The sequence below is a fragment of the Micromonospora sp. WMMD754 genome, assembly GCF_049315235.1.
Classification (GTDB): Bacteria; Actinomycetota; Actinomycetes; order Mycobacteriales; family Micromonosporaceae; genus Micromonospora; species Micromonospora sediminicola.
In genome coordinates, this window is the sequence record NZ_CP186058.1 from 4,535,172 (window position 1) to 4,650,514 (window position 115,343).

Genomic DNA, 115,343 nt, shown 5'->3' on the forward strand with positions numbered 1-115,343 from the left:
CCGACGGGCTGATCGAGGCGCGCGACGACGCCGGCCGGTTCTTCCCGCTGGGGCTGCTCGACCGTCCGCTGTCCGCCTCCTCCCTGCCGAAGGCGCTCGACGCGATCTGGCGCGCGGTGCGCACGCACGTCGGTGGTGAGCCCCGCGACGATCTCGCGCTGCTGCTGATCGAACGACTGCCGGATGACGATGCCGACGTCGGTCAGGGTCGGTGACGCTCCGGCCGGTCCGCCGAGGACGGCAGGTCAGACCGGGACATCCGCGCCGGTCGGGGCGGCCGAGGTCGGGGCGGGGGCGGCGGTCGGGGCCGCCGAGGTCGGAGCGGCCGGAGGGGCGGAAGCATCCGGGCCGGGCGGCGCCGGGGCGGAGGCGGACGGGCTCGTGGTCGAGTCGGCGGATCCGGTCGGGTTGGTCGTCGGCCCGGAGGTGGTGGCCGACGGCGACGACGGCGCCGACGGTGTGTTGCCTGCGATGGGCTTCCCGGTCGAGGGCGGCGGGCTCGCCGGAGTCTCGTCCACCGCGGGCCGCGGCGGCGGCGTCACGCGCCCGGTGGTGCCTGGCGCCGCCGGCTCGCCGGCAGTTGTACGCGGTGCGGCCGTGGTCGGCGCGCCCGACCGCGGCTTGTCGCCGCCCGCGATGGTGACCAGCGCGGCCGACCGGCGGCAGGGCACGCCGGCGAGCGTGAAGCCGTCCGGCCCGGACCGGGCCGGCTCGGTGTAGGTGCCGCGCAGCGGCACCCGGACCGGTGACGAGGCGTCCGACGGGAGGGGGAGCCGCACCAGCCGCCCCGACTGCCACCGGTCCATCGGCGCGCCCAGGCGTTGGCCGGGCGAGAGTCGGAAGAGCAGCACCGGCCGTCCGGTCGGCTGCCCCCCGGTCACCTCCACGGTGAGTTCCGCGCCGAACGTGCCGCCGGCACGTTCGGCGGAGTAGGTGACGGTGCAACCGAAGGCCGCGCTCGGCGTCGTCTCGGGCGCGCCGTAGGCGTCCTGCATCGAACCGGAGCCGGGAAGCTGGGCGACGAGTGCCGCGCCCGCCAGGACCGCCGGGAGGCCGCCGGCCAGCGCCGCGCGTCGCAGCCTCGTCCGCCGGCGCCTCCCCGGCGACTCGGGAGTCGTGGGCCGGGGGTCCGGGCGCGCACCGGCGGCCGGCCGCACCCGCACCGCGTCGGGGGCGCCGGCGATGGCGAGCGACCGCGCCACGGTGTCCGCGTCCGGCCGCTCGCGGGGATCGGGTACGAGGCAGCGACGACGCAGATCGTCGACGGCCTCGGGCACACCGTCGATCCGGAGCGTCGCCTCGTGCTCGTCGCGGCCGTGCCGGTCCGGCAGAGCGGGACGTCGTCCGGTGAGGCATTCGGTGAGCAGGAGGCCGAGGGCGTAGACGTCGCACGCGGGCACGGCCGGCTCGCCGCGTAGCTGCTCCGGTGCCATGTAGGAGGGCGTGCCGCGGATCTCACCGCGGCCGTCGACCGTGGCGGAGCCGACGGCGAGCGCCACACCGAGGTCGACCAGCTTCGCTGCCTCGGGCGCGAGCAGCACGTTGCCCGGCTTGACGTCGCGATGGACCAACCCCGCCTGGTGGATCGCGGCGAGCCCGGCCGCGACCTCCGCGCAGATTCGTCCGCCGTCGGGCCATCCGGGCGGACCGGTCCGGCGCAGCCGGTCGGCGAGCGTCTCGCCGTCGACGTACTGCAGCACCAGGAACGGCACCCGGCGCAGCCCCGACAGCCGGGCCTCACCGTAGTCGTAGACCGCCGCGACGTTCGGGTGCTCCAGCCGCGCGGCGGCTCGCGCCTCGTTCCGCACCGCCCCACGCCATCGGGGGTCCTCCGCCGGGCCGGGGGCGAGCAGTTTGACCGCGACCGTCCGGTCGAGCAACTGGTCGACCGCCTGCCAGACGACGGCCGAGCCGCCCCGGCCGACCTGTCGCTCCAGGCGGTAGCGTCCCGCCAACACCCGCATCGCGGACCTCCTTCCGTGGTCGCGCCGGCCGTCCCGCTCCGAACGCGGTGACAGTTCGGCCTCCTACCCGGCTCTCCAGCAGGAAAACAGCCGCCCGAGCGGGTCGGACGGTCAGACCGCCAGGTGTCACGAAGGCGGGTGCGGATCGTCATGGACCTGGGGTATTGCCGGTTGAACACTCGGGGTAGGGCGTGAAGAACGCCTATCGAGAGGTGAGGAGACGCGTCATGACCTACCCGTGGTTCTTCCCGGAGGGACTGCCGTCGGCGTTCCACGACGGCCCGGCGGCGAACGACACCCGCTTGGCCTGCCAGGTGGTCGAGCAGATGAATCGTGACCCGCTGCTGCGCCACGAGCGCATCTGCGTGGAGGCGCAGAACCGGGTGGTCATCCTGGAGGGACGGGTCGGTTCGGCCGAAGCGCTGGCCCGTGCGCGCGCACTCGCCTGGGCCGTGTCCGGGGTGCAGGATGTCAACGTCCGGGTGTACGTGGTGTGACGCCGCAGGCGGGACAGGAGAAACGGATCATGGCAGTCGATCCCGTCGGTCGGGACCTGAAGGCGTTCCTCGCCGCCGATCCCGACGCTCCGGTGGTCATGCTCAACCTGCTGCGCTTCGCCGAGGGCGGGCGGGAGTCCTACGAGCGGTACGGCGCCGCCCTGCGGGAGACGTTCCTGCCCCGCTACGGCGGCGAGGTGCTCTACGCCGGCGACGGCGGGCCGGCGCTGGTGGCGGAGGAGGGGCAGGCGTGGGACGCGGTGCTGCTGGTGCGCTATCCGAGCCGGGCGGCGTTCAGCCGGATGGTCGCCGACCCTGACTACCAGGAGGTGACCCGGTGGCGGACCGCGGCACTGGAGGAGGCCGTACTGCAACCCACGGTCCCCTGGACCGAGGGGTGAGCCCGACCCAGCCGCGACGACGGAGGCAGCTGGCGGCCCTGTCGACGGCGGTCCTGCTCGCCACCGGCTGCGCCGGCGAACCGGAGCACCCGCGGCCGTCACCGGAGCCGACCCCCACGGTCCGGCTGGGCACGGTCGCCCGAGCCGAGGTGGGCGCGCGTCTCACCGTGACGGCAACGGTCGATCGCGTCATCACCGGCACCGCCTTCGTGGTGCGCGACGTCGACTTCACCGACGGGACGTTGCTCGTGCTGTCCGTCGATCCGGTCAGCGCGGAACCGCCGCAACTGGTGACCGTGAGCGGCACCGTCGTCGATTTCTCCTACCGCGACCTGTCCGACCGCTACCGGCTCGGGCCCGCCGGCGCGTACCGGGACTTCGAGGGCGGTCGGGCGCTCGCCGCCGAGAAGGTGACCGGCTGGAACTGACGGTCAGTTGTCGAGTCGGTCACGCAGGTCGTCGACCTGCTGCTGGAGCCGCTCCACCGCGCCCTCGTTGTTGAGGAACGTGGTGATGCCCGCGCCGAGCGCCAGCCCGAGCAGCAGGGCGATCACACTGAGCACGAGCCCGCCGATCGCCACGCCGCGGCCGGTGACTCCCGGCCGGGCGGCCATCTTGAGGCCGACGATGCCCAGGACGATGCCGACGATGGCGAGGACCACGCCGATCCAGGCGAGGATGGCGGTGAGCACGCTGAACAGCGCGGACACGCCGAACACGAGCGCGAGCGCGGCGGCCGTGCTGGTCTTGGCCGCCGTACCGGCTCGGGCCCGGCGGGAGCGGGTCGAGGCGCCGGCCCCGCGGGCCGGTTCGCTGGACGCGGTCATGGCACTCCCTCCGCCACGCCGTGTGGCGCCGGCCTGTGCCGGCCGCTTCCCCCGTCACCGTCGACTCATGCCTGCCTGCTCTCGGTCCTGCCGGCGATGTCGGGCAGGTGTTCCGGCAGCGCCACGGAACGCAGGTCGGCCAGCACATCGTCCAGGAGGCGGGTGATCCGCGGCTGGTCGTGTCCCGCCCGCCGGACGTCGTCGACCGCGACCGCGAGGAAACCGTCGAAGTCCTGCGCCCGCGCCCGTACCCGTGGTGTGCCGTCAGGGTCGTCGACGAGAAGCCGGTGACCCGGGCGGCCGGCCAGACGACGCAGCAGGTCGTGCATCTCCTGGACGCTGCGGACCGCGGTGGTGGTGTCGTTGATCCCGGGTGACAGGGCCCGCTCGGCGATGTCGGTCAGCTGCCGGAACCCGAACCCGACGTCCTGACCCAGGGTCCGTTCCACGCCGAGGCTCACCGCGACGCACGCCCGCGCCTCCGGCACGGTCGCCGGGAGCGGTCCGCCGGGCATCGGATGGACCGCGATCAGCGGTTGCCCGGCCACCACGAAGTCGCCCGGCGCGGGCAGGACCGACAGGGCGCAGTCGTGTTCGCGGGCCAGCGCGGCGAGCCGGCCGAGGTCGACGTGCTGGATCATGCCGGGCTGCGCCGCGGTGATCACCTGCACCGGCGGGGTCAGCGGCGCGACGGGCCCGGCGGCCGGGCCGACCGGATACTGCTCCTCGATCACCCGGCGGGTCTGGGCGCCGACCGCGGCGATGATGTGTGAGACCCGCATGACGGTGGTGACGTGGTGCAGGTAGTAGACGAACAACCCGCTGCTGGCGAGCACGAGGGTCATCGTCACGGCGAGCGAGAGTTCCGGCAGCCGGGCGTCGGAGCCGGCCGGCAGTGCCGCCAGCACCACCATGGCGAACAGCGCGGTCGCCAGGAAGGTGCCGAGAGCTGCCTGCGTGATCCGGTCCTGCAGGAAGGTCCGCAGCACACGGGGGGAGTACTGGCTGCTGGCGAGCTGGACGGCCACCACGGTGATGGAGAAGACCAGCGCGGTGAACGAGATCATCGCGGTGATGATCGACGACAGCAGCGACCGGGCGCCGGCCACGCTGCTGGGCAGGAACCCGCCGGTCGGCAGGCCCAGCCGCAGTTCGGCCACCGACAGGCCGAGGGCCAGCAGCACGGCTCCGGCGGCGAACGCCGCCGGCACCAGCCAGAACCCCGACCACGCCGCCGCCAGGCGGGACCGGAGGGTACGCGGAGTGCCGCTCATTCCCCCGTAGTCCCCGGTACGCGCCTTTTGCATACCTGCCGGCGGGTCTGTTTACCTGGAGGGGGATCCCGACCGGACGCACGAGAGGAGTGGGCCGGAACCCGGCACGCTGATCATGAGGAACCGACACGTCACGGCAGCCGTCACCGCCGCCCTGCTGGTGCTCGCGGCCGGCTGCGGCGCCGAGCAGGATCCGGAGCCGGCCTCGTCCGGTCCGAGCCGGCCGGCGACGTCGACACCGCCACCGGCCCCGCCGACCGCCCCGACGAACGGTGCGACGCCCACGCCCGCCTCGACCACGGCGTCGCCTTCGCCGTCGAGTCCGTCGCCGTCGGGCACGCCCGACGGCGGGGCGCGGGAGGCCCTACGTCGTGGCGACACCGGCGACGCGGTCCGGGCACTGCAGGAGCGGCTGGACCGGCTCGGATACTGGGTCGGCGAGTCCGACGGCACGTACGGCCTGCTCACCGAGCAGGCGGTCTACGCGCTGCAGAAGGCCGCCGGCCTGCGCCCGGACGGGATCGTCGGCGCGAAGACCCGGGCCGCGCTCGACGGCGGGAAGCGCCCGGACGCCCGCAGCACCGACGGCCATCTCGCCGAGGTGGACCTGGACCGGCAGCTGCTGATGATTGTCGACGACGGCAAGGTGAGCCGGATCTTCAACACCTCGACCGGCACGTTCGAGCACTACACGTACCAGGGCGAGACCTACCTGGCCGACACCCCGCGCGGCCGATGGACCATCGACTGGCAGGTCGACGGGTGGCGCGACGGCCCGCTCGGCCGGCTGTACCGGCCGAAGTACTTCCAGGAGCAGGGGATCGCCATCCACGGCTACACCAGCGTCCCGCCGTATCCGGCGTCGCACGGCTGCGTGCGGGTGACGCTGCCGGCGATGGACTGGCTGTGGGCCCAGGACCTGCTCCCGAAGAAGACCCAGGTCTGGGTGTACTGAACGCTCGGGCGGGCAACTGTCGGACATTTTCCGTCCACAAGGAACGTCCCCTCTTGCTGTGGCGGCATGGACGCCCTCGTGGAGCGGCATCGTCGATGACGACCGGGCCCGGGACGTCGCCGACCACCTGCTCGGTCCGGAGATGTTCACCGGCTGGGGGATCCGCCACGCCGCTGCTCCTGCTCCGCGTCATGCTCGGCCTGCGACCCCACGACGACCACCTCGACTGACGGGTCGGCCCTCACTCCTCCGGTTGGCGGCGTTGCTCCTCGGCCCGCTCGCGGCTGAGGAAGAATGCGCCGAGCGCGCCGGCCAGGGTGCCGAACACCGCCACCGAGTACGCGGCCAGCACCAGTTCCAGGATCTGCGCGAACGTGTCGTTCACGCGCAGCGGCTCACCGGTGATGGTGGCGTAGGCCGCGTCGTGCAGGGCACGGGGAAGATTGCGGTAGGAGCCGGTGACCACGAGCAGTTGCCCGGCCGCGAGGATCACGGCCATGGTCACCACGGCGAGCCAGGCCAGCCGGTCGGTGAGCAGCCGGCCGGCGGACCGGGACCCGCGGATCGCGGCGGCGACCACGCCGCCGCCCCGGGCCGCCCGCAGCGCGCTCGCCGCCCGCAGGAACCGCAGGAAGGGCACGGCCAGGAAGATCAGCTGCCACCAGTTGTGCTTCCAGAACTCGCCGGCGCGGTGGCGGGCGGTCCAGGCGCGGAGCGTGAACTCGGCGACGAAAACGGCCCACAGGATCCAACTGGTGACGGTGAGCACCGTGCTGAGCGGCTCGTCGTGGACGAACGCCTGGGCCAGGACGAGCAACAGGAAGAGCAGCCCCAGGACGCCCATCGGCTTGTCCAGCCGGTGGGCGAGGCCGTTGAGGCGGGCGTCGTCCTCACGTCGTCGCCGGCCGGGATCGTCGCTCACCCTGCCGTAGCCTACCCGCGCCCGGACCCGGGAACGGCCGCTCGCGACACGCGCGACGTCCGGCGAACAGGCACGCGGACGCTCTCGGCACGAGTGGACACGAGGTAGGTGCCACGAGCGAGGTGCGATCGGACTACCGGAGAGCGGTTCCGCAGTGCGAGCGCCTCACAGATACTCCTTCCGCCAGGCGCTGACCGCCTCCTCGACGGCGTGCTCCTCGCGACGCAGCGATGCCTTGATCCGTCTGCGCTCGCCGGTCATCCGTTGGAACACCGCGAGCACACCACAGGCCACGACGAGCGTCGTCAAGGCGGCCAGCGGCGCGACGTGCGCGCCGGGCACCGTCAGCGCGGCGATCAGCACGGCGGCGACGAGGGTGGAGCGGCTCGTCCGACGAAAGGCGCGCCGGGCGATCGCCGCCTGACTCACCAGGTAGATCACGACTCCACCGTGCAGGACCGCGCTGACCGGACCGGACAGCGGGGAGTGCCGCATGGCGACGGCTTCCAGCAGCAGCTTGAGGCCCAGGGCGGTGGTCACCACGCCGAGGATCGTGAGCAGGTGGAGGTAGGTGTAGACGTCGCGGGCCAGCGGCACCCGGACGCGATCCCGCACGCCGTGCAGGATCTGCTCCACACCGGCGGCCAGGCTGTCGAAGTGCAGCCACCACAGCGCGGCGACCAGCGCGATGCCCAGCACGGACGCGGTGATGACCCGGGTGGTCAGCGCCAACCGGTCGAACCGGCCCGGTCCGATGCCCAGCGAGATCACCACCTCGCCGAGGGCGACGAGCACGATCAGGCCGTGCCGCTCGGCCCAGTGCCCGGCCGACGGCAGCGACCAGTGCGCGTAGGGCAGGAAGAGCCCCACCGAGTACTCGACGAGCAGGGCTGCGGTCCACAGGACCAGGCGGGTCTCCAGGACCGCGTCGGCGGCCACCCACCGGGGCGCGGCGACCGACAGCCCGATCAGGACGGCGGCCAGCACCGGCGGGACGGTGACGGCGGCGAGTTGCACGCGGGTGTGCCCGGCGCGGGTGAGCACGAACAGGAACCCGGCCGAGGTCAGGGCTCGCACGATCAGGTAGGAGGTGGCGAACACCAGCGGGCCGGGCAGGTCGTCGGGCTGGTCGACGAAGGCCTGGGGGATCGCGATCGCGAGCACGAACACCGCGGCCATGATCCCGAAGCCGAGGACCGGCAGGACGCCGTGGTCGGCGCGGACCACGTTGCCGAGCGCGACGAAGCCGGTCCAGCACCACCACAGCAGCGCCACCACCACCATGCCGGCCGCCACCTGGGAGGCCGCCAGATCGCGGGCGACGAGTCCGGTGACGTTGAGGAACGCGAAGACGAAGATCAGGTCGTAGAACAGCTCCAGGCGGGTGACCCGACTGCCCGGCGCCACCGGGATCAGCCACCGGGACCGGCGGAGGCGCGGCGGGCTGCTCATCCGGCCAGTCTCGGGCATCCGGCGCGGCGGAGTCCCACCTTTGCCGTCGCACCCACCGACTGGAAGCTGCGGCATCGCGGTGTGCGGCGCGTCTCCGCGGGTACGCGGCGGGGCACGCGGCGGCGCAGTGGGAGGTGCGATGAGCGAGGGGACCGTCGGAGGGGACGGACGGCGGAGCCCGACCGAGCGACTCGCCGAGGACGTGGCCGACGTCGTCCGCGAGGAGGTGCGAGCCGTACGCGCGCAGGTGGGCGAGGCGGCCCGACCGGCGGGTGTGGGCGTCGTCCTGCTGGCTGCCGCCGGTGGCTGTCTGGTGCTCGGCGCCGGCGCGGCGTCGACCACGGTGCTGCGCGTGCTGGAGACGATGCTCCCGCGCCGGCTTGCCGCCGCCGGTCTCACCGCCGGCTACCTCGTCGCCGCCGTGGTGCTGGGGCGGGCGGGGCTGGCGCAGCTCCGGGCGGCCGGAGGTCCCTCGGCGCGGCTCGCGGACGACGTGCGCGACATGGTCACCGAGACCGCCGGTCGGGTGCTGCCCGCCGGCGTCGACGCCGCCCGCGACGAACTGGACAGGTGACACCGGAGCAGGAGGCAGCGACATGCCGGACAAGCACGAACAGGCCGAGGAGATGCGCGACGACGTCCCGTCGACCATCGCGCGCTCGGACGACAAGGCGGTTCGCACGTACAAGAAGACGCTGGAGTCGGCCGAGGAGAGCTACGGCGACGGCGAGCGGGCGCACCGTGCCGCCTACGCGTCGTTGAAGCACACCCACGAGAAGGTCGGCGACCACTGGGAACCCAAGGAACACAAGGGTCCCTCCGACCCGCAGGCGGCCCAGGGCACCCCGGCCTCGCGCGACCGCGACCGGCCCACCGCCCAAGGGGTGGACGCCAACGCCGGCAAGGGGCACCTGGACGACGTGGCCCGCAGGGTCGGCATCGACGACCCGGAGAACATGAACAAGGGTGAGCTGGTCGAGGCGATCGAGAAGGCCAACGCCCGGGCCACCGCCCGCGCCCGGCGCACGTGAGGCGGCGAGACGGCCGAGTGGGCGATGCCGCGACGGGTAGCGGGCGGGCATGAATCCGCTGCTGCTCGCGTACGCCCTCGTCGGGGGTCTCGGTGTCCTGCTCGCCTTCTGGTCGAGCGCCATCCGCCGGACCGTGCTGTCCGAGCCGCTGCTGGCGCTCGCCCTGGGGGCACTGGCGGGCCCGGTGCTCGGTCTGGTCGACGTCGGTGACCGGCTCGGCGCCGAGCTGAACCGTGAGGTGAGCCGGGCCCTGCTGGCGGTGTCGCTGATGGCGGTCGCGCTGCGCTTCCCGCTCGCCGGCTACCGAGCCGTGCTGCGCCCGGTGCTCGTGCTGCTCTCCGCCGGCATGCTCGGAATGGCGCTGCTCAGCACCGGCCTGTCCTGGTTCGTGCTCGGCATGCCGCTGGGCCTGGCCGCGCTGCTCGGCAGCTGCCTGACCCCCACCGACCCGGTCCTGGCCTCCAGCATCGTCTCCGGCGGCCCGGCCGAACGGCAACTGCCCGCCCGGCTCCGGCAGGTGATCAGCGGCGAGTCCGGCGGCAACGACGGGCTCGCGTTTCCTCTCGTCGTGCTCGCCCTGGCCGGCATCGGCGCGCAGCCGTGGGCCGACCAGGTGACCGCGGCGGTGTGGGGCGTGCTCGGCGCGGTGATCGTCGGCGTGCTGCTCGGTTGGCTGGCCGGACACGCCGTCCGCGCGGCGAGCCGCCGGGAGACCCTCGACCAGGGCTCGCTGCTCGTCTTCGCGGTGCTGCTCGGCATCGCCGCGCTCGGGGTCGCGCGGGTGCTCGACACCGACGGCATCCTCGCCGCGTTCGTCACCGGGCTGGCCTACAACTGGGTCGTCGGCGACCAGCCCCGCATCGCCGAGCAGAAGCTGGACGACTCGCTCACCCGATACCTGGTGCTGCCACTGTTCTTCCTGCTCGGCGTCGAACTGCCGTGGCGCGGCTGGCTCGACGCCGGCTGGCGGCTGCCGCTGTTCGCCGTCGCGGTCCTGCTGCTGCGGCGGCTGCCGGTGGTGCTGGCGCTCCGGAAGCCGCTCGGGCTGCCCTGGCGGGAGCTGGTCTTCCTCGGCTGGTTCGGCCCGATCGGCGTGTCCGCGCTGTTCTACCTGGCTTTCAGTGCCGACGAGGGCGCGCGGGATCCGCTGCTCTGGACCGCCGGCAGCCTCGTCGTCACGCTCAGCGTCGTGGTGCACGGCGCCACCGCGATGCCGGGCCGCCGCTGGTACGCCGCCGGACACCACGAGATCTCGAAGCGGTAACGGTCGACCCGCCGGCGTTTGCCGGCGACCTCCCCGGAAAGCGATCGAGGTAGCTCGCGCTTCGCAGCCGCGGTGTCGACGAACGGCACCAGGACGACCACGTCCACCCTGACGGCTCAGCGCGCACCTCCGGGGCTCGTCCCTGCCCGCACGCGTGTCACGACGCTGCAGTGGCCGGCCCCCCGTGACCGCTGATCCGCCGCCTTCCGTGGAGGACTCCCATGACCATGTCCGTGCTGCGCCCCGACGCCGGCGTCGACGAACTGTTCGCCCTGCTGCACGACGCCGTCGGCCCGACCGCCCGGCGCGCCCGCGAGCGCCTGGTCGAGGTGCACCGCCCGCTCGCCGTGGCGCTGGCCCGGCGGTTCGCCCACCGGGGCGAGCCGCTCGACGACCTCGTCCAGGTTGCCTGCTACGGCCTGGTCAAGGCGGTCGACGCGTACGACCCGCGGCGCGGGGTGCCGTTCGCGGGCTATGCCACCCCGACCATCCTGGGCGAGTTGAAGCGCCACTTCCGGGACCACAGCTGGGGGGTCCGGGTCCCCCGCGGCCTGCAGGAGCGGTACCTGCTGGTGCACGCGGCCGAGGCCGAACTGACCCGCCGGTCGCAGCGCGTGCCGCGGGCCGAGGAGGTCGCCGGACACCTGGGCGTACCGGTCGACGTGGTGGTGGAGGCGTTGGCCGCCGGGCGGGCGTATCGCAACGTGTCGCTGCACCGGCCGGCCGGTGGGGACGACGAGGCGGGGGAGCGGGAGGACCTGCTGGCCGAGCGGGACTCCCGGGTGGAGGGCCTCTGCGACCGGCTCGACCTGCTGGCGGCGCTGCGTCACCTGCCGGAGCGGGAGCGGGGCGTGGTGATCCGCTACTTCCACGGCAACCAGACCCAGGAGCAGATCGGCGATCTGCTCGGCATCTCGCAGATGCACGTGTCGCGCCTGCTGCGCCGGGCGATCGGGCTGCTGCGGCGGGAGATGACCGCCGAGGAGCCCGCCGACGCCGGTCGGGTCCGCGTGGTGTTCCGCCGCGCCGGCACCACCACCGTGGCGTCCGTGACGGGGGTCCTCGACGACGACGGCGTGGACCTGCTGCGCGACCGGCTCACCCGGATGGCGCTGACCGAACGGCCCCGCGCGCTGGTGGTGGACCTGCGGCGGGCGTCGGTCGAGTCGCCCCGCCTGGCCCGGACGGTCCTGGACCTGCGCCGGGCCTGCGCCCACGTGCGGGCCCGGCTGACGCTGGTCAACCTGCCGCCGAACGGGATGAGCCTGCTGCGGCGGGCGGGCCTGACCCGACTGGTTCCCTGCCTCCCGGTCCGGGGCACCGGCACCCGCGAGTCCCGGGTCGGGCCGGGGGCCGCCGAGGCGGACCGGATGTCGCCGCCGTGCCGGCGGGCACCCGCGGAGATAGGGTCGAGTCGCGACGACGGACCCACGGCGGGGAGAACGTATGACGCGACGGCGGGCCGCGGCTGCCCCGGCACCGCCCCTGGTGGCGACCGTGCAGCGCCTGCAACGCGAACTGGACGCGCTGCGCCGGGAGCGGCGGGCGCACGCGGTGGTGGAACAGGCCACCGGCCTGCTGATCGCTCGGCAGGGCTGCTCGCCGGAGGAGGCGTTCACGCAGCTGAGGCGGATCTCGCAGCACAGCAACATCCGGCTGGTGGACGTGGCGGCCGGCCTGCTCGGCGCCGTCGCCCCGCCGCCCGTGGCCCCGCCGCCCCCGCCGGAGGCGTTCCGGCCGGAGCGCTACCTGCGCCCGCTTGCGCCCCCGCCGGAGCCGGCCGCCGGCGGGCCGGTGCCCCTGACCGGCGAGGCCGCCGGTCGCTACCATCTGGCCCGAGCCGCCATGGCGACCGCCCGCGACGCGAACGCGCTGGCCGAGATGCTGGCGGAGGCCGTACGCCACCTGGGTGCCGACTCGACGCTGCTCGGTCTGCTCGAACCGGACGGCGCGGTCCGGCTGGTCGGCTCGTACGGGCTGCCTCGATCCGTGGCGAGCCTGTGGCAACGCGCGCCCGGCACGGTCCACATGGCGTTGCTGCGCGCGGCCGTGGACGGCGACCCGCTGTGGTTGACCCGGGACGAGGCCCGCCGTCGGGGCTATGACTTCATCGGCGGCGGAGCCGTGCGGGTCTGCCTCCCGCTGCGCCGGGCCGGCCACACGATCGGGGTGGCCGCGATCAGCTGGGACACCCATCGGGATCTCGACGACGGGGAACGGGCGTATCTGAGCGCTCTGGCCGAGACCGCCGGTCGGCGCTTGTCGGCGCTGTCCGGGGCAACCGGGGACGCGCCGGCCGCCCACTGGTTGGAGGCGGTGCTCGACGCGCTGCCCGGGTCGGTGGCGTTCTGGTGCCCGGTCCGCGACGACGCCGGCAGGGTCGTCGACTTCCGCCTCGACCGGTGCAGCCCGGACGCGACCGACGGCGCGGAACGCGGCCGGGACGCGCTCACCGGTCTTCGGCTGCTCGAACTGCACCCGTCGGCGGCCGACGACGGCATCGTCGCCGGCTGCGCCCGCGCCCTGCACGACGGGCGTCCGTTCCACTGGGGCCCGGGCCCGGCGTGGCGGGCCGGCGGCGCCAGGCCGACCCGGGTGCTGCTCAGCCTCCGCGCCGTCCCGTTCGGCGACGGGTTGCTCGCCAGCTGGCACTACCACGACGAGCAGCGGCGGGCCGCGGACCGGTCCGCCCGGCTGGAGCGGGCCGGTGACGTCGGCTGGGTCGAGTGGGACCTGGGCGGAGACGCCGTCGCCTGGTCGTCGGGTGCCTACCGGGTGCTCGGCCGGGACCCGGCCGACGGCCCGTTGCTGCTGGGCGCCCTGCACCGCTGGGCGACGCCGTCGGACGCGCCCCGGGTGCGGGCGGCGCTGCGCGCCCTGGTGGAGCGGGCCGAGCCGACCGAAGTGGAGTTCTCCGTCCGTCGACGCGGTGCGGCATGGCCGGTGCGACTCGTCGCCGAGCCCGTCGTGGACCCCGACGGCCGGGTGGCCGAGGTGCACGGCGCGGTGGCCCGCCGCTGACGTCGCCGCGCCTGGTCGGTTCCGCCAGTGGCTCGTCCTGGCCCGCGGGTCCGCTCGGGTCGACCGCCCCTCGGCGGCGGATGGCGCCCGCTCTCCGCGATACACCTCAGCGTCTGCACGAGGCGGCGCGTCGAGGTTTCCGGCCCGGTCCGGCCGGACATCGCAGGCGCACAGGGAAGGGGGAGCGGATGGACCTCTGGACGGCTCCGGGGCCGCCCGCGGTGGTGGGCCCGGTCCGCCGGCCGGTACGCGGCTCGGCGCTGGCGCGCCTGCTGCGCACCACCGACGCCAAGCAGATCGGCGTCCTCTACCTGACCACGGCGTTCGGCTTCTTCCTGGTGGGCGGGCTGCTGGCACTGCTCATGCGGGCCGAGCTGGCCCGTCCGGGCATGCAGCTCCTCTCGCCCGAGCAGTACAACCAGCTGTTCACCATGCACGGCACGATCATGCTCCTGCTCTTCGCCACCCGATCGTGTTCGCCTTCGCGAACTACCTGGTGCCGTTGCAGATCGGCGCGCCCGACGTGGCGTTCCCGCGGCTGAACGCGTTCGCCTACTGGCTGTACCTGTTCGGCGGGCTGCTCGTGCTGGGCGGGTTCGCCACACCGGGCGGCGCGGCCGACTTCGGGTGGACGGCCTACCAGCCGCTCGCCGGGCCCGCGCACTCGCCGGGAACGGGCGCCAACCTGTGGTTGATCGGCCTGGTGATCTCCGGGCTCGGGACGATCCTCGGCGCGGTCAACCTGATCACCACGGTGCTGACGTTGCGCGCTCCGGGCATGACCATGTTCCGGATGCCGATCCTCACCTGGAACATCCTGGTCACCGCGGTCCTGGTGATCCTGGTGTTCCCGCTGCTGGCCGCCGCGCTGCTCGCGGCGCTCGCCGACCGGCAGCTCGGCGCGCACGTCTACGACGCCGACACCGGCGGGCAGATGCTGTGGCAGCACCTGTTCTGGTTCTTCGGGCACCCCGAGGTCTACATCGTGGCGTTGCCGTTCTTCGGCATCATCACCGAGATCATCCCGGTGTTCTCCCGCAAGCCGGTCTTCGGCTACCGAGGGCTGATCGGCGCGACGCTGGGCATCGCGGCGTTGTCGATGAGCGTGTGGGCGCACCACATGTTCGCCACCGGCCAGGTGCTGCTGCCGTTCTTCAGCTTCCTGAGCTACCTGATCGCCGTGCCCACCGGGATCAAGTTCTTCAACTGGATCGGCACCATGTGGCGCGGGCAGATCACGTTCGAGACGCCGATGCTGTTCGCGCTCGGCTTCCTGGTCACGTTCCTGCTCGGCGGGCTCACCGGGGTGCTGCTGGCCAGCCCGCCGCTGGACTTCCATGTGCACGACTCGTACTTCGTGGTGGCGCACTTCCACTACGTGCTCTTCGGCACCATCGTGTTCGCCGTCTTCGGCGGCGTCTACTTCTGGTTCCCGAAGATGTTCGGCCGGATGCTCGACGAGCGACTCGGCAGGATCCACTTCTGGCTGACCATGATCGGCTTCCACACCACCTTCCTGGTGCAGCACTGGCTCGGCGCCGAGGGCATGCCGCGCCGGTACGCCGACTACCTGGCCCTGGACGGCTTCACCGCGCTGAACACGGTGTCCACCGTCGGGTCGTTCGTGCTCGGCATCTCGATGCTGCCGTTCCTGTGGAACGTCTGGCACTCCTACCGGTTCGGTCCCGTGGTGCGCGAGCCGGACCCGTGGGGCCACGGTCTCGCACTGGAGTGGGTGACGTCCTCGCCGCCGCCGCTGCGCAACTTCGACCGGATGCCGCGGATCCGATCCGAGCGGCCCGCGTACGACCTGCGGCAGGAACGGGCCGCGGCGGCGCTGCCCAGCCCCCGCGCCGCGGCGGACTGACCGATACCGGGCGGGAACGCCGGCGGGCTGGCAGGGTGGAAGCACCGATTCGGAAGGAACAGGACGGATGGGAAGGTACGCGCCGGTGCTGGCCATGCTCGGTCTGGCCGCCGCCGGAGTGGGCACGTTGTACCTGGCCCACCTGCGGACGGCGGTGGGCGCGCCGTCCACCGTCGCCGCGTTCCGGTCCGGGCTACCGCCCCACGAGCACGCCGTCTCCCGGTTCCACGTCCGCTGGTACGCGATCAGCCTGCTCTTCCTCGCCTTCGACGTGGAGATGCTGTTCATGTACCCGTGGGCGGTGGTGGTCGCCGACATCGGCACACCTGCCGTGGCGGAGATGTTCGTCTTCCTCGGCCTGCTGATGGCCGGTGTCGTCTACGCCTGGCGGGAGGGCGCGCTGCGGTGGGCCTGATCGACGACGTGCTGGCCCGCTGGGCGGCCCGCCGGCCGCACCTGCTGGTCGCGGCCGTGCCCGGCGCCACCGGCGCCCGCCTGGCCGTGGAGGCGCACGCCGACCGGGCCGGGTGGCCGGTCGCGGCGTCCCCGGCGGACGCCGACCTGCTGGTGGTCGCCGGCGACCCGGGAGCGGAGTTGGCGGCGGCGATCGAGCGGGTGTGGGAGCAGCTTCCGGGCCCTCGGGCCCGGGCGCGGATCACCGACCCGGCCGGGGCGGCGCCCGCGCTGCGCACAGCGGTCGCCCGGTTGACCGGGGCGGGCGGCAAGCCGCCGGACCCGGGGCCGGGGTGTGCGCGGGAGGGCGGCTCCTCGGCCGACCAGGAGGGAAGGCGCGGCCAGGAGGAAGGGCACGGCCAGGAGGGAAGACACGGGCCGGGCGCGGGGCATCGGGAGCACACGCGCCACGGGCAGGAGGCGAGCGGCGCGCGGCAGGCGGGTCACGGGCGGCACGGTGGCGGGTCGGAGCGGCCCGGCCACGGTGACCACGACGGGATGTCCATGCCGGGCGGGCTGATGATGGCCGAGCGGGCCGAGGACCGCGACGGGTTGAAGCTGGACGTGCTGCACCTGGCGCTCGGTCCGGTGCTGGCGGACTGGCCGGCCGGCCTGGTCGTCGAGGTGGCCGTGCAGGGCGACCTGGTGCAGTCGGCCGACGCCCGCGTGCTGCCCCCGGCCGACCCGTCGGCCGTGCGACCGTACCCGGACGTGGACCATCCCGGGCTGTGCCGGCGCCGGCAGGCCGTGGCGCACCTCGACTCGCTGGGCCGGCTCTGGGCGATCGCGGGCTGGCCGGCCGGCGCGGCCGACGCGCGGCGGCTGCGTGACGCGCTCGTCGACCACGTGCCGCTCGCCGCCGCGTACGCCGGCTTCGCCGCGCTGGACCGGCGGGCCCGGCGCTCCCGCGGGTTGCGCCTGGCCACCGACGGCCTGGGAGTGCTGTCGCCGGTCGCGGCGGCCCGCGCCGGAGTGGCGGCCCCGGCGGCGGTCTGCGGCGACGCGACCGCCCGGTGGCGGCACCGGCTGGCCGAGACGGACCGGCTGCTGGCCGGCGGCGAACCCGGTCCCGCGCCGGACGCGGCGGCGGTGCTGGAGCTGGCGGCCCGGCTCATGGTCGGGCTCGACCTGGCCGCGGCCCGGGTGGTGCTGGCTTCGTTCGACCCCGACCCGGACGGGCTGCTGGCCGCGGGGACCCGATCGTGACCGCCGGTCCGTGGTGGGGCGTCGTGCCGGCCGCCGGGATGGTGCTCGGCCTCGCGCTGGCCGCCGCGGTGCTGGCGGGCCTGCTCGACCCGGCCGGCGGCCCGACGCTCGCGCACCGCGCCGGGCGGCCGCTGTGGGAGACCGCCCGGCTGCTGCGGCAGCGACGGCGACGCGTGGTGGCGGCGGATCTGCTGCTGTGGCGGCTCGGGCTGGCCGGTCCGCTGGTGGTGGCGCTGCTCATGGTCGTGGTGGTGCCGTTGGGCGACCGGGTGGTGGCCGACCTGCCGGTCGGGGTGGTCTGGTTCAACGCGATGGACGTGCTGCTCTGGGCGGCGGTGTGGCTCGCCGGGTGGGGGAGCAACAGCGTCCACGGCCTGGTCGGGGGTTACCGGTTCCTGGCCCAGGCGCTCGGCTACGAGCTGCCGCTGATGTTCGCGCTGACCGCCCCGGCGGTGGCGGCCGGCAGCCTGCGGATCGCCGACGTGGTGGCGGCGCAGCGGGCGCTGTGGTTCGTGGTGTGGATGCCGGTGGCGTTCCTGGTTCTCCTCGGCGCGGTGCTCGCGTTCAGCATGTCCGGGCCGTTCGCCTATCCGGACGGGCGGGACGTGGCCGGCGGCGTGCTGGCCGAGCCGTCCGGCGTGGACCGGTTGGTCCTGCTCGCCGGCCGGTACGCGTTGCTGGCGGCGGGCGCGGCGACGGCGGTGGCGCTGTTCCTCGGCGGCGGGTCGGGGCCGCTGCTGCCGACGTGGCTGTGGAGCCTGCTGAAGACGCTGGCCGTGCTGGTGGCACTGGTGGCGGTGCGCGGCCGGGTGCCGGTGCTGCGGGCGGACCGGCTGATGCGCGTGGCCTGGCTGGTGGCGTTGCCCGCCACGCTGCTGCAGGTGCTCGTCGTGGCGGTGATCGTGGTAGGAAGGGGTTGAGGTGGCGGTCGTCGCCTTCGTCGTGCTGGCGGTGGTCGCCGTGGCGTCCGGCGTCGCCGTGTTCACGGTGGACTCGATGGCCCGGGCGACGTTCGCGCTCGCGCTGTCGTTCGTCGCGGTCGGTGGTGAGCTGCTCCTGCTCGACCTGGGCTACCTGGGCGTGGTGACCGTCCTGATGATGGTCATGGAGATGGCGATCATGGCGGTCTTCATGGTCATGTTCATGATGAACCCGGCCGGCCTGATGCCCATGTCGATGCTGCACAACCGCCGGGGCGCGCTGGCGGTCTCGGTCGGGGTCTTCGTCGTGCTGGCCGCCGGCTCCGTGCTCGTGCCGTGGCCCACCCGCCGCGGCGAGCCGCCCGCCGACCCGACCCGGGCCCTGGGCGAGGCGGTCATGGGCTCGAAGATGCTGGTCATGATGGCGGTCTCGGCGGTGCTGTTCGCCACCATGGTCGCCGCGCTGGTGCTCGCCACCGCCCGCGGCCGGTACGACCGTCCGGACTCTCCGGAGCGGCCGTGACACTGCCGATGTTCCTGCTGCTCGCCTCCGCGCTGTTCAGCGTCGGCCTGTACGGCGCGCTGAGCCAGCAGGCCGCCGTGATGGTGATGATGGGCCTCGAACTCATGATCAACGGGGTGATCGTGGCCGCCGCCGCCCTCTGGTGGTTCCTCGCCCCGCAGCAGCCCGACGGGCAGGTCCTGGTGCTGGTGGTGATCGCCGCGATGACCGTGGAGATGGCGATGGGCTTCGCCGTGGTGACCCTGCTGTTCCGGTCGAGCGACGCCGACATGACCGACATGGCGGGGGAGCTGCGGGGATGAGCGCGGCGCTGTGGGCCCTGGTCGTGCTCCCGGCCCTCGCCGGCGGGGCGCTGCTGCTGGTCGGGCGGCGGGCGGAGCGGGTCGCTCCGGCGTTGGCGCTCACCGTCGCCGCGCTGGTGGCCGGGCTGGCCGTCGCGGTGGCGCCGGCCCGGCCGGGCATCGACGCGCCGTTCCTGGCCGGCGCCCGCTGGGGCCTGGCCGTCGACGGGCTCGCCGCGCTCGTCGTCCCGGCAGTGGCCGCCGTGGCGCTGCTGGTGCTGGCGTACGCCGCCGCCGAGATCCGCTCCGACCGGTCCCGGTTCCACGGGCTGATGCTGGTGTTCCTCGCCGCGGTGCTGCTCACCGCCACCGCGACGACACTGCCCGTGCTGCTGCTGGGCTGGGAGATCATGGGCGCGATGTCGTACGCGCTGATCGCGTTCCACTGGCGACGCGACGACGCGGTCGCGGCGGGCGGCACCGCGTTCCTCACCACCCGCGTCGGCGACCTCGGGCTCTACCTGGCCGCCGGGGCCGGACTGGCCGGCGGCACCCTCGACCTGACCGGGCTCGCCGCGCTGCCGACCGGCTGGCGGGACCTGGCCGCCACCGGCGTGCTGGCCGCCGGCTTCGGCAAGGCGGCCCAACTGCCGTTCTCGTTCTGGCTGTCCCGGGCCATGCTCGGCCCGAGCCCGGTCAGCGCGCTGCTGCACTCGGCCGCCATGGTGGCGATGGGCGGCTACCTGCTCGTCCGCCTGCACCCGCTGCTCGTGGCGACCGGCTGGGCGGTGGACGTGGCCGCCTGGGGCGGCGCGCTGACCGCCCTGGCGCTCGGTGCGGTCGCGCTGGCCCAGAGCGACCTGAAACAACTGCTGGCCGCCTCCACCAGCGCCCAACTGGGGTACGTGGTGCTGGGCGCCGCCGTCGCCCCGGCCGGCGCCGTCGCGCACCTGATCGGGCACGCGGCCACCAAGGCGCTGCTGTTCCTCGCCGCCGGGGCGTGGCTGACCGCGCTCGGCACCCGGCGGCTGTCCGCGCTGCGCGGCGCGGGCCGCCGCCACCCGCTGGTGGGGGCCGGGTTCGCGGTGGGCGCCCTGGCGCTGGCCGGGGTGCCGCCGCTGGCGTTGTGGGCCACCAAGGACGAGGTGCTCGCCGGCGCCCGCGAGCGGTCCCCGGTGCTCTACCTGGTCGGCCTGGCCGGCGCGCTGCTCGCGGCCCTCTACGCCGGCCGGGCGCTCGCCCTGGTGCTGCGCCCGGTCCCGCCCGGCGCCGAGGCCGGGTACGACACCGAACGCGCCGGCACCCGCGAGGTGGCCGCCGGTCAGCGGGTGCCGCTGGTGCCGCTGGTGCCGCTGGCGGTGGGCGCGGCCGTGCTCGGCGCGCTGGCGCTCCCGCCGCTGTCGGGGGCGGTGGCCGGTGCCGTCGGAGCCGGTGCGGCGCCCCCGGTCCGGGGCGCCGACCTGGCCCTGTCCGGCCTGCTCGCGGTCGCCGGCGTGACGCTGGCGGTCGCCGCGCCGACCCGGCTGCCGGCCCCGGCCTGGGCCCGGGCCTGGCTGGGGCTCGACCCGGCGGCCCGGCTGCTGGTGGTCCGGCCGACGCTCGCGCTGGCCCGCGGGCTGGCCCGGTTCGACGACCGGGTGCTCGACCGGGCCGTGCACGCCGTGCCGGGCGCGGCCCTCGGTGCGGCGCGGGGGCTGGCCCGGTTCGACGACGCCGTCCTCGGTCGGGGGGTCGCCGCGGTGCCGGTCCTGACCCGGCGGGCGGCGGAGGCCCTGGCCCGGGTGGACGACCACGGGGTGGACGCCCTGGTGCGTCGGCTCGCCCGGGCGGCCCGCCGGCTCGGCGCGCTGGCCCGCCGGCCGCAGACCGGCCTGATCCACCAGTACTACGTCCAGGTGGTCCTCGTGCTGGGCGCCGCCGTGCTGATCCTGCTGCTGGCGAGGTGACCCGTGCTGTCCCTGATCGTCTTCGCGCCGCTGGCGGCGGCCGTGGTCCTGCTGCTCTGGCCCGGCCTGCCGGCGCGGGCGGTGTCGTGGGTGTGGATCGCGGTCACCGGCGTCGAGGTCGCGGCGGTGCTCGGCCTGTGGTGGGCGTACCCGGGGGAGGGGTTCGCGTTCGAGGTGGACCGGCCGTGGATCCCGGGCGCCGGGGCCGGCTACCACGTCGGGGTGGACGGGCTGTCGCTGCCGCTGCTCGCGCTCACCACCGTCGTCTTCGCCGCCTGCGCGGTGTACTCGCTGCGCCGCCAGCACCGGCCACGCCAGTTCGCCGCGCTCTTCCTCGCCCTGCAGACCACCTGCCTCGGGCTGTTCGTCGCGCTCGACCTGATCCTGTTCTTCGTCTTCTTCGACCTGTCCATCGTGGGCATGTACGCGGTGATCGCCGGCTGGGGGCACGGCCCGCAGGCCCGCCGCTCGGCGTTGACGTTCTTCCTCTACACGTTCCTCGGCTCGCTGGCGCTGCTGCTGGGCTTCATCGGCCTCTTCGTCGCCGCCCGCCCGCACACCTTCGACATGGTGGCGCTGACCCGGGACCCGCCGACTGAGGGCGTGGCCGGCGCGCTGGTGCTGCTCGCGGTCCTGCTCGGGCTGGCGATCAAGACGCCGACGTTCCCGTTCCACACCTGGTTGCCGCCGGCGCACACCGACGCCCCGGCCGCCGGGTCGGCCGTGCTGGCCGGGATCCTGCTCAAGATGGGCACCTACGGGTTCGTCCGGATCGCCATGCCGATGCTGCCGGACGCCTGGCGGCGCTACGCCGGGGTGGTCGTCGTGGTCGGCGTGGTGAGCGTGCTCTACGGCGCGCTGGTTGCGCTCGCCCAGACCAACTTCAAGCGGATGATCGCGTACACCTCGGTCAACCACATGGGGTACGTGGTGCTGGCCGTCGGCGCGGCCGGCCTGGTCGCCGGCTCGGACGCGCAGGCCCGCGCGGTCGCGGTGGCCGGCGCGGTCACCCAGATGGTCAGCCACGGGCTCATCACGTCGGCGCTGTTCCTGCTCGCCGGCGTCCTCTACGACCGGGGCGGCACCTACCGGATGGACGCCTACGGCGGGCTGGCCGGCGACACCCCCCGGTTCGCCGCGCTGACCGCGGTGGCGGCGTTCGCCAGCCTCGGCCTGCCCGGCTTCTCCGGGTTCGTCGCCGAGTTCCAGATCTTCGCCGGCGGCCTGGGCTCCGCGCCGGTGGCGGTGGCGATCGCGCTGCCCGGCATCCTCGTCACCGCCGGGCTGTTCCTGTGGGCGCTGCACCGGGTCTTCCTCGGCCCGGCCCGGCACCGCCTGTCGGCGACCGCCGACGTGACCACCGCCGAGACCGCGGCGGTGCTGCCGCTGCTGGCGCTCGCGCTGCTGATCGGCGTGTTTCCCCGACTGCTGCTGGACGTGGTGGAACCCGCCGCGCGCGTGATCACCGACCTGGTCGCCCGGTGAACGAGCGTCCGCTCGCGCTGCTGCCGGAACTGCTCCTGCTGGCCGGTGCGGTCACCACGCTGCTGACCGGGGCGTTCCTGCCCCGCGACCGGCAGTGGGTGGCCCGGCTGGTCGCCGCCGGCGCGCTGCTCGCGGCCGTGGTCGCCACGCTGCCCGCCGTCGGCGAGCGGACCACCGTCTACGCGCACAGCTACGCCCTCGACCCGGCCACCACCACCGCGCGGCTGCTCATTCCGCTGGCCGGGCTGCTGGTGGTGGGGATCGCCGCCGGCCGGGTCGCCGGCAACCGGCGGGAGACCGAGTTCTACGTGCTGACGCTGCTCGCCGTGCTCGGCGCGGTGCTGCTCGCCGGCGCGTCGGACCTGCTGCTGCTCGCCGTGGCGTACCTGCTGTCGTCGGTGCCGCTGGCCGGGCTGGCCGGCTGGGGCCGGGACCGGCGGGGCGCCGAGGCGGCGCTGAAGGTCTACCTGATGGGCGCGCTGGCCGGGGTCGGCCTGCTGGCCGGCGCGGCGCTGCTGACCGCGCTCGGCGGCGGGACGAGCGACTACGGCCGGCTCGGCGCCGGACTGGCGGGGGCCCCGCCCGCCGCCGTCGCGGTCGGGGTGGTCGGGGTGCTCGCCGGTCTGCTGTTCAAGATCGGCGCGGTGCCGGGGCACTTCTGGGTGCCCGACGCGGTGCAGGGCGCGTCGGTCCCGGCCGGCGCGTTGCTGACCACCGTGCCGAAGCTCGGCGGCCTGCTGGCGGCGTACCGACTGTTCGCCGTGGCGGTGCCCGCCGACGTGGTGGACTGGCCGCTGCTGGTGGCGGTGCTCGCGGCGGTCACCATGACGCTGGGCAACTTCGCCGCGTTCGGCCAGGCGGACCCGCGCCGGCTGCTCGCGTACTCCACCGTGGCGCAGGTGGGCTACCTGCTGATGGCCGTCGCGGTCGCCGGCCGCGCCGAGCGCGCGCTGCCCGCCCTGCTGGTCTACCTCGTCGGGTACGCGGTGACGAACCTGGGCGCGTTCGCGGTGCTGGCCGCCGAGCCGCACGACACCCTCGACGGCTACCGGGGGCTGGCCCGCCGTCGGCCCTGGCTGGCCGGGGCGCTGACGATCTGCCTGCTGGGACTCGTCGGCACGCCCCCGACGGCGGTCTTCGCCGGCAAGCTGACCGTGTTCACCGCCGCCTGGGACGGCGGGCTGGCCTGGTTGGTCGTGGTCGCCGCGGTCAACACCGTGGCCAGTCTCTTCTACTACCTGCGCTGGCTGGTGCCCACGTACACCCCGGCGGGGTGGTGCCCGGCCACCGACGGCCGGAGCGGCACGCTGGCGGCTGCGTCGGCGGCCGGGGTGGCGTTGGTCGGCGCGGTGTTGACCGTGCCGCTCTACCATCTGGTGCCCCAGGTGCTCGCCCACTGATCGGGTGCCGGCCCGGTTAACTCGGGCCTGGGCGGGTAGCGGCAGCGCACGGGATCCGCGGGGGACCCGGCGGGTCGGACCGGGATGGGGTGGCGGTGACGGGCTTCGCGCTCTACGTCGCCGCGCTGGGCGCGGTGGCGGTCCTGGCCGTGCTGTCCAACCGGCTCGCCGACCGGTTGCGGCTGCCCGCGCCGGCGCTGTTCCTGTTCGCCGCCGCGATCGTCTCCGACCTGTTTCCGAAGCTGAACGAGCTGTCCCTGTACGCGGTCCGGCACCTGGTCGAGATCGCGCTCGTGCTGGTGCTGTTCAGCGGTGGGATGAGCATGGGCTGGCGGCGGCTACGACCGTCGCTCGGGCCGGTCGCGCTGGTGGGTGTGCTCGGTACCCTGCTGACCGCCGGCGCGCTGGCGCTGGTGCTGCGCTGGGTGTTCGGGTTCGACTGGCTCGCCGCGCTGCTGGTCGGCACCGCCCTGTCCCCGACCGATCCGGCCGCAGTGTTCTCCGTGCTGGGGCGACGCACCGTCGTGGGGCGCAGCGGCACGATCCTGGAGGGCGAGTCGGGCGCCAACGACCCGGTGGGGATCGCGCTGATGGCGAGCCTGCTCGCCGCCGGGACCGCCGGCGGCTGGTCGGCGGTCGCCTCCGGGGCGGGGGAGTTCGCGCTGCAACTGGTGGTCGGTTCGGTGGTCGGGTTGGCCGGCGGGTGGCTCATCCTGCAGCTGATGCGCCGGGTGTCCCTGCCGGACAAGAGCCTCTACCCGCTCCAGGTGGTGTTCGCCGCCGTGTCGATCTACGGCGCGGCGACGCTGGCCCGGGGCTCGGGATTCCTCGCGGTGTTCCTCGCCGGCATCGTCGTCGGCGACGCCCGAGCGCCGTTCAAGCGGGAGATCCAGCGGTTCCACGGCGCGCTGGCCAGCCTCGGCGAGATCCTGGCGTTCGGCCTGCTCGGCCTGATCGTGTCGCTGCGCAGCATGGTGACCGAGCGCGCCTGGCTCACCGGCCTGGCGCTGGCCGTGCTGCTCACGTTCGTGATCCGGCCGATCGTGGTCGGCGGGCTGCTCAGCACGGTCCGGCTGCGCTGGGGTGAGCGGATCTTCGTGGTCTGGTCCGGCCTCAAGGGCGCGGTGCCGATCCTGCTGGGCACGTTCATCCTCACCGCCGACCTGGAACAGGACCTGCGGCTGTTCGACATCGTCTTCGCCGTGGTCGCGTTCTCGATCGTGGTGCAGGGCGGGCTGGTCCCCCTCGTGGCCCGGTGGTGCCGGGTGCCGATGCGGACCACGCCGCTGCAACCGTGGGCAGTCGGCATCCGGGTGCAGGGCGAGCCGGTCGGGCTGCGCCACTACACGATCGCCTCCGGCGCCCCGGCCGACGGCCGGCCCCTGTTCGAGCTGAGCCGGGACGAGGGCGTGTGGGTGAGCCTGGTCAGCCGCGACGGCGAGCAGCTCCGGCTCGGTCGGGCGACGGTGCTGCGCGCCGGCGACGAGGTGCTGGTGGCCGGCGGTGAGCAGCCCGCGGCGGAGCGGGTCTTCACCGGTCGGGACGAGTGAACGTTTGATGGGCGTCCCACCGGGTAGCCGGCGGCTCTCGGCAAGGGGGTGGGCCATGGACCGCGGCAAGCTCAGTGACGTGGTGGTGGGGGCCGCGGGCGACGTGGCCGGCAGCGTGGTGGACCCGAAGGCGGGCCTGGGCCGGTTGCGCTCCGCGCTCACCGCGCGCGGGTTGGTGACGCTGACCGTCGGTGCGTTCCTCGGCTTTCTCGCGGCACGGTCGATGCGGCGGTCCTGAGCCCGGCGGTCGGGGATGGACGCCGTCACCGCACTCGTCGGCCACCCGGGCTGGCTGGTCTGGGTAGGGGTGAAGGCGTTCCTGCTCTACCTGACCGCCGTGTTCGCGATGCGCCTCGGCGGACGCCGGACCCTCGCGGAGCTGTCCGCGTACGACTTCGTGGCGGCCGTCGCGGTGGGCGCGGTCGTCGGGCGGCTGCCCAGCGCGCCGGACGCCAGCTACCTGTCCGGCGCGGTGACGCTGGTGGCCATCCTGGCCGCCCACGCGCTGATCACCTGGGTGCGTCTGCGGCCCACCGGCCGGCGGCTGATCGAGAAGGGGCCGGTGGTGGTGGTCGCCCAGGGACGGGTGCTCACCGGCAACCTGCACCGCGCCGGCCTGACCCGGGCCGACCTGGACGGACTGCTGCGCGAGCACGGGGTGGGCGAGGTCGACGCCGTGCACCTCGCCGTGCTGGAGGGGCGGGGACGGCTGTCCGTGCTGCCCGGGGACACCGGGCGCGGGTGACGGCGGCCCGGAACCGGTCACCCTGGTGGGTTTGCGGTCCGGGAGGCCGGGTAGCCGCCGCCCCGTCCGCCCTGGTCCGCACTGTCCGGTGGGGCAGGTGAAACCCCGCTGACGCGGACAAGGACGGGTGAACCCCGGAAGAGGAGGACGACGTGCAGGAGATCGTGGGCGAGAGCCTGGCCCGCCGCCTGGTGGAGTGGGGGGTCGACACCGTGTTCGGCCTGCCCGGTGACGGCATCAACGGCCTGATGGAGGGATTCCGCCGGCAGCGGGAGAAGCTGCGGTTCGTGCTGGTGCACCACGAGGAGGCCGCCGCGTTCATGGCCACCGGCTACGCCAAGGCCACCGGCCGGCTGGGGGTCTGCTGCGCCACCTCCGGGCCGGGGGCGATCCATCTGCTCAACGGGCTCTACGACGCCAAACTCGACCACGTGCCGGTGCTGGCGCTCACCGGCATGCAGGAGACGTCGGTGCTGGGCTCGCACTACCAGCAGGAGGTGCACACCACCCAGCTCTACCAGGACGTCGCCTCGTACAACCTGATGGTGACCAACCCGCAGCAGATGCCCGCGGTGGTGGACCTGGCGATCCGCGACGCGATGAGCAAGCGGACCGTGGCGCACCTGACCTTCCCGAACGACGTGCAGGTGGCGCCGGCCTCCGACGACCCGTACCGGCACGTGAGCCCGGGCAAGCCGCCGATGAGCGCCGCCACGGTGTCGTACCCCCGGCTGCCGGCCGACCCGCGGGAGCTGGCGAGGGCGGCCGAGGTGCTCCGGGCCGGCCGGAAGGTCGCCATGCTGGTCGGCGTCGGCGCACGGGGCGCCCGCGAGGAGGTGTTGGCGGTGGCCGAGGCCCTGGCCAGCCCGATCGTCAAGACGTTGCCCGGCAAGCTGGTGGTGCCCGACGACCACCCGCTGACCACGGGCGGGCTCGGCCTGCTCGGCACCGCGCCGAGCGAGGAACTGATGGAGGAGTGCGACACGCTGCTGATGGTGGGCACCTCCTTCCCGTACGGGAAGTACCTGCCCGGCCCGGGGCAGGCGAAGGTGGTGCAGATCGACGCCGACCCGAGCCTGATCGGCATGCGGCTGCCGGTCGAGGCCCCGGTCTGCGCCGATGCCCGCCTGGCGCTGCGGGACCTGCTGCCGATGCTGGACCACGCCCCGGACCGGTCGTTCCTGGAGAAGTACCAGGGCAAGATGAACGACTGGCGGTCGGAGATGGGCAGCCTGGTGGACCCGGAGCGGTCGCCGATCGCGCCGCAGTACCTGATGGGCTGCGTCGACTCCGCCGCCGCCGACGACGCGATCCTCACCTGCGACTCGGGAACCATCGCCACCTGGTCGGCGCGGCACTGGACGATCCGCGGCGACCGCGAGTTCTACCTGTCGGGCAACCTGGCCACGATGGCGCCCGGCCTGCCGTACGCCATCGCCATGCAGCACGCCTACCCGGGGCGGCAGGTGATCGCGTTCGTCGGTGACGGCGGGTTCGCGATGCTGATGGCCGAGTTCCTCACCGCGGTCCGGCACGACCTGCCGATCAAGGTGGTGGTCAACAACAACAACTCGTACGGGCAGATCCTCTGGGAGCAGATCATCCTCGGCTACCCCGAGTACGCGGTGCGGCACCGGCAGCCGGAGGCGGACTTCTCCACCTGGGCGCGCGGCTGCGGCGCGTTCGGCGTGAAGGTGACCGACGCGAAGGCGCTGCCGGGCGCGATCCGGGAGGCTCTCGCGCACCCCGGGCCGGCGCTCGTCGACTGCGACGTGAACCCGAACGAGCCGCCGATGCCCGGCAAGATCAAATACGACCAGGCGAAACACTTCACCGAGGCGTTCCTGCGCGGTCAACCGCACAAGGTCGCCACCGTGGCGTCCGTCGCCCGCGACAAGATCAACGAGCTGCGCTCATGACCGAGGTGCTCCCCGACCCGGTCCTGCGTCCACCCGAGCCGACCCGCGACGTCGACCTGACCGCGCTCGCCGCCGACCTGCGGGCGGAGGTCGACGGCGAGGTCCGCTTCGACGCCGGCTCCCGCGCCGCGTACTCCACCGACGCCTCCAACTACCGCCAGGTGCCGCTCGGGGTGGTGGTGCCCCGCACCGTGGAGGCGGCGGTGGCCGCGGTGGCCGTCTGCCGCCGCCACGGCGCGCCGCTGACCTCGCGCGGCGGCGGCACCAGCCTGGCCGGCGAGTGCACCAACACCGCGGTGATCCTCGACTGGTCCAAGTACTGCCACCGACTGCTGGAGGTCGACCAGCGGGCCGGCACCTGCCTGGTCGAACCCGGCATCGTGCTGGACGAACTGAACGCCCGACTCGAACCGACCGGCCTGGAGTACGGGCCGCGCCCGGCGACGCACAACCACTGCACGCTCGGCGGCATGATCGGCAACAACTCCTGCGGCGCCACCGCGCAGCGCACCGGCAAGGTGGTCGACAACATCGTCGAACTGGAGGTGCTGCTGTACGACGGCACCCGGATGTGGGTGGGGGAGACCAGCGACGAGGAGTACGCCCGCATCCAGCGCGACGGCGGCCGCAAGGCCGAGATCTACCGGCGGCTACGGGCGCTGCGCGACGAGTACCTGGCCGACATCCGCACCCGCTACCCGCACATCCCCCGCCGGGTCTCCGGCTACAACCTGGACAGCCTGCTGCCGGAGAAGAACTTCCACGTCGCCCAGGCCCTCGTCGGCTCCGAGGGCACGCTGGTCACCGTGCTGCGCGCCCGGCTGAAACTGGTCCCCCGGGTCAAGGCCGACGCGATGGTGTTCCTCAGCTACCCGGACATCGCCGCGGCCGGTGACGACGTGCCGCGGATCCTGGAACACCAACCGATCGCGCTGGAGGGCATCGACGACAAGCTGGTCAGCTTCGAGCGGCGCAAGAACCTGCACCCGCACGCGCTGCACGAGCTGCCCGAGGGCGGCGCGTGGCTGATGGTGCAGCTCGGCGGCGACACACCCGACCAGGCTCGGGCCGCCGCCGACCGGCTGATCGCCGCCGTCCGTCGCGACGGTGGGCCGCGCGTGCACGAGTTCGCCGACCCGGCCGACGAGAAACGGATGTGGGGGGTCCGCGAGTCCGCGCTCGGCGCCACCGCCCACGTGCCCGACTCCGAGAACACCTGGCCCGGCTGGGAGGACTCCGCGGTCGCCCCGGACCGGCTCGGCGACTACCTGCGCGACCTGCAGGCGCTCTACCGCGAGTACGGCTACCAGCAGGCCTCGCTCTACGGGCACTTCGGGCAGGGCTGCGTGCACACCCGGATCCCGTTCCAACTGCGCACCGCCGACGGGGTCCGCGACTTCCGCTCCTTCGTCGAACGCGCCGCCGACCTCGTGGTCTCCTACGGCGGGTCGTTCTCCGGCGAGCACGGCGACGGGCAGGCCCGCGGCGAGCTGCTGCCGAAGATGTACGGCGAACGGCTGATCCGGGCGTTCGGCCAGGTCAAGGCGATCTTCGACCCGGACGACCGGATGAACCCCGGCAAGGTCATGCCGCCCTACCCGCTCGACAGCCACCTGCGCCTCGGCGTCGACTACGACCACGGCGGCGTGTCGACCACCTTCGCCTACCCGGACGACGGGGGCAGCTTCGGCGACGCGGTGCTGCGGTGCGTGGGCGTCGGCAAGTGCCGGCGGCACTCCGGCGGGGTGATGTGCCCGTCCTACATGGTCACCCGGGAGGAGGAGCACTCGACCCGGGGCCGCTCCCGGCTGCTGTTCGAGATGCTCGACGGCGCCGCTCGCGGCGGCGCCATCGGCGACGGCTGGCGCTCCGACGCGGTGCGCGACGCGCTCGACCTCTGCCTGGCCTGCAAGGGCTGCAAGGCCGACTGCCCGGTTAACGTGGACATGGCCACCTACAAGGCCGAGTTCCTGTCCCACCACTACGCCGGCCGGCTGCGCCCCCGCGCGCACTACTCGATGGGCTGGCTGCCGCTGGTGGCGACCGTCGCCGCCCGGCTGCCCCGCACGGTCAACGCCCTCGCGCACGCACCCGGGCTCGGCCGCCTGGCCAAGGTCGTCGGCGGGATCGACCGGCGCCGGGACATCCCGCTGTTCGCGGCGGAGTCGTTCCAGCACTGGTTCGCCCGGCGCACCCCGACCGGCGACGGCGCCCGGGGCGAGGTCGTGCTCTGGCCGGACACCTTCACCAACCACTTCCATCCGGCCGTGGCGCGGGCGGCGGTCGAGGTGCTGGAGGCCGCCGGCTGGCGGGTACGCGTGCCGGACGGCCCGGTGTGCTGCGGGCTGACCTGGATCTCCACCGGTCAGCTCGACGTCGCCAAGCGGGTGCTGCGGCGCAGCGTCGACGCGCTCCGTCCCCACCTGCGCGCCGGCACCCGGGTGGTGGGGCTGGAACCGAGCTGCACAGCGGTGTTCCGCAGCGACGCCCACGAGCTGTTCCCGGCCGACGACGACGTCACCCGCCTACGGGAGCAGACCGTCACGCTCGCCGAGCTGCTGCACGACCACAGCCCTGGCTGGCAGCCACCCCGCCTGGACGCGCACGCCCTGATCCAGACCCACTGCCACCACCACGCGATCCTCGGCACCGCCGCCGACCAGGCCGTGCTGTCCGCTGCCGGCGTCGACGCCGAGTTCCTCGACTCCGGCTGCTGCGGCCTGGCCGGCAACTTCGGCTTCGAGCAGGGCCACCACGAGGTGTCCGAGGCGTGCGCGGAACGGGTGCTGCTCCCCGCAGTCCGGGAGGCCGCCGACACGGACGTGATCCTCGCGGACGGATTCAGCTGCCGTACCCAGGTCGAGCAGAGCGCCTCCGCCGGCCGTTCCGCGCTCCACCTGGCCGAGCTGCTGCGGGCGGCCATGCACAACGACACCGTTCCCCGGCGCCCGGAACAGGGCTGGGGTGACCGGCCCCGACCGCCCGGCCCGATCACCCGCTGGGCGACGGCCGGTCTGGTGGCGACCGCCGGGCTGGCCGCGGCGGCCGCGTTGGCGCGCCGGTGGTCGCGGTGACCGGCGTCAGTCTCACCGCCGAGGCGTACCGGATCCCCACCGACGCCCCGGAGGGCGACGGCACCCTCGCCTGGACCGCCACCACGCTGGTGCTGGTCCGGGCGCGGGCCGACGGGCACACCGGGATCGGCTGGACCTACGGCCCGACCGCCGTGGTCGCGGTGGTGGCGGACCTGCTCGCGCCGGTGCTCACCGACCTCGACCCGGACGACGTGCCGGCGGCCTGGGACCGGATGCGCCGCCGGCTGCGCAACGCCGGCCGCCCCGGCGTCGCCGGGCTCGCCCTGTCGGCCGCCGACTGCGCGGTGTGGGACCTGAAGGCGCGCCGCCACGGGCTGTCGCTGGCCCGGCTGCTCGGCGCCGCCCGCCGGGAGGTGCCGGTCTACGGCAGTGGTGGCTTCACCACCTACGACGCCCAGCGGCAGCACCGGCAGCTCGCCGGCTGGGTGCACGAACAGGGCATCCCCCGCGTGAAGATCAAGATAGGGGAGTCCTGCGGCACCGCGGTGGAGCGCGACCTGGACCGGATGCGGCAGGCGCGCCGCACCATCGGCGACGACGCGGAGCTGTTCGTCGACGCCAACGGCGCCTACCAGCGCAAACAGGCGGTCCGCGTCGCGCACGCCGCCGCGGACCTGGACGTGCGCTGGTACGAGGAGCCGGTCAGCTCCGACGACCTACCCGGCCTCGCCCTGGTCCGCGACCGGGTCGCGGCCGACGTGACGGCGGGGGAGTACGGCTACGACCTGGTCTACTTCCACCGGATGGCCCCGTACGTCGACTGCCTTCAGATCGACGTCACCCGGTGCGGCGGCATCAGCGAGTTCCTCCGCGCGGCGGCGGTGGCGGACGCCGCCGGGATCCAGGTGTCCGGGCACTGCGCGCCGCACCAGCATCTGCCGGTCGCCGCCGCCACACCGAACCTGCGGCATCTGGAGTGGTTCCACGACCACGTCCGCATCGAGGCGATGCTCTTCGACGGGGCGCAGTCGCCGACCGGCGGCGCGGTGCCGGTGCAGCTCGACCGGCCGGGCAACGGGTTGGCGTTCCGCGCCGAGCAGGCCCAGCGGTTCCGGGTGGCCTGACATGACAGGTCGACCGCCGGGACGAGCGCTGCGACGCGCGGCACTGACCGGCCGCGTGGCCTGGGGCGCTCTGCTGCTGGTCGCTCCCGGCGCCCTGCTGCGGCCGGTCGGACCGGCCACCCCCGCCGCCCTGGCGACGCTTCGGGTACTCGGCGCCCGGCACCTGGTCCAGGCCGCTGTCACCGTGCGCCGGCCCGCACCCGGAACGTTCCTCGCCGGCGCGGCGGTCGACGCCGTCCACGCCCTCAGCACGCTCGCCCTCGCCGCCGTCGATCGGCGGCAACGGCACGCCGCGCTGGCCGACACCGCCGTCGCCGCCGTCTGGGCGGTGCTGGGCGCGACCACGGCACGACACGAGGAGGTGTCATGAGGGCCGAGGAACTGCACCAGCCGACCGGACGGGTGCTGGTCGTCGTCTGCGACAAGGGCGACGAACCGGTGACCGCGCTCGGCGACGCGCTGCGCCGGCACGACCTGCGCGCCGGACGGGTCACCGCCGTGGGCGGCTTCCGGGAGGCCGAGGTCGGCTGGTTCGACCGGGAGCAGGGCGACTACCGGCACATCCCGGTCCGCGAGCAGGTGGAGGTGCTGTCGCTGGTCGGGGACGTGGCCGCCCGGGACGGCGAGCCGGCCCTGCACGTGCACGCGGTGCTCGGCCGATCCGACGGCAGCACGGTGGGCGGGCACCTGCTCTGGGCCCGGGTGTGGCCGACGCTGGAGGTGATCGTCACGGAGGTCGCCCCGGAACTGGCCAAGCGGGTCGACCCGGAGACCGGGCTGGCGCTCATCGCCGGTGCCGGCCGGTAGACCCGGTCAGCGGCAGGGGTCGACCTGGCCGAGCGTCACCGCGGTCTCCAACATCAGCGCGTGCACGAACCCCTGGGGCAGGTTGCCGCGGAGCTGGCGTTGCCGCACGTCGTACTCCTCGGTGTAGAGGCCCGGGGGGCCGCAGGCGGCCCGGTTGCGTTCGAACCACCGGTTGGCGCCCACCGCGTCGCCCGCCTGCCACGCGGCCAACGCGGCGGCGAACCCGCACAGCAGGAACGCGCCCTCGGCGTCGCCGAGCGGCCGACGGTCCGGACGGAACCGGTAGAGATAGCCGTCCTGGGCCAGGTCCGCGACGACCGCCTGGTGGGTCCGGGCGGTGCGCGGGTCCTGCGGCGGAAGCGCCCCGCGGATGCCCGGCAGCAGCAGCGCGGCGTCGACCCGGTCGTCGTCGTACGCGCGGCGCCAGTGCCCGTCCCCTGCCAACCCGTGCGCAGCGGCGTCGGCCAGGATCCGGTCGGCCAACGCCGACCAGCGCGCGGCCGGGCGAGCCGTCGCGGCCCGCGCCGCCGCCCGCAGCCCGGCCACGCAGGTCAGCTTCGAGTGCGTCCACTGCCGGGGCGGCAGCTCCCAGATCCCGGCGTCCGGCTCCGCCCAGCGCCGCTCGATCACCTCGGCGGCCACCCGCATCGCGCGCCGGCCGTCGCTGTCGAGCCGGTCGTGGCGCTGCGCGGCCGCCAGCACCATCAGGACCTCGCCGAACGCGTCGAGCTGGAACTGGCCGCGTACCCAGTTGCCGGTGCGGGCACTCGCGCCCGGATATCCGGGCAGGCCGTCCAACGGCTGCTCCCGCGGCACGGGATCGCCGCCGACCGTGTACGCCGGCGCGAGCCCGTCCCCGTCGGCGAGCACCCGACCGGTCAGGAACGCGACGGCGTCGTCGAGCAGGTCGTACCGCCCGACCAGCGCGGCGGCCTGACCGGCGAAGGACTGGTCGCGGATCCACGCGTACCGGTAGTCGTAGTTGCGCCCCGCCATCGCCCGCTCCGGCAGTGCGGTGGTGGTGGCGGCGACCATGCCGCCACCCGGGCGGGTCATCCCGCGCAGCACCGCGTAGGCAAGCGTGGCGTCCCGGGCGGCCGGCCCGGACAGCGTCGGGACCACCGACGCCCAGTGGTGCTCGGTGGTGCGCCACAGCTCCCCGGGGGCCTCGCACGGCTGGTCGAGCGGGCCGGCCGCCAGCTCCAGCACCAGGTCGTGCCGGCCACCCGCCGGGACCGTCAGCTCACCGGCCAGGAAGCCCTGCCGGTCGCGGCGCAACCGGCCACCGCCCTGCAACCGCAGGTGCAGCCCACCGGTACGGGCCGACCACCGCTCGCCGTCCCGGGTCACGTCCCGCACCGGCTCCCGGCCGAAGCCGGCCCGCGGGTCCAGCACCACCCGCACCCGCGCCGGCTGCTGCAACGCGCGAACCTGGCGCAACAGCACCAACCGGCCCGCCTCCCCGGGGAAGACCAGCGCCTCCCGGGACTCCACGATCCCGTCGCCGGTGACCCACCGGCTGCGCCAGATCAGCGAGCCCGGCTCGTAGTGCCCGCCCCAGACGAACCGGTCCGCCGCCGGCGCGACCAGGTACCGGCCCGCCCCGCCGAGTAGCGCGCTGAACACCGCCGGGTCGGACCAGCCGGGCGCGCACAGCCACGCGACGTCCCCGCCGGGGCCGATGAGCGCGCCCCGGTGCCCGTCGGCGAGCAGCGCGTAGTCCCGCAGCACCGCCGGCGTGGTGCCGGTGGCTGGCTGGTCCATGGCTGTCGTCCCTCCCCTCGGCGTCCGTGGCGTGCGGTACCCGATCGTCCCGCGCCGACACGTCGGGGCCGCGCGAATCAGACGCGCCGAGGCGACTGGGTCGCCCGGCCGCGGGTAGTGCGGGCAGCAGGACCCGACGACAGGAGGCGAGATGGGCATGCGGCGGCAGGACATCCAGGTGGCGGTCGTGACCGGAGCCAGCGCGGGAGTCGGCCGGGCCACGGTACGGCTGCTGGCCCGGCGCGGTATCGCCATCGCGCTGCTGGCCCGCGGGCGCGTGGGGCTCGACGCCGCCGCCGCGGAGGTACGCGCCGCCGGCAGCCGGGCCCTGCCGATCGAGATCGACATGGCCGATTACGACCAGGTCGTCGACGCCGGCCGGCGGATCGAGGCGGAGCTGGGCCCCATCGACCTGTGGATCAACGACGCGTTCAGCTCCGTCTTCGCGCCGTTCCAGCAGACCCGGCCGGAGGAGTTCCGCCGCGCCATGGAGGTCACCTACCTCGGCTACGTGCACGGCACCCGCGTCGCGCTGTCCCACATGACCCCCCGCGACCGGGGCACCATCGTCCAGGTCGGGTCCGCGCTGGCCTACCGGGGCATCCCGCTGCAGGCGGCCTACTGCGGGGCGAAACACGCGATCGTCGGATTCACCGAGTCGCTGCGCTGCGAGCTGCTGCACGAGCGCAGCAACGTCAGGGTGACCATGGTGCACCTGCCGGCGGTGAACACCCCGCAGTTCGACTGGCTGCTGTCCCGACTGCCCCGGCACGCCGAGCCGGTGCCGCCGATCTACGAGCCGGAGGTGGCCGCCCGCGCGATCGTCGGCGCCGCGGACCGACCCCGGCGGCGCGAGTACTGGGTCGGGACCTCCACCGTGCTGACCATCCTCGGCAACCGCGTCGCACCCGGGCTGCTGGACCGCTACCTGGCCCGCACCGGCTACCGGTCCCAGCAGACCGGCCGCCCCGCCGATCACGACCGGCCGAACAACCTCTGGCACCCCCTCGACGGGCCCGGCCGTCACGACTACGGCGCGCGGGGCGACTTCTCCTCCCGGGCGCACGGCCACAGCCCGCAGGCCTGGCTCTCCCGACACCGGGTGAGCGTGGCCGCCGGCGTGCTCGGGACGGCCGCCGGCGTCCTCGCCTGGCGCCGCGCCTGATCAGCCGTCGCCGGTCGTCCCGGGGCCACCGACCGGGCCACCCCGATCGGAGGCGTCGGGCAGGTCGGCCACCGGCGGGGGCAGCAGGCCACGGTCCGGCGCGGTGCTGATCCGGCGGACCGCCGCGCGTACCGCCGCGGCCCGCAACCGGCCGCCGCCGGCGTGCAGCAGCGCCGCCTTCGCCGCGTTCGCCCCCGGCCCGCCGTGCACCCCGCCGCCGGGGTGCGCGCCGGCACTGCCCGGATACAGCCCCCGGACCGGGGTTTCCGCCCGCCCCAACCCCGGCAGCGGCCGGAACACCAACTCCTCATCGCGCCCGCCCTGTCCGTCTGCGCATGGTCTCGGCGTTCCCCGCGGCATCCGCCGAAACGAACGGTCAACCGCCGGGCCGCGGCGACGCGCCGGGCACGTCGGCGAGGCTGCTGCCGTCGCCGAACCGGCCGCGGGTGATGACGCTGAGGCTCCCGTCGGTCTCCAGCACCACGGCGGCGAGGTCACCGAGGTCGCCGGTGCCCTGGCTACGCGCGGCCTGCCGGATCTCGCTCTCCGCCACCCGGACGCTGCGCATGGTCTCGTACCGGAGTTGTCCGTCCCGCAGCAGCAGGGTCGGTCGGGCCTTGAGCAGCCGCTGCGACGGTGGCCAGCGGACCGCCAGCAGCGCGGCGGCGTACTGCAGGGCGACCAGCAGGGCCAGCGCGAGGATCCCCTCGGCCAGGGAGACGTCCCGGGACAGCAGGATCGTGGCCAGCGTCGAGCCCAGAGCCACCGTGACCACGAAGTCGAACGCGTTGACCGTGGGCGTGGCGACGGCTGGGAGCGATACCAACGGGGCGACGATCCACATCGTCCGGTCGCTAGACTCCGGGACGAAGCCCGGAGCAGCCCTCAGCACCCCGTGCGCTGACCAGAATCGGATGGAGAGGCCATTGACCGCAGACAAGGCCGCACCCCCCGGAATCGACCGCACCGTTCCCAGCGTGGCCCGGGTGTACGACTACTTCCTGGGCGGCAAGGACAACTTCGAGGTCGACCGGCAGGTCGCCGAGCACGCCCTGCGGATCACGCCGGACGGGCCCGCCGCCGGTCAGGCGAACCGGGCCTTCCTGCGCCGCGTGGTGCGCTTCCTCGTCAGCGAGGCCGGCATCGACCAGTTCCTGGACGTCGGGTCCGGGCTGCCCACCCAGGGCAACGTGCACGAGGTCGCCACCGCGCACGACCCGAGCGCCCGGGTGGTCTACGTGGACAACGACCCGATCGTCCTGGCGCACGGGCGGGCCCTGCTCGCCGCGGAGGGCACGACGACGGTGATCCAGGCCGACATCCGACGTCCGCAGGAGATCCTCGGCGATCCGGACGTCCGCCGATTTCTCGACTTCGACCGGCCGATCGGGTTGTTGCTCTTCGCGATCCTGCACCATCTCGGCGACGACGAGGAGCCGCGAGCCGTGTCGGCGGAGTTGATCGACGCGCTGCCGTCCGGCAGCTACGTGGCGATCTCGCACTTCCGTGACCCGGGTGAGCGGGACCCGGAGGGCTCCCGGAAGGCCCGCGAGGTCGAGCGGGTCTTCAACGAGTCGCTGGGCACCGGCCGGTGGCGGACCGACGAGGAGATCCTCTCCTTCGCCGACGGGTTGACGCTGCTGGAGCCGGGGCTGGTGCCGTTGGCCGAGTGGCGTCCGGATCCGGGCACGCCCGCGCCGAAGCAGACCGACACCTACCACACCTTCGTCGGACTGCTCGCCCGCAAGCCGTAGGCGCTCGCGACGTCGCCGGTGCCCTCGCCTCTGGCGGAACGGACCGCGACGAGACTCGCCGAATGCCGGCCCGGACCCGCCATCGGGAGGATTGCTACTCTGCGCGTCGCCGCCGGAGCGTCCGACGTGGTGCCGCGGCCGATGGAGGAAGTGGCGTGCGCGCGATCTCCCAGTCCCGACGACGGACGGCGGTCGGCGTCGTCCTGGTGCTGCTGGCGTCCGGGTGCGGCGCGGACCCTCCGGCGCGCACCGGCGCGGCTGCGCCCACGACGGTCAGCACGGACCGCGTCGCCCCGCCCTCGACCCCGTCCGCCGGCCGGGCCGGGCTGGGACCCGCGCCGGTCGACTGCCCGCGGCCCGGGTCGGCGCCCCGGTCGTCGAACCGGCTCAGCCCCACCGCCGGGTCCTACCTGGGGCGCGCCGGCGGCACGGCGACCGCCGTGGACGTGACCCCGGCGTGCCAGATCGTGGTCGGTGGGCGGTTCACCGGCCTGCCGGGCGGGCCGACGACGACGATCGGCCGGGGTGGCGCCGGCGCGCTGCTGCTGCTCGACGGCACCGGCCGCCGGCTGCTGCGTACCGTCCGGCTGGCCGGCGCGGTCGAGGACCTGGAGGTACGCCGCGGCGGCGGGGAGATCGCCGTGGCGACCGACCGCGGCGCCGTGCTGCTGGACGCGGCCGCCGGGCGGGCGCGCTGGCAGCGCGGCGGGCCGGCCAGCCGGGTCGCGGTCGGCTCCGCCGGCACGGTCGCGGCCCTGAGCGGTTCCACCGTCACGGTGTACGACCTGGGCGGCGCGACGCTGGCCCGGGTCGCGCTGGACGGCCGCACGGTCAGCGACGTCGCCGTGGACGACCGCAGCGGCCTGGTCTTCGTCAGCGGTTTCCGGCAGACCGGCGGCGCGCGGTGCGTGCCGGTGCAGATCGCGTACGTGCACGCCTACGACCGGCGGGGCGCGCTGCGTTGGCGTGCGTACGACCATCCCGTGGACCGGCTGGGTGACCTGTGCGCGGACAGCCGCGCCGACCGCGTGGCGATGGGCCGGGACGGGCGGTTGTACGTGGCCGGCGAGACCGCCGGCGGGAACACGGTCTTCGCGCGCTCGGCCGCCGACGTGGGGCGGCCCGCGCCGAACGTGGTCACCGACGACTTCAGCCGGGCCAGCAACACCGGAAACGCGCACTACACCTACCTCGCGCGCCTCGATCCCGCCTCGGGACGCCAGCTCGCCGGTCAGGTGGTGATCAGCCGCATCGACAGCAAGGGCGACCGGGGCAACACCATCACGCCGCTCGCGGTCACCGCCGACGAGTCCGGTCGGATCTACGCCGGCGGGGTGTCCGCTTACCAGATCGCCGGCCGCGCCCAGGTGACGCTCGGCGGCCGGCGGCTGGCCCCGTACGCCGGTGGTGACGCCTGGGTGCTGGTGCTCTCCGCCGACCTGCGGCGGCGGCTGACCTGGGTGGTGTTCACCGACGGCGGCGCCGGCGTGGTGCGCGGGGTGGCCGTGGCCGGCGGCGTCGCGGCGGCGGCGGCGCAGGTGGACCGGGCCGGCTTCTGGCGCGGGCCCGGTCCGTCCCTCGGCGCCGGCGGCGGCTACCTCGCCGCCTGGCCCGGCCTCGGCTGACCCGCGTCGCGGGGCCCCGATCCTGGACGATCCCGCTACTCGGTGCGCAGCGCCGTCGCCGTCCGGGTCCGGGCCGCCCATCCGGCCGGCAGCAGCGCTCCGAGCAGGGCCGTCACCGGCCCGCCCAACGCCAACGCCGTCAGGAGGACCGGCCCGTACACGTCGAGCAGCGTCTCCGGCAGGCGCAGCCCGCCGCTGGCGGCCATGGCGGGGACGACGAGCCGTTGCATCGCCATGCCGGCGGGTACGCCGAGCAGCCCGCCGAGCAGCCCCACCCCGGCGACGGACGCGACCACCATCGCGATCGTCTGGCCCGGCGTCATGCCGAGTGCCTTGTGGACGCCGAGGTCGTGGACCCGGTCGCGCAGGTCGAGGACGAGCATGTTGAGCACACCGAGCGCGGCCACCGCGAGGAGCAGCAGGGTCAGCGTGGCGGTCAGTCCCTCCACGACCACCAGGAGCGGGTCGGTCTCCAGGCCGGTCGGCTGTGCGGTCAGGGCCTGCGCGGCGAGCGCAGCGGTCAGCCGCTGCGCGTAGTCGCCGGCGTCGGTGCCCGGGGTGAGGGCGATCCGGTACTCGGCCGGCTTCCGATCGGCGAACGCGGTGGTGTCGGCGAACACGGCCATGGTGGACTCGAAGACCTCGCCGACGATGCGCAGGCGCGCCGAGGTGCCCTCGACGTGGACCGTGACGGTGTCGCCGATCCGGGCTCCGGTCGCCGTCAGCAGGGGACCGCTGGCGACGGCCTCGCCGGGCGCGGTGAACCAGCGTCCCGACACCATCTCGAAGCCGTCCCACGTCGCGTCCCCGGTGATCGCGGTGACGGAGACCGGCTCGGAGATGCCCACCACCGTGCCCGGTGCCTGGGCGAGGCCGTACCTGGCCCGGGTGTCCCGCTGGGCGTCGATCGCCGCCAGCACCGCCGCGGGGTCGGCGGTGAGCGGGGCGCCGGGTCCTGCGGCGCGGTCGCCGCCCACCGTGACGTCCGCGACGTTCTGGTCGAGGGCGGTCTGGATGCGCAGCAGCGACGCGCCGAGTCCGGTCGCGAACGTCACCGCCGCCGTGCCCGTCGCGACGGCCAGCAGGATCGCGACCGTGGCCACCGGTCTGGTGAACGGGCGGGCCAGCCCGAGGCCCACCGGCCTGGCCACCGGCAGCCGCGCCGCCACGCGTGACGCCCACCGACCCCGCGCGGGGCCGGACGCCCGTCCGACCGCGATGGCGTCGACGGTGCGCAGCCGGCCGGCCCGCAACGCGGCCGCCCACGCGGTCACCGCCACCACGGTCAGCACCCCGGCGGCGGCCAGGGCGGTCACCCACCAGGCGATCGTGGCGTCGGCCGAGCCGTAGAGCTGCTCGGTCTCGGCCAGCACCGGCAGCGCGACCAGGTTGCCGGTGACGGTTCCGGCGACGGTGCCGACGGTGGCCGGCACCAGCGCCTGGGCGACGTAGGCGCGGACGACGCCGGCGGGCGTGCAGCCGAGCGCCTTGAGGATGCCGATGCGGCGGGTGGCCGCGCCGACCGTCCCGGCGACCACCGTGCCGACCACCAGCGTGGCCATCACGATGCCGAGCAGCGCGAACGCGACGAGGAACGGTACGAAGACGGCCGCGTCCTCGACGGCGTGCTGTCGCACGTCCAACCAGGACCGGGTGCCGGCGACCGCGTCGGACGGCAACGTGGCGACCACGGCGTCGCGGCCGGTCCCGACCTCCGCCGCGGTGCGCGCGTCGGCGAACCGGTAGAGCATCTGGTAGCCGCCTGCCGTCCCCGGCCCGTCCAGCACATCGACGGCGGACGGCAGGACCCAGGCGCCGGCGGTGTCGCTGACCGACCGCGCCGTACCGACCACGGTGAAGTCGGCGCCGGCGGGCGTGGCCAGATGGGAGCCGGGCGGAAGGCGGACGGCGCCGCCGGCCAGCACGATCTCGTCCGGGCGGGCCGGCCACCGTCCGTCGGCCAGCTCGACCCGGTCGACCGGGCCGGCAGGGTCGGCGCGGGCGACGACGCTCAGCGGGGGCAGCCGCATCCCGCCGCGATCCGTGAAGGTGACCACCAGCACCCGGTACGGTCCGGCGGCGGCGACCACGCCGGTCGCCGAGGCCGAGGCGGCGAGCTGCGTCTCGGTCACCGCGCCGGGATTCGCCCGCACGGTCAGGTGGGCTCCCCGCTGGGTCGCGAACGCGTCGTCGAAGGGCGCCGCCGACGCGACCAGCAGCCCGGCGCCGAGCACCGTCGCGGTGACCGCGGCCGCCGTGACGAGCCCGATGACGGCGGTCTGCACCCGGCGACGCCGTAGGCCGGACCGGACGACCCGACCGAGGCCGTTCACGCGTCCCCCTCGACCCGGCCGTCGCGCAGCCGGACGGTGCGGCTGGCGCACGCCTGCGCCAGCCGCAGGTCGTGGGTGACGAGCACGATCGTCTGGCCGCTGTGGTGCAGCTCGTCGAGCAGGTGCCGCACGTCCTCGCCGGAGGCGGTGTCCAACGCGCCGGTCGGCTCGTCGGCCAGCAGGAGCGCGGGACGGTTGATCAGGGCGCGGGCGACGGCGACGCGCTGGCGCTCGCCGCCGGAGAGCCGTCCCGGATACGTGTGCGCGTGCCGGGTGATGCCGAGCGAGTCCAGCAGGCGGGCCGCGTGGTCGCGGGACGCGCGGGCCGGGGCGCCGGCCAGCTGGGCGGGCAGCAGCACGTTGTCCAGGACGGTCAGGTCGTCGAGCAGGTTGAAGAACTGGAAGACCAGGCCCACGTGTGCGCGCCGGAAACGGGCCGTGGCGGCCTCACCGAGGCTCTCCAGGCGCGTTCCGGCGACGGCCACCGTGCCCGCGTCCGGCCGGTCCAGCCCGGCGAGCAGGTTGAGCAGCGTCGACTTCCCGCTGCCGGACGGTCCGAGCACGGCGACGGACTCGCCGGGGTGGACGGTCAGCGACACGTCCCGCAGCGCCGGCGGGCCCTCGCCGTAGCGGCGGGTCACCCCGCGCAGCTGGATCACCGGTTCGGTCATGTGTCGCCCCTCGGGTCAGGCCGGTCGTACGGACGTCGTGACGTTAGGGGCGGGTCCGAGGCTCGGGCATCGGTCCGGCGACGCATCGGCCGTACCGCCGGGGTGGGATCTTCGCCCCGGGTCATCCCTGCGATGTAGTCGCCCTGCACACCGTGGCTGATGCCGGAAACGGCACGCGGCGGCGAGAATGTCGCGTGTGAGGGGCATCGTGGCGACGGGACCGCTGCCGCGGCCGGGTTGGCGGGCGCTGCTGCTCGACGCCGCGCTGGCGGCGGTGCTCGGGCTCGTGTGCTTCCAGGCCGCCACGGACGACGCCGGAGTTCCGCCGCCGCTGCCGCCGCCGTTGCCGCCGCTGGGGACCCTGCCGGAGGTGCGGCCGGCGGAGCCCGGATCGAGTCTCGGGGCGCTGCTGCTGGTCTTCGTCATGTGTGCGCCGCTGGTGCTGCGTCGCAGGTATCCGCTCGCGGTGCTCTGGGCGACGATGGCCGCCGCGTCACTGGTGCTGGAGACGGACGGGGCCCGGCAGCAGAACCTGTTCCCGTGTGTGTTGCTGACCTGCCTTGTCGCCGTCTACAGCGCGGCGGCGCACAGCCCGTACCGGCTGCCGGCGTTGGCGTCGGTCCCGGTGGCCGCGCTGCTCGCCATGGCCCTGCGGGAGCTGATGCTCGTCCCGGTGCCGGCGGACCGTCTGCCGTTCGTCCTGCTGGCTCCGCTGGTGGCCGCCGCCGGTGGTCACCACGTGTGGCGACGCCGCGCGGGTGAGGACCAGCAGCGGCTCACCGCCGAGGCCCGCGCCCACGAGGAGGCGTTGCGCGACGCGGTGGCCGGTGAGCGGGCCCGCATCGCCCGCGAACTGCACGACGTCGTGACCCATCATGTGAGCGTGATGGTCATCCAGGCCGGCGCAGCCCGCACGGTGCTCGCCGCCGCACCGGATCAGGCGCGGGAGGCGCTGCTCGCCGTCGAGTCGACCGGCCGGTCCGCGCTGACCGAGCTGCGGCACGTGATGGGCCTGCTGGCACAGCCCGAACCGGGTGACCCGGAGGACCCCCAGCCCGGGATCGAAGGGCTGCCCGAGCTGATCGAACGCGTGCGTGACGCCGGTGTGCCGGTGCGCCTGACCATTTCCGGCCAGCGGCGGCCGGTCACCTCCGGCGTCGGCCTGACGGCCTACCGGGTGGTGCAGGAGGCGTTGACCAACATGGTCCGGCACGCGCCCGGCGCCGCCGGCACGGTCGTCGTCGAGTACGCGCCGCAGAACCTGCGGATCGAGGTCGGCAACACCGAGCCCGACATCCCGGCCGTGACCGGCCCGACGGGTGGGCGTGGCCTGATCGGGCTGCGGGAGCGGCTCGCCGTCTACGGCGGGACGCTACGCTCCGGGGCCCGGCCGGGCGCCGGCTACCAGGTCGAGGCCCTGATCCCGTGGGAGGCGACATGACGGTGCGGGTGGTGGTCGCCGACGACCAGGCGCTGGTGCGCACCGGGTTCCGCATGATCCTCGCCGCCGGCGGGGTGGACGTGGTGGCCGAGGCGGCAACCGGCGCGGAGGCGGTGGACGCGGTCCGGCGGACCCGGCCCGACGTCGTGCTGATGGACGTGCGCATGCCGGAGCTCGACGGGCTGGAGGCCACCCGCCGCATCCTCACCGGGGCCGCCGCGGCGCCGAGGATCATCATCCTCACCACCTTCGACCTGGACCAGTACGTCTACGCCGCGCTCGCGGCCGGCGCCAGCGGATTCCTGCTCAAGGACGTGACGCCGGAGCACCTGGTCGCGGCCGTACGGATGGTGCAGGACGGTGACGCGCTGCTCGCGCCCGCCATCACCCGCCGCCTGGTGCGCCGCTTCGCCCGCCCGGATCCGCACACGGCGACCGTGCACCGCGATCTGGCCACGCTGACCCCCCGCGAGACGGAGGTCCTGCGCCTGCTCGCCGGTGGTCTGAGCAACGCCGAACTCGCGGGCGCGCTGCACCTGTCCGAGGCGACCGTGAAGACCCACGTCGCCCGGATCCTCGCCAAGCTCGGTCTGCGCGACCGGGTCCAGGCCGTGGTGGTCGCCTACGAGACGGGCCTGGTCAGCCCGGGTTCGCCGGACGACTGAACCAGGAACGCGTACGTGGCCTCGTCGTCGGCCATGATGGAGAGCGTGAGTTCTCCCCTGGACACGCTGCCGAAGATCGGTGCGCCGGCGACGCGCGCGTTGAACAACGCCGGTTACACGGCTCTGCGTCAGCTCGCCGGGGTGCCGCGCGCGGAGTTGGCCACGCTGCACGGCATGGGGCCGAAGGCGCTACGGACCATCCAGCACGCGCTCGAGCAGCACAACCTGAGTCTGGGCTAGGACGCGACGCGACGTCTGAAGGTTCCGGGCCGGCGCTGCCCGGTCACGACTCGGCACGATCCGGCCGGTGGCGCGCGAACGCGTCGAGCCGGCCCCACCGGCCGGGGATGTCGAGCAGGGTGATCCGTTCGAAGGCGGGCGGGAGCGCCGGAGTGGTGGCGAGGTGGTCCTCGTGCGGCTCCAGACCGAGCATCGTCCGGATGAGGAGCAGCGACGCGCCGCTGGACCAGGCCTGCGGACTGCCGGCGGTCGGGTAGCGGACCGGGTACCGGGTGGTCCGGCGGTCGAAACCGCCGAACGCCTCGGGCAGCCGGCCCTCGAAGTAGCCCGCCGCCTGGATGATGCCCTCGGCGATGCGCCCCGCCTCGTCGGTCAGGCCGTAGCGGCGCAGGCCCCAGGCGATGAAGGAGTTGTCGAAGGGCCAGACGGTGCCGGTGTGGTAGCCGAGCGGGTTGTAGCGGCGCTGCCCCTCGGCCAGCGTACGGACGCCCCAGCCGGAGAACAGCGCCGGACTCATCAGGTGTTCGGCGACGCGTCCGGCGCGCTCCGGTGGGACGATGCCGCTCCACAGGAGGTGCCCGATGTTGGAGGACAGGCTGTCCACCGGAGTGCCGTCGCCGTCGAGCGCCAGCGCGTAGTAGCCGCGATCGGCCAACCAGAAGTCCCGGTTGAACCGGTCGTACAACGCCGCCGCCTCGCCCTCCAGTCGCTCGGCCAGGGCTGGGTCGCCCCAGAAGGTGCGCGCCAGCCGGGCTGTGCGGATCTTGGCGTCGTAGGCGTAGCCCTGGGTCTCACAGGTCGCTCTGGGGAAGCCCGGCAGCCGGCCGTCGGCGTAGGAGACGCTGTCCCAGGAGTCCTTCCAGCACTGGTTGTCCAGGCCCGTGGACCGGTTGCGGCGTTCGTACGAGACGTAGCCGGTGCCGGTCAGGTCGGCGTGGTGGTCCAGCCAGTCGAGGGCGGCGCGCGCCTCCTGTTCCAGCTCGCACACCAGGGCCGCGTCACCGCTCCACCGCTCGTACTCGTCGAGCAGGACCAGGAAGAGCGGGGTGGCGTCCACGGTCCCGTAGTACGGCGAGTGCGGTTGTTCCTCGAAGGCCGCGGACTCGCCGTACCGCAGTTCGTGCAGGATCCGACCGGGATCCTCCTCCAGCACGTCGTCGGTGCGCGCCCCTTGCAGCGAGGCGAGGATCCGCAGGGTCGTCGGTGCCAGGGACGGCGTGAACGGTAGCGTCTGGAGGCAGGTCAGCAGACTGTCCCGGCCGAAGAGGGTCATGAACCAGGGCAGCCCGGCGGCGGGAACGGTGGCGCCGCCGAGCGAGAGCGGCGCGAACCGCAACGCGGCCAGGTCCACCAGGCTGCGCTCGTAGACCTGTCGCAACACCGGGCTGTCGGTGTCCAGCGTCGGCGCCGCCGACACCCAGGCCCGTGCGCTGTCCGGCAGGGTGGACGCGTCGGGCCGGAGGGCCCGGGGCCCGGACCGCAGGTCGACGCCGTCGGGCCGCAGCGCCCTCATCTCGGCCCGTATCTCGACGGTCCAACTGGATCCGGCGGCCAGCCGGATCGGGAAGTGGAGGTGTTCCGGTGTGAAGGTCGCCGGTTCACTGGCCGTGAGGACGATCTCCCGCTGGAAGGTGCCCCGACGGTAGCCCAGCCGCAGTTCGTCCGGCGCGGCGTGGGCGTAGCGCTCGCCCACCTTCGTGCCGACGTCGAACTTGATCTCGAAGATGTCGGCGAAGTCGGCGTCCACCTCGAGACGGACGGACAGGTCCAGATCAGACTCGCCGTAGTTGAAGACGGTGACGACCTCCACGAGGTCGGCGCCGATGCGGCGTCGTCGGATCGCGGACACGTCGGCCTCGACGTAGTCCATCCGGCCGCCGGGCACGAGGAAGAACGCCACCTCGAAGTACTGGCTGTCGTCCACGGAGAGGGCGGTCATCCGCTCGCCGTCGACGGTGAGCACCCAGCGCGACAGGTACCGCGTGTCGGCGGCGAACAGACCCACCGGCGCGGCCGACGACGCCTCGATGTCCCCACTGCTGTCGGACACGACGAAGGTGTTGCCGTCGATGCACGACACCGTGCCGGGCACGTCCCTCACGCGCCGCCTCCACCGTGCCGGCCGTTCGCCGCCGGCGCGGGTAGCAGTCGCCCGAGCCGCAGTGCCAGCGCGAGGTCCCCGTCGACCATGATCTCCCCCCGGTTGATCGCCGCCAGTCCGTTCATCTCTCCTGTCACCAGCGCCTCGGCCGTCTGCTCGGACATCCTGATCACTGCCGAGGCGGGGCCGTCGTCCTCGGTGACCCGCAGCCGCCCGCGGTCGATGTCGAGCCGCCAGTGGCGCAGACCCCGCTCTCCCCTGATGTCGAACCGCACGCTGCCGCTGACCCGGACGAGACGGTCGTCCGCGCCGTCGCGGCGCAGACGGTCGAAGAAGGCGTCGATCGACGTCACCCGTGCCTCCTCGCTGCCACTCTGCGGGGTCGTCGCCTACCCGCCTGGTGGCGGCGCTAACGCCGGCCTGCTGCTCCGGGAAGCTCGCCGCGCGGCGGAAGCCGGACGCGGGTGGATTGCGGTGCAACAAACCTGCACATCTCAACTGTTGCCTTGGCGGTAAGCGCTTTCTTAGCCTGTGTTTCATCGATGTTTCGGTTCTTGATCAGGGCCGAGGGTGCGCGCGCGAAGCCATGCGCGGCACCGGACCGTGCGCAGGTCCGGGCCGTGTCGACTCCCGAGGAGACGTAGTGAGAAGCGTAGTGCGACACAGATTTCTTGCCGGCTTCACCGCCGCCGCGGCCACCGCCGCGGTCGCCGCGGTGCTGCCGATGACGTACGCGTCGGGCGCGCTCGACGCAGCGAATTCAACATCGATCACCGCCAATGCCACGAATCTCAGTATCGGAGCCGGCGCCGACGGCTCCAGCAAGGCTGCCGGCACCAGTTACGGCAATGTGGTGGACGGCGACCTCGGCACCTACTGGTCGCCGGTCGGCACGACCGGGCGCATCTCGGTCAAGTGGGGCTCCGCCACCACGGTGGCCTCGGTCGCCGTCCGGGAGGCGGCCGGCGCGGTCGGGGTGATCGGCTCCTGGCGGGTCGTCAACAACGACACCGGGGCCGTCCTGGCCAGTGGCGCCGGCGCCGGGGCCGTCACGTTCGCCGCCACCTCCCTCCGAAAGATCAATTTCGAGATCACCAGCGCGACCGGGACGCCGAGGGTCGCCGAGTTCGAGACGTACGCCCCCGGGGCGACCACCCCGCCGCCGAGCACCCCGCCGCCCACCGGTGGGCCGACCACCCCGCCGCCGAGCACGCCGCCACCGTCGAGCGGCGCGCTGTACGTGGCGCCGACCGGCACCGACGGCGCGGCCGGCACGCAGGCGAACCCGACGACGCTCACCTCCGCGATCGGCCGGATCGCCGCCGGCGGCACGATCTGGCTGCGCGGCGGCACCTACCGCTACGCGCAGACCGTCACCATCGGCCAGGGCAACAACGGCACGTCGAGCGCGCGCAAGAACATCTTCGCCTACCCGGGTGAGACCCCGGTCCTGAACTTCTCGGCCCAGAGCGAGGACCCGGCGAACCGTGGCCTGCAGATCGGCGGGTCGTACTGGCACCTCCGCGGCCTCGTCGTCGAACGGGCCGGGGACAACGGCATCCTGCTCGCCGGCAACAACAACATCATCGAGCGGGTGGTGACCCGCCACAACCGGGACTCGGGGCTGCAACTGTCCCGACTGGTGGCCAACGCCCCCCGCGACCAGTGGCCCTCGAACAACCTCGTCGTCAGCACCGAGTCGCACGACAACGTCGACTCCGACGGCGAGGACGCCGACGGGTTCGCCCCGAAGCTCACCGTCGGCCCGGGGAACGTCTTCCGCTACACCGTGTCCCACCACAACATCGACGACGGCTACGACCTCTACACCAAGAGCGACACCGGGGCGATCGGCCCGGTGACCATCGAGTCCTCCCTCGCCTACGACAACGGCACCCTGAGCAACGGCGGCCAGGCCGGCAACGGCGACCGCAACGGCTTCAAGCTCGGCGGCGAGGACATCGGGGTGAACCACACCGTCCGGGGCAACATCGCCTACCGCAACGGCCAGCACGGGTTCACCTACAACCGCAACCTCGGCGCGATGACGGTGTCGAACAACGCCAGCATCGACAACACCGAGCGCAACTTCACCTTCGACGGCGGCTCCTCGGTGTTCCGGAACAACACCTCCTGCGACGGCGGCTCGAACGACCGGATCGTCGGCAACTCCGACAGCTCGAACCAGTTCTGGTCCGGCACCAACGGATCCCGGTGCTCCTCGTACACCGGAGCCCTGGGCTGGTCCTTCGCGGCCGACGGCCGCCTGGTCGTGACGTTCGGCGGCCGGGTGGTCACCCCCTGACCGGGCCGACGACGCCGGCGTCACCGCCGCGGTGACGCCGGCGTCGGACGGCGGTCCGGCCCGAGACCGGTCGACCGGCCGCGACGGCGGGTGGGGGAGCGGCGACGACCGTGCTCACGCGTGACATGCTCGCCTTGATGACCGCCGAGCGACCGTACGACTCCCGCCCGCGCCGCCGCGCGGTCCGCGTCGCGTCGGTCGTCGGCGTGCTCGCGGCGCTGGTCGCCGCCGCGGTGGTCGTGGTGCCACTGCTGCGGGCGGGTCCACGGCCGGCCTTCCACCTGCCGGTGGCCTGCGGCGAGACGTGGCGGTTGTCCACCTATCCCGGGCACGACGACTACGACGTCGACCTGTTCCCGACCACGGGTGAGGCGTGGGGCCGCCCGGTGCTGGCGTCCGCCGCCGGCACGGTCACCGTGGCGGGGATCAACGGCTCCCTGGGCGGTCGTACCCCGCAGGACCCGGACGGGCCGAGGGGGCGGGGCGGCGGTTACTGGGTCAAGATCGATCATGGCGGACGGTGGGAGACGCAGTATCTGCACCTGCTCGAACCGCCGTCGGTGCGGGCCGGCCAGCGGGTGGCCCGGGGCGACCAGCTCGGCCGGGTCGGCAGCACCGGGAACTCCGGCGCGCCGCACCTGCACTACGAGCAGCGTCGGGGCTGGGAGAAGGTGGAGACCCACTTCGACGGCGTGCCGTCCGGCATCACCTCCGACGACCGCGCGTACACGGTCCGGCTCACCAGCGCGAACTGCCCCCCGACCCGGCGCTGATCCGACCGGATCGGCGCGTATGCGGGCTCACCGCGGGTGGTCGCTGCGGGACCTCCCGATCGGGCCGAGGTGTGTGCGCTCGAATCCTTCGGCCGTCTTCAGGCCGTAGCCGAGGGCGGGCTCCGCACTGGCATCCACATCTCGATGGGTCGTTCCGCCGTCGGACAGTCGCGACAGCGGTCCGGCCGAACGTCCGGGGATGGATCGGAGGTTCGGTTCGATCCGGTTCCCGGCCCGATCGGTGTACCCGGCGGTAGGCCGTCTGCTCCTATGCTCTCCGGCGTGCGTCTCCCCAAGATCCCTTCACTGCTCGGGGTGCCGAGCTACGACCTCGTCGACCACTACGCCGATCTGGCGCCGCTGCGGCGGGCGCTGCGCGCCAGGGACTGGCCGGCCGTCGTCGCCTTCTTCGACCGCTTGCCGGAGCACGACGACCCGACGGTCGCCACCGCGATGGTCGCCGAGACGAGGGGCGTGGAGACGTTCCTGCGCGTGGCGGGAGGCGGACCGGCCGAGTCCACCCTGGCCGGAACGCTGCTCGGCGCCCGGCTGGTGTGGCTGGCGTGGCAGGCCCGGGGGTCGGCGCGCGCCCGCTACACCAGCCGCGGCCAGTTCGCGTCCTTCCACCAGATCCTGCACGAGGCCGAGCGGGTGCTCGGCGAGGTGACCGCGGAGGAGCCGGGCAACATCGCCGCGTGGACGGCGCGGCTGCGCACCGCCCGGGGCCTCGAGATGGGGCAGGCGGAGGCGAACCGTCGGTACGAGCGCGCCGCGAAGGCCCGGCCGGATCCGTTCTTCGCCCAGCTCACCCACGTCCAGCAGCTGTGTCCGAAGTGGGGCGGCTCGCTGGACCGGTTGCTCGGCTTCGCCCGGCACTGCGCCGAGACGGCGCCGCCCGGATCGCTCAACGCGGCGGCCGTCGCCGACGCCCACCTGGAGTTCGCGTACGAGTCGGGCATCGCGCACCTGCGGTCGCCGGCCGTGCTCCACGAGATCCGCGGCGCCGTGGCCCGTTCGGTCGGGCACCCGGACTACCGGCCGGTGCACGGTTGGGTCCAGGCGGAGTGCAGCTTCTCGTACGTCCTGCGGCTCGCCGGTGACCTGCCCGGCGCCGCCGCCCGACTGGCCGCGCTCGGCAACCGCGTCACCATCTACCCCTGGCCCAGCGCCGGTGAGCTCAGGACGGCGCGGCGCACGCTCCGGGTGGCCGCCGCGCGATGACCCGGGGACCGATTCCGGTGGCGGCGGCGGGCCGGTCGTGCCAACCTGGAGACTGCTCGCCGCCGTACCGGGCGGGCCGCGAGTTCGGCCACGACGACCACGACGAGGAGTGACAGTGCGCGCAGCTTCCACGCTCCGGACCCCTGACCGTCTGACCGTGGAGTCCTGCCTTGGCCCTGGTGAACCTCGGAATCGTCGCCCATGTTGACGCCGGCAAGACCAGCCTGACCGAACGCCTGCTCTACGAGGCCGGCGCCGTGTCCCGGCCGGGCAGCGTCGACGCCGGCACGACGCGGACCGACTCGATGGAGTTGGAGCGCCGGCGCGGCATCACCATCCGGGCGGCCGTCACGTCCATCACGATCGGTGATCTGCGCATCAACCTGCTGGACACCCCCGGCCACCCCGACTTCATCGCGGAGGTCGAGCGCTCGCTGGCCGTGCTCGACGCCGCCGTGCTCGTGGTGTCGAGTGTGGAGGGTGTTCAGCCGCAGACCGTCGCCATCTGGCGGGCGCTGCGCCGCATCGGCGTGCCGACGGTGGTGTTCCTCAACAAGGTGGACCGCCGCGGCGCCGACGTCGACCGGGTGGTGGCCCAGGTGCGCCAGCGGCTCGGGGCACGTCCGGTCCTGCTCACCACGGTCGCCGGCCAGGGTGGTGCCGAGGCCCGGGTGCGGGCCGTGGGCCTCGACGCCGAGCCGGTGATCGAGGCGGTGGCGGAGGTCGACGACCCGGTGGCGGCGCGGTGGCTGACGAACGAGCCGGTGCGCGTCCGCGACGTCCGGCGGGCGATCCGGAGCGGGGTACGCCGCGCCGAGCTCACCCCGGTGGCGTGCGGCTCGGCGATCACCGGAGCCGGCGTACGGCAGCTGTGTCACCTCCTCGCCGACCTGCTGCCGCGCGGTGCCGAGCGGGACGGCCCGCTGGCGGGCACGGTCTTCGCCGTGGATCGGGACGGGCACGGCCGGCGGGCCTGGCTGCGGTTGTGGTCCGGGCGGCTGCAGGTGCGGGATCGGGTGCAGCTGGCCGGAAGCCGCCCGCAGACGGTGACCCAGATCGCCGTCATCGAGCCCGCCGGCGTCCTGGTGCGTCCCTCGGTCTCCGCCGGACAGATCGCCGCGGTGCGCGGCGTGTCGGCCCGGATCGGCCAGCACATCGGGGACCCGCCGCGGCGACACGTCTACCGGTTCCCACCCCCGACCAGACAGGCCGTCGTCGAGCCGGTCGAACCGGAGCAGCGCCTGGCGATGTTCGCCGGGCTGGCCGAGCTGGCCGACGAGGACCCGCTGGTCGACCTGCGTCTGGACGAGCGGGAGGCGGAGGCGGTGATCCGCCTGCACGGCGAGGTGCAGAAGGAGGTGCTGGCCGCCCTCATGGCGGACCGCTACGGCGTCCGGGTGCGGTTCTCCGGCACGTCGACGGCCTGCATCGAACGGGTCGCCGGCACCGGAACCGCCGAGGAACGGGCGAACGAGCGCGGCAATCCCTACCTGGCCGGGTTGGGTCTGCGGATCGAGGCGGCCCCGGTCGGGCACGGCATCGAGTTCCGGCCGGGGGTCGAGCCCGGCCGACTGCCGCCGGCATTCGTCGCCGCCACCGAGGAGGGCGTGCGGGCCGCCCTCCGGCAGGGCCGGTACGGCTGGCCGGTCACCGACTGCACGGTCGCCATGACCGCCTCCCGGTACTGGCCGCGACAGAGCAGTTCGCACCAGAAGTTCGCCAAGTCCATGTCGAGCGTGGCGGCGGACTTCCGCAACCTCGCCCCGGTCGTGGTCGCCGCGGCGTTGCGGCGGGCGGGCACCCGGGTGTGCCAGCCGGTCGAGCGGTTCGACGTCAACCTTCCGCAGCGCGCCGTGGAGACGGTGATGGCGTTGCTGGGCCGGTTGGGCGCGGTCGTCCACGACACCACGCTGGCCGGCGGGTACCTGGAGGTGAGCGGCACCCTGCCGTCCGCGCGGGTGCCACAGGTCGTCGCCGCGCTGCCCGACCTCACCGGTGGCGAGGCCGTCCTGAGCACCACCTTCGACCACTACGCGCCGGTGACGGCCGAGGAGTCACCGACGGCGCCGCGGCGCGGACCCGATCCGGGCGACCGGGAGGCGTGGTTCCGCGCCGTACCGCGGTAGGTCGCCGCGGCGACGGCGGGTGCCCGCACCGGCGTCCGCCGGTCAGGGCGTGGGCCCGCCTCCGGCCGGGACGGTGGTGCGGGCGGGGTCGGTGACGTCGATGTGGAAGGCGGCGTCGACGGCGGCGATGCTGCGGTCGATGTCCCCCGCCGTGGCGGCACGCATGACGACGACGCCGGCGTAGGTGGAGGAGTCGACCGGGCCGCGGACGGTGTCGCCGACGCGGGTGGTGATGCTGGCGTCGACGACGCAGTCGAGGCGGAGGATCTCGTCGCGGCTGGTGATGGCGGTGACCGTCCCGGCGGGCCGGGGCAGCATATACTGGATCATGTGATCGTCGCGGGGCGCCCGGGCCACGTCGACACCGATGCCGGTGGCGAGGTCGAGGAAGGTGTCCCACAGGTCGACGCCGTACTGGTGGCGGATCTGGTCGGTGATGCCGCCGCCGCCGGGACGGCAGGCGATCTCGCCGATGAGGTAGCCGCTCGGGCTCTTGAGGACCTCGAGGTGGGTGACGCCGTCGTGCAGCCCGAGGGCGTCGACGACCTGGGTGTGCAGGTCGGCGATGAGGCGTGCCTCGGGGTCGTGGTCGGGCAGCGTGTACGAGCCGATGACGCCGCCGACGCTGTCGAGGACGGGGGCGAAGTAGCGGGACACCGCCGCGAACCTGACCTGTCCGTCGACGACGACACCGTCGCAGTGGTATTCGGCTTCGATGTCGACCAGGCGCTCGGCCATGAGCGGGAACGGCGCGGTGCGCATGGCGGCGCGGCTGTCCTCGGCGAAGACCTCCCGCAGGTGGTCGGCGTCGCGGACGACGACGACGTAGCCGGCGCCGCCGCCGCACACGCGTTTGACGACGACGGGCCAGCCGAGGTGGCGGGCGGCCTCGACCGTGTCGCCGAGGGCCTCCAGGCGCCGGAAGGCGGTGACGGGCAGGCCGGCCGCAGCCAGTTTCTGCTTCATCACGAACTTGTTCGAGAACGCGTTGGCGACTTCGTATCCGGGGCCGGGCAGGCCCAGGTACGAGCGGAGGTAGCCGCCGGCCTGGACGCTCCACTCGGAGGGCGCGACGACCCAGTCGAAGGGGTGCCGCTCGCGGATCCGCAGCGCGGCGAGCCGCACCCCGGTGAGGTCGGCGACCGAGTCGACGAGTTCGACGTCGGTGCCGGGGTCGTAGAAGTGCCGGTACTTCTCGATGGTGATGACGGAGAGCCGGACGTCGGGGCGGTCCTGCAGGAGCCGGGCCCCGGTGCGGCAGTTGGAGTTGACGAGCAGCACGCCGGCCATGGTCACCGCGCCGCTTCCTGCGGCACGGCGTGAGCCATGGCCGGGGTCTCGGTGGGGACGGGCCCGGGTGTGGGCGCCGGATCCGGCGCGTTGCTGGCGCGGGTGGGCGACGTGGTCCAGATGACGACGGCGAGCACGGCGGTGACGGCGGCGGGGAGGAAGACGAGGAAGGAGCCGGTGAAGCCGACGGTGAGGCCGAGCAGGAGCGACGACAGCGGCACGGTCCCGGTGATGAACGTGCGGATGACGGCGTTGACCCGGCCGGAGAGTTCGGCGGGGATCTCGGCCTGACGGTAGGCCATGGTCGTCGCGTTGACGCCGCCCTCACCGAAGCAGAGCAGGCAGAACGCGATGATGACGAGGATGGGCGCGACGAACAGCAGGCCGAGTGAGCCGAGGGCCGCGACGCCGAGCCACACGCCCACGCGCAGGTGGCGGCGGTGCGGGCCGTGGGGCGCGAGGGGACTGACCCAGGAGCCGACGGCGGCGGCGACGGCGCCGAAGGAGACGGCGATGCCGAGGGCGCCGGGGGACCAGTTCCAGTGGTCGGTGCCGATGGTGAGGATGGTGGGCTCGACGGCGCCGGCGCCGAGGTTGTAGAGCGCCACCGCGGCGGTGAGCCGGCGCAGGTCGGGGCGGGCCCGGAAGTAGGCGATCCCGGCGCGGATCTGTTCGCGCATGGTGGGGCCGTGCTGTTCGATGGCGGTGCGCACCCTGGGCAGGAACAGGGCCGCGACGGCGGTGACGAGGAAGCTGCCGGCGTCGATGAGCAGGGCCCAGGTGACACCGGCGGCGGCGATCGTCAGGCCGGCCAGTGCCGGGCCGGCGAACCGGGCGACGAGCTGCGCGGAGTTGAACCAGCTGGCGGCCTGGTCGAGCCGCTCGCGAGGGACGAGGGCGGGGATCAGGCCGTAGTCGCCGGCGACGTCGGAGACGACCTTGGCCAGGCCCATGACGGCGAGCATGACGAAGACCAGGGCGACCTGGTGGAGCATGAGCAGCAGCGGGATCATCGCGACGGCGGCGCACTGAACGATCTCGCCGGCGATGAACAGGGTGCGCCGGTCGTGCCGGTCGATGAACGCGCCGAGGAGCGGGGCGAGCAGGAACGGTGCGGTCTGAGCGGCCATGCTCGTGACCGCGAGCAGGCCGGATCCGGTGTGTTCGAGCAGTGCCCACGGCACGGCCAGGTACAGGAACGTGTTTCCGGCCATGGAGATGGCCGTCGCTCCGGTGTACAACCAGAATTTTCTCATGATCTTCCCATCGCCGTCGCGGCCGGGGTGCGGCTCTCGCTGTGTCGGGCAGGGCCGGGTCGGGGGTGACGAGCTTCGTCGGTTCGGGGCGGCGCGCTGTCCGATCGCTGCCATGTTGCCACGCCTTGCCAAATCTTGGCAATGAGGTCACGATGATGGCGCGATGGAATGTTCCCCGCGCTGCCGGATCTGGCAACGTCGGCGCGTCGGGAGGTCGTCCACGCGCACGATCATCCGAGAGAGAGGCAGTACCGTGGCGCAGACCCTCGTGGCCCCACCGGCCGTCACCGTCACCCGGCTCGCGGGCAACATCGGCGCCGAGATCGGTGGCGTCGACACCAGCGGACCGCTCAGCGACGACGCCGTCGCCGCGGTCCGCGCCGCCCTGCTCGCGCACAAGGTGGTCTTCCTGCGGGACCAGAAGCTCGACTACGACACCCAGCGGGCGTTCGCCGAGCGGCTCGGTGAGCTGACCCTGAGCCACCCCATCTACGCGGCGCCGGAGCGGCGTCCCGCGCTGCGGGAGATGGACTCGGCCCACGGGACCAAGGCCAACCACTGGCACACCGACCTGACGTTCATCGAGCGGCCGCCCGCCTTCTGCCTCCTGCACGCCAAGATCATTCCGCCGGTGGGTGGGGACACGATGTGGGCGAACTGCGTCACCGCGTACCAGTCCCTGCCGGAGCCGCTGCGCGTCCTCGCCGACCAGCTGCGCGTCGTGCACAGCAACGACTCCGACTTCACCGACGACACCGTCGACCACCGGGACGACTACGTGGCCACCCCCTACGTAGCGGAGCACCCGGCCGTGCGGGTGCACCCGGAGACCGGTGAGCGCGCGCTGCTGCTCGGCGGCTTCGCCCGCAGCGTCGTGGGGATGGCCCCGGCCGCCGGCCGCGACCTGATCCGGGTGCTGCAGGAGTACGTGACCCGGCCCGAGCAGACCGTCCGCTGGCAGTGGCGCGTCGGTGACCTGGTGATCTGGGACAACCAGGCGACCATGCACTACGCGATCTACGACTACGGCCGGGAGCGCCGACGCGGTGAGCGACTGACGACCATCGGCCGGACGCCGGTCGGGGTCGACGGGCGGCCCAGCGTCACCCTCGCCGGCGACACCTCCGCGTACAGCGCCGGACTGCGCTGACGCCGGGGCCCACGTCCGCTGCGAAGGAAGAGGCTGCGACATGAAGAACGTGCTACTGATCAACTCGGGTCGCAAAGCCGTCGCCCGCGCCCTGCAGGAGCGGGACGACATCCGGCTGTCGGTCATCTCCATGCCCGGCTACCTCGACTGGTACGACGCGGGCACCGACCTGGAGGTCGTCGACACCATCGAGAACCTGAACCTGGTCCGTCAGGCCGCCCTGCGGATCCGGGAGCGCAACCCCTTCGACCACGTGGTCGCCCCGTCCGAGTGGAGCGTCCCGGCCGGCGGGTTCGTCCGCTCCTACTTCGGCATTCCCGGGCCGAGCTTCGACGTGGCGAACGCGTTCTCCAACAAGTTCGTGATGAAGCAGAAGGTCGCCGCGGCCGGGCTGCCGGTGGCGACGTTCCGCCGGGTGAACGCGGTCGGCCAGCTCGTCGCCGTCGGTGACGAGCTGGGCTGGCCGTACGTGCTCAAGTCCGCCTTCGGCGGCGGCTCGGAGAACGTGTTCGTGGTCCGGGACGCCGCGCACGCCCGGTCGATCATGGACGGCGAGGTCCTGGCCCGGCTCGGCGACCTGGACAGCCCGATGCTGGCCGAGGAGTTCGTCGACATCGAGACCGAGTTCCACTGCGACGGGGTCGTGGTCGACGGGACGGCCGTGTTCGCCGCGGCCTCCCGGTACTTCGCCCCGGTCCTCGACAGCCTCGGCGGCGTGATCGGCTCGTACACCCTGCCGGACGACGACCCCGAGGGCCGCCTCATCCGCGACCTGCACGACCGGGTGGTCGCCGCGCTGGGGCTGCCCGACGGCGTCACCCATCTGGAGATCCTCAAGTCGGCGCGGGGCTACCTGGTCGGCGAGGTCGCCTGCCGGACCGCCGGCGGCGGGATCCCCCTGCAACTGGAGCACCAGTACGGCGTGGACACCACCGACGCCCTCATTGCCACGTCCATCGGCGACCCGGTCGACCTGGACGTGCCGGCCCGGTCCGACCACATGATCCAGTACATGCTGCCCCGGCCGATCGGCACCGTCACCGCGATCAGCACCGCCGCCGAGCTGCGGGCCGCGCCCGGGGTGGAGTACGCGGAGATCACCACGAAGGTCGGCGACCACCTGGCCGGCCCGTTGGACTCCTCGATCTACGCCGGGATCGTGCTGATCCGGGCCGCGACCGAGGCGCAGGTGTCCGAGCGGTGCGCCGAGGTGGCGCGCCGGTACCGCATCGAGGTGGCCGCCACGTCGGCCGGGGAGGCCGACCTGGCCGTCCCGGCCGAGGCGAGGGGGTGAGACCGTGCGCATCAGTGACCACCACGGGCTGGCCGTCGCCGAGATGGAGCCGGACGAGCTGGCGCTGCGGCCGTGGCGCGGCGACGACCGGCACATCGACGTGGTGCGCCTGCCGGACCCGCCCGCCGACCTCCTGCCCGAACTCACCGGGCTCGGCTTCGTCCACAAACCGGAGCTGCTGTCGTGGCGCGCCGAGCTCGGCCCGGGCGAGGAGGAGTTCCTGGCCGGGCTGGCCACCAAACCGCGTCAGGACATCCGTCGCGCCCGGCACCGGGCCGAGGCGGCGCTCACCCTGACCGTCCACGACACGTTGCCGGCGTCGCTGCTCGACCGGTTCCTGGACCTCTACCGCGCCCGGGTGGAGCAGATGACGTACGGGATCACCATCGCGTGCCGGTACCGGGACGCGATGCTGCACGGCCCGGACAAGTACTACGGCGTGTTCGCGATGGACGGCGAGGAGATCGCCGGCGGATGCCTGGTCCGCGAGTGCCCGGACGAGGACATGGCCCGTATCCGTTTCTCCGCCGTGACCGAGGAGTGGCGCCGGGCCAGCCTGGCCCGCACCCTCTACTTCGCGGCCATGCGGGTCGCCCGCGACAAGGGGTTCAAGTGGGTGACGTTGGGCGACGAGCCCAACCTGTACGGCCACCTGACCAAGGCGGGCCTGTTCCCGTTCAAGGTCGCGATGGGCTTCCACCCGGTGCCGTCGCAGGACAACCACGACCCGGAGGGCCGGGACGTCGCCGACCTGATCCTGACCGGCGCGCACCTGAGCGGGCCCGGGCTGATGCTCGGGTACGCCCCCGGCCGGCAGCACGAGCGGCAGCTGACCGGATACGTGATCAGCGCCGAGCCGGTGGACGTGAAGCCGATGGCGGCGCCGTTCCTGGACGGGGTGACGGTGGTGCCGCCCGGTGAGCGGGTCGCCTCGGTCCCGCCGGCCTGAGCGGCACCGCACCCGCACGGCCTCGGCCCCACCCCACGACGCGACGGCTCCCGGTTTCCGCCGGGAGCCGTCGCCGTTGTGCGCCGACCATCCATCGTGGCCGCCCCGTCGCGGGCGCGCGGCGCGACCGGGGCGCAACGCGCGCGTTCCCCGGTCGCGCACCGGTGGACCGGTGTGCGACCGGGGAACGGGATCGCTCGCGCCGACGAGGGCTACATGCCCGTGCCGGCCACGAACTCGGAGGTGTTGCCCTGCAGGGTGACGGCGGGAGCCCCGTCGACACCCACCGTGGTGGGGCCGGCGACGGTGACCCGCTCACCGCGGCGGTGCTCGGTGTAGTCCCTGATCGCGTAGTGCAGGGTGGCCTGGTTGTCCCAGATCACCAGGTCGCCCTTCTGCCACTTCCACCGCACCGTGTACTCGGGCTTGGTGGCGTACTCGGTGAGGATCCGGAGCAGGTCGCGACCGGCCTGCGGGGTGTAGCCGTTGACCGCCCGGGCGAACCCGCCCAGCAGCAGGCAGCGCTCGCCGGTCTCCGGGTGCACCCGGACGGCCGGGTGCTCGGCCGCGAACCGGTTCTTGAGGTACTTGGTCCGCACGTCGCCGTCGTAGGTGGCGTCGGTGAAGTCCGAGTCGTTGGAGTGGATGACCCGCAGCCCGTCGGCCAGCGTGCGCAGTCCCTCCGGCAGGTCCCGGTACGCCGCCCCGGTGTTGGCCCAGATCGTGTCGCCGCCCACCTCGGGGCAGACCACGTTGTGCAGGAAGGCGAAGGCCGGCGGGTTGTCCATGTAGGTGAAGTCGGCGTGCCAGTAGTTCGCGCGGGTGCCCTCGCCGCGGGAGTCCATCTCCCGCAGCAGCGGCTTGCCCTCGGGGCCCCCGTAGATCGGGTGGCCCAGGGTGAGGGTGCCGAACCGCTTGCCGAACGCCACCAGCTGGTCGTAGCCCAGGTCCTGCCCGCGAAGGAAGATGACCTTGTGGGTCAGGAGGGCCTGCCGCAGCTCGCCGATCACCTCGTCGCTGAGCTGCGCCCCGGCGTCGACCCCGAGGATCTCGGCGCCGATGTTGCCCGCCACCTGCCGGATCCGGACCCGGGTCGCGGTGGGGTTCTCGATGGTCTGAGTCACTGTTCCTGCCCTTCCTCGTCGGGGCCGGCGGCGCCCGCCCGTGCCGGGCTGGGGACGGTACGTGGCGCGCCGCGGGTGGGGAGACGCACGCCCGATGCCGCCGGCCGTGGGACCCATATTGCCAACTATTGCCATCTCTGGCAATGCCGGAATCCGCAGCAGGCGCACGATGTGTCGGGCCGGCGTACCCCGAGCCGGCCACGGTGTTGGCGAGCGCTTGCCACATCTGGCAAGCTCTGGCAAAGGCAAACCGTGTCGTGGGAGGGCTGGAGATGATCGATACCGAGGCCGTGGCGGCGATCCGGCAGGAGCCGATCACCTGGAGATACAAGGGACTGCCGGTGGCGCTGGACGGGTGCACGGTCGCGCAGGCGGCGGAGCGCGGGCTCAACCTGTTCGAGGACGGATTCCTCGGGCCGGTGCTGGTGCTCGACGAGGCCGCCCTGAGTCACAACCTGACCACGATGGCGAAGTGGTGCGCCGACCGGGGCGTACAGCTGGCCCCGCACGCCAAGACGACGATGGCGCCGCAGCTCTGGGCGCGCCAGATCGAGGCGGGCGCCTACGGCCTGACCGCGGCCAACACGGCCCAGCTGCGGGTGTACCGCGCGTTCGGGGTGTCCCGGGTCATCTTCGCCAACGAGTTGGTGGACCCGGCCGGGCTGCGCTGGGTCGACGAGGAACGGTCCGCCGACCCCGGGTTCGAGTTCACCTGCTTCGTCGACTCCGTCGAGGGGGTGGCCCGGATGGAGGACTCGCTGCGGCAGGTGGGCGCCGCGCCCGTGGACGTCGTGGTGGAGGTCGGCCGCACGGCGGGCCGAGCCGGGGCGCGCTCGACGGCCGAGGCGACGGCGGTGGCCCGCGCGGCGGCGGCCAGCCCGCTGCTCCGCCTGGTCGGGGTGGGCGGCTACGAGGGCGTGCTGGTCAACGATCCCTCCCCGCACAGCGTCTCGGTCGTCGACGAGTTCCTGCGCCGCATGCGGGAGCTGACCGTCGCGCTGCACCGGGAGGGGCTGTTCGAGACCGACGAGATCCTGCTCACGGCCGGGGGGAGCTGCTTCTTCGACCAGGTCGCCGACGTGTTCGCCGGCCCGTGGCCGGGCATGTCCGTGACCACCGTCCTGCGCAGCGGGTGCTACGTCACGCACGACGACGGCTTCTACCGGTGGATGTCCCCGTTCTCCCGGGGAGAGGCCGGCAGCGGTTCGCTGCGACCCGCCCTGAAGCTGTGGGCGCGGGTGACCTCGCTGCCGGAGCCCGGGCTGGCGCTGTTGACCGCCGGCAAGCGGGACCTGTCGTTCGACGCCTGGCCGCCGGAGCCGCAGCTGGTCCGCGGCGCCGACGGCGAGATCCGGGAGCTGACCGACTGCACCGTCAGCGCGGTCAACGACCAGCACGCCTTCATCACGTTGGCCGCCGGGCACGGGCTCGCGGTGGGGGACTGGGTCCGGCTCGGTCTGTCCTACCCGTGCACGGCCTTCGACAAGTGGCAGCTGATCCCGGTGGTACGGGGGGAGACCGTGGTCGACTTCGTCCGGACCTACTTCTGACCACCCGGCCGGTGCGGGGCGGTGTCGACGCGTCGCCGCCCCGCCGGGCCTCCTACAGGAAGTGGCCGCTGGCCAGGTACGGCGCGGGCTCCGGCAGGCCGCGCAGCGCCAGGTAGCCCTCCTGCCCGAGGTCGAGCCGGGCGGCGAGCCCGACGTCGACCGCCCAGTGGTTGGCGGTCGTGATGCAGTTGACGAGCGTGGGCCCGCGCGACGCGGCCAGCGCCTCCCACAGCAGCGCGGACGCCGTCCGCGGGTCCTGCGCCGCCAGCAGCTTCGGCTGCCCGGTCTCCTCGTCGAGGTAGACGTACCCGAGGCGGCCCGGCCGCCGCGACACCACCAGCCGCAACCGTCGGAGCATGTACCCGTGGTCGGGGCCGTGGCCGGCGCCGCGGCGGCTCTCGTCGAGCCGATCCATCCATCCGATGTCGTTGCCGTCCCCCTCGCTCAGTCCGGGGACCGCCGGGAGTGTGGACCGGTCCACCGTGCCCACCATCCGCATCTGCGGATACAGCAGGAAGCCCGCCAACCGGTAGCGACGGGTGGCCCCGGGGTGCACGGTGGAGGAGAACAGGCCCGGCCGGCCGTCGGCGTGGGCGAGGACGGCGTCCATCAGCCGCCGGCCCAGCCCGTGTCCCTGGTGTCCGGGCAGCACGCCGTAGGTGGCCAGGTACCAGACCCGTCCCCGGTTCTGGGAGATCGCGAAGCCGACGAGGTCCTCGCCGTCCACGGCCACCCAACAGCCACCCGGATCGGTTTCCACCAGATACGACATCCGGTCGATCCACTGCTTGCCCACCGCGGCGGACCGGGGCCGGACCTCCGGTTCGCTCACCCGGCGGCTGAGCCGGTCGCCCTCCAGGAAGGTCACCGCCGAGGCGCGCTCGGCGGCCGGCACGTCCTCGACCCGCATCGGCCTGACCCACGGCTGCGCCACGTTCCGTCCCTCCTAGCCGGCGCTCGCCGGCGGTCGCGTCGTCATCTCCCGCAGCCGGGCCGGAGCGGACAGCGTCTCGGCCAGGCTGCGCCAGGTCTCCGCGGCCAGCTCCAGGTTGTGCGCGGCGGTCGCGCTCTGCGCCAGCCGTTGCAGGTGCTCGATGCCGGCCTCGGTGTCGCCCTCGACGATCCTCAGGCGGCCGCGCAGCACCTCGATCCGCAACTGGTCCCGGAAGGACAGGCGCCCGCCCGAGTCGTCGATCCGGCCGGCCAGTTCCCGGGCCTCGGCGAAGCGCCCCTCCTCGAACGCCAGGTGGGCCCGCAGGGAGAGCAGCTCCTGGTGGTGCAGCTCGGACCCGATCATCTCCACCACGGGGGCGACCTCGTCCAGGCGCGCCCGCGCCGCGGCGGCCTGGGCCGGCGTGCTCTGCAGGTAGAGGGAGGCGGCGGCGAACCGCAGGCGCATCCAGAGCTTGAGATCCTCGTGGCTGTCCAGCAGCCGCAACGCCCGTTCCAGCACCTCCTGCGAGGCGCGGTGGTCACCCTGGCGCATGCTGACCGTCGCCGACGCCCACAACGCCTCCACGTACGCCGTCCCCGGCGTGCCCTCGGTGAGGGCGCACAGCAGGTCGGCGTGCCGGCGTGCCTCGCCCAGTCGGCCCGCCTCGGCCTCGGTGGAGATCAGCACGTGCAGCGCGGCCGTCCGGTCCGGCAGCGCGAGCTCGGTGGAGAGCGTGACGGCCCGCTGGGCGTACTCGTGGGCCTGCACGTTGTCGCCCAGCACGCGCAGGCAGCGCGACATCCGGGTGCACGTGCGCACCAGCAGCTCGGGCACGTCCAGTTCCTCGGCGAGCGCGAGCAGTTCGGTGAGCAGCGCGTACGCCGTCTCGTGCGCGCCCTCGTCGCTGCGCAGCCCGGCCAGCAGCCACAGGGCCTGCCAGCGCAGCTCCGGCGCGCGTCCGTCGTCGAGCCGGAGCGCCTCGGCCACCCGGTCGGCGCTGTCGCGCGGGGTGCCCGAGGTGACCGAGGCGAGCACGATCGCCAGGGACGTGGGCCGCGCCTGGGCGAGGAACGCCGACTCCTCGACGCCGAGCCGCTCCGCCAGGTATGCCACCACGCGTGGTGTGGGTTGCCGGGCGCCCGACTCCAGCCGGGACAGGTAGCCGGTGGAGATGTAGTTCCCGGCGAGCGCAGCCTGCGACAGCCCACGCCCCAGTCGGAGGGCCCTCAAGCGTTGACCGAACTGCGGCTGTTCCAATGTCTCATCCCTGAGGTGTGGGAGACGGTGCCCTCGGCATCGTCTCCCCTCTGCCGAGACGCGGAATCACGGCAGAATGCGGACGGGTTGCGGCGTTGACAAATGCGCCCCCCGCGCCTCTTGGCTGCTTGATCGTAGTAATGGCACAGCCGCGTTGTCAATGTCAGGCAACAGCATTGTCAAAGACGTTGCCATCCTCTACCGTCGTCGCTGGGCACCATCCCGCCCCCCAGTTCGCCACCCCTTTCCGCCCGCCGACTGCGGGTCCCTCGGCCAAGCCGCCGGCGCGAGCTGGGTTGACCACCGCTGGCGGCTTTTTGCCACGTGCGCACTCGGCGCGTGCCCTCTGCGAGGAGTCTCGAATGGCCTCGGCGAACCACCTCAGCCCGCCCACCGACCTCGACTTCAGCAAGTTGTCCCCGGAGATCCGACGCGAACTGCGCCGGCTGTGCCGGTTGGACAACCACCACGGGATACTCGGCGTCCTCTTCGACTACGCGGTCATCGCGTTCGCCGTCTACCTGAGCCTGGGCGTGTCGTACTGGTTCTACCCGGTCTCCCTGGTGCTCATCGGCTCCACCCAACGCGCTCTGGTCAACCTGCTGCACGAGGCGTCGCACAAGGTGCTGGCGCGCAACCCGACCCTCAACCTCGTGCTCAGCACCGTCTTCACCGGGCACCTGGTGTTCCACATGCACAACCCCTACCGCAGCTCGCACATCGGGCTGCACCACCGCTACCTCGGGGACCGGGAGAAGGACCCGGACTACAGCTTCCACGTGGAGTGCGGCATCTACGATCCGCGCGGTTCCAACCGGGCCTTCTTCCTGCGCAACATCCTGTTCGCGGTGCTCGGCCTGCGCACGCTCGAGTACGTCCGGTACGTGGTGGAGGACCGGCTGCTGTTCCGCGAGGACCAGGTGGCCGTCTCGATGCCGATGAGCCTACGGGCCGAACGCTGGCTGCTGCTCGGCGTCTGGACGGCGCTGCTCACCCCGATCGTGTCCGGCGGCTATCTGCTCGAGTTCCTCCTGTTCTGGATCGTGCCGCTGTTCACGACCGCGGTCGCCATCGGCTGGCTGTCCGAACTGGCCGAGCACTTCCCGTTGCCGGAGAGCGAGAGCCGGCAGATCCTGATGACCCGCAACCGGCACGGCTGGGCCGTCGAACGGTTCCTGCTGGGGCGGCACAACGACAACTACCACCTGGTCCACCACCTCAACACCGGGGTGCCCTTCTGGAACATGAAGAAGGCGCACCGCATCCTGCTCGGCGACCCGGCCTACGCCCAGTGGGACGGGCTGTGGGCCGGCATCCTGACCCGCCCGCCCGGCCGCCGGGACAAGGAGACCCTGATCAGTTACGCGGCCAAGTACCGGCAGTGGCGTCGGGACGGCGGCGTGCCCGGCGATCCGGGGCAGCGCAGCTTCGCCGAGATCGTCGCCCTCGGCCGGACGGCGCCGGAGACGCGGACCGCGCCGTACCGGGCCGACCCGCCGCAGGCGGAGCTGGCCTCCGTCCTGGCGTCGTCCACCGCGACGCGCCCCACCCCACCGCGACAGCCGGCGGACACGCCGACGCCGGCCCGGGCACGGCGATGACGGCGGGCGCGATCCACCTCAACACCGCCGGAGCGGGCCTGCCGGCCCCCGGCGTCACCGCCGCGATGACCGGCTACCTCGAGGCGGAGGCCGCGGTCGGGCCGTACGAGGCCGAACAGGCACGTGCCGCCGACCTCACCGACCGGGTGTACGCCGCGCTCGCCGCGCTCGTCGGCGCCCGCCCGGAGCACATCGCCCTGTTCGCCAGCGCCACCGACGCCTGGTGCCGGATCGCGTGCCATCTCGACGTCGCCGAGGGCAGCCGGATCTGGACCACCCCGTACGAGTACGCGGGCAACCTCATCGCCCTGCAGCGGCTCGCCGCCCGACGCGGCTGCACGCTGGAGGTGATCCCGGTGGGCGACGCCGGGGACGTCGACCTGGAGTGGATGCGCGCGCGTCTCGACGACCGGGTGGCGCTGGTCTCGGTGGTCCACATGCCGTCGGCGGTCGGCCTGATCCAACCGGTGGAGCGGATCGGCGCGCTGCTCGCCGGCTCGTCGGCGGTGTACCTGGTGGACGCGTGCCAGACGATCGGTCAGATCCCCGTCGACGTCGGTGCGATCGGCTGCCACGCCCTGACGGCGGCCGGACGCAAGTTCCTCCGCGGCCCGCGCGGCACCGGGTTCGCCTACCTGCGCCCGGACCTGTGGGACCGGATCGATCCGGTCTTCTACGACCTGCACGTCGCGCAGGCGGTCTCGCTGCACGAGCATCGGCTGGACGTGGACACGGCGGCCCGGTTCGAGACCGCAGAGCGTGGCAACGCCGCGGTGCTCGGTCTGCTCGCCGCCGCCGAGTACGCCCGCACCGCACCGGCGCCGGCGGCCGAGGTCTACCCGGCGCTCACCGCCACGATCGGACAGACGCCGGGAACGCGGCTGCTGATGCCGGGCAGCCGGCACGGCGGCATCGCGTCGTTCACCCACGACCGGCTGCCGCCGGAGCGCATCCGTGACGCCCTGGCCGAGGACGGGCTCAACGCGTGGGTCGGCGTCGGCGCGCACACCCCGCTCTACCTGGCCGCGGCCGGGATCGAGCGGTTCGTGCGCACGTCGGTGCACCACTACAACGGCGTCGCCGACATCGAGGCGCTCGGTCGCTCGCTCCGGCGTGCCTGCGCCGCCTGACGCGTGCGGCACCGGTCGTGCGAGCCGCCGTCGGGGCGGGGCTCAGCCGGTGGGGGCCCGGCCGGCGAGGGCCGGATCCCCGCCGTACGGCCGGGCGAGGGTCTCCGCGAGGCTGCGCCACAGCTCCGCGGCGAGTTCGACGTTGTGGGCCTGCTCGGCCTGGCGGGCGACGTCCTGCAGCGCCCGGATGCCGCCGTCGGCGTCACCGCCCAGGATGGCCAGCCGGGCCTGCAGGGCGGCGAGCTTGAGTCGGTCGCGGAACGACAGCAGGGAGCGCCGATCGGCTGCCGCGTCGCAGATGGCGCGTGCGTCGTCGAGCCGTCCCTCGGCGAACGCCAGGTGCGCCCGCAGGCTCTGGTGCTCCTGGTGATGGCGTTCGGTGCCGATCAGTCGCAGCACCGGCTCCACCGTGTCCAGCACGGCCCGGGCCCGCTCCGGCTGCGCCGGGGTGGTCTGCAGGTAGAGCGAGGCGGCGGCCAGGTGCAGGCGGATCCACAGGTGCAGGTCCTGCCGGCTGTTCGCGCCGGAGAGCGCCTCCTCCAACCGGGCGATGGCGCCGGCGTGGTCACCCTGGCGGGTGCGGACCGTCGCCGCCGCCCACAGCGCCTCCACGTGCAGCGTCCCGCCGGCCGGCTCGGTGAGGCGGCACAACTCCTCGGCGTGGGTCCGGGCCTCGTCGAGCCGGCCCGCCTCGGCCAGCGCCGAGACCAGGGCCTGCAGCGTCGCCGCGCGGTCGGTGAGGGACAACTCGCCGGCGACGTCGTACGCCCGTTGCGCGTACTCCCGGGCACCGGCGGTGTCACCGAGAGTCCGCAGGCAGCGGGACAGCTGGGTCTGCGCACGGGCCAGGAGCGGCGCGACGCCGAGCTGCCCGCTCAGCTCGACCAGTTCCTCGAGCAGGTGGCGCTGTTCGTCGCGCTCGCCCTCGTCGCCGCGGATCTCGGCGAGAAGCCAGAGCGCCTGCCACCGCTGGGCCGGGTCGTGTTGGCCGTCGGCCCGCAGCGCCTCGGCCAGCGGTTCGGCGGCGCGGTCGTGGCTGCTGGCGGAGATCACCGCGGCCAGGACCTGGGTGAACGGGGACGCCTCGACGGCGTCCACCGGGTCGGCGTTCGGATCTTCCAGAACCGAGACCGGCACGCCGAGGCGTTGCGCGAGATAGGCCACCACCCGGGGGGTCGGCCGTCGGGCGCCGGACTCGAGCCGGGACAGATAGCCGGTGGAGATGGCGCCCTCGGCCAGCGCCGCCTGGGACAGGCCACGCTTCTCGCGCAGCGCGCGAAGCCGGGATCCGAACTCGGACTGCTGCAGCATTCCCACTCCCAAGGCCAAGATCACCGACAACCGCCACGGAACTCCGCGAGGTGTGGCCGCCGGTGATGGTCGGCTCGGCATTGCCATCGCCGGTTTATGGCTGTAAAGGAGTATAGCCACCCTGACCGGGCACCGGGTAAGGGTGTCGGCACAGTCGTTGCCAGCGGGTTGCCGGCTCCCACGGTCCCGCCGGACGGTGGGAGCGTGGGAGAGGGTTGCCGACGCCCTTGCCGCGTCGGCAACCCCCCCCGGGATCAGAAGCGGGTGTGGTAGACGGCGTAGGCCTCCGACTCGGGCAGCGCCGCCAGGTCCCGGACGTCGGCCCGCTTGATCGCGGTGTAGAGCTCCCGGCGGGGCGAGCCCAGCACGGACATCAGCAGGTCGTCACGTTCCAGCGCGTCGACCGCCTCGGCCAGGCTGCCGGGCAGGGTGGTGACCCCCCGGCGGCGCAACTCCGCGTCGGGCAGGGTGTTCGGGTCGATGGTCAGCGGTGGGCCCGGATCGAGCCGCCGTCGCACGCCGTCCAGGCCGGCGTGGATGACGGCGCCCAGCGCCAGGTAGGGGTTGGCGGTGCCGTCGCACGGCTTGATCTCGACGTTGGTGGTGCCGGACTCGTCACCGCCCAGCACCGACGGGACCCGCACCGCGGCCTCGCGGTTGTCGAAGCCGTAACACCCGTAGGCGCCGGCCCACTTGCCCCGCATCAGCCGGGTGTAGCTGTTCACGCCGGCGCACAGCAGGGCGCTGAGTCCGGGTAGGTGCGCCAGCACCCCGGCGATGAAGTGGTGCGCGACGTCCGACAGCCCGCCACCGGGCGCGGCGAACGCGTTGCCGTCACGCCAGAGCGACACGTGCAGGTGGTTGCCGTTGCCGCGCAGGCCGGCCAGCGGCACCGGGGCGAAGGTCGCGTGCAGACCCCGCCGCCGGGCCAGCCCGCGGGTGATCATCCGCTGCCACACGTGGTTGTCGGCGGCCCGCAGCGCCGGCGCGGGCCGGACCGTGACCTCGTGCTGGCCCGGTGAGGTCTCCGGGTGGTACTGCTCCACCGCCACCCCGGCCGAGCGCAGCGCCCGGACCAGCGCGATCACGTAGTCGTTGGTGACGTCGAACGCCTCGTTGTCCAGGGTGAGCCCGTCGTCCAGCGGCGCCCCGTCGCGCAGGAGCGTGAACTCCGGTTCGAACGCGGCCACGACGGCGTACCCCTCCCGGGCGGCCTCCGCCACGGCGTCGCGGAGGAACGCCCGCGGACACGCGCCCCACGGCGTTCCGTCCCTGGTGAGCAGGTCACCGAGAAGCGCCGCCGAGCCCGGCGCGTGCGGCAGCAGCGCCAGGGTGCCCGGGTCGCCGGCGATGCGCACCTCGTCCATGACCGCGAAGCCGGGCACCGGCTGGGCCTGGTCCAGCAGGCTGGCCGCCTGCCGGCCGACGGACAGCGGCACCCCGGACCGCAGCCGCCCGGGCAGCGACTCCCGGGACACGCCCTTGCCGCGGACGATTCCGTTGTGGTCCACCCACAGGAAGCGGACGATCTCCACGTCGTGCCGTTCGACCAGTTCCAGGACGTCCGCCGCGCGGGCCGGAGCCGACCGTCGCGGCGGTTCGCCGGCGGAGCCGGGGAGGGCTCCCCCGGAGTCGCCGTCGGGGCCGGCGGCCAGCGGCGTCGGCGCGGCGGTCACGGACGTCACGGCCCGCTCCGCGCCGGCACCGGCAGACAGTCGCCGAGCAGCGCCAACGGCGGCTCGTCCACCAGGTAGAAGTGGTCGCCGCGGACGCCGTGCTCCCGCACCGGTCCGCTGGTCAGCGTCGACCACGGGCGGCGGTCGGCGTCGTCGTCGACGTCGCCCACGATCGTCGTCACCGGGCACCGCAGCATCGGTGCCGGGCCCGGCGTGTACGCGTGGAACATCCGGCCGTCGGCGCGGACGTACGGCAGGACCAGTTCCTGGAACTCGGGGTCGGCGGCCAGCTCCGGGTCGGTGCCACCGAGCGTCAGCAGGCGCTCCACCACCGCCGCGTCGTTCAGTTCGTCCGGGTCCGACAGCTCCTCCGGCTCCGGGTAGGGCGCGTCGCGCGATCCCGACGCGAACAGGTGCAGCGGCTCGACCCCGCGCTCCTGCAGCGCGACCGCGGTCTCGAGGGCGACGGCCGCGCCCATGCTGTGGCCGAACAGGATCAGCGGGCGGTCCGCCAGCGGCATCAGGGCGTCGGTGATCTGCGCCGCGAGCCGGCGCAGATCGGCGGGGGGCGGTTCGGCGATGCGGTGCGCGCGCCCGGGATAGCAGACCGCGTGCACCTCGACGCCGGGCAGACGCCCGCCCCAGGGATGGAACATGGCGGCGGAGCCGCCGGCGTGCGGGAAACACACCAGGCGTGCCTCGGGAGCGTCGAGCGTCAGCGGGCACCGCAGCCAGCGGGCGGTGTCGGGGGTCGTCGTCACAGCGCCTCCTGGGGGGTGAGCCCGGCACGACGGGCACGCAGGGCCCGTGCCCGCTGGGCGCGGGCGACGCGGTCGTCCCCGTCGTCCGCGTCGGCGGCGTCCGGGTCACCGCCGTCGCGCAGCAGCGCCACCTGCGCCGCCACCGTGGTGTGCTGGAACAGGGCGACCACCGACAGCCGACGCCCGGTGCGCCGCTCCAGCGTCTCCCGGAGCCGGAACATCGCCAGCGAATGACCGCCCAGGTCGAAGAAGTTCACGTCGTCGGGGACGTCGTCACGCTGCAGAACCTCCTTCCACGCCGCGCTGACCTGGGCGGCCAGACCGGCCGGGTCCGTCGTGCCCGGCCCGGCCGACGCCACCGCGTCGTCGGCGGGCGGACCGGCGTCGGCCAGGCCGCGCAGGGCGTCCCGATCGGTCTTGCCGTTGGGGGTGCGCGGGAAGCGGTCCAGGACCACGATGCGGCTGGGCACCATGACCGCGGGCACCCGGTCGGCCAACTGCCGTCGCAGCGCGTCCGGGGCGGGCCCGGAGGGGGCGAGGACGAAGCCGACCAGCTCGGTGTCACCGGCGGTGGGCACGGCCACGGCCTCCCGCACGCCGGGCAGCGCGCACAGCTTCGCCTCGACGGCCGCAAGCTCGATCCGGTGACCGCGCACCTTGACCTGGTGGTCCCGGCGACCGAGGAACTCCAGGGTGCCCGCACGGGTCCACCGGCACAGGTCACCGGTGCGGTACATGCGCTCGCCCGGGGTGGTCACGAACGGGTCGTCGCGGAACGCCCGGGCGGTCGCGTCGGGCCGCCCGTGGTAGCCGCGGGCCACGCCGGCGCCGGCCACGTACAGCTCGCCCGGCTCGCCGACCGGCACCGGGCGCAGCCGCTCGTCCAGCACGTACGCCCGCGCGCCCGGGATCGGTCGGCCGATCGTCACCGGAGCCGGCGCGGTGAACCGGTGGTAGGTGGACCACACGGTCGCCTCCGTCGGGCCGTACTCGTTCACCAGCTCGCAGCGGCCCGCGGTCGCGGCGAAGTGCCGCTCGACCAGCTCCTGCGGCAGGGCCTCACCGGCCACGATCGCGGTCCGCAGCGAGCCGAGGCGGTCCGCGCCGGCACGCGCGGCGGCGTCGAGCAGATAGCTGTACAGCGACGGGATGCACAACAGGTGGGTGGCCCGGTGGTCGTCGATCAGGGTCACCAGCTGCTCCGGGTCGCGCACCTGCGCGCCGGTGGCCACGATCAGGCAACCGCCCGCGGTGAGCGTGCCCCACAGCCCGGCCACCGAGGAGTCGAAACTGAGCGGCGACACCAGGAGGAACGTCGGCTCGCCCGGGTAGACCAGCCGCCGGGCCCGGGTGGACGCGGCCAGCTGCCCGTGCTCGACCACCACGCCCTTGGGCTCGCCGGTGCTGCCCGAGGTGTAGATCAGGTACGCCGGGTCGGTGAGCAGCACCGGGACGTCGACCGGCGTCTCGGCGTCGTCGGTGGCGCCCTCGGGCAGCGCGGTCGACACCAGCGGCAGGCCCGTGCCGGTCAGGCGGGCCCGGGTGTCCTCGTCGACCAGGGCCGCGGTGACCTGGGCGTCGGCGAGGATCTCGGCCAGCCGCTGGTCGGGCTGCCCGGGGTCGAGCGGCACGTAGGCGGCACCGCAGCGCAGCACGGCGAGGACGGCGGCGACCGTGGCCGTGGAGGCGTCGGCGAGGACCGCGACCCGGTCCCCGCGGCGTACCCCGGCGCGCGTCAGCGTGGCGGCGATCCGCGAGCTTCCGGCGACGAGTTCGGCGTAGGTCATCTCGTCGGTGCCGCAGCGTACCGCCGGGCGGGACGGTGCGCGTGCGGCGACCGCGGTCACCAGGTCCGGCACCGGCGTCAGCGGACGGTCCGGCAGGGGGTGGCCGAGGTGCGCCGGACCCGGCAGGTCGGCCGGGGTGCCCGACCGGGGGGCCATCGACAGCGTCGTCATGGACTAGCTCCTTCTTTCGCTGGTGACAGGGGTGTGGCGGCGGCCGGCGGTCAGCCGACCGTGACCCGGGCGCGGGTGTCGTCGTCGAGCAGGGCCCGGCACAGCGACGTGTGGTCGCCGAGCGTCGGGCGGGTCATGAGGTCGCGGATCGGTACCCGGACGCCGAGGTCCGTGCGGAGCCGGCGCGCCAGGTGGGTGACGCCCAGCGAGTCGCCGCCCAGGTCGAAGAAGTCGGCGTCGTCGGACAGCTGGTCCCGGCCGAGCAGATCGCGCCAGAGCCGGCCGACCAGCGCCGGCACGTCGTGTCCGGTGGGACCGGCCGGGTGGTCCGGACCGGGGGTCGTCGTGGCGGCCACGAGCGGCGGGACACCGGCCGGCGGGGTGCGCCCGTCGGCCACCGGGGCGGCCTCGGCGGCGAGGTGGCGCGGCCCGTGGAAGGCGTACCCGGGCAGGTGGACGCGACGCCCGGTGGGGCACGTCGCCTCGATCGCCACCGGTTGGCCCATGGTCCACAACCGGCCCAGCGCGGTCAGCACCGCCTCGTCGTCGTCGGTCCGACCGCCGCACAGCGGCACGGCGGTGAGACCGCCGCTCTCCGCCAGGGTGGACAGGGCGTGACCCGGTCCCACCTCGACCACGACCGCGCCGGGGAACCGGCCGGCCAGCTTCTCCAGCGCCGGTCCGAATTGAACGGTGTGGCGTGCCTGCGCGGTGAACCGGGTCGCCTCGACCGGTGTGCCCGGGACGAGCACGTCGCCGCTGTTCGCGGCCCACGGCAGCGTCGGGGGTCGGAGCCGCGTCGCGCCGAGTGCCTCCCGCAGTGGCGCGTCCGCGGCGTCGACGAGCGCGGTGTGGAACGCGCGGCGGCTCCGCAGCCGCCGCGCGCGGACCCGGCCGGGAGGAAGCCCGGCCTCGAAGGCGTCCACCACGTCCGGCGGCCCGGCCACGACGGCGTGGTCGGGGGAGTTGACGGCGGCAACCTCCAGCGCCAGGCCGGAGGCGCGAATCAGGTCGTCGGCCTCCTTCCGGCCGCAGGTCAGGGCCAGCATGGCGCCGGGCGGGCACTGCTGCATGGCCTGCCCCCGGACGGTCACCAGCCGGGCCGCGTCGGCCAGGTCGAGCACACCGGCCACGCACGCGGCGGTGATCTCGCCGAGACTGTGTCCGATCACGGCCGCGGGGCGCAGGCCGAGCCCGCGCAGGGCCGCCGCGGCGGCGTACTCCACCGCGAACAGGGCGGGCTGGGCGAGGGCGGTCTCGGCCAGTTCGTCGGCGGGGAACCGGGGGTCGTGCAGGGCGCGACCGACCAGGTCGGCGGTGGCCGGGTCGTACGCGTCGAGCACGGTCGCCAGCGCCGGGGCGAAGCCGGGCAGGCCGGTAGCCAGGGGCCGGGCCATCCCGGGGTGCTGGGCGCCCTGCCCGGGGAAGGCGAGCACGAGCGGGGCCGGGCCGGACGCGGGCACGCCCGCGCGCAGGGCGCCGCCGGACGTCAGCCGCCGGGCGAGCTGGTCGGTGTCCGCGGCGACGACGGCGAGGCGCTCGGTCAGGTGGGCCCGGCCGGTGGCCAGGGTGCGCGCCACGTCCCCCGGCTCGGTGCGGTGGGCGCCCAGGTGGGCGGCGAGGCGGGTGGCGGCCCGGTCGAGCGCGGCCCTGTCGGCCGCGGACAGCACCACCAGGCGGTGACCTGGACCGGCCGGGGACGCCGGGCTCGCGACCGGCGGCTGTTCCACCACCACGTGGGCGTTGGTGCCGCCCACGCCGAACGAGCTGACCCCGGCACGCCGGGGCTTGTCGCCGGGCCACGGGCGGGCCTGGTCCGGCACGTACAGCGGGGACTCCTCGTGGTCCAGCAGCGGGTTGAGCGCGCCGTGGCCGGCGACCGGCGGGATCACCCCGTCCCGGACCACGAGGATCGCCTTGATCAGACCGGCCACGCCCGCGGCGTTGTCGAGGTGCCCGGTGTTCGCCTTCAGCGCGCCCACCGCCACCTGTGCCGGGCGCGCGCCGCTGGCACGCAGCGCCGCGGACGCCGCGGCCCACTCGATCGGGTCGCCGATGCGGGTGCCGGTGCCGTGGCTCTCCAGGTATCCGATGGTCTCGCCGCCGACGTCGGCGGTCCGCAGGGCGGCGCGGATCACCGCCTGCTGGCCCTCGACCGAGGGGGCGTAGTAGCCGACCTTCGCCGACCCGTCGTTGTTGACGGCGGTGCCCAGGATGACGCCGTGCGGCGCCGGGCCGTCGTCGAGCGCGTCGGCGAGGCGCCGCAGCACCACGCAGGCGACGCCGGACCCGGCGACGATGCCGTCGGCGCGGGCGTCGAACGGGCGGCAGTGCCCGGTGGGGGAGTGGATGCCACCGGGCACGTGCAGGTGACCGGCCTGCGGGAAGGCCATCCCGGCCGCGACCACGAGCGCCTGGTCGCAGTCGCCGTTGAGCAGCGCCTGCACGGCGAGGTGCACCGCCACCAGCGACGACGAGCAGGCGGTCTGCACCGCCAGCGCCGGGCCGTTGAGGTTCAACCGGTACGACAGGAGGCTGGCCAGGAAGTCGGGCTGGGTGCCGTGCAGCGCGTCCTCCAGCGTCAGCGGCGTGAGCCGACCGCCGGCCACCATCCGCCGGAGGTAGTCGCTGCTGCTGGCGCTGGCGTACACGCCGGTGGTCAGCCCGGTGTCGAGCGGGTTGAGTCCGGCGTCCTCCAGGGCCGACCAGGCGCACTCCAGCATCAGCCGGTGCTGCGGGTCGAGCATCTCGGCCTCGCGGGGGCTCATCCGGAACAGCGCGTTGTCGAACCGGTCGGCGTCGGCGAGGTGACCGTGCACCGGCACGTAGTCCGGGTCGTCGAGCAGGTGCTGGGGCACGCCCTCGGCGGCCAGCTCGTGCCGCTGATAGCGGCGGGTCAGGACCTGTCCGGCGGTGAGGGCGGACCACCACCGGGTCAGCTCGGGTGAGCCGGGGAACCTCCCGGCCATACCGGATACGGCGATGTCGAGGGAACGGTCGCGCGCCATGCACCCACCTTTGATCAGTCACCAGGCGCACCGTCCGGCGTGGAAGATGCGGCCTCGATGCCCGGACTTGCCAGTAGGTTGCCAGACGAGGCAAGGTCATGGCAACGTTCTTGTCGAACATGGTGACGCGCATCGTCCGGTCACCACAAGAGGGCACCGACGAGGGGAGAGGCAGCGTGCAACCAGACCCACGATGGACGGTCGGCGCGCCCAACACCGCGCCGGCCGAAGGGCTGCACCAGACCGTGGCCCGGCAGGCACGGTCGCGGCCCGCCGGCGTCGCCGTCGTCGAGGGCACCCGCGCCCTCACGTACGCACGGCTCGACGCCACCGCGGACGCCTGGGCCGCCGGGCTGGTCGCCGCCGGGGTACGCCCCGGCGATCGGGTGCCGATCCTGCTGCCCCGTGGCCTCGACCTGGTCGTCGCGCTGCTGGCGGTGCTGAAGGCCGGCGCCGCCTACTGCCTGCTGCCGCCGGAGTGGCCCGCGCCCCGGCGCGACGCCGTGCTCGCGGACCTGCGACCGCCGCTCGTGGTCACCGGCGACGAGCCGGCCGGAGACCTCCCGGCGCCGGCGTGGCCGGTAGCGGCCGCGCCGGTCGCCGCGCCCTCCGGCTTCCGACCGGTGGCCGTCGACCCCACCGCGGCCTGCTGCGTCTTCTTCACCTCGGGCACCACGGGCCGGCCCAAGGGGGTGGTCAGTCCGCACGGCGCCACCGCCCGCCTGCTGCAACCCGGCGGCTTCGCCCGCTTCGACCACACGACGGTGACCCCCCTCGCCGCCGCCACCGCCTGGGACGCCTTCTCCCTCGAACTGTGGTCCGCCCTGCTCAACGGCGGCACCTCTTTGATCGTCGCCGATCCCTACCTCTCCGCCTCGGCCCTGCGTCAGGGATCGGCTCGGCACGGCGCGAACACCGTGTGGTGCACCGCGAGCCTGTTCAACCTGCTGGTGGACGAGGACCCGGACGCGTTCCGGGGGCTGCGCCAGGTGATGATCGGCGGGGAGCGGCTGTCCGTGCCGCACGTCCGCCGCTTCCTGGCGCGCCACCCCGACGTCGTCCTGCTCAACGGCTACGGCCCGGTCGAGTGCACCATCTTCGCCACCACCCACCGGATCCGCCCGGACGACTGCGACCGACCCGGCGGCATCCCGCTCGGGCGGCCGGTGCCCGGCACGCAGGTGTACGTGCTGGACGGGCAGCGCCCGTGCGCGGTCGGTGAGACCGGGGAGATCTGCCTGGCCGGCGACGGACTGGCGATCGGGTACCTCGGCGACCCCGCCCTCACCGCCGCCAAGTTCACCCGGGTCCGCCTCGACGGTCGTGACGTCCGGGTCTACCGCACCGGGGACCTCGGCAACTGGGCCGCCGACGGCCTGCTGCACCTGACCGGTCGGACCGACCGGCAGCTCAAGATCCGTGGCAACCGGGTGGAGCCGGCCGAGGTCGAGCGCCAGATCGAGGAGCTGCTTCCGCACGTGCGGCAGTGCCGGGTGGTCGCCCGCACCGACGGGCGCGGCGACCGGGAGCTGATCGCCTTCTGCGTTCCCAACCGCGCCGACGCTCCGCTGTCCGATGTCCTGCCCCGGCTCCGCGACACGCTCGTCGCCCACCACCGTCCGGCCGCGGTGGTCGGTGTCGCCGCGTTCCCGCTCACCGCTCAGGGCAAGCTCGACGAGCGGGCGCTGCTGGCGCTGGCGCCGCCGGTCGCCCACCCGGATCCGGTCGTCGGCGCCGACCCGGCCACCCTCGACGACCCGGTGCTGCGCCACGTCGCGGAGTGCTTCGCCGCCGTCCTCGACACGGGCACGGTCCGGCTGGGCACCCCCTTCCCCGAACTGGGCCTGACCTCGCTCGACGCCGGCCGGGTGTGTGCCCGTCTCACGGCCCGCACCGGCACCCCCGTACCGGTGTCCTGGCTCTACGAGTACCCGACCGTGACGGGCCTCGCGCGCCGGCTGTCCGACGCGATCGCGGCCCCGGACCCGGCACCGGAGGCCGGCGCGCCGGCCACCGACGACGACGCCGCCCCGCTGACCGCCGTCCAGGTCATGCAGCTCACCCGGGAGCTGCTGAACCCCGCCGACCGCACCGGGCACTGCCTGCTCAGCTGGGTCGTCGAGGGCGACCTCGACCGACCGGCCCTGGCCCGGGCGATCGAGGCGGTGCACCTGCGGCACGAGTCGCTGCGCGCGGCGTACCTGCTCGACCCGGAGCCGGCGGCGTACCCCGACGACGTGCCCGCGCCCGCGCTGACCGTGCTGCCGTCGCACGACCGCGTCGACGCGGCCCGGGCCGCCGCCCGCGCGGCGCTCGCCGCGCCGCTGGCGCCGGAGGACGCCCGGATCTGGCAGACCGTCCTGGTCCCCGTCGACCGGCCGGCGCCCGCGCCGGCCACGGCCGTGTTCGGATGCGCGGTGCACCACGTCGCCTTCGACGGCTGGTCCGAGGCCGTGCTCGCCGAGGATCTCGGCACGGCCTACCGGGCCGCCCTGGCCGGCGCCGGTCCCGACCGGGTCACGGCCGCGCTCGGCGCCGGCCCGACCCTGGCCGACCTCGCCCGCGCCGCCCGCGCCCGCGACCGCCTGGCCGAGCCCGAACGCCGCCTCGCCGAGACCCGCGTCGACCTGGCCGGCGTGCCGCCACTGCGGTGGCCGTCCCTCGACGGCGACGACTCGGGCGTCGGCTCCGACGCCGGGGCGGCGCCGACCGGCGCGATCGTGCCGGCCGGAGGCCGCCGGCCGCCCGAGCGGGTGGAGGCCAGGCTGGACGCGGACGCGCTCGCGGCCGTCGACGCCACCGCCGCCACGGCCGGCGTCACCCGGTTCGTCGTGCTGCTTGCCCTGTGGGCGGCGAGCGTCGCCGACGTCACCGGTCAGCGGGACCTCGCCTTCGGGGTGCCGGTGGCCCGTCGCGACGACCCCGCGCTGCGACGCGCGATCGGTTGCCACATCAGCATGCTCTGCCTGCGGTTGCGTGACGCCGCGTGCGCGGGCGACCGCGCGGCCGTGCGGTCGGTGGCCGCCGCCGTCCGGCAGGGGCTCGCGGCCCAGAGCCTGTCCGGAACCCACCTGCTCGGCCCGGCCGGACGGCCACCGGCCTACCAGACCCTGTTCGCCTGCCAGGACAACGCCGTGCCCGAGCTGCGGCTGCCCGGCGCCCGCGTCACCTTCGCCCGGCAGCCGTATCTCGATCTGCCCCTGGACCTGCACGCCGAGCTGTGGCCCGACAGCGACGGCCTGCGGCTGGAGATCGCCTACCACCCCACCGCGGTCACCGCGAAGACCGCGCACGACCTCGCCAAGTACTTCACCGAGCACGTGTACAGCCAGGCGACGGGAGCCCGGGCATGACCATCAGCGCCGTACCGGCCACCACCTCCGATCCGGCCGGGCCGTACGCGCCGCCGCTGTCCCGGCTCACCGACCCGGACCTGTACGCCGACGGCGACCCGCACCCGCTGTGGGCGTGGATGCGCGCCCACGCCCCGGTGCACCGGCAGCACGCGGGCGAGCTGCCGGCGTTCTGGTCCCTGACCAGGTACGCCGACATCCGCGCGGTCTACCAGGACAGCACCACGTTCAGCTCGGCGCAGGGGGTGCTCCTGCGGCCGGCCGTGGTCGGCCCCGACCCCGGCGGCGGTCTGACGCTCGCGCTCACCGACGCTCCCCGCCACAAGCAGTTGCGGTCGCTGATGGCCGGCTGGTTCAACACCCGCGCGGTCCGCGCGCTGGAGGGCTACGTGGAGGCCGCTGTCCGCCGGGTCCTCGACGACGCGGCGGCACGGGAGACCTGCGACTTCGCCACCGACATCGCGGGCCGGCTGTCCCTGGCGGTGATCGCGCACATCCTCGGGGTGCCCGAGGCCGACCACGACCGGCTGTACCGGTGGACCGACGAGGCGTTCGCCGCCCACAGCTCGCTCGTCTCCCACCCCGACATCGTCGAGTACTTCCTGGACCTGCTGTACCGGCGGATGGAGGAACCGACCGGGGACCTGGTCAGCGCCCTGCTGCACGGCACCGTGGGCGGTGAGCTGCTCACCGAGATCGAGGTCGTGCTCAACTGCGAGAACCTCATCGGGGCCACCGAGAACGGCCGGCTCGCCCTCATCGGCGGCGTGCAGGCGCTCCTCGAACACCCGGGGGAGTGGCGTCGCCTGGCGCGGGACCGGAGCCTGCTGCCCGGCGCGATCGAGGAGATCATGCGGTGGACGTCGAGCGCCACCCACAGCGTGCGGACCGCCACCCGCCCGTACGAGCTGCACGGTCGGTCCATCGCCGCCGGTGACAAGGTCGTGCTCTGGCTCCCCTCGGCCAACCGGGACGAGGACGTGTTCGCCGACCCGTACCGGTTCGACATCTCGCGGACCCCGAACCGGCACATCGCCCTCGCCGTCGGTGAGCACTTCTGCATCGGCGCCACGCTGGCCCGGGCACAGATGCGGGTGCTCTTCTCCGCGCTGCTGGACGGGGCGTACGCGATCGAGCTGGACGGTCCGGGCCGCCGGGTCGCCTCGATCGCGGTGAACGGCCCGCAGAGCCTGCCGGTCCGGCTGCGCGCGCGCTGACCGGCCGCCGTCACACCCACCCATCAGCGCATCCTCGGGAGGACACCTGTGCCAGCACCACGGATCACACACCTGAGCGAGCCGGCCGGCGTGCAGCCGAGTTCCGGCTACACCCACGTCGTCGTCGGGCGGGGCCGGCTCGCCGCGATCGCCGGGCAGATGGCGTTCGACGCCGAGGGGGAGCTGGTCGGTGCCGGCGACCCCGAGGCGCAGGCGCGGCAGGTCTTCACCAACATGGGCCGGTGCCTGACCGCGGCCGGCGGCGGCTTCGACGACGTCGTCAAGCTCACCTGGTTCGTCACCGACGTCGCGTTCCTGCCGACCGTGTTGGCGGTCCGGGACGAGTTCATCGACACCGCCCGGCCGCCGGCCAGCACCGTGGTCCAGGTGGTCGCGCTCTACCGCCCCGACCTGTTGCTCGAGGTGGACGCCCTGGCCGTGCTGGAGGAGGCCTGATGACCGGGACCGCGACCCGCCCGGTGGCCGCCGCCCCACCGCCGTTCGACCCCGAACTGGCCGGTCCGCTGGCGGAGATCCTGTCGGAGCTGCCGATGCCGCTCACCGCGGACCTCGTCGCCGACCGGCGACGCCGGTCCCGTGCCGGCCGGCTGACCGACGCGCAGATCCGCCGCGACGGGGCGTTCGAGATCGAGGAGCGGACCGTTCCCGGCCCGGCCGGCGCTCCCGACGTCCCGCTGCTGATCTGTCGTCCGACGAACGTCCCGGCGCCGGTTCCCGTGGTGTACCACACGCACGGCGGCGGGATGGTGGCCGGCAGCCACCGCAGCACGGAGCTGGCCGGGGAGCTCGACCGGGCGCAGGCGCTGGGCCTGGCCGTGGTCTCGGTCGACTACCGGTTGGCTCCCGAGCACCCGGATCCGGCCCCGGTGGAGGACTGCTACGCGGGGCTGCGGTGGCTCGCCGAGCACGCCGGCCCGCTCGGTCTCGACCCGGACCGCATCGTGCTGAGCGGCAACAGCGCCGGTGGCGCGCTGGCGGCCGGCCTGGCGCTGCTCTCCCGGGACCGCGGTGGCCCGCGACCACGGGGACAGCTGTTGCAGTTCCCGATGCTGGACGACCGGTGCCTCTCGGACTCCTGCCGGCAGCTGGGCCGGGTCGGCCTGTGGGACGGGCTGTCCAACCGGGCGGGATGGACCGCGCTGCTCGGTGCGCGCCGAGGGACGGCCTCGGTGTCCTGCTACGCCGCCCCGGCCCGGGCCATCGACCTGTCCGGCCTGCCGCCGGCATACCTCGAGGTGGGCTCGGTCGAGGCGCTGCGGGACGAGGGCATCGCGTACGCGAGCCGGATCTGGCAGTCCGGTGGGCAGGCGGAGTTGCACGTCTGGTCCGGCGCGTTCCACAGCTTCGACGAGTGGGTGCCGACCGCCACCGTGTCCCGAAGTGCCCACCAGGCGCGCGTCGGCTGGCTGACGCGCGTGCTGGGCTGACCGAGTCGGATCAACAATCGTCCGGAGCCGGGTCGTCGCCGTGCGGCGGGGGCCCGGCTCCGCGTACGGAGGGGATCCGCAGAAATTCAAGGCAAACTGTTGGCATGAAGTAGGCAAAAGCGCGCTTCCTGGTACGCGCGGCCGGCGCCGAATTCGCGGAGCGCCGCCCTGCGGCTGCCACCGCCTGGCAACGGGTCGACGACCCGCATCAAGGCGGGACTCCCCGGGTTCTGTCGTCCTTGTCGGATCTGCGTGGTGCTTCACATTCGTCCGGGGATCTGCGGCGGAGGAGCAGGCGAATTCTGCGGGTACCTGGCTAATTGACCTGCTTAACCGGCACGTCGGAGCGGGTCGTCCGGAGTCGTCGACTCCTGGTGCGGTGCCGACGGAGGTGCGTGGCGGCCGCCCGAGCGGGCTCCCGGGGGCGGCGTGTCAACGCCGCGTCCGAGCGAGGATTTCTCGCGTCCGGGCGCGAGTTGCCAACGGTGAATTGATTCATGCCAAAGCTAGGCAACACCTTGCCAAAGGCCGGTCGATGTCGATAGGTTATCGCGTAGCGGGGCGGACAACCCGAGCGGCACGACCGCCGGTTCTGTCCACATCCCCATCCCTCTGATCTGGAGTTGACAATGCGTAGGTGCCTGGTTATCGCCGTTGCCGTCCTCGTCTCCGTGCTGGGCACCACCAGCAGCGCGTCGGCCTCGGACATCGACTGGCCGGTGGCCCCGGTCTCCACCGCGCGGTGATCCCCGGGCTCGCCGGCGTCGTGGCGTCCCCGGGTGTCGGGTCGGCCTCACCGGTCGGGTCACGTCGGCGCCCGGAGCGAACCGGATCCGTCCTCCCGGACGAGACGGCCGTGGCTCTGGTCGCCGCCGCGGCGCTGGCGAACACGACCACGGCGGACGACGCCCGGCCCGACGACGCGGCGCTCGACCGGATGGCTCCTCTCCTGGACACCGGGGAGGGGCCGGTCTGCGGCGCGAACGACCTGCGGACACTGCGTGGCCTCCGCCCACGGGTGCGGGCACTCTGGCAGACGACCGAGGACGGCGCGGCGTGCGCGGTCAACGACCTGCTCGACGAATTCGACGCCCGGCCTCGGCTGGTGAACCGGGGCCCGTGGGGCTACCGCCTCGAGGTCGTCCCGGTGGACGCGCCGCTCGCCACCCGCTTCGCGATCAGCACCTCGATCGCCGTCGCCGACCTGCTCCGCCGGGGCGAGTTCCGGCGGCTCCGTTCGTGTGCCCGTCCCACGTGCCACAACGTCATGGTGGACCTTTCCAAGAACCGGTCCAGGAGATACTGCGAGGGCCGGTGCGGCAACCGCGCCGCGGTCAGCGCCTACCGTTCCCGCCTGGCGTCGGGCGTGGCCGGACGACCGGGACCCTTCTCGAGACCTGCCGCGCCGCCAGGCGGGTTCGAAGCCGCCGGAGACCGCGACCGGTAGATCGTCCGCGGGCGCCTCACTCCTCGGAGGTCGGGGAGCCGCGGGCCGGCGGGCTCGGCCTCACGACGATCGCCGGTCGCGCGCCGACCGGCGGGTCAGCCACCACCCGACGTACGCGAGCGTGAGGACGACCGCGGTGGCGAGCAGATACCACTGGAACCGGTGCAGCTCCACGACGAGGGCGCGCAGGTGGTCGCCGGCCGTGTACCCGACGGTCGTCCACAGCCCGACCCAGGCGGCGGCGCCGATCGCGTTCCAGAGCACGAAGCGGGGCCAGGGCATGCCGGTGGCGCCGGCGACGACGCCGTTGAACTGCCGCAGGCCGTCGACGAAGCGGGCCGCCGCGACGAGTTTCGGGCCGTGGCGGTTCATCACCGCCTCCATCCGCGCGTACCGCTCGGGGGTGAGCCGCACGCGGCGGCCGTGGCGCAGGATCAACCGGCGCCCGCCGTAGCGACCGATCAGGTAACCCACGCTGTCACCGACCACCGCGGCCAGGAACGCGGTGACCGCCACCCCGACGACGGTCAGCCGGCCGTGCGTCGCGTATCCGGCGCCGAGGACGATCGCGGTCTGACCGGGCGTGGGTACGCCGAAGCCCTCCGCGCCGACGAGGAGGGCGAGTCCCGGATAGCCGTAGTGGCCGACCAGTCCGGTGAGGGCGTGGAACGGGTTCACCGGCCGGCGGCGGCGGCTGCCCCGCCCGAGACCTCCGCGTCCACCAACCCGATCCCCTCCGGTCACCGCCCCGGTCGGGGCGCCCACGCGGACGAGCCTAGCCGTCGCCGCGCCCGTGCCCGTCTTCTCCGACGAACCGCGCGCCGGTCAGTGCCGCGGGCCCATGTCGCCGGCGTCGGACACGGACCGGGCGTCCCGGGCCGCCATGGCCTCCTGCCGAGCGGGCTCCTCGCGCAGCACGGCGCAGTGCAACCACAGATCCGGGATCCCGAACCCGTCCACGAGCGTGCGCATGTGCGGCCGCAGCTCCTTGAGCAGCCCGTTCACCACCGTGGTGATCGCCTTCGAGCGGGCCGGGGTGAGGCGGCCGTGCTCCAGGAACCAGCCCTTGTCGGCCTCGATGACGCTGAGCGCGTACAGGTCGCAGACGCGGGAGAGCAACGCCTGCGCGGCCGGGTCCGCGGTGCGCTCGATGCCGGCGACGAACGCCTCCAGGGCGATCCGGTCGACGTGCGCCGCGGCGACCGCGAGGACGTGGTCCTGAACGTCGTTGAAGATGTCGAAGGGCCGGTCCTTCTTCGTCGTCGCGCCGTTGCGCAGGCGCCGTACCGCGCCGTCGAGCAGGTGCCTCTCCCGGTCCTCGAAGAGCTTGAGCTGCCAGCCGCGGTCGGTGACGGCGACCTCCTCGTCCCGGCCGGGCACGGAACCGACCAGTCGCTCGATGAGCGAACGGGCGGCGGTGCGTTCGAGCACCATCTCGCGGACCTGGTCGGCGACGAAGGAGGCCCGCCCCCACCCGTCCAGGGAGCCGAACTCGTCCCGGTAGCCGGTGAGCAACCCCTTGGCCACCAGTTGCAGCAGCACCGTGTTGTCGCCCTCGAACGTGGTGAACACGTCGGTGTCGGCCTTGAGGCCGGGCAGCCGGTTCTCGGCCAGGTAGCCCGCGCCGCCGCACGCCTCGCGGCACATCTGGATGGTCCGGGTGGCGTGCCAGGTCTGTCGGGCCTTCAGGCCGGCGGCCCGGGACTCCAGCTCCCGCTGCCGGTGCTCGTCGACCGGCTCGCCGCCGCCCTGCACCTCGGTGAGCGTCGTGACCAGCTCGTTCTGGGCGAAGTGCAGGGCGTACGTGGTGGCCAGCGCGGGCAGCAGCTTGCGCTGGTGGGCCAGGTAGTCGTTGAGCAGCACCTCACGATCGGCATCGGGGGTGCCGAACTGACGGCGCACGTCGCCGTAGCGGATCGCGATGGTCAGCGCCGCGCGGGTGGCGGCGGACGCGGCGCCGCCCACGCTGACCCGGCCCCGAACCAGGGTGCCGAGCATGGTGAAGAAGCGCCGGGAGTCGTTCTCGATCGGGCTGGAGTAGGTGCCGTCCTCGGCCACCTGGGCGTACCGGTCCAGCAGCATGTCCCGCGGCACCCGGACGTGGTCGAAGCTGAGCCGCCCGTTGTCCACGCCGAGCAGGCCGGCCTTGGGCCCGGCGTCCTCGATGGTCACGCCGGGCAGCGGCCGTCCCCGCTCGTCGCGGATCGGCACCAGCCACGCGTGTACGCCGTGCCGCCGCCCTTCGATGACCAGTTGGGCGAAGACCACCGCCATCCGGCCGTCCCGGGCCGCGTTGCCGATGTAGTCCTTGCGGGCCGCCTCGTGCGGGGTGTGCAGGTCGAAGGTCTGCGTCCGCGGGTCGTACACGCAGGTGGTGCGCAGTTGCTGGACGTCGGAGCCGTGACCGGTCTCGGTCATCGCGAAGCAGCCCAGCAGCCGGGCGGCGACGATGTCGCGCAGATAGGCGTCGTGGTGCCGCTCGGTGCCCAGGGCCATCACCGCGCCGCCGAACAGCCCCCACTGCACGCCCGCCTTGACCATCAGCGACAGGTCGACCTGTGCCAGCATCTCGCTGGCCACGATCGAGCCGCCGATGTCGGACCGGCCGCCGTACTCGGCGGGGAAGGCCGACGGCATGCCCATCCCGGTCGGCAGCTCGGCGAGCAACCGGGTGATCCGCGCGCGTGCCTCGTCGCCGGTCTCCCCGTACACCGGGAGGAAGCGCTCGTCGAGCTGCGTCCGGTGCGCGTCGCGGACCGCCGCCCACGGCCCGTCCAGCACCTCCCGGAGGCGGGCCGGGTCGACGGGGCCGGGCACGTGGGTCATGAGCACCTCGGTAGACGACGTCATGGTTACCTGTCGTACCCATTCAACGGTTGCGGCCACGTCCGCGACGCGGTGAGTGTGATCACGAACGCGTCGCCCGGTTACGGCCGTCGTGTCCCGGGACGGGCGGCAATCCCCTGGACCGATCCGGGCGCGTGGGCGAGCATGGGCGGGTGGGACCCGGGACGAGGCTGCCGCTGCAGGGTGGGCTGCCGCCGGCCGACGCCCCCGCCGGTCCCGTGGTGGAGATCGCCTGCGACGAGTCCGGGTTCTCCGGCACCAACCTGCTCGACCCCGCCACCCCGGTGATCGCCCACGCGAGCGTCGACCTGACCGCCGTCGAGGCGACCGCACTGCTCACGTCCCTGCGCGCCGGGTTCCGGTTCTCCCCGCACGAGTTCAAGTCCCGGCAGTTCCTCCGCGCTCCCGAGTTCGTCGAGGCGCGGGAGTGGTTCCTGGCGGCGCTGCGCGGGCGGGCGCACGTGCACCTCGTCGACAAGCAGCTCTTCCTCGCCACCCGCGTCGTCGACCTGCTGATCGCGGAGCCGTCGTACGCGGCCGGCACCCGTCTCGCCCCGGCGTACCGGGAAGCCGCTCTCGCCCTGTATCGGGTCGGGCGCGCGGCCGGCGTCGACTGGACCGCCTTCCTCGCCGCGTTCGTCGACATGCTCCGGACCAAGCGGCGGGACCGGGCCGGCGACGGCAGCGTGGACCGGTTCCTCCGGGCACGGGACGCGCTGGCGCGGCACGCGCCCACCGACGCCGTCCTCACCGGGCTCGACCGGGCCCGGGTGGCCGCCGTCCAGGCCCGCCTCTACGCCGACGACCGGTCGATCCCCCCACCGCTGGAACCGCTGCTGCCGGCGCTGGCCGAGACCGTGCTGTCCTGGAGCGGTGGCGGACGGCGGGTGCTGGTCGTCCACGACGAGCAGAGCGCGTTGACCGCCGACCGGCTGCGTCGCCTCCAGCGGGCCCTGGCCGACGGCACCGGACGACCGGTCGAGGAGTCGCCGCTGGCCGGACTGGTGACGACCGACTCCCGGGACGATCCACGGGTGCAGGTGGCCGACCTCCTGGCCGGGGTGGCGCGGCGGATGCCGGAGACGCTCGACACCGACCTGCTCGACCTCGTCGAGGCCGACCTGCACGAGCTGCTCGGCCCGCCGGTGCGGCGCGACGGGGCGCCGGCGGCCTGACCGGCGGCTGGGTACGGGTACTCAGCACGATCACCGTCGCACGGCTCAGGCGCCGGCGACGCGGCGTCGACAGGATGCTGGGCATGGCCGAGACGCTGCACCGACCCGCCGTCCTGCGTACCGTCGAGACGCCGATGCCCGCCGTGGCCGCGCTGTCGCTCGTGGCCCGGGTGGTCGCGGCGCTGGTCCGGCTCGTCGGCCGCCGTCCGGCGGGCTGGCGGTGGCTCGCCCGGCACCACCACCCGCTGCTCGACGGGCTCGCCGAGGCGAACGCGCGGGCGACCTGCGTGCGGGCGGCCCGGCGGGTGCCGGCCTACCGGGCGTTCCTGCGGGCCCGCCCGGCCGGCGTCCGCCGCCGGCTGCGGGACTTCCCGGAGACCGACAAGCTCGGGTACGTGGTGGCGCACGCCGCTGCCGCGCGGTGCTGGCGGGGGCGGCTGCCGCGACAGGGGGTGGTGGTCGACGAGTCGGCCGGGTCGTCGGGGCGGCCGTTCAACTGGCCGCGCGGCGAGCGGGAGCTGCGGGCGGTGCACCGGGACATCGCCGGCTACACCGGGCTGGCGTTCCCGATGCGCCGACCGTTCGTGATCAACGCGTACTCGATGGGGGCCTGGGCGACCGGGACCACGACCGGCGCGGCGATGGCCCGGATCGCGGTGGTGAAGAACACCGGGCCGGACCTCGGGAAGATCGTCGACACGCTGCGGGAGTTCGGCCCGGACTTCGACTACCTGGTCACCGCGTACCCGCCGTTCCTCAAGCACCTGCGGGACCGGCTGGACGCCGAGGACTTCCCCTGGTCGCGGTACCGGATCTTCGGCAGCTGCGGCGGGGAGGGGATGACCGAGGCGCTGCGCGACTACCTGGAGCAGCGGTTCGTGCGGGTGCGCTCGGCGTACGGCGCGTCGGACCTGACCATCGGCATCGGCGCGGAGACCCGGTTCACGGTGTGGCTGCGACGGCGCCTGCGCACCGACGCCGCGCTGCGCGCGGAGCTGCTCGGCCCCGGGGAGCAGCGGCTGCCGATGGTGTTCCAGTACAACCCGTTCGCCACCTGGCTGGAGACCAACGAGCGGCGGGAGCTGGTCTGCACCGTGACCGGCCCGCACGTGCTCCAGCCCCGGCTGCGCTACAACGTGGGCGACGAGGCGCTGCTGGTGCCGTACCGGCGGATCGTCGAGCTGGCGGCGGCCGACCCGGTGCGCCGGGCCGAGTTCCGCACCGCGGTGGCCGAGGAACGGATGACGCTGCCGGTGCTGCTGCTGTTCGGCCGCGCCGACTCCACGGTGTCCTACCTGGGCGCGAACCTCTACCCGCAGGACGTCGAGTACGGCCTGTACACGGGCAACCCGCACGCCGCCCAGATCAGCCGGTTCTGCCTGGCGTTGCACGAGGACGCGGCGCTGGAGACCCGGCCGGTGATCCACGTCGAGCTGCGCCGCCCGCTGGCCGCCGCGCAGCGCGCCGCGCTCGCCGACGCGTGCCGCGACGGGGTCCGCCGACACCTGGCCTCGGTGTCGCGGGACTTTGCGCAGTCCCTGGTGGAGGACCCGACCGCCGGGGACCTGCGGGTGGAGTTGCACGAGGCGGACCACGGCCCGTTCGCCGGCCGGCAGAAGCTCAAGAACGCCTACCTGGTGAGGTGACCCGTGCGTACCCGTGACTTCTCCCGCGCCCCGGCGCAGGCCCGCGCCGGCGCGATGTTCATCGGCGGCACCCGCTACGCGAACCCGCTGGTGCTGCTGCGGCTGGCCCCCGACTGGTTCCGGATGGTCCGGGACATGCGCCGGATGTCCGGCTACTGCTGGCACACCGTCTACTGGCAGTTCCCGCTCACGCTCGGCACGATCGCGTTCTTCACCGACCGGGACGCGATGCTGCGCTTCGCCCGGACCCGCCACCACCGGCGGCTGATGACGTGGCTGACCGACGGCACCCGCAACGCGACCGCCGGGTTCATCCGGCTCTACACGGCGTCCCCGGACGGCTACTCCAACGGGGCGTGGCGGGCCGAGGACGGCGCGATGGGCCACATCGACACCTTCACGCCGCTGGGCGCGGAGACGACCGGGCCGGCGGTACGCCGGTGAGCGGCCACCGGTTCGCGCGGGTCACCGACCGGCGTGGCCTGCGGGACTTCGTCGCCCTCACCGACCGGCTGTACGCGGGCGAGCCCCGCTACGTGCCGACCCCGCGCCAGCAGATCCGCCGCTGGTGGCGCGACGGCGTGCCGATGTACGTGCTGCGCGACGCCACCGGCACGGTGGTCGCCCGCACCACCCTGCACACCGACGCGGACCTGGACGCGAAGCTCGGTCGGCGGTGCCAGCTGTTCGGGCTGACCGAGTTCGCCGCGCCGGCCGCCGAGCCGCTGTTCGACGCGATCGCCGGGCACGCCGCCGCCGACCGGGATCTGCTGTTCGGGCCGGTGGCGCTGCTGCCCAACCAGGCCGGCGGGGTGATCACCTCCGGATTCGACGACCGGGGGTTCGTGGACAGCGCCTGGAACCCGCCTCGCTACCCGGCCGCCTACGAGGCGTACGGGTTCACCCGCCGGTTCGTCTCCGACACCTGGATCTGCCCGGTCCCGGCGCCGGACGGGCCGCCGCCGGAGCCGGGCGTGCAGCCCGACGGCGTGCGGCTGGAGCTGCACCGGGGGAACGTGCGGCGGCTGGACGCGCAGCTCGACCTGCTGCGCGGGATGCTGAACGACTCGTTCGCCCAACTCGGCTACTACACGCCGATCTCGGCCGCGCAGTTGCGCCGGCAGACCGACGGCTTGGCCCACCTGCTGGACGAGTCGCTGCTGCTCTACCTGACCCGGGGCGGCCGGCCGGTGGCGTTCGTGCTCTGCGTGCCGGACATCAGCGCGTTCCTGGTCGCGGTGCGCGGCGATCTGCACCCGGTCAACCAGCTGCGGCTGCTGGCCACCCGCCGCCGGCACCGCCGGGAGGCGGTGCTGATCGTCAAGGGCGTGGTGCCGGAGTTCCAGGGGCGCGGCTACCAGCGGCTGCTCTCCGCGCACCTGCACCACCACCTGCGGGCCGGTGGCTACACGACGCTGCGCAGCACCTACGTCGGGCGGGACAACCCGGCCTCGGCGGCGCAGTTCCGGCGGCTCGGCGGCCGGCCGCTGCACGGTTACACCTTCTACGCCCGGGAGCGCTGACATGGACCTCGCCGCGTTCCGCGCGCTGGAGCCGCTGTGCTGGCGGGCGCCGAGCGCGCACAACACCCAACCCTGGCGGCTGCGCTACGAGCGGTGGGCGGTCACCGTCGGCTGGGACCCGGCCGACACGTTGCCGGCCGGCGACCCGACCGGCCGGGACCTGCGGCTGTCGCTGGGCGCGTTCGTGGAGACCTGCCTGATCGTCGCCGCCGACGCGGGGCTGCGGCTGAACTGGGTCGCCGACCACGACGCCGCCGACCGGCGGGTGGGCCGGCTGCGCCCGGCACGGCACCCGTACCGGACGCCGTTCCGCACCCCGGAGGTGTGGGACCGGCGGACCGACCGGGGCCGGTTCACCGACGGGCCGGACGCCGACGTGGTCGCGGCCGTGGACGCCGTCGCCCGTCGGTCCGGCGGCGCGGTCCACGTGGTCCCGGACGGGGGGCGGGTCGGCGCGTTGCTGCGCGCCGCCGACCGTCACGTGTACGGGGACCCGGCGGTCGTGGCGGAGCTGCGGCGGTGGCTGCGCCTCGATCCGGCCCGTCGGGACTACCGGGCGGACGGGCTGACCGACAGGTGTCTCGGGTTGTCCCGGCCGGCGGCCGTCGGGCTGCGGGCGGCACTGGCCGCGTACCCGGTGCTGCGGCCGCTGGGACTGCCGCGGGCGCTCGCCGCCGCCGGCGGTGACCCGCTGGCGCGTGGGGGAGCGTTGCTGGCGCTGGTCGCGCCGGCCGACCTGGACGCGGCCGGGCAGGTCGAATTCGGACGGGTGCTGCTGCGGGTGTGGCTGACGGTGCAGGCGGCCGGGCTGGCGGCGCATCCGCTGAGCCAGCTCGTCGACGTCGCCGGCAGCCGAGACGCGCTCGGCGCGCTGCTGGACGTCGAGCCCGGGCGCATCCTGCACGTGACCCGGGTGGGCCGGCCGGTGGGTCCGGCGCCGCGGTCGGCCCGCCGGGTCGACCCGGGAGCCGGGGTGGCAACGTTCGCAAAAACCCGTTCCCGCTCCTTGACGAGTGGCGTTTTCATCCACGAGAGTCCATATCGGCAGATGTGGCGCGCGTACGGGAGCTCGGGCGCAGGCATCGGACAGGGGCGCGTGGGCAGCGCCTGTTAACGCTAACAGCGACCCCACCCGTCTCTGATCCACGTGACCTGGAGAGACCATGTCCGAAGTGACCCGAAGGAACGTCATCAAGGCCGCGGCGGCCGGGAGCGGCGCCGCGCTGCTGCCGGCGGCCTGGACTGCCGCCCGCGCCGGCTCGGCCGCGCCACCGGAGGCGCTGGCCGCCGACGACCTGGCGCTCTGGTACGACGAGCCGGCCGGCACCGACTGGCTCCGCGCGCTGCCGATCGGCAACGGGCGTCTCGGCGCGATGGTGTTCGGCACCATCGACACCGAACGGCTGCAGCTCAACGAGGACACCGTCTGGGCCGGCGGCCCTTACGACTCGGCCAACACCCGGGGCGCGGCCAACCTGGCCGAGATCCGGCGGCGAGTCTTCGCCGACCAGTGGACCTCGGCGCAGGACCTGATCAACCAGACCATGATGGGCAGCCCGGGCGGCCAGCTCGCCTACCAGACCGTGGGCAACCTCCGGCTCGCCTTCGGCTCGGCCGACGGGACGACCCAGTACCGGCGGACCCTCGACCTCACCACCGCCACGGTGACCACCACCTACCTGCGGGGCGGCGTACGGCACCAGCGGGAGGTCTTCGCCAGCGCGGCCGACCAGGTGATCGTGGTCCGGCTGACCGCCGACCGGGCGGACGCGATCACGTTCTCCGCCACCTTCGACAGTCCGCAGCGGACCACCGTGTCGAGCCCGGACGGCGCGACCATCGGGCTCGACGGCGTCTCCGGCTCCATGGAGGGCGTCACCGGCTCGGTGCGTTTCCTCGCCCTGGCCCACGCCGCCGCGACCGGTGGCACGGTCAGCAGTTCCGGCGGCACGCTGCGAGTCTCCGGCGCCACCAGCGTGACCGTGCTGATCTCGATCGGCTCCAGCTACGTCAACTACCGCACCGTCAACGGGGACTACCAGGGCATCGCCCGCAACCGGCTCGCCGCCGCCCGGACCGTCGCCGTCGACCAGCTGCGCAGCCGACACCTCGCCGACTACCAGGCGCTGTTCCGTCGCGTCAGCATCGACCTGGGACGCACCGCCGCGGCCGACCAACCGACCGACGTCCGGATCGCCCAGCACGCGACCAGCGACGATCCGCAGTTCGCCGCGCTGCTGTTCCAGTACGGACGCTACCTGCTGATCTCCTGCTCCCGCCCGGGCACCCAGCCGGCCAACCTCCAGGGCATCTGGAACGACTCGCTGGCCCCGGCCTGGGACTCGAAGTACACGATCAACGCCAACCTGCCGATGAACTACTGGCCGGCCGACACCACGAACCTGTCCGAGTGCTTCCTGCCCGTCTTCGACATGGTCAGGGACCTGGCTGTCACCGGGGCCCGGGTCGCGCAGGCGCAGTACGGGGCCGGCGGTTGGGTCACCCACCACAACACCGACGCCTGGCGGGGCGCCTCCGTCGTCGACGGCGCGCTGTGGGGCATGTGGCAGACCGGCGGCGCCTGGCTGAGCACCCTCATCTGGGACCACTACCTGTTCACCGGCGACCTCGGCTTCCTGTCGGCCCACTATCCGGCCCTGAAGGGCGCCGCCCAGTTCTTCCTCGACACCCTGGTCGCCCATCCGACGCTCGGTTACCTGGTGACGAACCCGTCGAACTCCCCGGAGTTGCCGCACCACGCGAACGCCAGCGTCTGCGCGGGACCCACGATGGACAACCAGATCCTGCGCGACCTGTTCGACGCCGCGGCGCGGGCCGGTGAGGTCCTCGGCGTCGACACCACCTTCCGGTCCCAGGCGCGGACCGCCCGGGACCGGCTGCCGCCGAGCCGCGTCGGCTCCCGCGGCAACGTCCAGGAGTGGCTGGCCGACTGGGTCGAGACCGAGCGGACCCACCGGCACGTGTCCCACCTGTACGGCCTGCACCCCGGCAACCAGATCACCCGGCGGGGCACCCCGGCGTTGTACGAGGCCGCCCGGAAGACCCTGGAACTGCGGGGCGACGACGGCACGGGCTGGTCCCTCGCCTGGAAGATCAACTTCTGGGCGCGGCTGGAGGACGGCGCCCGCGCCCACAAGCTCCTGCGCGACCTGGTCCGCACCGACCGGCTGGCGCCCAACATGTTCGACCTGCACCCGCCGTTCCAGATCGACGGCAACTTCGGCGCCACCTCCGGCATCGCCGAGATGCTGCTGCACAGCCACACCGGCGAGCTGCACCTGCTGCCCGCGCTGCCGAGCGCCTGGCCCACCGGGCGGGTGACCGGCCTGCGCGGCCGGGGCGGCTACACCGTCGGGCTCGCCTGGAGCAACGGCCAGGCCGACGAGATCGGCGTCCGCGCCGACCGGGACGGGACGCTGCGACTGCGGTCCCGGCTGTTCACCGGCAGCTTCGTGCTCGTCGACGCCGCCGACGGCAGCTCGCCGGCCACCACCCGGCCGGAGACGGACGTCGTCCAGCTCACCGTCCGCGCCGGCCACACCTACCGCGCGACCCGTCCCGGCGTGACGCCGTCGCCCACCCTCACCCCCACGCCGACCACGCCGCCGACGCCGACGCCGACCACCAGCTCGCCGGCGCCCTCGGGCGCCCGGGCGACGTACGCGGTGACCGGCTCGTGGTCGGGTGGCTTCCAGGGCGAGGTCACCGTCACCGCCGGCGCGACCGCGATCCGCGGCTGGACGGTCTCCTGGACGTTCCGGAACGGCCAGGTCGTCAACCAGATCTGGGGCGGCACGCACAGCCAGAGCGGCGCGAACGTGACGGTGCGCAACGTCGACTACAACGGCGCGCTGGCGGCCGGCGCGTCCACCACCTTCGGCTTCATCGGGTCGGCGAACGGGGCCAACGACCCGCCGACGTCCCTGACCGTCACCACCACCTGACCGGGGCGGGACGCGCCGACCGCAGCGGCCGGCGCGTCCCGTCCCTCCGGCGGACGGCGGTCAGGCCAGCAGCGTCTCGCGCAGTCGCGCGCCCGGGTTGATCCGGCCCACGACGTGCGGCCCGGCCGGGTCGTGGACGTCGACGGTGTGGTTGCGGCGCATCATCTCCCGCACCGCCGGCGGCAGTCGGGGCGGGTCGTCCATCGCGGCGAGGACCCGCGCGGCGGTGCCCGTCAGCCGTTCCACCAGGGCGACGCTGTCGGTGTCCACCCGCACCCGGCCGAACTCCCACCCGGCCGTGGTGAGGTCGAGCACCTCGAACAGGCGTACCACGAACGGCTGCGGGTCGGTCACCCGGTCGAGGCGGTCCGCCCGGGCGCCGACCACCGTGACGGCGGCGGACACCTGCGCGTACGGGTGCAGCCCGCTCGGCAGGGCGCCCAGCGGCCAGCGCAGCGCCGGACCGGCCTCCTTCCACAGGGGCCGGTAGTTGCGTCGGTGCACCAGCAGCCGCCGGCCGGTGCGCCGGAACACCTCCTGCGCCTGGAACTGGAGGTCGGCGTGGGCCTCCTCGGCGGCCTCGCACACGATCCCGGCGGCCACCACCAGACCGTCGTCGTCGGACAGCAACCGGGTGATCGCGTCGACCTGGTCGGGGAACCGGACCCGCGCGTGCGCGCCGTAGGAGTGCCGGACGTCCCGCAGCAACGCCTGCTGACGCCCGGGGTCCAGGTCGACCCGATCGCCACCGAGCAACCGCCGGAGCCAACCCATCGCGCCTCGCTTCCGTCGCCGTCTGCGGACCGGGCAATGCTAGTTCGTCGGTTCCTGCTCGTATGGTGACGGGGTGGCTGAGCGATCTTTGACCCTGATGGCGGTGCACGCGCACCCCGACGACGAGGCGACCAGCACCGGCGGCGTTCTCGCCCGCTACGCGGCGGAGGGCGTCACGACGGTGCTCGTGACGTGCACCGACGGGCGGTGCGGCGACGGACCCGACGGCGTCAAGCCGGGCGAGGACGGACACGACCCGCAGTCCGTGGTGGCGATGCGCCGCGCCGAGCTGGCGGCCAGTTGCGAGGCGTTGAAGGTGACCCACCTGGAGACGCTCGACTACGCCGACTCGGGGATGATGGGCTGGGCGACCAACGACGCGCCCGGCGCGTTCTGGAACACGCCGGTGGACGAGGCGGCCGACCGGCTGGCCGAGCTGATCCGGCGCTACCGCCCCGACGTCGTGGTCACCTACGACGAGAACGGCTTCTACGGCCACCCCGACCACATCCAGGCCCACCGGATCACGATGGCCGCGGTCGAGCGCACCGACATCCCGGCGAAGGTCTACTGGACCACCGTGCCGCGCAGCGCGTTCCGGGAGTTCGGCACGGTGATGCAGGAGATCGGGGTCGAGTTCCCCGAGCCGGACGCCACCGACGAGATGCCGGCGCTGGGCCTGCCGGACGACGAGATCACCACCTGGGTGGACACCCGCGCCCACGGCGGGCAGAAGTTCGCCTCCCTGGCCGCGCACGCCAGCCAGGCGGAGAACATCTTCTTCCTGCGCCTGGGGCAGGAGCGGTTCACCGAGCTGATGGGGATGGAGACGTTCGTCCGGGTCCGTGACCGCACCGGCGCGTCCACCCCGGAGGACGACCTCTTCGCCGGCCTGCGCTGACGACGCGGTGCGGGCCACCGCCGGTCAGTCCGCGGTGGTCTGCGCGGCCAGGTGGTCGAGCACCACACGGACGTCCCCGCCGGTGTCGGCCATGATCCGTCGTTGCCGGGTGGCCCCGGTGCCGTCGCGGCGGACCCGGTCCACCTCGCGCAGGATCAGGTCCCGGTCCCCGTGCCGGGTGAGCGCGGGCGCGACGACGACGAGCAGGTCGTCGACGAGGTCCCAGGCCGGCCGGGGGCGGCCGGTGCGCAGGTCGACCAGCTCACCGTCGACGCCGTCGTGGGCGGCCCGCCAGTGTGCGGCGGCGACCAGGCAGTCGCGGATGCGGGGGGCCGGCACGCCGGCGCCCACCTCGTCGATCATCGTGGCGACCAGGGCCCGGACCAGTCCGGCGACCAGGACGGTGTCGTCGACCGTCGGGCAGACGTCGCCGACGCGGACCTCCACCGTCGGGTAGGAGGCGGACGGCCGGGCGTACCAGTAGACCATCGCGGCGTCGAGCATGATCCCGGCGGTGATCAGGTCCCGCACGGTGGCGTCGTAGTCGGCGGCGGAGTCGAAGTGCGGCGTGGGCCCGATGCTCGGCCAGCGTTCCAGCTGCATCGACCGCCAGCTCGCGTGTCCGGTGTCGCGCCCGTCGTGCAGCGGGGAGTTCGTGGTGAGCGCCTGCACCACCGGCAGCCACGGCCGCAGGTGGTTGCAGACCTGCACGGCGAGTTCCCGGTCGGGCACGCCGACGTGGACGTGGCAGCCGCAGACCGCCGGGTCGTGGGCGACCGGACCGAACCGGCGGGACATGTCGTGGTAGCGCTGCTCGTCCGGCACGGTGCGGTGGGCCTCGCAGACCGGGGTGGCGCCGACGGCGACCAGTCGCGCGCCGACGGCCTCGGCCGCGCGGGCGGCGGCGCGGCGCAGCGCGACCAGGTGGTCCCGCAGTCGTGCCAGGTCGGGGCTGACCGGGGTCACCATCTCCACCATGCTGTGCCGGAACTCCTGCCGGGCCTGCTCACGGGCGGTCCCGGACAGCGCGTCGCGGACCCGGTCGGCGACCGGCATGCTCTCCCCGGTCTCCGGGTCCAGCAGCAGGAACTCCTCCTCGACCCCGAGGGTGAGGGTGGCCGGGATCGCCGGGGCGGAGGTGGCGGTGGCGGGCCGCCGCCTCATCGACGGCTCCACCGGAGTGCGGGTCCGGTCGGTGCGTCGTCGCGCGGCGGGGCCATGCCTCGACGGTACGAGTCCGGGTGCCCGCCGGATGCGGTTTCCCCGCAGCGCCGCCCCCACGTGCGACACGCGGGGGCGGCGGGCCCGGGTCAGCAGTCGAAGTAGAGCGCGAACTCGTGCGGTGTGGGCCGCAGGCGCACCGGGTCGACCTCGTTGGCGTTCTTCCAGTCGATCCAGGTGGAGATCAGGTCGTCGGTGAACACGCCACCGTCGAGCAGGTAGTCGTGGTCCTGGGCGAGCGCCTCCAGCGCGTGCGGCAGGGAGCCGGGGACCTGCTTGACGTCGCCCCACTCCTCCGGCGGGAGGTCGTAGAGGTCCTTGTCGATCGGGGCCGGCGGCTCGATCTTGCTCTTGATGCCGTCCAGGCCGGCCATCATCATCGCGGAGAAGGCGAGGTAGACGTTGGCCGAGGGGTCGGGGACGCGGAACTCGACGCGCTTGGCCTTGGGGTTGCTGCCGGTGACCGGGATGCGGGTGCAGGCGGACCGGTTGCGCTGGGAGTAGACCAGGTTGACCGGGGCCTCGAAGCCGGGCACCAGGCGCCGGTAGGAGTTCACCGTGGGGTTGGTGAACGCCAGCAGCGAGGGCGCGTGGTGCAGCAGGCCGCCGATGTACCAGCGGGCGGTGTCGGACAGGCCGGCGTAGCCGGTCTCGTCGTAGAACAGCGGTTCGCCGTTCAGCCAGAGGCTCTGGTGGGTGTGCATGCCGGAGCCGTTGTCACCGAACAGCGGCTTGGGCATGAACGTCGCCGTCTTGCCGTGCGCCCACGCCTCGTTCTTGATCAGGTACTTGAAGAGCTGGAGCTGGTCGGCCGAGTGCAGCAGCGTGGAGAACTTGTAGTTGATCTCCGACTGGCCACCCGTGCCGACCTCGTGGTGCGAGCGCTCCACCGTGAAACCGGCGTCGACCATCCGGCGGACCATGCTGTCGCGCAGGTCGGCGTAGTGGTCGACCGGCGGGACGGGGAAGTAGCCGCCCTTGTAGGCGGTCTTGTAGCCGCGGTTGCCGCCCTCCTCGACCCGGCCGGTGTTCCAGGCGCCCTCGATCGAGTCGATGTAGTAGAACGACTGGTGCGCGGAGGTCTCGTGGCGGATCGAGTCGAAGATGTAGAACTCCGCCTCGGCCCCGAAGTAGGCCGTGTCCGCGATGCCGCTGGCCGCCAGGTAGGCCTCGGCCTTCTTCGCCACGTTGCGCGGGTCCCGCGAGTAGGCCTCCCGGGTGAACGGGTCGTGCACGAAGAAGTTCAACGCGACCGTCTTCTGCGCCCGGAACGGGTCGACGAACGCGGTGGCCACGTCAGGGAGCAGGAGCATGTCCGACTCGTGGATCGACTGGAAGCCGCGGATCGACGAGCCGTCGAACGCGAGGCCGTCGGTGAAGACGCTGTCGTCGAAGGACTCGACCGGCAGGTTGAAGTGCTGCATCACGCCGGGCAGGTCACAGAAACGTACGTCGACGAACTTCACGTCCTCATCGCTGAGGTAACGCAGGAGTTCCTCGGAATTGGCGAACACACGTCCTCCTGGCAGGCATTGTTGATCATGGCCACGTCCCGTGGCCGGACCGCCCGGGGACATGGCCCGTACCGCCACCGTACGACGGTCCGCCCGTTCCGGCTCGCCAACCGCCCATCCCGGGTTTCCTCCGTCACAGGCCGGGTAGACGGCGGACCCGGCGAACCGCCCGGGGGACGGCGCGGCGGGAGGTGTGCCTGGTGGGTGCTCCGCGACTGACCGGCGGCCGCTGAGATGTGCGGGATCAGCGGCGAGGCCCGCTTCGACGGCGCCACCCCCGACGCGGCCGCGGTGACCCGGATGACCGAGGCCATGCGCTCGCGCGGCCCGGACGGCGAAGGACTCTGGAGCGACGGCTGGGTGACCCTCGGGCACCGCCGGCTGACCGTCATCGACCTGTCCGAGGCCGGCGGCCAACCCATGGTCCGGGAGGACCTCGGGCTGGCCCTGGTCTTCAACGGCTGCGTCTACAACTACCCGGAGCTGCGCGAGGAGCTGCGGGCGGCCGGACACACCTTCGGATCGACCAGCGACACCGAGGTGGTGCTGGTCGCGTACGCGCAGTGGGGTGAGCGGTTCGTCGACCACCTGGTCGGGATGTTCGCGGTCGCGCTCGTCGACCGGCGGCGGCGCCGGCTCGTGCTGGCCCGGGACCGGCTGGGCATCAAACCGCTCTACCTCGCCGAGTCACCCGGCCGGCTGCGTTTCGCCTCCACGCTGCCGGCGCTGCTCGCCGCCGGCGACGTGGACACCGGCATCGACCGGGTCGCGCTGCACCACTACCTGTCCTGGCACTCGATCGTGCCGGCGCCGCGCACGATCCTGCGCGGGGTGCGCAAACTGCCCCCGGCCACCGTCCGGGTGGTGGAGTCCGACGGGCGCAGCCGCGAGCACGTCTACTGGCGGCCCGAGTACCGGCGCGACCCGGCCCACGACGGCATGGACGCCCGCGACTGGCGGTCCGCGGTCGGGGACGCGCTGCGCACCGCCGTACGCCGGCGGCTGGTCGCCGACGTGCCGGTCGGGGTGCTCCTCTCCGGCGGGCTCGACTCCAGCATGATCGTCGCATTGCTCGACGGGGCCGGGCAGCACCACCTCCAGACGTTCAGCATCGGCTTCGACAGTCGGGGCGACGAGTCCGGCGACGAGTTCCACTACTCCGACCTGGTCGCCCGCACGTTCGACACCGACCACCACCGCATCCGGCTCGCCGACGGCGACCTCGGCCCGGCCGTACGGGCCACCGTGACGGCGATGACCGAACCGATGGGCAGCCACGACGTGGTGGCGTTCCACCTGCTCTCCGAGCAGGTCGCCCGGCACGTGAAGGTGGCACAGTCCGGGCAGGGCGCCGACGAGGTCTTCGCCGGCTACGGCTACCACCACCGGCTCGCCGACGCGGCCCGCGCGGACGCAGCCGCCGAGTTCACCGCCGCGTTCTTCGACCGGGACCACGCCGAGCTGAACCGGGTGGTCGACCCGGCGTACGCCTGCGACCGGGACGCCAGCGGCGAGCTGGTCGCCGCGGAGCTGGCCGCGCCCGGCGCGCAGACCGCGGTGGACGCGGTGCTGCGCCTGGACACCCACCTGATGCTCCCGGACGACCCGGTGAAGCGGGTGGACAGCATGAGCATGGCCTGGGGGCTGGAGGTGCGTACCCCGTTCCTCGACCAGGACCTGGTGACGCTGGCCGCGGCCTGTCCACCCGAGCACAAGCTGGCCCAGGGCGGCAAGGGGGTGCTCAAGGACGTGGCCCGCGAGGTGCTACCACCCGAGGTGATCGACCGGCCCAAGGGCTACTTCCCGGTCCCGGCGCTGCGCAACGTCGACGGTCCCGTGCGAGAGTTGGTGGTCGAGGCCCTGCACGCGCCCGAGGCGCGCCGGCGCGGCCTGTTCCGCCGCGCGTACGTCGACGAACTGCTCACCGAGCCGGACCGGGCCCAGGCCGCCGCCGGCAGCAACAAGCTGTGGCAACTGGGCCTGCTGGAGCTGTGGTTGCAGTCCCAGGGCGTGAGCTGACCCGAGGGGGAGGCACGGTGAAGTTCGTCATCGAGAGCGAGCCCGACGGCACGGTCGGGTTCACCGTCCTGGGCGACGACGGCCAGGTGCTCGCCACCGGCCGGCCCTGCCCGGACAAGGGGTCGGCGCTGGCCGCCGTCGGGGAGCTGATGCACGGCGGGGGCGACGCCTGCGTCGAGGACCGGACCGAGGCCACCGGCCCGCCGCGCCCGCCCGGCGACACCACCGAGATCGGTGGCGGCGACATGTCCGCGATCGGCCGCTCCGGCATCCCACCGGTCTGAGCGGCGCGAGCCCAAGGAGCACCGGGACCCGCCGACCGCAGGCCGCCCCAGGGCGTCGACGCCGACGCCGGCACCGGCGGTAGTCCCGGCCCGTCAGCGCTCGTCGTCGACGACCTCGGTCCGGTCGTCGACCGTGGCGGTGACGTCGAGGTGCTCGTCCGGCTGGGGCGCCTCGGCCAGCGTGTGGTGCGGGTCGCCGTCGGGTGAGAACAGCACCTGATCGGTCTTGCGGGTCTTCTCCTGCTCCTCTTCCGGCTCCGTCACGGCGTCCCCCTCCGGCTCCGGCCGCCTCCTGCCCAGGCTGCCTCCCTGCCCACACGCTATGCGCCGGCCGCCCGGTCGGGCGGGTGTTTGCACCGGCCCGGCCGGTACCGCCGGCGCTCCTTCGCGGCCCGGCCGGCCGGCCGGCCACTCGGCGCGGTGCGGCGACGGATGTCGGACCGGGGTCGTAGGGTCACCGCCATGACGACAGGGACCCACACGCTCGCCGTGCCCGGCGCCGACCTGGTCTACGACGTCCGTGGGCCGCTGCCGCCGGCCGACGGCCGCCCGGTGCTGCTCATGATCGGCCAGCCGATGACGGCGGAGGGCTTCGACGCGCTCGCCGGGCACTTCACCGACCGCACCGTGGTCACCTACGACCCGCGCGGGCTGGGTCGCAGCGTGCGCACCGACGGCCGGTCCGACCACACCCCGCAGCAGCAGGCCGCCGACCTGCACCTGCTGGTCGAGGCGCTCGGCGCCGGGCCGGTCGAGATCTTCGCCAGCAGCGGCGGCGCGGTCACCGCCCTCGAGCTGGTCGCCACCCACCCCGACGACGTCGTCACGCTGGTGGCGCACGAGCCGCCGATCAACGCGGTGCTCCCCGACGCGGCGGGGGCCGAGCGGGCCCGCGCCCGCTTCCACGAGGCGTACCTCGCCGGAGGCAACGGCGCCGGCATGGCCGACTTCATCGCGATGACGTCCTGGCAGGGCGAGTTCACCGACGCCTACTTCGCGCAGCCTTCGCCCGACCCGGCCGCGTTCGGCCTGTCGACGGAGGACGACGGCACCCGCGACGACCCGCTGCTGTCGCAGAACTCCTGGGCGGTCACCGATTACCGGCCCGACGCGGGCCGGCTCACCGCGGCGCCCACCCGCATCGTGGTCGCGGTCGGGGAGGAGTCGGCCGGCACCTACACGGCGCGCACCGCGGCGGGCACCGCCGCGCTGCTCGGGCAGGAGGCGACGGTGTTCCCGAGCCACCACGGCGGCTTCCTCGACGGCCGGTTCGGTTACGGCGGCAAGCCGGAGGAGTTCGCCGCCCGCCTCCGCGAGGTCCTGGCCGGCGGCTAGCGCGGACCAGACGTCGGACGACGGCGCTGCCCCGGCCGGTCCAGGTCGAGGAGCGTCCGCAGTGATCGCAACAGGCGGAGCCGGAACGGCGGCGGTGGCGCGGCGGCGATCGCCGTGAGCACCGCGGACGCCTCGGCGTGCAGCTCGGCCCCGAAGGCACGCAGCGTCGCCCGGTTCTCCCGGTAGCGCAGCCAGAGCTGTCCCGGTCCCAGGGCCGGCAACAGCACGATCAGCAGTCCTGGCCTGGCACCACGCCACCCACGAGCGGGGTCGGGCGGTCAGCGGTCAGGCGTTCCGCCAGGCCTCGACCAGGTCGGGCACGGACGCGTACCGCGCATCCGGATCGGCCCGGGTGGCCCGCTCCACCACCGCCGCGGCGCGGTCGTCGCCCCGCCAGCCCGACGGCCCGTCGAGCAGGTGGTGCAGCGTACGGCCCAGCGCGTGGACGGTCGTGCGCTCGTCGATCAGCGAGCCCCGGGTCAACTCCTCCGGTGAGAGGTAGCGGCGGGACCCGGGCAACCGCTCGGAGTCCAGGACGAACGGGCCCGGCCGGTACTCGTCCAGGTCGATCAGCCGCATCCGGTGTGCGTCGAAGTCGTAGAGGAAACAGCCGTCGTACAGGTCGACCGCGACGTAGCCGGCGGCGCTGACGGCCAGGTGGGCGTCGAGGATCACCGCCAGGGCCGCGTGCGCCTCGGTGACCGGGAGGCGCTGGAAGCGGGCCAGGCCGGCGCGGTCCGAGCCGTGCACGGTGGCGTGGTTGAGCACGGTGCCGGCGCACCACGGGTAGATGAGAGTGGGCCCGTCGGTGCCGTCGCGCACCAGCTCCGGCCGGACGATGCCCGGGTGCCGAACGGCGGCGTGCAGCCCGAGGGCCCGGGTGAGCGAGACCCGCGCCCGCGGCGTCCGGGCCTGCTTGACGAACCAGCGCCGGCCCACCGCCCGCACGCCGAAGGAGAGACAGCCGGAGTCCTGGTCGCCGAAGACCACGAACGCGTCGGCCGGATCCGGTTCGAACACCCGCCGAGACTAGCGCCCGCTCCGGCCGTCCGAGCCCCGGTCGACGTGGGCATGCGGCGGTGCCGGACCGGGTAGACGTCCACGCATGTCCGGAAGCGCACGGCAGCGGGACCTCTTCATCGCGACGCTCGGCGCGGTCCTGGCCGGCTACGGTGTGCTGCGGCTCGTCACGGAACCCTTCTCGTGGTTTCCCGTCCTCTGGCTGGCGGCGGCGGCCACGGTGGTCGGGACCACCCTGCGCCGGGTCCTCGCCGCGCGCACCGCCGAGCGGCGTCCGTCCGTGCCGCGGCCGGCCCGGCGGGCAGGGCGGGCGATGGCCGTCGCCTCGGCGCTGTTCGGCGTGGTGCTGTTGGCCGTGGCCCTGCCCCGGTTCGCCCGGGACGGTCACTCGCCGGCCCTGCTCGCGCTCTGGGCGACGTTCGCGGTCGCGATCGTCGGATTCAACCTCTGGACCGCCTTTCGGCGTCCGAGGGAGTCGGACGACCAGCAGGTCACTCCGGCGGCGCGACCACCTCGATGACGTCGGCCGGCGTGCGGCGCGGCGCCGGCGGCAGCTCGGCGTCGGGCCCCCAGCCGACCCGGACCACCAGGTAGGGCGCGCCGATTCCGGCGAGCAGGTCACGCATCATCCGGCGGGGCCAGGCCAGCTCGATCGCGTCGCTGAGCGGCGCGCTGGCCAGCCCTTCGGCGGTCGCGGTGAGCAGCAGCGCCGACAACGCCTCGCCGCCGCGCAGCCAGGCCGCCGGCTCGTCCCGCTCACCGAACAGGATCAGGTACGCCGCGCCGCGGTCGAAGTCCGCGCCCGCGCTCAGCCCGGCCGCCCCGCCGGGCGCGTAGTCGCGCACCGGCACCCGTCTCGGCGCGGGTCGCACGGCGGTGGCGGCGGGCACGCCGTCGCCGCTGTCCGCCGGCCGGTTGGTCCAGCGGCGCAGCTCCTCCCGGTACGCCGGGTCGGCCAGCTCGGCGTCGGCGGCCCGGCCGGTGGAGACGGCCAGCATCGGCATCTGGTCCGGCCGGACCACGTGCAGGTGCGCGCCCTCGGCCTCGACCGCGTCGGTGAGGCGGGCCAGGACCGGTTCGGGCACCGGGCGGTCGCCGTACGCGCGGCGGTCGCTGCGCCGGCGCGGGATCGCGTCGACCAGCCGTCCCGCCGGGACGTCCAGGTCCGCCGGGCCGGTCGCGCGCAGCCGGGCCAGCAGCGCCGGGTCGCCCGGGTCGGGCATCCGTTCCACCGTGACCGCCCACCCGGCGGCGGTCAGCGAGACGCGGGCGTGGTGCAGCGCCGCCCCGCAGCTCAGCGTGAGCAGCCGGGCGTCCGGGTCGGTGTGGGCGAGCTGCCGGTCCGGGTCGGCGCGCAGCTCCAGCGCGTCCGGGGTGACCCGCCAGCGCCAGGGCTGGGTGTTGAAGACCGAGGGGGCGTGCAGGGACTGCCGGGCCGCCGCCTCCAGCACCCGTACCGTCGGGGTCTGCTCGACACCGGTCGATGAGCGGTTCATGGTGGCGCCTCCTCGTTGCTCGTCCCCTTCCGACCCTGCCCGCCGGCGCGGGCGGGGGACAGGGCCGGACGACCCGGCCGTTCGGGCCCGGCGACCCGGGGCCCGGCGGACCGTCAGGCGGGGGCCCCGCCCTGCTCCGCCGGCACGGCGAGCGCGATGGTGAGGTCGAGGACGGTGGCCGGATCGTGCAGGCGGTCGCCGAACAGCTCCCGGAGCTTGCCCATCCGGTAGCGGACCGTCTGCGGGTGGACGAAGAGGTCCGCCGCCACGTCGTCGCGTCGCCCCTGGTGCAGCAGCCACGACCGCAGCGTCTCGGCGAGCCGGTGCGCGGTGGCCGGCGGCAGGACGGCCAGCGGGGCGAGGGCCTGCGCGCGCAGGTCGGCCAGGGCCTCCGGGTCCATGCTGAGCAGCAGGGTGGCCAGGTGCCGTTCGGTGTCGACCGGCCCGGCGTCCGGTTCGCCGAGGCCGAGCGCGAGCGCCCGGGTGGCCCGCTGGTACGACGCGGCGACCCGGTGCCACGGCCGGGCCGGGCCGAGCACCGCCCGGTGCCCGTGCAGCAGTCGGGTGAGCTGACGCCGCCGGCCGCCGTGCGCGTCCGGCACCAGCAGCACCGCCAGTTCCTCGGCCGGGCTCATCCCGGGCAGGTCCTCGCCGCTCTCCAGCGTGTGCGGACTGAGCAGGGCGAGCACCGCGCGCAGGTGCCGGCGGGGCAGGAGCACCACGGTCAGGGTCTGCGGCAGCGGCCAGTCGGCCCGTTCGGCGCTGGCCCGTAGCGACTCCTCCGGCTCCCCGGCGAGCAGCTGCTGGGTGAGCCGTTCCAGGCTGCGGCGGCGCACCCGGCCGGCGCTGGCCAGCTCGTCGGCGTGCCCGGCCACGCTGGCCGCCGACAGCTCGTCGATGTACGCGAACATCAGCTCGGCGAACTCGGCCACCGTCTCGGCGGCCGACCCGCTGCGGACCGTGGTGGTGGAGACCTCCCGCCAGGCCACCCGGGCCCCCACCCGGTACGCGGCCAGCAACGCGTCCATGCTCCGCCCCGAGCGGGCCTCGCCGCTGCCCAGCGCGTAGGCGGCCTCCAGCGCGGGGGCCAGGGGAGTGCTCGGGTCGGCCGGGTGGGTACCCTCGATGAGCTGGAGGAACGTGCCGAGCGCGATGCGTACCGCGTTCTCGATCTTCTCCCGCATGGCCCCGGTCAGCGCGCCCGAGTAGTCCGGGACCTCGGCGGTGATCGCGGTGACCGTCCGCTCGGCGACCATGGGCAGCCGTTCGCGCAGCGTCGCCGCCACGCCGGCGTCGAGATCGAGATGGGCGGCGCGCTGGCCCGTCCCGCCCTCCTGCGTCATCTTGTTCTCCTCGAACAAAAACCTGCGACCGTTTCACCTTTGCCGGTCAAGATGTTATGCGATAGGGCAGTCACGCTGGTCATATGACCACAACTGCCCACCGCCGCCCCCAGAAGGTCTCCTTCCGGGACAGGCTGCTGCGGCTGGCCGGCACGGTCACCACGCCGCTGCTCCCGGACGACTACCTCGACATGGTCGCGCCGCTGCGCGCGGGCGCGCCGTTGCGGGGTCGCGTCGTCGCCGTGCGCCCGGAGACGCGGGACGCGGCCACGCTGGTGATCCAACCCGGTCGTGGCTGGCGGGGCCACCAGCCCGGGCAGTACGTGCGACTCGGCGTCGACGTCGACGGGGTCCGACAGTGGCGCGCGTACTCGGTCACCTCGGTGCCGGGCGCGGCAGACGGCCGGATCAGCGTCACGGTGAAGGCCATCCCCGACGGCAAGGTCAGCAACCACCTTGTCCACCGGATCCGGCCGGGCACGATCGTCCAGCTCGACCAGGCCCAGGGCGACTTCGTGCTGCCCACGGCCGTGCCCGAGCGGGTCCTGTTCCTCACCGCCGGCAGCGGCATCACGCCGGTCATGGGCATGCTCCGCTCCGGGCTCCTGGAACGGGCCGACGTGGTGCTGGTGCACTCGGCCCCCACCCGTGACGACGTCATCTTCGGCGCCGAACTGCGGGCGCTGGCCGAGCGCGGTACGGTACGGCTGGTCGAGCGGCACACCGACACCTCCGGCCTGCTCGACGTGGCCGAGCTGGACGACCTCGTACCCGATCACGCGCAGCGACACACCTGGGCCTGCGGCCCGGTCGGCCTGCTCGACGCGGCCGAGACGCACTGGGCGGCGCGTGCCGCCGCAGAACTGTTGCACACCGAGCGGTTCCGTCCCACGGTGATCACGCCGGGCGAGGGCGGCACGGTGACCTTCACCGGGGCGGGGGTGACCGTCGAGGCCGACGGCGCCACCACCCTGCTCGACGCGGGGGAGAACGCGGGGGTGCTCATGCCCTCGGGCTGCCGGATGGGGATCTGCTTCGGCTGCGTCGTGCCGTTGCGCCAGGGCGCCGTACGCGACCTGCGCAACGGCGACGTCACCACGGCCGTGCCGGGTGACGGCGTCGCCATCCAGACCTGCGTGTCGGCGGCCGCCGGTACCTGCGACATCGATCTCTGAAGGAGCCACCGACGTGACCGTGATCCAGAAGAAGGCCGACAACCCGATCGCCCACCTGAGCGCCGAGGACATCGAGATCATCGGCAAGGAACTGGACGCGATCCGGGACCGGGTCATCGCCGACCGGGGGGAGCGGGACGCCCGCTACATCCGCAAGGTGATCAAGACCCAGCGGACGCTGGAGATCAGCAGTCGGGCGGTGCTGCTCTTCTCGCTGTTCCCGCCGGCCTGGATCGTCGGCACGGCCGGCCTCACGGTCGCCAAGATCCTCGACAACATGGAGATCGGGCACAACGTCCTGCACGGCCAGTGGGACTGGATGCGTGACCCGAAGATCCACTCCACCACCTGGGAGTGGGACCACGTCTCCCCGGCCGACCAGTGGAAGCAGTCGCACAACGAGCTGCACCACCGCTTCACCAACGTGGTCGGCAAGGACAACGACCTCGGGTACGGCATCATGCGCGTCGACGAGGACCAGCCCTGGCACCCGATGCACCTGGGCCAGCCGGTGTGGAACCTGCTCAACGCGTGCTTCTTCGAGTACGGCATCGCCGCGTACGACATGGAGCTGGGCGACCACCTCAAGCAGAAGCGGCTCAAGGACCCGGCGTTCCGGGCCAAGGCCAGGGCGGTCGGCCGCAAGATCCGCCGCCAGGTGCTGAAGGACTACGTGGTGCACCCGCTGCTCTCCGGCCCCTCGTTCCTGTCCACGCTCGCCGCCACGTTCACCGCGAACCTGCTGCGCAACGTGTGGAGCCACTCGGTGATCATGTGCGGGCACTTCCCGAACGGCGTGGAGACGTTCGAGAAGACCTCGATCGAGGGCGAGACGCGCGGCGAGTGGTACCTGCGGCAGATGCTCGGCTCGGCCAACATCAGCGGCCCCCGCCTGCTGCACCTCATGACCGGCAACCTGTCGTTCCAGATCGAGCACCACCTCTTCCCCGACCTGCCCAGCAACCGCTACCAGGAGATCGCCCCGCAGGTGCGGGCGCTGTTCGACCGGTACGGCCTGCGCTACACCACCGGCCCGCTGCCCAAGCAGGTCGCCTCCGCCTGGTGGAAGGTCATCCGGCTGTCGCTGCCCAACCGGCGCGACCGTCGGCAGCCGGCCGCCCCGGGCCCGCTGGTCGCCTCCGGCGCCGTCTGACCGACCCGTGCACGGCGGGTGAACGTTCGCCCGCCGGCACCTGCACACTCGGTGTCTTCGCAGCTCAGGGCGCTTCCACTGCGGTCCTGGCGGCGTCGCGCTCCCCGTACACTCGCGGCCAGTCCGGCCGACGAGCTGAAGGGGTGTGGTCGCCGATGGACCGCGACGTCGCGACGCCGCGCGCCGGCCGCCGGGTGGTGATGCTGGTCGACAACGCCGTCGAGGGCGACTCGCGGGTGCAGAAGGCCGCCCGGTCCGCCGCCGACGCCGGGTGGGACGTGACCCTGCTCGGTTGCGCCCACGTCGACGCCGAGCGCCGCTGGCAGCTCGGCGACGCCGAGGTACGCGTCCTGCCCCTCGACGCCCCCCGCCCCGCCCCGCCCGGCGCGTCCCGGTCCCCAGGCGGCGTGGCCGGGCTGCGGCGGCGTCTGGTGGCCCGGGGCGGGCTGCCGCTGCGGGCCGCCCGGCTGGCCCGCCGGCCCGTCGAGCACGCCCAGGTCCGCTACTGGCGGGCGCGGCTCGGCGACCGGGCCTGGCGCCGGCTGGAGCCCGGGCTCTGGGGGTACGAGCGGCTCGCCGGCCCGGTCGTCGACGCGGTGCGCCCCGACCTGATCCACGCGCACGACTTCCGGATGCTCGGCGTGGCCGCCCGCGCCGTGGAGCGCGCCCGCGCGCAGGGACGCGACGTCAAGCTGGTCTGGGACGCGCACGAGTGGCTGCCCGGCGCCCGGCCCCGCCGCGACAACGCCCGCTGGCTGCCCGCCCACCTCGGCTACGTCCGCGAGTACGTCGGCCACGCCGACGCCGTCGTCACCGTCTCCGACACCCTCGCCGACCTGCTGGTCCGCGACCACGACCTGCCGCAGCGCCCGACCGTCGTGCTCAACGCCCCGGTCGCGACGGCCGAGGTCGTGCCGCCGCCGGTCGTCGGGTCCGTGGTCGTCGCTTCGCCGGGCGCCGAGGCCGCGCCCGACCTGCGGGCGCGCTGCGGCGTGGCCGCCGGCACGCCGCTGCTGGTCTACAGCGGCGCGATGGCCCCGCAGCGTGGCGTCGACACCGTGGTCGAGGCGCTGCCCCGGCTGCCCGGCGTGCACCTGGCGCTGGTCGTCGGCGACCCCGCCGCCGGGTACGTCCGCCGGGTCGTGGCCCGCGCCGCCCGGCACCGGGTCGACGACCGGGTGCATGTGCTGCCGTACGTGCCGCACCGGCAGCTCGTCGCGTTCCTCGCCGCCGCCGACGTCGGGCTCATCCCGCTGCACCACTGGCCCAACCACGAGATCGCGCTGATCACCAAGTTCTTCGAGTACGCGCACGCGCGGCTGCCGATCGTGGTCAGCGACGTACGCACCATGGCCGACACGGTCCGGGCCACCGGTCAGGGCGAGGTGTTCCGGGCCCGGGACGCCGCCGACCTGGCCCGCGCGGTCGCGGCGGTGCTCGCCGACCCGGGGCGTTACCGCGCCGTCTACGACGGACCGGACTCACCGCTGCCCGGATGGACCTGGGAGGCGCAGGCCGAGCGCCTCGACGCGCTCTACCGGCGCCTGCTCACCCCCGCCCCCGCCCCCACCCCCTGACATCCCGTCCGGTCCCTTCCCCCTGGCGTCGCCGCGCCGACCCCCCCAAGATCGGCGCAACCTCGGCGAGGTGGCGGTCTCCGGTCGCCCGCGACCCCGCCACCCCGCCGAAGTGGCGCCCCAGCCCATGACCGATGGCCCTGCCCGGCTGGCCGAGGGCGTGGCTGCTGGTGACGGGCCGAGGCCTGGCCGGTTGCCGGCTGCCCGGCCGGCTGGCGCGTGAGCCGGCTGCCCGGCGTCGACCCGGCCACCCCGCAGTGCTGGACCCGCCCCCGGGGCCTGCACCTCTCACCACTGAACGCCGTCCACCGGGTGGAACACCATGGGTGTCTCCGGCCCGATTTCACACCCATGGCGTTCCACCCACGGCCGGCCCGGACCTCGGCATGGTGCACAGCGCACCGCAACCCCCGCTTCCCGACGCCCGCCACGTCGATCATGAGGTAGATCGGAAACAAAACGCCCAGGAGTGCCGCCAACTTCATGATCGACGGGCCGGGGCCAGGGCCGGGGGCAGGGGTGGGGAAAAGGGGGTGGGCGGGGACGGGTGGGGCGGGTTAGCGTGGGGGCATGCAGAGCAGGCGCATTGTCACCGCCGCCGCCGCGCGAGCTTCCCGCTCGCCGGTTGCCGCCGCCTGACCTGCCCATTTCTCGCCGGCGACCGGAAACGGTCCGCCGGCGTCGTCGTGTCACGCCATCGTTGCGCGGACCGTCCGGACGCCCGTACCCGGAAGGCACCCGCCATGACCCCCGACGAGATCACCCGGATCTTCCACGACCACTACCACCGGTACGGCCATCGGGACGCGCCGGAGAGTTCGCTGGTCCCGCCGCCCGGCGACCCGGTGCTGTTCACCACGTCCGGCATGCACCCGCTCACGCCGTACCTGCTGGGGCGCCCGCACCCGGGCGGACGGCGCCTGGTCGACGTGCAGCGGTGCCTGCGCACCACGGACCTGGACGAGGTCGGTGACCGCACCCACCTGACCGTGTTCCAGATGCTCGGCTCGTGGTCGCTCGGCGACTACGACATCGCGACCAGCCTGCGCTGGGGCTACGAGCTGCTCACCGGCGGGTACGGCATCCCGGCGGGCTGGCTGCACGCGACCGTCCACGCGGGGAGCACCACCGACGGCGTCGGCCCGGACGAGACCGCGCGGGACACCTGGACCGGCCTCGGCGTGCCGGTCGAGGCGCTCGGCGAGGACAACTGGTGGTCCAACGGCCCGACCGGCCCGTGTGGACCGGACTCGGAGATCTTCGTGTGGACCGGCGACGGGCCGCCCACCGGCACCCCGAGCGGCGACGAGCGCTGGGTGGAGGTGTGGAACCACGTCCAGATGCGCTACCACCGCCACCCCGACGGCCGGCTCACCCCGCTGCCGCTGGTCAGCATCGACACCGGCATGGGCCTCGAACGGCTGGAGATGGTGCTGCGCGGCGACCTGTCCGTCTTCACCGGTGACGCGCTGCGCCCGTGGGTGGACGCGGTCCACGACCGCTGGAACCTGCGCGGTGCGGACCTGCGGGTGGTCGCGGACCACCTGCGCTCCGCGGTGGTCGTGCTCGGCGACGGGGTACGCCCGGGCAACACCGGCCGGGGGTACGTGCTGCGTCGGCTGCTGCGCCGCGCGCTGACCGTGCTGTGGCGCGACGACCCGCGGCGGAGCCTGGACGAGCTGCCCCCGACGCCGCACGAGGACACGTCGCGCCGGTTCCGCCAACGCGTCGACCCCGGCCCGCTGCGGCAGGCGCTGGCGGACGAGGAACGCCGCTTCCGGGGGCTGCTGCGCCGGGGCCGGCCGCTGGTCGACCGGGTGCGCGCGCGGGGCCCGCTGACCGAACGCGACTACCACTGGCTGCACGACACCCACGGGCTGCCCCGCGACCTGGTCGACGGCCTGCTCGGCGGGGCGGCCGGCTGACGTGTGGCCGCCCGCGCCGGTGGGTGCCAGACTCGCAGGGAGACGTCGCCGCGAGGGAAGAGGACCCATGACCGGGTACGAGGTGCGGCCGGACGAGGACGTGGTGCCGCTGCTCGGCGCCGAGCTACGTGTCGTCGACGCGACGGGGCTGCTCGCCGCCGCCCAGGACGGGCCGGTGGACCTGGTGGCCGGCGGCGACTTCCCCGCCCCGGTCCGGGAGGTCCGCTGCACCGTGCGCGTGGACACCGTCGCCGGGCGGCCGGTGCACCGCTTCGAGGCGTACCTGCGGGTGGAGGCCGCGCCGGCCGGCCTGCTCGCCCTCGGGCTGGCCGGGCCGGTCGGCCTGCTGCTCGCCGAGCGGCTCGCCGCGCGCGGCGGCGACGGCCCGGCCGCCGTGGTGGGCCGGGCGGCGGCCGAGGCGGGCCGTCGGCTCGGGCTGCGCCCCGCCGGCACCGCGCTGGTCACGCCGCCGCGTGACCCGGCCGGCCGGGCGGTGCTGCACACCGCCGAGGCCGCCGGGGTGCGGCCCCAGGTGGACCAGGACAACGGCACGGTACGCATCCGCGCCGACGTGCCCAGCGCCGAGGTGGGTCCGGCGCAGCTGGTCGCCGTGCTCGGCCTGCTGTTCCAGGCCGTCCGCGAGCTGGCCGGCGACAGCGTGGAGCCGACCGTGCTGCGCGGACGGACGTACCGGGTGGGGCGGCGACCGGTCGCGGTGGCCGAGCCGCGCAGCACCACGGTGACCCTCGACCAGGTCGGCGGCCTGCCCGACGTGGTCGCCCGGTTCCGCGAGGTGGCCGTGTCGTTCCGGCACCCGCAGGCGATGGCCCGCTGGGGCGCGCGCCGGCCGCAGGGCATCCTGATGTACGGGCCGCCGGGCACCGGCAAGACCATGCTGGCCCGGGCCCTCGCGAACGAGATCGGCGCGGACTTCGAGGAGATCCGCACCCCGGAGATCCTGGACAAGTACCTCGGCGGCTCGGAACGCAACATCAAGCGCATCTTCCGCGACGCCCGCCGCTACCGCCGGCCCACGGTCATGCTCTTCGACGAGTTCGACTCGATCATCAGCTACGCGGGCGCCGGCGGGGACGCGGCCAGCCAGGCGGTCAACGCCGTCGCCGGCATCTTCAAGCAGGAGATGAACACGCTGTTCGAGGAGAACCCCGACGTCATCGTGGTGGCCACCACCAACTTCCCGCAACGCGTCGACGCCTCGCTGATCCGCTCCGGCCGCTTCGACCTGAAGATCGCCATCCCGGCGCCGGACGAGACCGGCCGCGCGGAGATCCTCACCAAGATGGTCCGCGAGCTGATCGACCGGCACGAGCGGCCCGGCTTCCGGATGTTCGCCGACGACCTCGACCCGGCCGCCCTGGCCGCCGACACGGCCGGGCTGACCGGCGCGGACCTGCGCGAGGCGCTGCGCCGGGTGCAACTCGCCAAGGCGCTGCGGGAGGCGGCGGAGGGTGCGCCGCCGGCCCCGATCGGTCAGGATGACCTGCGGGAGGCCGTCGCCGGTCTGCGCCGCGGCTGACCGGAAGGAGCCCACGTGTCCTCGTCCGATCTGCTGCTGTCCCGCCGCGACCTCGCGTTCCTGTTGCACGACTGGCTGGACGTGACCCGGCTGACCGAGCGACCCCGCTACGCCGAGCACTCCCGGGAGACGTTCGACGCGGTGCTCGACCTCGCCGCCCAGGTCGCCGCCGAGCGGTTCGCACCGCACAACCGAGCCGCCGACACCGGCGAACCCACCTTCGACGGCCAGCGCGTCCGCACCATCCCGCAGGTCAAGGCGGCGCTGGACGCGTTCGCCGGCACCGGGCTGCTCGCCGCCACGCTGGACGAGTCGATCGGCGGGATGCAGCTCCCGCACGCCGTGGCCGCCGCCGCGTTCGCCTGGTTCCAGGCCGCCAACGTGGGCACGTCGGCGTACCCGTTCCTCACCCTCGGCAACGCCAACCTGCTGCTCGCCCACGGCAGCCCCGAGCAGGTCGACACCTGGGTCCGCCCGATGGTCCAGGGCCGGTTCTTCGGCACCATGTGCCTGTCCGAGCCGCAGGCCGGCAGCTCCCTGGCCGACCTGACCACTCGCGCGGAGCCGCAGGACGACGGCACCTACCGGATCGTCGGCACCAAGATGTGGATCTCCGCCGGGGACCACGAGCTGGCCGAGAACATCGTGCACCTGGTCCTCGCCCGCATTCCCGGCGGGCCGCCCGGGGTGAAGGGCCTGTCGCTGTTCATCGTGCCCAAGGTGCTGCGCGACGGCGACGGGCCGGGCCCGCGCAACGACGTGGTGCTGGTCGGGCTCAACCACAAGCTCGGCTACCGGGGCACCACCAACACGCTGCTCAACTTCGGCGAGGGCGTGCACCGGCCGTACGGGCGGGCCGGGGCGGTCGGCTACCTGGTGGGCCAGCCGCACCAGGGGCTCGCGCTGATGTTCCACATGATGAACGAGGCGCGCATCGGCATCGGGGCCGGCGCCACCGCGCTCGGCTACACCGCCCACCTGAAGTCCGTCGCGTACGCCCGGCAACGACCGCAGGGCCGCCCGGTCGCCGACAAGGACCCCACCGCGCCGCAGGTGCCGATCGTCGCCCACCCCGACGTACGCCGGATGCTTCTGGCCCAGAAGAGCTACGTCGAGGGCGCGCTCGCGTTGATCCTCTACTGCGGACGGCTGCTCGACGAGGAGAAGACCGCGCCCGCCGAGGCCGACCGGGACCGGGCGCACCTGCTGCTGGAACTGCTCACCCCGATCGCGAAGAGCTGGCCGGCGCAGTGGTGCCTGGCCGCCAACGACCTGGCCATCCAGGTGCACGGCGGGTACGGCTACACCCGCGACTACGACGTCGAGCAGCACTGGCGGGACAACCGGCTCAACGCCATCCACGAGGGCACCCACGGCATCCAGGCCCTCGACCTGCTCGGCCGCAAGGTCACCATGCGCGACGGTGCAGCCCTGGAGGCGCTGCTGGAGACCATCCGCGGCACGGTCACCCGGGCCTGGAAGGCCGAGGGGTTCGCCTCCGAGCTGGCCGGCCAGCTCGGCGCCGCGGTGGACCGCATCGCGGTGGTGACCCGGCGACTGTGGGCCACCGGCGACCCGGAGCTGGCGTTGGCCAACGCCTCGGTCTACCTGGAGGCGGTCGGGCACGTGGTGATCGCCTGGATGTGGTTGGAGCAGGCGCTGGCGGTGGAGGCGCTGGGCTCCCCGGACGGCGCCGAGGGGGAGTTCCTGGCGGGCAAGCGGCAGGCGGCCCGCTACTTCTACCGGTGGGAGCTGCCGACGGTGGCGGCGCGGTTCGACCTGCTGGAGAGCCTGGACCGCACCACGCTGGACATGCGGGAGAGCTGGTTCTGACCCGGCACCGCGCCGTTCACGCCTGCTGTGCTCGCAGCACGTCGACCTCGCAGCCCGGCGCGTACGGGTCGAAGCCGTGCTGGACCAGCCAGCGGATCCCCAGCAGGCTGCGCATCGACCACCACGCGCGGATCAGGTCGAGGTCGACGTCGGCGCCGTAACCGGCGACGACGTCCGCCAGGTGTTCCCGGTGCCCGAGCGTCAGCGTCGCCAGGTCGTACAGGGCGTCGCCGGGGCTCGCCTCGGACCAGTCGACCACGCCGGTGATCTCGTCGGCGGCGACGAACACGTGGTCGACCTGGAAGTCGCCGTG

97 protein-coding genes and 2 pseudogenes (2 of these 99 cut by a window edge) are annotated in these 115,343 nt (G+C 74.1%); 66 read left to right on the forward strand and 33 right to left on the reverse strand.

The features are described from left to right. Window positions 1-215, forward strand: partial view of a PP2C family protein-serine/threonine phosphatase gene (locus ACN27B_RS21870; RefSeq protein ID WP_422741391.1) — the end only. The gene continues 883 nt to the left of window position 1, outside the view; the window shows 215 of its 1,098 coding nt (coding positions 884-1,098); its start codon lies beyond the left edge, outside the window; it ends in the stop codon at window positions 213-215. A 30-nt stretch (window positions 216-245) separates the two neighbouring features. On the opposite strand, the gene ACN27B_RS21875 is transcribed toward ACN27B_RS21870, so the two are convergent. Continuing rightward, on the reverse strand, window positions 246-1,964 hold the full coding sequence (locus ACN27B_RS21875; RefSeq protein WP_422741392.1) for a protein kinase domain-containing protein: 1,719 nt from the start codon (window positions 1,962-1,964) through the stop codon (window positions 246-248). 227 nt (window positions 1,965-2,191) lie between these two features. On the opposite strand from ACN27B_RS21875, the gene ACN27B_RS21880 reads away from it, so the two are divergent. From ACN27B_RS21880 to ACN27B_RS21890, 3 genes are read left to right on the forward strand one after another with little or no spacing between them, the layout of a single operon-like run. Next, complete coding sequence (locus ACN27B_RS21880; RefSeq protein WP_099161454.1) at window positions 2,192-2,461, forward strand: BON domain-containing protein; 270 nt, start codon at window positions 2,192-2,194, stop codon at window positions 2,459-2,461. Window positions 2,462-2,490: 29 nt separating this feature from the next. Further along, window positions 2,491-2,862, forward strand: a complete 372-nt coding sequence (locus tag ACN27B_RS21885; protein ID WP_396822000.1) for a DUF1330 domain-containing protein — start codon at window positions 2,491-2,493, stop codon at window positions 2,860-2,862. Further along, window positions 2,859-3,290 carry a hypothetical protein gene (locus tag ACN27B_RS21890; RefSeq protein WP_157779077.1) on the forward strand — a complete coding sequence of 144 codons (432 nt, stop codon included), beginning with the start codon at window positions 2,859-2,861 and terminating at the stop codon, window positions 3,288-3,290. Before ACN27B_RS21885 ends, ACN27B_RS21890 begins: the two co-directional genes overlap by 4 nt. Before the next feature lie 3 nt (window positions 3,291-3,293). On the opposite strand, the gene ACN27B_RS21895 is transcribed toward ACN27B_RS21890, so the two are convergent. Both ACN27B_RS21895 and ACN27B_RS21900 read right to left on the reverse strand, forming a co-directional pair. Further along, a complete protein-coding gene (locus ACN27B_RS21895) occupies window positions 3,294-3,689 on the reverse strand; it encodes a DUF4190 domain-containing protein (RefSeq protein WP_099161452.1) in 396 nt (131 codons plus the stop codon). A 65-nt stretch (window positions 3,690-3,754) separates the two neighbouring features. Then, complete coding sequence (locus ACN27B_RS21900; RefSeq protein WP_422741393.1) at window positions 3,755-4,963, reverse strand: DUF2254 domain-containing protein; 1,209 nt, start codon at window positions 4,961-4,963, stop codon at window positions 3,755-3,757. Between the two features lie 115 nt (window positions 4,964-5,078). On the opposite strand from ACN27B_RS21900, the gene ACN27B_RS21905 reads away from it, so the two are divergent. Continuing rightward, on the forward strand, window positions 5,079-5,918 hold the full coding sequence (locus tag ACN27B_RS21905; RefSeq protein WP_422741394.1) for a L,D-transpeptidase family protein: 840 nt from the start codon (window positions 5,079-5,081) through the stop codon (window positions 5,916-5,918). A gap of 241 nt (window positions 5,919-6,159) precedes the next feature. On the opposite strand, the gene ACN27B_RS21910 is transcribed toward ACN27B_RS21905, so the two are convergent. Then, window positions 6,160-6,840, reverse strand: coding sequence for a hypothetical protein (locus ACN27B_RS21910; protein WP_422741395.1), 681 nt, complete (start codon window positions 6,838-6,840; stop codon window positions 6,160-6,162). Between the two features lie 165 nt (window positions 6,841-7,005). Next, the gene (locus ACN27B_RS21915; protein ID WP_157779075.1) at window positions 7,006-8,292 is read right to left on the reverse strand and encodes a low temperature requirement protein A; all 1,287 of its coding nucleotides are present in this window, start codon (window positions 8,290-8,292) and stop codon (window positions 7,006-7,008) included. Between the two features lie 139 nt (window positions 8,293-8,431). Here ACN27B_RS21915 and ACN27B_RS21920 point away from each other — a divergent pair, with 139 nt between their 5' ends. From ACN27B_RS21920 to ACN27B_RS22025, 22 genes and pseudogenes are all read left to right on the forward strand, one after another. Next, window positions 8,432-8,866, forward strand: a complete 435-nt coding sequence (locus ACN27B_RS21920) for a phage holin family protein (RefSeq protein ID WP_099161448.1) — start codon at window positions 8,432-8,434, stop codon at window positions 8,864-8,866. Window positions 8,867-8,888: 22 nt separating this feature from the next. Continuing rightward, the gene (locus ACN27B_RS21925; RefSeq protein ID WP_253866531.1) at window positions 8,889-9,323 is read left to right on the forward strand and encodes a ChaB family protein; all 435 of its coding nucleotides are present in this window, start codon (window positions 8,889-8,891) and stop codon (window positions 9,321-9,323) included. A gap of 49 nt (window positions 9,324-9,372) precedes the next feature. Beyond that, window positions 9,373-10,587, forward strand: coding sequence for a cation:proton antiporter (locus ACN27B_RS21930; protein WP_099161447.1), 1,215 nt, complete (start codon window positions 9,373-9,375; stop codon window positions 10,585-10,587). Window positions 10,588-10,814: 227 nt separating this feature from the next. Then, window positions 10,815-11,501 (forward strand): annotated as a pseudogene (locus ACN27B_RS21935) (sigma-70 family RNA polymerase sigma factor); the annotation flags it as partial. Between the two features lie 532 nt (window positions 11,502-12,033). Continuing rightward, a complete protein-coding gene (locus ACN27B_RS21940; protein ID WP_422741396.1) occupies window positions 12,034-13,608 on the forward strand; it encodes an ANTAR domain-containing protein in 1,575 nt (524 codons plus the stop codon). A 188-nt stretch (window positions 13,609-13,796) separates the two neighbouring features. Continuing rightward, window positions 13,797-15,475 (forward strand): annotated as a pseudogene (gene ctaD, locus ACN27B_RS21945) (cytochrome c oxidase subunit I). A 67-nt stretch (window positions 15,476-15,542) separates the two neighbouring features. Next, a complete protein-coding gene (locus ACN27B_RS21950; RefSeq protein WP_098745244.1) occupies window positions 15,543-15,890 on the forward strand; it encodes an NADH-quinone oxidoreductase subunit A in 348 nt (115 codons plus the stop codon). Beyond that, a complete protein-coding gene (locus ACN27B_RS21955) occupies window positions 15,881-17,134 on the forward strand; it encodes a hypothetical protein (protein ID WP_422741397.1) in 1,254 nt (417 codons plus the stop codon). The genes ACN27B_RS21950 and ACN27B_RS21955 overlap by 10 nt, the downstream gene beginning before the upstream one ends. 38 nt (window positions 17,135-17,172) lie before the next feature. After that, complete coding sequence (locus ACN27B_RS21960) at window positions 17,173-18,054, forward strand: NADH-quinone oxidoreductase subunit H (RefSeq protein WP_099164641.1); 882 nt, start codon at window positions 17,173-17,175, stop codon at window positions 18,052-18,054. A 1-nt stretch (window position 18,055) separates the two neighbouring features. Next, window positions 18,056-18,577, forward strand: coding sequence for an NADH-quinone oxidoreductase subunit J (locus ACN27B_RS21965; protein ID WP_099161442.1), 522 nt, complete (start codon window positions 18,056-18,058; stop codon window positions 18,575-18,577). 8 nt (window positions 18,578-18,585) lie between these two features. Continuing rightward, a complete protein-coding gene (nuoK, locus tag ACN27B_RS21970) occupies window positions 18,586-18,879 on the forward strand; it encodes an NADH-quinone oxidoreductase subunit NuoK (protein WP_369700202.1) in 294 nt (97 codons plus the stop codon). After that, window positions 18,876-20,804 (forward strand): proton-conducting transporter membrane subunit, encoded by a 1,929-nt coding sequence (locus ACN27B_RS21975; RefSeq protein ID WP_422741398.1) that lies wholly within the window; start codon window positions 18,876-18,878, stop codon window positions 20,802-20,804. Before nuoK ends, ACN27B_RS21975 begins: the two co-directional genes overlap by 4 nt. A gap of 3 nt (window positions 20,805-20,807) precedes the next feature. Then, the gene (locus ACN27B_RS21980) at window positions 20,808-22,289 is read left to right on the forward strand and encodes a complex I subunit 4 family protein (protein WP_422741399.1); all 1,482 of its coding nucleotides are present in this window, start codon (window positions 20,808-20,810) and stop codon (window positions 22,287-22,289) included. After that, window positions 22,286-23,689 (forward strand): NADH-quinone oxidoreductase subunit N, encoded by a 1,404-nt coding sequence (locus ACN27B_RS21985; RefSeq protein WP_422741400.1) that lies wholly within the window; start codon window positions 22,286-22,288, stop codon window positions 23,687-23,689. The genes ACN27B_RS21980 and ACN27B_RS21985 overlap by 4 nt, the downstream gene beginning before the upstream one ends. A 95-nt stretch (window positions 23,690-23,784) precedes the next feature. Next, window positions 23,785-25,239 (forward strand): potassium/proton antiporter, encoded by a 1,455-nt coding sequence (locus ACN27B_RS21990; protein WP_422741401.1) that lies wholly within the window; start codon window positions 23,785-23,787, stop codon window positions 25,237-25,239. A 55-nt stretch (window positions 25,240-25,294) separates the two neighbouring features. Then, complete coding sequence (locus ACN27B_RS21995) at window positions 25,295-25,477, forward strand: hypothetical protein (RefSeq protein ID WP_422741402.1); 183 nt, start codon at window positions 25,295-25,297, stop codon at window positions 25,475-25,477. A 15-nt stretch (window positions 25,478-25,492) separates the two neighbouring features. Beyond that, window positions 25,493-25,984, forward strand: a complete 492-nt coding sequence (locus ACN27B_RS22000) for a DUF421 domain-containing protein (RefSeq protein WP_099161436.1) — start codon at window positions 25,493-25,495, stop codon at window positions 25,982-25,984. Between the two features lie 152 nt (window positions 25,985-26,136). Further along, on the forward strand, window positions 26,137-27,903 hold the full coding sequence (locus tag ACN27B_RS22005; RefSeq protein WP_422741403.1) for a thiamine pyrophosphate-dependent enzyme: 1,767 nt from the start codon (window positions 26,137-26,139) through the stop codon (window positions 27,901-27,903). Further along, entirely contained in the window at window positions 27,900-30,977 is a 3,078-nt protein-coding gene (locus tag ACN27B_RS22010) for an FAD-binding and (Fe-S)-binding domain-containing protein (protein WP_422741404.1), read from the forward strand. The genes ACN27B_RS22005 and ACN27B_RS22010 overlap by 4 nt, the downstream gene beginning before the upstream one ends. Beyond that, window positions 30,974-32,062: an enolase C-terminal domain-like protein gene (locus ACN27B_RS22015; RefSeq protein ID WP_099164640.1), complete on the forward strand. Its 1,089-nt coding sequence runs from the start codon at window positions 30,974-30,976 to the stop codon at window positions 32,060-32,062. The genes ACN27B_RS22010 and ACN27B_RS22015 overlap by 4 nt, the downstream gene beginning before the upstream one ends. Window position 32,063: 1 nt before the next feature. After that, window positions 32,064-32,432 carry a hypothetical protein gene (locus tag ACN27B_RS22020; RefSeq protein ID WP_422741405.1) on the forward strand — a complete coding sequence of 123 codons (369 nt, stop codon included), beginning with the start codon at window positions 32,064-32,066 and terminating at the stop codon, window positions 32,430-32,432. Continuing rightward, complete coding sequence (locus tag ACN27B_RS22025; protein WP_098745225.1) at window positions 32,429-32,869, forward strand: PPC domain-containing DNA-binding protein; 441 nt, start codon at window positions 32,429-32,431, stop codon at window positions 32,867-32,869. The genes ACN27B_RS22020 and ACN27B_RS22025 overlap by 4 nt, the downstream gene beginning before the upstream one ends. 6 nt (window positions 32,870-32,875) lie before the next feature. On the opposite strand, the gene ACN27B_RS22030 is transcribed toward ACN27B_RS22025, so the two are convergent. After that, window positions 32,876-34,633, reverse strand: a complete 1,758-nt coding sequence (locus tag ACN27B_RS22030; protein ID WP_422741406.1) for a glycoside hydrolase family 15 protein — start codon at window positions 34,631-34,633, stop codon at window positions 32,876-32,878. A 151-nt stretch (window positions 34,634-34,784) separates the two neighbouring features. Here ACN27B_RS22030 and ACN27B_RS22035 point away from each other — a divergent pair, with 151 nt between their 5' ends. Further along, window positions 34,785-35,798: an SDR family oxidoreductase gene (locus ACN27B_RS22035; protein ID WP_422741407.1), complete on the forward strand. Its 1,014-nt coding sequence runs from the start codon at window positions 34,785-34,787 to the stop codon at window positions 35,796-35,798. Here the strand turns inward: ACN27B_RS22035 and ACN27B_RS22040 are convergent, their stop codons facing one another. Together ACN27B_RS22040 and ACN27B_RS22045 are read right to left on the reverse strand one after the other, a co-directional pair. Next, window positions 35,799-36,098, reverse strand: a complete 300-nt coding sequence (locus ACN27B_RS22040; RefSeq protein ID WP_422741408.1) for a hypothetical protein — start codon at window positions 36,096-36,098, stop codon at window positions 35,799-35,801. It abuts the gene before it with no gap. Between the two features lie 76 nt (window positions 36,099-36,174). Beyond that, window positions 36,175-36,624 (reverse strand): DUF421 domain-containing protein, encoded by a 450-nt coding sequence (locus ACN27B_RS22045; RefSeq protein ID WP_422741409.1) that lies wholly within the window; start codon window positions 36,622-36,624, stop codon window positions 36,175-36,177. 100 nt (window positions 36,625-36,724) lie between these two features. Between ACN27B_RS22045 and ACN27B_RS22050 the strand changes: the two genes are divergently transcribed. After that, window positions 36,725-37,552, forward strand: a complete 828-nt coding sequence (locus ACN27B_RS22050; RefSeq protein ID WP_355524865.1) for an SAM-dependent methyltransferase — start codon at window positions 36,725-36,727, stop codon at window positions 37,550-37,552. A gap of 155 nt (window positions 37,553-37,707) precedes the next feature. Beyond that, window positions 37,708-39,177, forward strand: coding sequence for a hypothetical protein (locus ACN27B_RS22055; RefSeq protein ID WP_422741410.1), 1,470 nt, complete (start codon window positions 37,708-37,710; stop codon window positions 39,175-39,177). 35 nt (window positions 39,178-39,212) lie between these two features. On the opposite strand, the gene ACN27B_RS22060 is transcribed toward ACN27B_RS22055, so the two are convergent. Further along, a complete protein-coding gene (locus ACN27B_RS22060) occupies window positions 39,213-41,510 on the reverse strand; it encodes an FtsX-like permease family protein (RefSeq protein WP_099161427.1) in 2,298 nt (765 codons plus the stop codon). Next, entirely contained in the window at window positions 41,507-42,181 is a 675-nt protein-coding gene (locus ACN27B_RS22065; protein ID WP_099161426.1) for an ABC transporter ATP-binding protein, read from the reverse strand. The genes ACN27B_RS22060 and ACN27B_RS22065 overlap by 4 nt, the downstream gene beginning before the upstream one ends. A gap of 187 nt (window positions 42,182-42,368) precedes the next feature. On the opposite strand from ACN27B_RS22065, the gene ACN27B_RS22070 reads away from it, so the two are divergent. The 3 genes from ACN27B_RS22070 to ACN27B_RS22080 are packed head-to-tail and all read left to right on the forward strand — an operon-like array spanning window position 42,369 to window position 44,527. Next, window positions 42,369-43,622 carry a sensor histidine kinase gene (locus ACN27B_RS22070; protein ID WP_422741411.1) on the forward strand — a complete coding sequence of 418 codons (1,254 nt, stop codon included), beginning with the start codon at window positions 42,369-42,371 and terminating at the stop codon, window positions 43,620-43,622. Then, a complete protein-coding gene (locus ACN27B_RS22075; RefSeq protein WP_422741412.1) occupies window positions 43,619-44,287 on the forward strand; it encodes a response regulator in 669 nt (222 codons plus the stop codon). Before ACN27B_RS22070 ends, ACN27B_RS22075 begins: the two co-directional genes overlap by 4 nt. 36 nt (window positions 44,288-44,323) lie before the next feature. Then, complete coding sequence (locus ACN27B_RS22080; protein ID WP_422741413.1) at window positions 44,324-44,527, forward strand: helix-hairpin-helix domain-containing protein; 204 nt, start codon at window positions 44,324-44,326, stop codon at window positions 44,525-44,527. Between the two features lie 43 nt (window positions 44,528-44,570). Here the strand turns inward: ACN27B_RS22080 and ACN27B_RS22085 are convergent, their stop codons facing one another. Together ACN27B_RS22085 and ACN27B_RS22090 are read right to left on the reverse strand one after the other, a co-directional pair. Continuing rightward, window positions 44,571-46,619, reverse strand: a complete 2,049-nt coding sequence (locus tag ACN27B_RS22085) for a glycogen debranching N-terminal domain-containing protein (protein ID WP_422746037.1) — start codon at window positions 46,617-46,619, stop codon at window positions 44,571-44,573. A 5-nt stretch (window positions 46,620-46,624) separates the two neighbouring features. Continuing rightward, window positions 46,625-46,981, reverse strand: coding sequence for an SCP2 sterol-binding domain-containing protein (locus tag ACN27B_RS22090; protein WP_422741414.1), 357 nt, complete (start codon window positions 46,979-46,981; stop codon window positions 46,625-46,627). Window positions 46,982-47,271: 290 nt separating this feature from the next. On the opposite strand from ACN27B_RS22090, the gene ACN27B_RS22095 reads away from it, so the two are divergent. The 4 genes from ACN27B_RS22095 to ACN27B_RS22110 all read left to right on the forward strand — a co-directional run bounded on the left by ACN27B_RS22095 (window position 47,272) and on the right by ACN27B_RS22110 (window position 53,053). Further along, complete coding sequence (locus ACN27B_RS22095; RefSeq protein WP_422741415.1) at window positions 47,272-48,933, forward strand: cellulose-binding protein; 1,662 nt, start codon at window positions 47,272-47,274, stop codon at window positions 48,931-48,933. Between the two features lie 137 nt (window positions 48,934-49,070). After that, entirely contained in the window at window positions 49,071-49,706 is a 636-nt protein-coding gene (locus ACN27B_RS22100; RefSeq protein ID WP_422741416.1) for a M23 family metallopeptidase, read from the forward strand. A 282-nt stretch (window positions 49,707-49,988) separates the two neighbouring features. Continuing rightward, window positions 49,989-50,927: a hypothetical protein gene (locus ACN27B_RS22105; RefSeq protein ID WP_422741417.1), complete on the forward strand. Its 939-nt coding sequence runs from the start codon at window positions 49,989-49,991 to the stop codon at window positions 50,925-50,927. A 179-nt stretch (window positions 50,928-51,106) separates the two neighbouring features. Next, complete coding sequence (locus tag ACN27B_RS22110; protein ID WP_422741418.1) at window positions 51,107-53,053, forward strand: GTP-binding protein; 1,947 nt, start codon at window positions 51,107-51,109, stop codon at window positions 53,051-53,053. Between the two features lie 42 nt (window positions 53,054-53,095). Here ACN27B_RS22110 and ACN27B_RS22115 read toward each other — a convergent pair whose 3' ends face one another. Together ACN27B_RS22115 and ACN27B_RS22120 are read right to left on the reverse strand one after the other, a co-directional pair. Further along, the gene (locus tag ACN27B_RS22115; protein ID WP_422746039.1) at window positions 53,096-54,343 is read right to left on the reverse strand and encodes an ATP-grasp domain-containing protein; all 1,248 of its coding nucleotides are present in this window, start codon (window positions 54,341-54,343) and stop codon (window positions 53,096-53,098) included. A 2-nt stretch (window positions 54,344-54,345) separates the two neighbouring features. Beyond that, window positions 54,346-55,599, reverse strand: a complete 1,254-nt coding sequence (locus tag ACN27B_RS22120; protein ID WP_422741419.1) for an MFS transporter — start codon at window positions 55,597-55,599, stop codon at window positions 54,346-54,348. Window positions 55,600-55,852: 253 nt separating this feature from the next. Between ACN27B_RS22120 and ACN27B_RS22125 the strand changes: the two genes are divergently transcribed. From ACN27B_RS22125 to ACN27B_RS22135, 3 genes are read left to right on the forward strand one after another with little or no spacing between them, the layout of a single operon-like run. Next, on the forward strand, window positions 55,853-56,749 hold the full coding sequence (locus tag ACN27B_RS22125) for a TauD/TfdA dioxygenase family protein (RefSeq protein WP_216642349.1): 897 nt from the start codon (window positions 55,853-55,855) through the stop codon (window positions 56,747-56,749). A gap of 40 nt (window positions 56,750-56,789) precedes the next feature. Further along, a complete protein-coding gene (locus ACN27B_RS22130; RefSeq protein WP_422741420.1) occupies window positions 56,790-58,043 on the forward strand; it encodes an ATP-grasp domain-containing protein in 1,254 nt (417 codons plus the stop codon). A 4-nt stretch (window positions 58,044-58,047) separates the two neighbouring features. Then, on the forward strand, window positions 58,048-58,992 hold the full coding sequence (locus tag ACN27B_RS22135) for a GNAT family N-acetyltransferase (RefSeq protein WP_422741421.1): 945 nt from the start codon (window positions 58,048-58,050) through the stop codon (window positions 58,990-58,992). Window positions 58,993-59,204: 212 nt separating this feature from the next. Here ACN27B_RS22135 and ACN27B_RS22140 read toward each other — a convergent pair whose 3' ends face one another. Further along, entirely contained in the window at window positions 59,205-60,116 is a 912-nt protein-coding gene (locus ACN27B_RS22140) for a TauD/TfdA dioxygenase family protein (protein WP_099161414.1), read from the reverse strand. 272 nt (window positions 60,117-60,388) lie between these two features. On the opposite strand from ACN27B_RS22140, the gene ACN27B_RS22145 reads away from it, so the two are divergent. Continuing rightward, window positions 60,389-61,666 (forward strand): amino acid deaminase, encoded by a 1,278-nt coding sequence (locus ACN27B_RS22145; protein ID WP_422741422.1) that lies wholly within the window; start codon window positions 60,389-60,391, stop codon window positions 61,664-61,666. 52 nt (window positions 61,667-61,718) lie between these two features. On the opposite strand, the gene ACN27B_RS22150 is transcribed toward ACN27B_RS22145, so the two are convergent. Both ACN27B_RS22150 and ACN27B_RS22155 read right to left on the reverse strand, forming a co-directional pair. Beyond that, window positions 61,719-62,600, reverse strand: a complete 882-nt coding sequence (locus ACN27B_RS22150) for a GNAT family N-acetyltransferase (RefSeq protein ID WP_422741423.1) — start codon at window positions 62,598-62,600, stop codon at window positions 61,719-61,721. A gap of 12 nt (window positions 62,601-62,612) precedes the next feature. Beyond that, window positions 62,613-63,857, reverse strand: coding sequence for a helix-turn-helix domain-containing protein (locus ACN27B_RS22155; RefSeq protein ID WP_099161412.1), 1,245 nt, complete (start codon window positions 63,855-63,857; stop codon window positions 62,613-62,615). A 362-nt stretch (window positions 63,858-64,219) separates the two neighbouring features. Between ACN27B_RS22155 and ACN27B_RS22160 the strand changes: the two genes are divergently transcribed. Both ACN27B_RS22160 and ACN27B_RS22165 read left to right on the forward strand, forming a co-directional pair. After that, window positions 64,220-65,458 carry a fatty acid desaturase family protein gene (locus ACN27B_RS22160; protein WP_099161411.1) on the forward strand — a complete coding sequence of 413 codons (1,239 nt, stop codon included), beginning with the start codon at window positions 64,220-64,222 and terminating at the stop codon, window positions 65,456-65,458. Then, window positions 65,455-66,588: an aminotransferase class V-fold PLP-dependent enzyme gene (locus tag ACN27B_RS22165; RefSeq protein ID WP_422741424.1), complete on the forward strand. Its 1,134-nt coding sequence runs from the start codon at window positions 65,455-65,457 to the stop codon at window positions 66,586-66,588. The genes ACN27B_RS22160 and ACN27B_RS22165 overlap by 4 nt, the downstream gene beginning before the upstream one ends. 42 nt (window positions 66,589-66,630) lie before the next feature. Here the strand turns inward: ACN27B_RS22165 and ACN27B_RS22170 are convergent, their stop codons facing one another. The 5 genes from ACN27B_RS22170 to ACN27B_RS22190 all read right to left on the reverse strand — a co-directional run bounded on the left by ACN27B_RS22170 (window position 66,631) and on the right by ACN27B_RS22190 (window position 75,302). Beyond that, window positions 66,631-67,899 carry a helix-turn-helix domain-containing protein gene (locus tag ACN27B_RS22170; RefSeq protein ID WP_396822036.1) on the reverse strand — a complete coding sequence of 423 codons (1,269 nt, stop codon included), beginning with the start codon at window positions 67,897-67,899 and terminating at the stop codon, window positions 66,631-66,633. 254 nt (window positions 67,900-68,153) lie between these two features. Then, window positions 68,154-69,584: a glutamine synthetase family protein gene (locus tag ACN27B_RS22175; RefSeq protein WP_422741425.1), complete on the reverse strand. Its 1,431-nt coding sequence runs from the start codon at window positions 69,582-69,584 to the stop codon at window positions 68,154-68,156. Continuing rightward, window positions 69,581-70,336, reverse strand: a complete 756-nt coding sequence (locus ACN27B_RS22180) for a thioesterase II family protein (RefSeq protein ID WP_422741426.1) — start codon at window positions 70,334-70,336, stop codon at window positions 69,581-69,583. Before ACN27B_RS22180 ends, ACN27B_RS22175 begins: the two co-directional genes overlap by 4 nt. Continuing rightward, the gene (locus ACN27B_RS22185) at window positions 70,333-72,294 is read right to left on the reverse strand and encodes a non-ribosomal peptide synthetase (RefSeq protein ID WP_422741427.1); all 1,962 of its coding nucleotides are present in this window, start codon (window positions 72,292-72,294) and stop codon (window positions 70,333-70,335) included. Before ACN27B_RS22185 ends, ACN27B_RS22180 begins: the two co-directional genes overlap by 4 nt. A gap of 50 nt (window positions 72,295-72,344) precedes the next feature. After that, window positions 72,345-75,302, reverse strand: a complete 2,958-nt coding sequence (locus ACN27B_RS22190) for a type I polyketide synthase (protein WP_422741428.1) — start codon at window positions 75,300-75,302, stop codon at window positions 72,345-72,347. 176 nt (window positions 75,303-75,478) lie between these two features. Between ACN27B_RS22190 and ACN27B_RS22195 the strand changes: the two genes are divergently transcribed. The 6 genes from ACN27B_RS22195 to ACN27B_RS22220 all read left to right on the forward strand — a co-directional run bounded on the left by ACN27B_RS22195 (window position 75,479) and on the right by ACN27B_RS22220 (window position 82,767). Continuing rightward, window positions 75,479-78,655, forward strand: coding sequence for an amino acid adenylation domain-containing protein (locus ACN27B_RS22195; protein ID WP_422741429.1), 3,177 nt, complete (start codon window positions 75,479-75,481; stop codon window positions 78,653-78,655). After that, on the forward strand, window positions 78,652-79,872 hold the full coding sequence (locus tag ACN27B_RS22200) for a cytochrome P450 (RefSeq protein WP_422741430.1): 1,221 nt from the start codon (window positions 78,652-78,654) through the stop codon (window positions 79,870-79,872). The genes ACN27B_RS22195 and ACN27B_RS22200 overlap by 4 nt, the downstream gene beginning before the upstream one ends. 48 nt (window positions 79,873-79,920) lie before the next feature. Further along, window positions 79,921-80,328, forward strand: coding sequence for a RidA family protein (locus ACN27B_RS22205; RefSeq protein ID WP_099161404.1), 408 nt, complete (start codon window positions 79,921-79,923; stop codon window positions 80,326-80,328). Next, window positions 80,328-81,320 carry an alpha/beta hydrolase gene (locus tag ACN27B_RS22210; RefSeq protein WP_422741431.1) on the forward strand — a complete coding sequence of 331 codons (993 nt, stop codon included), beginning with the start codon at window positions 80,328-80,330 and terminating at the stop codon, window positions 81,318-81,320. Before ACN27B_RS22205 ends, ACN27B_RS22210 begins: the two co-directional genes overlap by 1 nt. Before the next feature lie 623 nt (window positions 81,321-81,943). Then, a complete protein-coding gene (locus ACN27B_RS22215) occupies window positions 81,944-82,066 on the forward strand; it encodes a hypothetical protein (protein ID WP_255292609.1) in 123 nt (40 codons plus the stop codon). A gap of 110 nt (window positions 82,067-82,176) precedes the next feature. Beyond that, window positions 82,177-82,767: a CGNR zinc finger domain-containing protein gene (locus tag ACN27B_RS22220; protein ID WP_253866519.1), complete on the forward strand. Its 591-nt coding sequence runs from the start codon at window positions 82,177-82,179 to the stop codon at window positions 82,765-82,767. 60 nt (window positions 82,768-82,827) lie between these two features. Here the strand turns inward: ACN27B_RS22220 and ACN27B_RS22225 are convergent, their stop codons facing one another. Further along, window positions 82,828-83,532, reverse strand: a complete 705-nt coding sequence (locus ACN27B_RS22225; RefSeq protein ID WP_253866517.1) for a DedA family protein — start codon at window positions 83,530-83,532, stop codon at window positions 82,828-82,830. Between the two features lie 60 nt (window positions 83,533-83,592). After that, window positions 83,593-85,617, reverse strand: coding sequence for an acyl-CoA dehydrogenase (locus ACN27B_RS22230; protein ID WP_253866515.1), 2,025 nt, complete (start codon window positions 85,615-85,617; stop codon window positions 83,593-83,595). Window positions 85,618-85,766: 149 nt separating this feature from the next. On the opposite strand from ACN27B_RS22230, the gene ACN27B_RS22235 reads away from it, so the two are divergent. From ACN27B_RS22235 to ACN27B_RS22260, 6 genes are all read left to right on the forward strand, one after another. Further along, window positions 85,767-86,789, forward strand: a complete 1,023-nt coding sequence (locus ACN27B_RS22235) for a hypothetical protein (protein WP_422741432.1) — start codon at window positions 85,767-85,769, stop codon at window positions 86,787-86,789. Between the two features lie 83 nt (window positions 86,790-86,872). Then, window positions 86,873-88,435, forward strand: coding sequence for a phenylacetate--CoA ligase family protein (locus ACN27B_RS22240; protein ID WP_099164633.1), 1,563 nt, complete (start codon window positions 86,873-86,875; stop codon window positions 88,433-88,435). 3 nt (window positions 88,436-88,438) lie between these two features. Beyond that, window positions 88,439-88,879 carry a DUF4188 domain-containing protein gene (locus ACN27B_RS22245; protein ID WP_091576540.1) on the forward strand — a complete coding sequence of 147 codons (441 nt, stop codon included), beginning with the start codon at window positions 88,439-88,441 and terminating at the stop codon, window positions 88,877-88,879. Continuing rightward, window positions 88,876-89,958, forward strand: coding sequence for a hypothetical protein (locus tag ACN27B_RS22250; RefSeq protein WP_099161401.1), 1,083 nt, complete (start codon window positions 88,876-88,878; stop codon window positions 89,956-89,958). Before ACN27B_RS22245 ends, ACN27B_RS22250 begins: the two co-directional genes overlap by 4 nt. A 1-nt stretch (window position 89,959) precedes the next feature. Further along, entirely contained in the window at window positions 89,960-91,072 is a 1,113-nt protein-coding gene (locus ACN27B_RS22255; RefSeq protein ID WP_422741433.1) for a nitroreductase, read from the forward strand. 49 nt (window positions 91,073-91,121) lie between these two features. Further along, window positions 91,122-93,923 (forward strand): glycosyl hydrolase family 95 catalytic domain-containing protein, encoded by a 2,802-nt coding sequence (locus ACN27B_RS22260; protein WP_422741434.1) that lies wholly within the window; start codon window positions 91,122-91,124, stop codon window positions 93,921-93,923. A 60-nt stretch (window positions 93,924-93,983) separates the two neighbouring features. Here the strand turns inward: ACN27B_RS22260 and ACN27B_RS22265 are convergent, their stop codons facing one another. Then, window positions 93,984-94,697 carry a hypothetical protein gene (locus ACN27B_RS22265; protein ID WP_091576528.1) on the reverse strand — a complete coding sequence of 238 codons (714 nt, stop codon included), beginning with the start codon at window positions 94,695-94,697 and terminating at the stop codon, window positions 93,984-93,986. A 73-nt stretch (window positions 94,698-94,770) separates the two neighbouring features. Here ACN27B_RS22265 and ACN27B_RS22270 point away from each other — a divergent pair, with 73 nt between their 5' ends. Beyond that, entirely contained in the window at window positions 94,771-95,598 is an 828-nt protein-coding gene (locus ACN27B_RS22270; protein WP_099161398.1) for a PIG-L family deacetylase, read from the forward strand. 24 nt (window positions 95,599-95,622) lie between these two features. On the opposite strand, the gene ACN27B_RS22275 is transcribed toward ACN27B_RS22270, so the two are convergent. Both ACN27B_RS22275 and glnA read right to left on the reverse strand, forming a co-directional pair. Next, on the reverse strand, window positions 95,623-96,762 hold the full coding sequence (locus ACN27B_RS22275; protein ID WP_099164632.1) for a carboxylate-amine ligase: 1,140 nt from the start codon (window positions 96,760-96,762) through the stop codon (window positions 95,623-95,625). Window positions 96,763-96,908: 146 nt separating this feature from the next. Further along, a complete protein-coding gene (gene glnA, locus ACN27B_RS22280; RefSeq protein WP_099161397.1) occupies window positions 96,909-98,333 on the reverse strand; it encodes a type I glutamate--ammonia ligase in 1,425 nt (474 codons plus the stop codon). Between the two features lie 234 nt (window positions 98,334-98,567). On the opposite strand from glnA, the gene ACN27B_RS22285 reads away from it, so the two are divergent. Further along, window positions 98,568-100,352 carry an N-acetylglutaminylglutamine amidotransferase gene (locus ACN27B_RS22285; protein ID WP_099161396.1) on the forward strand — a complete coding sequence of 595 codons (1,785 nt, stop codon included), beginning with the start codon at window positions 98,568-98,570 and terminating at the stop codon, window positions 100,350-100,352. 17 nt (window positions 100,353-100,369) lie between these two features. Beyond that, a complete protein-coding gene (locus tag ACN27B_RS22290) occupies window positions 100,370-100,636 on the forward strand; it encodes a hypothetical protein (RefSeq protein ID WP_091576519.1) in 267 nt (88 codons plus the stop codon). A gap of 93 nt (window positions 100,637-100,729) precedes the next feature. Here the strand turns inward: ACN27B_RS22290 and ACN27B_RS22295 are convergent, their stop codons facing one another. Further along, complete coding sequence (locus ACN27B_RS22295) at window positions 100,730-100,900, reverse strand: hypothetical protein (protein WP_172967802.1); 171 nt, start codon at window positions 100,898-100,900, stop codon at window positions 100,730-100,732. 198 nt (window positions 100,901-101,098) lie between these two features. On the opposite strand from ACN27B_RS22295, the gene ACN27B_RS22300 reads away from it, so the two are divergent. After that, entirely contained in the window at window positions 101,099-101,971 is an 873-nt protein-coding gene (locus ACN27B_RS22300) for an alpha/beta fold hydrolase (protein WP_099161395.1), read from the forward strand. Here ACN27B_RS22300 and ACN27B_RS22305 read toward each other — a convergent pair. Both ACN27B_RS22305 and ACN27B_RS22310 read right to left on the reverse strand, forming a co-directional pair. Continuing rightward, window positions 101,968-102,198: a hypothetical protein gene (locus ACN27B_RS22305; protein WP_422741435.1), complete on the reverse strand. Its 231-nt coding sequence runs from the start codon at window positions 102,196-102,198 to the stop codon at window positions 101,968-101,970. The two genes, ACN27B_RS22300 and ACN27B_RS22305, sit on opposite strands and share 4 nt — an antisense overlap. Before the next feature lie 58 nt (window positions 102,199-102,256). Further along, on the reverse strand, window positions 102,257-102,991 hold the full coding sequence (locus tag ACN27B_RS22310) for a serine/threonine protein kinase (protein ID WP_422741436.1): 735 nt from the start codon (window positions 102,989-102,991) through the stop codon (window positions 102,257-102,259). Window positions 102,992-103,076: 85 nt separating this feature from the next. On the opposite strand from ACN27B_RS22310, the gene ACN27B_RS22315 reads away from it, so the two are divergent. Next, entirely contained in the window at window positions 103,077-103,511 is a 435-nt protein-coding gene (locus ACN27B_RS22315) for a hypothetical protein (protein ID WP_422741437.1), read from the forward strand. Here the strand turns inward: ACN27B_RS22315 and ACN27B_RS22320 are convergent. Together ACN27B_RS22320 and ACN27B_RS22325 are read right to left on the reverse strand one after the other, a co-directional pair. Further along, the gene (locus ACN27B_RS22320) at window positions 103,483-104,487 is read right to left on the reverse strand and encodes an Acg family FMN-binding oxidoreductase (protein ID WP_422741438.1); all 1,005 of its coding nucleotides are present in this window, start codon (window positions 104,485-104,487) and stop codon (window positions 103,483-103,485) included. The two genes, ACN27B_RS22315 and ACN27B_RS22320, sit on opposite strands and share 29 nt — an antisense overlap. 113 nt (window positions 104,488-104,600) lie before the next feature. Further along, window positions 104,601-105,830 (reverse strand): PucR family transcriptional regulator, encoded by a 1,230-nt coding sequence (locus tag ACN27B_RS22325; RefSeq protein ID WP_099164631.1) that lies wholly within the window; start codon window positions 105,828-105,830, stop codon window positions 104,601-104,603. 83 nt (window positions 105,831-105,913) lie between these two features. Between ACN27B_RS22325 and ACN27B_RS22330 the strand changes: the two genes are divergently transcribed. From ACN27B_RS22330 to ACN27B_RS22355, 6 genes are all read left to right on the forward strand, one after another. Then, on the forward strand, window positions 105,914-107,005 hold the full coding sequence (locus ACN27B_RS22330; RefSeq protein WP_422741439.1) for a ferredoxin reductase: 1,092 nt from the start codon (window positions 105,914-105,916) through the stop codon (window positions 107,003-107,005). Between the two features lie 13 nt (window positions 107,006-107,018). Beyond that, the gene (locus ACN27B_RS22335; RefSeq protein ID WP_099161389.1) at window positions 107,019-108,158 is read left to right on the forward strand and encodes a fatty acid desaturase family protein; all 1,140 of its coding nucleotides are present in this window, start codon (window positions 107,019-107,021) and stop codon (window positions 108,156-108,158) included. A 155-nt stretch (window positions 108,159-108,313) separates the two neighbouring features. Further along, the gene (locus ACN27B_RS22340; protein ID WP_422741440.1) at window positions 108,314-109,735 is read left to right on the forward strand and encodes a glycosyltransferase family 4 protein; all 1,422 of its coding nucleotides are present in this window, start codon (window positions 108,314-108,316) and stop codon (window positions 109,733-109,735) included. A 743-nt stretch (window positions 109,736-110,478) separates the two neighbouring features. Continuing rightward, window positions 110,479-111,660 carry an alanine--tRNA ligase-related protein gene (locus ACN27B_RS22345; protein ID WP_422741441.1) on the forward strand — a complete coding sequence of 394 codons (1,182 nt, stop codon included), beginning with the start codon at window positions 110,479-110,481 and terminating at the stop codon, window positions 111,658-111,660. Between the two features lie 67 nt (window positions 111,661-111,727). Beyond that, entirely contained in the window at window positions 111,728-113,197 is a 1,470-nt protein-coding gene (locus ACN27B_RS22350; RefSeq protein WP_422741442.1) for an ATP-binding protein, read from the forward strand. Window positions 113,198-113,212: 15 nt separating this feature from the next. Further along, entirely contained in the window at window positions 113,213-115,030 is a 1,818-nt protein-coding gene (locus ACN27B_RS22355; RefSeq protein WP_099161386.1) for an acyl-CoA dehydrogenase, read from the forward strand. A gap of 16 nt (window positions 115,031-115,046) precedes the next feature. Here ACN27B_RS22355 and ACN27B_RS22360 read toward each other — a convergent pair whose 3' ends face one another. After that, a protein-coding gene (locus ACN27B_RS22360; RefSeq protein WP_422741443.1) for a phosphotransferase family protein crosses the window boundary here: on the reverse strand, window positions 115,047-115,343 show its final stretch. The gene runs 444 nt beyond the window's last position; only the last 297 of its 741 coding nucleotides appear in the window; its start codon lies off the right edge, out of view — the gene reads right to left on this strand; the stop codon is at window positions 115,047-115,049.

Bases quoted from the DNA above. Each gene is read 5' to 3' on its own strand.
- ACN27B_RS21875 (WP_422741392.1), bottom strand. From the start codon at position 1,964: ATGCGGGTGTTGGCGGGACGCTACCGCCTGGAGCGACAGGTCGGCCGG.
- ACN27B_RS21880 (WP_099161454.1), top strand. From the start codon at position 2,192: ATGACCTACCCGTGGTTCTTCCCGGAGGGACTGCCGTCGGCGTTCCAC.
- ACN27B_RS21885 (WP_396822000.1), top strand. From the start codon at position 2,491: ATGGCAGTCGATCCCGTCGGTCGGGACCTGAAGGCGTTCCTCGCCGCC.
- ACN27B_RS21895 (WP_099161452.1), bottom strand. From the start codon at position 3,689: ATGACCGCGTCCAGCGAACCGGCCCGCGGGGCCGGCGCCTCGACCCGC.
- ACN27B_RS21900 (WP_422741393.1), bottom strand. From the start codon at position 4,963: ATGAGCGGCACTCCGCGTACCCTCCGGTCCCGCCTGGCGGCGGCGTGG.
- ACN27B_RS21905 (WP_422741394.1), top strand. From the start codon at position 5,079: ATGAGGAACCGACACGTCACGGCAGCCGTCACCGCCGCCCTGCTGGTG.
- ACN27B_RS21915 (WP_157779075.1), bottom strand. From the start codon at position 8,292: ATGAGCAGCCCGCCGCGCCTCCGCCGGTCCCGGTGGCTGATCCCGGTG.
- ACN27B_RS21920 (WP_099161448.1), top strand. From the start codon at position 8,432: ATGAGCGAGGGGACCGTCGGAGGGGACGGACGGCGGAGCCCGACCGAG.
- ACN27B_RS21925 (WP_253866531.1), top strand. From the start codon at position 8,889: ATGCCGGACAAGCACGAACAGGCCGAGGAGATGCGCGACGACGTCCCG.
- ACN27B_RS21930 (WP_099161447.1), top strand. From the start codon at position 9,373: ATGAATCCGCTGCTGCTCGCGTACGCCCTCGTCGGGGGTCTCGGTGTC.
- ACN27B_RS21940 (WP_422741396.1), top strand. From the start codon at position 12,034: ATGACGCGACGGCGGGCCGCGGCTGCCCCGGCACCGCCCCTGGTGGCG.
- ACN27B_RS21950 (WP_098745244.1), top strand. From the start codon at position 15,543: ATGGGAAGGTACGCGCCGGTGCTGGCCATGCTCGGTCTGGCCGCCGCC.
- ACN27B_RS21960 (WP_099164641.1), top strand. From the start codon at position 17,173: ATGGTGCTCGGCCTCGCGCTGGCCGCCGCGGTGCTGGCGGGCCTGCTC.
- nuoK (WP_369700202.1), top strand. From the start codon at position 18,586: ATGTTCCTGCTGCTCGCCTCCGCGCTGTTCAGCGTCGGCCTGTACGGC.
- ACN27B_RS21975 (WP_422741398.1), top strand. From the start codon at position 18,876: ATGAGCGCGGCGCTGTGGGCCCTGGTCGTGCTCCCGGCCCTCGCCGGC.
- ACN27B_RS21995 (WP_422741402.1), top strand. From the start codon at position 25,295: ATGGACCGCGGCAAGCTCAGTGACGTGGTGGTGGGGGCCGCGGGCGAC.
- ACN27B_RS22000 (WP_099161436.1), top strand. From the start codon at position 25,493: ATGGACGCCGTCACCGCACTCGTCGGCCACCCGGGCTGGCTGGTCTGG.
- ACN27B_RS22010 (WP_422741404.1), top strand. From the start codon at position 27,900: ATGACCGAGGTGCTCCCCGACCCGGTCCTGCGTCCACCCGAGCCGACC.
- ACN27B_RS22020 (WP_422741405.1), top strand. From the start codon at position 32,064: ATGACAGGTCGACCGCCGGGACGAGCGCTGCGACGCGCGGCACTGACC.
- ACN27B_RS22025 (WP_098745225.1), top strand. From the start codon at position 32,429: ATGAGGGCCGAGGAACTGCACCAGCCGACCGGACGGGTGCTGGTCGTC.
- ACN27B_RS22030 (WP_422741406.1), bottom strand. From the start codon at position 34,633: ATGGACCAGCCAGCCACCGGCACCACGCCGGCGGTGCTGCGGGACTAC.
- ACN27B_RS22035 (WP_422741407.1), top strand. From the start codon at position 34,785: ATGGGCATGCGGCGGCAGGACATCCAGGTGGCGGTCGTGACCGGAGCC.
- ACN27B_RS22065 (WP_099161426.1), bottom strand. From the start codon at position 42,181: ATGACCGAACCGGTGATCCAGCTGCGCGGGGTGACCCGCCGCTACGGC.
- ACN27B_RS22070 (WP_422741411.1), top strand. From the start codon at position 42,369: ATGTCGCGTGTGAGGGGCATCGTGGCGACGGGACCGCTGCCGCGGCCG.
- ACN27B_RS22075 (WP_422741412.1), top strand. From the start codon at position 43,619: ATGACGGTGCGGGTGGTGGTCGCCGACGACCAGGCGCTGGTGCGCACC.
- ACN27B_RS22080 (WP_422741413.1), top strand. From the start codon at position 44,324: ATGGAGAGCGTGAGTTCTCCCCTGGACACGCTGCCGAAGATCGGTGCG.
- ACN27B_RS22100 (WP_422741416.1), top strand. From the start codon at position 49,071: ATGACCGCCGAGCGACCGTACGACTCCCGCCCGCGCCGCCGCGCGGTC.
- ACN27B_RS22115 (WP_422746039.1), bottom strand. From the start codon at position 54,343: ATGGCCGGCGTGCTGCTCGTCAACTCCAACTGCCGCACCGGGGCCCGG.
- ACN27B_RS22120 (WP_422741419.1), bottom strand. From the start codon at position 55,599: ATGAGAAAATTCTGGTTGTACACCGGAGCGACGGCCATCTCCATGGCC.
- ACN27B_RS22130 (WP_422741420.1), top strand. From the start codon at position 56,790: ATGAAGAACGTGCTACTGATCAACTCGGGTCGCAAAGCCGTCGCCCGC.
- ACN27B_RS22145 (WP_422741422.1), top strand. From the start codon at position 60,389: ATGATCGATACCGAGGCCGTGGCGGCGATCCGGCAGGAGCCGATCACC.
- ACN27B_RS22160 (WP_099161411.1), top strand. From the start codon at position 64,220: ATGGCCTCGGCGAACCACCTCAGCCCGCCCACCGACCTCGACTTCAGC.
- ACN27B_RS22165 (WP_422741424.1), top strand. From the start codon at position 65,455: ATGACGGCGGGCGCGATCCACCTCAACACCGCCGGAGCGGGCCTGCCG.
- ACN27B_RS22170 (WP_396822036.1), bottom strand. From the start codon at position 67,899: ATGCTGCAGCAGTCCGAGTTCGGATCCCGGCTTCGCGCGCTGCGCGAG.
- ACN27B_RS22185 (WP_422741427.1), bottom strand. From the start codon at position 72,294: ATGACGACGCTGTCGATGGCCCCCCGGTCGGGCACCCCGGCCGACCTG.
- ACN27B_RS22190 (WP_422741428.1), bottom strand. From the start codon at position 75,302: ATGGCGCGCGACCGTTCCCTCGACATCGCCGTATCCGGTATGGCCGGG.
- ACN27B_RS22200 (WP_422741430.1), top strand. From the start codon at position 78,652: ATGACCATCAGCGCCGTACCGGCCACCACCTCCGATCCGGCCGGGCCG.
- ACN27B_RS22210 (WP_422741431.1), top strand. From the start codon at position 80,328: ATGACCGGGACCGCGACCCGCCCGGTGGCCGCCGCCCCACCGCCGTTC.
- ACN27B_RS22230 (WP_253866515.1), bottom strand. From the start codon at position 85,617: ATGACGTCGTCTACCGAGGTGCTCATGACCCACGTGCCCGGCCCCGTC.
- ACN27B_RS22240 (WP_099164633.1), top strand. From the start codon at position 86,873: ATGGCCGAGACGCTGCACCGACCCGCCGTCCTGCGTACCGTCGAGACG.
- ACN27B_RS22255 (WP_422741433.1), top strand. From the start codon at position 89,960: ATGGACCTCGCCGCGTTCCGCGCGCTGGAGCCGCTGTGCTGGCGGGCG.
- ACN27B_RS22260 (WP_422741434.1), top strand. From the start codon at position 91,122: ATGTCCGAAGTGACCCGAAGGAACGTCATCAAGGCCGCGGCGGCCGGG.
- ACN27B_RS22265 (WP_091576528.1), bottom strand. From the start codon at position 94,697: ATGGGTTGGCTCCGGCGGTTGCTCGGTGGCGATCGGGTCGACCTGGAC.
- ACN27B_RS22275 (WP_099164632.1), bottom strand. From the start codon at position 96,762: ATGAGGCGGCGGCCCGCCACCGCCACCTCCGCCCCGGCGATCCCGGCC.
- ACN27B_RS22285 (WP_099161396.1), top strand. From the start codon at position 98,568: ATGTGCGGGATCAGCGGCGAGGCCCGCTTCGACGGCGCCACCCCCGAC.
- ACN27B_RS22300 (WP_099161395.1), top strand. From the start codon at position 101,099: ATGACGACAGGGACCCACACGCTCGCCGTGCCCGGCGCCGACCTGGTC.
- ACN27B_RS22315 (WP_422741437.1), top strand. From the start codon at position 103,077: ATGTCCGGAAGCGCACGGCAGCGGGACCTCTTCATCGCGACGCTCGGC.
- ACN27B_RS22320 (WP_422741438.1), bottom strand. From the start codon at position 104,487: ATGAACCGCTCATCGACCGGTGTCGAGCAGACCCCGACGGTACGGGTG.
- ACN27B_RS22325 (WP_099164631.1), bottom strand. From the start codon at position 105,830: ATGACGCAGGAGGGCGGGACGGGCCAGCGCGCCGCCCATCTCGATCTC.
- ACN27B_RS22330 (WP_422741439.1), top strand. From the start codon at position 105,914: ATGACCACAACTGCCCACCGCCGCCCCCAGAAGGTCTCCTTCCGGGAC.
- ACN27B_RS22340 (WP_422741440.1), top strand. From the start codon at position 108,314: ATGGACCGCGACGTCGCGACGCCGCGCGCCGGCCGCCGGGTGGTGATG.
- ACN27B_RS22345 (WP_422741441.1), top strand. From the start codon at position 110,479: ATGACCCCCGACGAGATCACCCGGATCTTCCACGACCACTACCACCGG.
- ACN27B_RS22350 (WP_422741442.1), top strand. From the start codon at position 111,728: ATGACCGGGTACGAGGTGCGGCCGGACGAGGACGTGGTGCCGCTGCTC.